We start from the raw sequence: 101,424 nt of genomic DNA on the forward strand, positions 1-101,424 counted from the left end.
GCCCGGCCCCCAGAGCAGGTAGGCGCAGGCCAGGCCGTTGAGCAGCATGAACAGCGTGGGAACCTGGGATCCCTGATAAAGCAGGCGTGTGCGTTCGGCGGCAATGTCGGTCGCGAACTGCTGGCGGATCTCGCGACCGTCGGCCAACGACAGGGCTTGGCCGACGGGCAATGAATTGGCGGTCATAGGCGCTTTTGTTGTAGTGGTCTGCCCAAGCGAGCCCGGAGCTTACCCGAGCGGGGAGTAGCTGCAATAGCTTTATGTGCGAGCTTCCGGAGCAGCGTCCCCCAACTTTAGGAGGGTCTCTGGCACGGGGATCGGCGACCGTCCGGCCGACCATCCGGTCATCGGTTTGCCCTGCCCCGGCCACACCCATAGAATGCCGCGATGCGCGACGATCTCTCCCTCCTCCTGAACTCCCTCAACGACGCCCAACGCCAGGCCGTAGCGGCCCCGCTGGGGCGTCAACTGGTGCTTGCCGGCGCCGGTTCCGGCAAGACCCGCGTGCTGGTGCACCGCATCGCCTGGCTGATCCAGGTGGAGCAGGCCTCGCCCCACTCGATCCTGTCGGTGACCTTCACCAACAAGGCCGCCGCCGAGATGCGCCAGCGTATCGAGCAGCTGCTGGGGATCAACCCGGCGGGCATGTGGGTCGGCACCTTCCACGGCCTGGCGCACCGCCTGTTGCGGGCCCACTGGCAGGAAGCGGGGCTGGCCGAGAACTTCCAGATCCTCGACAGCGACGACCAGCAGCGCCTGGTCAAGCGGGTGATCCGCGACCTCGGCCTCGACGAGCAGCGTTGGCCGGCGCGCCAGGCCCAGTGGTTCATCAACGGACAGAAGGACGAAGGCATCCGTCCGCAGCACATCCAGGCCGGCGGCGACCTGTTCCTCGGCACCATGCTGAAGATCTACGAAGCCTACGAGGCCGCCTGTGCGCGCACCGGAGTCATCGACTTCTCCGAACTGCTGCTGCGCGCCCTCGATCTCTGGCGCGACCGCCCGAGCCTGCTGGAGCACTACCAGCGGCGCTTCCGCCATGTGCTGGTGGACGAATTCCAGGACACCAACGCCGTGCAATACGCCTGGCTGCGCCTGCTCGCCAAGGGTGGCGAAAGCCTGATGGTGGTGGGCGACGACGACCAGTCCATCTACGGCTGGCGCGGCGCGCGGATAGAGAATATCCAGCAGTTCTCCGGCGACTTCCCCGATACCGAGGTGATCCGCCTGGAGCAGAACTACCGCTCCACCGCGAGTATCCTCAAGGCCGCCAACGCCCTGATCGCCAACAACCAGGGGCGCCTGGGCAAGGAGCTCTGGACCGAAGGCGAAGACGGCGAGCCCATCGGCCTCTACGCCGCCTTCAACGAGCATGATGAAGCCCGCTACGTGGTGGAGAGCATCGAGAGCGCCCTGCGCGACGGCCTGGCGCGCAGCGAGATCGCCATCCTCTACCGCTCCAACGCCCAGTCGCGGGTGCTGGAAGAGGCGCTGCTGCGGGAGAAGATCCCCTACCGCATCTATGGCGGCCAGCGCTTCTTCGAGCGCGCCGAGATCAAGAACGCCATGGCTTACATGCGCCTGCTCGACGGCCGCGGCAACGACGCCGCGCTGGAGCGGGTGATCAACGTGCCGCCGCGCGGCATCGGCGAGAAGACGGTGGAGAGCATCCGCGAGTTTTCCCGCGTCAACCAAGTCTCCATGTGGGAGGCGATGCGCCTGATGATCGCCAACAAGGCCCTCGCCGGCCGCGCCTCCAGCGCCCTGGCGGCCTTCATGGAGCTGATCGAGAACCTCGCCGCCAAGGTCCTGGACATGCCCCTGCACCTGATGACCCAGACCGTCATCGAGCAGAGCGGCCTGGTGGCCTATCACAAGGACGAGAAGGGCGAGAAAGGCCAGGCCCGGGTGGAAAACCTGGAAGAACTGGTCAGCGCCGCCCGCGCCTTCGAGAACGAAGAAAGCGAGGAAGACCTCACCCCGCTGCAGGCTTTCCTCAGCCACGCCTCGCTGGAGGCCGGCGAAACCCAGGCCGACGCCTTCGAGGACAGCGTGCAGCTGATGACCCTGCACAGCGCCAAGGGCCTGGAGTTCCCCCTGGTGTTCCTGGTGGGCATGGAAGAAGGGCTGTTCCCCCACAAGATGAGCATGGAAGACCCGACGCGCCTGGAAGAGGAACGCCGCCTGGCCTATGTCGGCGTCACCCGCGCCATGCAGCGCCTGGTGCTGACCTACGCCGAAACCCGCCGGCTCTATGGCAGCGAGACCTACAACAAGGTCTCGCGCTTCGTTCGCGAGGTGCCGCCGCAGTTCATCCGCGAAGTGCGCCTGAACAACAGCCTCAGCCGCCCCATGGGCGCCGCCAGCCGCCACGGCTCGATCTTCGACGGTGCTGCCGTGCCGGAAACCCCCTTCTCCCTGGGCCAGCGGGTGCAGCACTCGCTGTTCGGCGAGGGCACCATCCTCAACTTCGAGGGCGCCGGCGCCCAGGCGCGGGTGCAGGTGAAGTTCGAAAGCGAAGGCAGCAAGTGGCTGATGCTGGCCTACGCCAAGCTGCAGCCGCTCTGAACAGACGCCCCTCTGCATTCTTCTGTAGGGGCGAATTCATTCGCCAAGGGCAGCGCAGCTGCCCCATGCAATTTCAAGGGCGAACCTGCGGTCCGCTTGGCGATTGAAATCGCCCCTACAATCTGGGGCCCCCAAAAAAATTCCGGCACGTCCCTCCGCCCGTCCGATCCGCCTGTCACTGGCACAAGCTTGGCCATACTGAGGAGCGGAGGTAATTCCATGCCCCGCTCCCCCAGCGCCCAGCAGATACTCGATTGCGCCCTGAACCTGGCCGACACCTGCGGCTGGGAGCGCCTGCACCTGTTCGAGGTGGCCAATGAACTCGGCGTCGGGCTCGACGCCATCGCCAGGCACTACCGGCAGAAGGACGATCTGGTGGAAGCCTGGTTCGATCGCGCCGACCAGGCCATGCTGGTGCGCGGCAAGGGCGGCGACCTGACGGCGCTGAGTGCGGAAAAACGCCTGGAAGAACTGCTGATGAGCTGGCTCGGCGCCCTGGCACCGCACCGCTCGGTGACCGGGCAGATGCTGCTCTACAAACTGGAACCCGGGCACGTCCACCTGCAGGTGCTGGGCCTGTTGCGGGTGAGCCGCACGGTGCAGTGGTGGCGCGAGGCGGCGCAGCGGGAAACCCTGCACCTGTGCCGTATCGCCGAAGAAAGCCTGCTCACCGCCACCTACCTGCGCACCTTCCTGCACTGGCTGCGCCACCCCATGGAGGATGAGGCCGACCTGCGCGCCCTGCTGCGTCGCCAGCTGCGCTGCGGTCCCCTGGTGTTCCTGTTGCGCAGATGAACGGCCTGCCCGAAAAAGGCCGACGCGCCTGTACGACAAAATCCCGAAACACTCTCCCCCTAGCCATAGCGCGACCGACTGTGCAGCATGGCGCGCGTAGATTCATAACCAAGAGAAGCCCCTGATGCGCCGATTCCTCAGTATTGCCCTGGCCCTCTGCGTCGGCCTGACGCTGAGCCTGGATGTCAACGCCGCCAAGCGTATGGGCGGCGGCAAGTCCTTTGGCTCCGCGCCGACCCACCAGACCCGCCAGGCCGCGCCTGCCCAGCAAACCCCGAACGCCGCGGCCCCCGCTGCTGCCGGCAAACCGGCCGCCGCCAGCGGCGCCTCCCGCTGGCTCGGCCCGCTGGCCGGCATCGCCGCCGGTGGCCTGCTCGCCTCCATGTTCATGGGCGACGGCTTCGATGGCATGCAGATCTTCGACTTCCTGATCATCGGCCTGATCGCCTTCCTGATCTTCCGCTTCCTCGCCGCCCGCAAACGCGCCCAGCAACAGGGCCACCCTGCCATGGCCGGCCACGGCTCGGCGCCCTTCCAGCGTGAAATGCCGCAGCAGCAGGCGCCGATCTTCGGCAGCGCCGCGCCGGCCGTAGCCCAGCCGGCCTTCAACGCCCCCAGCTGGTTCAACGAGCAGCGCTTCATCGAAGCCGGCCGCGAGCACTTCATGGCCCTGCAACAGCACTGGGATGCGGCCGAGATGGACAAGATCGCCGAGTTCGTCACCCCGCAGATGCTCAGCTTCCTGAAGGAAGAGCGCGCCAGCCTGGGCGACGCCTACCAGTCCACCTACATCGACAACCTGCAGGTGCAGCTGGACGGCATCGACGAGCTGGCCGACAAGACCGTCGCCACCCTGACCTTCGCCGGCGTGTCCAAGTCCTCGCGCTTCGACCAGGGCGAGGCCTTCAGCGAAAGCTGGCGCATGGAGCGTGTGAACGGCGACAACCAGCCCTGGCTGGTGGCGGGCATCCGCCAGAACTGATCGACCTTGCACTGCAGAACCCCGGGCTTGTCCCGGGGTTTTTCATTGGCGCCGGCCACCACCCCGCCGCCAGCGGCGACGGGCGATGGAACGGCGGAACCAGAAGGGCGGCGGTACCGGGGGACGATTAGTGCCCTTAGTGGCAGAGCTCGCAGACTTCGGCATCGGGCACCAGCTTCAGGTAGTCGTCCATGCGCATGTGCACCAGGTTCTCGTGATCGCCGGCTTCCAGGTAGATATCCCGCTGCCGCGTGAGTTGCGGGTCCACCAGCATGTTCATGCCGTAGGGCTCGCCCAGGGCCGGCAGGGCGCCGAGTTCGCAGTCCTTGAACAGGCCGGCCAGGGTGGACTCGTTGGTCAGTTGCCAGGTCTTGGCGTCCTTGCGCACCTTGCCCACGTCCAGATGCCGGCTGGCGGGTACCACCGCCATGAGGAAATGGCCTTGGCGGTCATCGAGTATCACCGGCTTGGCCAGGCGCTCCGCGGGCACGTTGGCCACCCGCGCCGCCTCCAGGCTGGTGGCCGAGTGCGGGTGCGGTACCAGGTCGAACTGGGCATGGGCACGCTCCAGGCTGCGCTGCAGGGTTGCGGCCATTCGCATGATGCACCTCCTGTGGATGTGCAGGGTTGTAGGCTGCATCGCGCAGCCGGATCGGTGCTCAAAGTTTAGCCAGCCCATCCCGGCCCGGCTGAAGCAGTTGGTGCTGAGCAGCGCACCCTAAAGCAGTCCGGGGTCTATGGGCGCACAGTTTTCGCCCTGCGGGATTCGCCAATCAATTCGCCCCAGCCGGGCATGGGGCCGCAGGCTTTTCATCGACAACGCTTTTTTCTTCCCGGCCCCGGCTACTGTATAAAGCGCATCCCAATGCATGAGGGCCTGTAGCCATGGAAGAAGTCATCGAACAGCTGCGTGAACTCAATGAGCCGGTGCCGGTTACCCTGGAGCTTCCGGACGAGGAGCTGCTGGTGGAAATCGAGGAGCAGCTCCTGATCAACCTGCCCTTCGAACTCCGCGAGTTCCTGCTCAAGGTCAGTGACGTCGTCTATGGCCGCCTGGAGCCGGTGACGGTCACCGATCCGCAGTCCCATACCTTCCTGCCGGAAGTCGCCGCCGTCGCCTGGGACCTGGGCGTGCCCCGCGACCTGGTGCCACTCTGCCAGGACGGCCGTGACTACTACGTGGTCGACGGCGAAGGCGAAGTGCTGCTGTGGGACGGCGACGAGGAAGAACTCACCGACGAGAGCTGGGACTCGGTGTGGCATTGGGCACGGGACGTCTGGCTCACCAGTTGAAGCCCTCAGCGGTGGTTGTCCTGGCTCTGCTCCAGGGTCTCCATCAGCGCGATCTGCATCCGTGAATGCACGCGGATCAGCCAGCGCCATAGCAAGGCGCTGACGCCCGCCGCCAGCAGGGCGATCAGCACCAGCAGTTCCAGGGTGGGCAGGATGCTCGCCGACAGCGCCATCAGCAGCAGCATGATGCCCAGCAGCGAGAGCAGCGGGATGACTTCGGCGATCACCTTGCGCACCCGCTCGGTGTGGCGCCCGGCCTTGTCCGGAGTCACGCCCATCTCCGCCAGCAGCATGGAAAGCGCCTTGAGCTTGCGGTAGGCGGCGATCAGGAAGGGCAGCGAGAGCAGTAGCGCGCCCCCCCAGATCAGCGCCTTCTGCAGGTTGGGCGAGCTCACCCAGTCGCTCAGGTAGCCTGCCAGGGTGCCGGCGAAATAGGCGCTGCCGAGGAAGATCGCCACCACCAGCGCCAGGTTCACCAGCACCTGCAGCAGGATCTTGCGGATCATCTTCGCCAGCACCGCGCCCTGGCCCTGGGGCTGGATGCTGCGCAGCCAGTCGCCGTAGTAACCGAACACCCGCGCCAGCGGGCGCGGCATCACCCTGGCCAGCTTGATCGAGAGCGGGTCGGCGGCGCGGATCAGGTAGGGCGTCAGCAGGGTGGTGATGGCCGACACCCCCACCACCACCGGGTAGAGGAAGTCGCTGGTGACCTGCAGGGTTATCCCCAGGGCGGCGATGATGAAAGAGAACTCGCCGATCTGCGACAGCCCCATGCCGACCCGCAACGAAGTGCGTCCGTCATTGCCGGCGATGAAGGCGCCGAGGCCGCAGGAAAGCATCTTGCCCAGCACCACCGCCAGCGTGATGACGACGATGGGCCAGGCATATTCCAGCAGCACCCTGGGATCGATCAGCAAGCCAATGGCGACGAAGAAGATGGCACTGAACATGTCGCGCACCGGCTCCACCAGGCGCTCGATCTGCACCAGCTGGCGCGATTCGGCCATGATCGCGCCGATCAGGAAGGCGCCGAGCACCATGCTGTATTCCAGCTTCACCACCAGCAGGCAGAAGCCGAAGCACAGGCCGAGCACCGTCACCAGCAGCATCTCGTTGCTCTCGAACTTCGCCACGTAGGCCAGCAGGCGCGGCACCAGCAGGATGCCGATGACCAGCGCGACGATCATGAACAGGCTCAGCTTGCCCACGGTGGCGAAGACCTCGCCGGTTTCCACCGAACCGCTCACGGCGATGCCCGAGAGCAGCGCGATGATGCCGATGCCGAGGATGTCCTCGACTATCAGCACGCCGAAGATCAGCTGGGCGAAACGCTCGTTCTTCATCTTCAGGTCGCTGAGGGCCTTGACGATGATGGTGGTGGAGGAAATGGCCAGGATGGCGCCGAGGAACAGCGAATCCATGGTGCTCCAGCCGAAGTAGCTGCCGATCTCGTAGCCGATCCAGATCATCAGCACGATTTCCAGGAAGGCGGCGATAAAGGCGGTGGCCCCCACCCGGAACAGCTTGGCCAGGCTGAACTCCAGCCCCAGGCAGAACATCAGGAAGATCACCCCCAGCTCGGCGAGGGTCTTGATGGTTTCTTCGTCGTGGATCAGTTCGAAGGGCGGCGTATGCGGGCCGATGATGAAGCCGGCGACTATGTAGCCCAGCACCACCGGTTGTTTGAAGCGATGGAAAAGGATGGTCACCATGCCCGCGACCAGCATGATCACGGCAAGATCCTGGATGAAAGCGATGGCATGCATGGTGTTTCACTCCTTTTCTGCGATGCGCGGCACAGTGGGCCCGCGCGCGGGCTACTCGCTCGGCTCCTGCGGAACCATGTAGGAAATAGGGAAGTTGGGGCTAGGAACGTTCGCAGGTTATCACCGCGGCCGGCCATGCCAGACCTGCGCAATACTCGGTAACACTTGCTCCGGAACCCGCCGGGAGCGAAGCCGGATCGCTCCCGCGGGACAGGGTGATCAGCCGCTGCGGGCCTGGGCGAAATCCAGATCCAGGAGGTTCAGCAGCACCTGTCCGAAATAAGACAGGTCCTGTTCGATGGCGACGCGCGCGGCCTTGCCATCGCCGGCCTGCAGCGCCTTGAAGGCATCCTCGTGGAAATCGTTGAGACGCAACGAGAGGTCCGCCTCGGTGAACAGGCGATTGAAGAAGGGGCCGACCTGCAGCCAGAGGGATTCGATGGTGCGCAGCAGCACCGGGTTGCCGCAGGCGCCGTAGAGCACCCGGTGGAACTGGCTGTTGGCGGTCAGGTAACCCTGCACGTCGCGCCGCTCGATGGCGTTGTCCATGCGCGCCATGCAGCCTTGGAGAATCTCCAGCTCCTCGCCGGACAACCTGTCCACCGCCGCTTCCACGGCCATGCCTTCCAGGGCCATGCGCACCTGGTAGATCTGCATGAAGCGTTCGCGGGTCATGGGCGGCACGCGCACCGAGCGCTGTGGTTCGCCCTCCAGCGCGCCTTCGGCCACCAGGCGCTGCAAGGCGGCGCGCACCGGCATCGGGCTGGTGCCCCAGGCAGCGGCGAGATCGCGGATCTTCAAGCGCTCGCCGGGTTTGAACTGGCCTGCCAGGAGGCCTTCGCGTAGTCGTTGGTAAAGCTGTTCCTGCAGGTTCTCGGCCATGGGCATATCACCGTGCGAGGGCCGGCGGCGCCGGCAGTTGGTTCAGGGTCAGGCTGCAGTTACGCATGGTCTTGGTCGCCTTTCTGTCTTGGGGTTGTTGTCGAGGCTTACGCCGGGATGAGGGCTGCGGAGTGTATCGCGGCCGCTATCCCACCATCCGCTGTGCTTTTCAACGAAAGCGGGTGAGCCGATGGCTCGGGAATCACAGCTGCCGAGCGCATCGATCGATGCCTTAGGCCCATGACTGTGATCACAAAATCAGTTTCAAGTTAAATTTCAGGCCCTGTTTTCGCAAGTCTTGACAGAATTGTGATCACAAAACAGGATGTGCAGAAATTCGAACGAGGTGTTCAACATGACTGCCAGTGGAATCAGCCAAGCCGCCGTGGAAATCTTCGCCGCCCGCGAGCGCGCCCGTTTCCTCGAGCGCAATCCGAAATCCGTCGCCCTCGCCGAACGCGCGCACAAGTCCCTCTACGCGGGCGTACCGATGCACTGGATGGCCGACTGGTCCACGCCCTGCCCGCTGTTCGTCGAGCGCGCCAAGGGCGCCCGCTTCTATGACGTCGACGGCCACGAATACATCGACTTCTGCCTGGGCGACACCGGCACCATGTTCGGCCACTCCCCGGCTCCCGTGGCCCGCGCCATCGCCGAGCAGGCGGGCAACGGCCTGACCACCATGCTCCCGGGCGAAGACGCGGTGGTCTGCGGCGAGCTGCTGGCCGAGCGCTTCGGCCTTCCCTTCTGGCAGGTGACGGCCACCGCCACCGACTCCAACCGCTATGTGCTGCGCTGGGCCCGCGCCATCACCGGGCGCAAGACCCTGCTGGTGTTCGACGGCTGCTACCACGGCACCGTGGACGATGTGATGGTGCGCTACCGCGACGGTCAGACCGTGCACCGCTCCGGCCTGGTGGGCCAGGCCTACGACCTGACCCAGTACAGCCGCTCCATTCCCTTCAACGATGTCCAGGCGCTGGAAGCCGCGCTGGCTGAAGGAGACGTCTGCGCCCTGCTCTGCGAACCGGCGATGACCAATATCGGCATGGTCCTGCCCGACCCGGGCTTCATGCAGAAATGCCGCGAGCTGACCCGCAAGTACGGCAGCCTGCTGATCATCGACGAGACCCACACCATCTCCACCGACATCGGCGGCTGCACCCGGCTGTGGAACCTCGACCCGGACTTCTTCGTGGTCGGCAAGCCGATCGCCGGCGGCGTGCCCTGCGGCATCTTCGGCTGTAGCGCGGAAATGGCGGAGAAGATGCTCGCCTCGCGCAAACAGGCCCAGCAGGACAGCCATGGCCACGGCCACAGTGGCATGGGCACCACCCTCTCGGCCAACGCCCTGGCCATGCACTGCATGCGCGCCAACCTCGAACAGGTCATGACCCAGGCCGCCTACGACCACATGCTGCCGCTGGCCAGGCGCCTGGCCGACGGCTTCCGCGGCCTGATCGCCAGGCATGGCCTGAAGTGGTCGGTGACCGAACTGGGCGCCCGCAGCGAATTCCAGTTCTGCCCGGTGTCGCCACGCACCGGCGCCGAGGCCGAGGCGGCCTTCCACGACGACCTGCAGATGGCCCTGCACCTGTACCTGATCAACCGCGGCATCCTGATCACGCCGTTCCACAACATGACCCTGTGCTGCCCGGACACTTCCGCGGCCGACGTGGACAAGCTGATCGCCACCCTGGACCAGGCCATCTGCGAGCTGCTGGCCATCCCCGGTGCCCGCGAGTGAGCCACATGAACGAACGTAGGATGGGTTGAGCGAAGCGATACCCATCAATGCCCGACGATGGGGTGTTGCCCCATCAAAGACAGGCCCACCAGCGAGCCCCGACCATGCAATTCGCAGATCCCAAGGAAGCCCATGACTTCCTGCAACAACACCCCGAAGTGCGCGGCATCGAGCTGATGCTGATCGACGCCAATGGCATCCCCCGTGGCAAGCTGCTGCACCGTGACGAGCTGCTGGCGATCTTCGAGCACGGCCGCCCGCTGCCCAGCTCCATCCTTTCCCTGACCATCCAGGGCGAAGACGTCGAGGCCAGCGGCCTGGTCTGGGAAGTGGCCGACGCCGACTGCTGGACCTACCCGGTGCCCGGCTCGCTGTCGCTGCAGCCCTGGCGCGCCACGCCCACCGGCCAGGTGCAGGTGGGCATGCACCCGACCCAGGGCCTGCCGGCCACCCCCGGTGACCCCCGTCATGTGCTGGCCCGCGCCATCGACCGGCTCAAGGCCGACGGCTACCACCCGGTGATGGCGGTTGAGCTGGAGTTCTACCTGCTGGACAAGAACCGCGACGCCAGCGGCCGTCCGCAACCGGCGCTGCAAATGAATGGCGTGCGGCCCCAGGCACCGCAGGTTTATGGCGTCTACGAGCTGGAACAGCTGCAGCCCTTCCTCGACGACCTCTATGCCGCCTGCGAGGTGCAGGGCCTGCCCGTGCGCACCGCCATTTCCGAGTACGCCCCCGGCCAGCTGGAGCTGACCCTGGAACATCGCTTCGACGCGCTGCGGGCGGTGGACGAAGGCATCCGCTACAAGCGCCTGGTCAAGGGCGTGGCCAACAAGCACGGCCTGATCGCCTGCTTCATGGCCAAGCCGTTCGGCGACCTCGCCGGCAGCGGCCTGCACATGCACGTGAGCCTGGCCGACGAACAGGGCAACAACCTGATGGCCAGCGAAGATCCCCACGGCACCCCACTGCTGCGTCACGCCATCGGCGGCATGATGGCCACACTCAACGACGCGCTGGCGATCTTCTGCCCCAACGCCAACTCCTACCGCCGCTTCCAGGCCAACAGCTATGCGCCGCTGGCCAGGAGCTGGGGGGTGAACAACCGCACCGTGTCGTTCCGCGTGCCCGGCGGGCCGGCCAGCAGCCGCCACGTCGAGCACCGCATCTGCGGCGCCGATGCCAACCCCTACCTGGCGGCGGCGGCGATCCTCGCCGGCATCCACAAGGGCATCCGCGAGCAGATCGACCCGGGCGAGCCCATAGTCGGCAATGGCTACGAGCAGGCGCGCGAAACCCTGCCCACCGACTGGCTGACCGCGCTGCGCAACCTGGAACAGTCGGCCTGGGCCAGGGAGGCCCTTGGCGAGGACTTCCTGAAGATCTTCCTCGCCATCAAATGGGAGGAATTCCGCCAGTTCGTCAGCGAAGTCGGCGAGCAGGACTGGCGCTGGTACCTGACCCACGCCTGACCGCGGGCCCGAGGTCCGGAGCGACGCCCGGCCGGTCCTGCCGGGCGCTGAAGTTTTTCCGGCTGCCTGCTAGGCTCACTGGCATCTCCCCCTTCCAGGCCCGCCCGATGAAGGCTGCCATCCTCGCGCTGCTGCTCCTGACCCTTGGCGTCTGCCAGGCGGAGCCATTGCGCGTCGGCCTGGAGAGCCAGGACTACCTGCCCTATTACCGCGCCCTCCCCGGAAAGCCCGCCGAAGGTTACGCCATCGCGCTCCTGCAGCGCTTCGCCATCAGCCAGGGCCTGGTCCTGGAGCTGGAAGCGCTGCCGATCAACCGCCTGCACCGCCAGTTGCAAACCACCGACCGGCTGATGCTGGTGTTCCCCGACAACCCGGCCTGGTCGCGCCAGCTCAAGACCGACGCGCAGCTGTACTACAGCCGTCCGGTGATCCGCATCGTCGACGGCAGCCTGGTCCTGCGCGAGCATCTGGGACGGGGCATCGGGGCGGTACGCCGCCTCGGTACGGTACGCGGCTTCACCCCTGAAGCCTGGCAGGAGCGGCTGCAGGGCGGCCAGGTCCAGCTGGTGGAAGCCGGCGATATCGGCAGCCTGGTGCGCATGCTGCTACGGCTGCGCATCGATGCCATCTACGCCAATCCGGAAGTGCTGCACCACTACCTGGAAACGAACACCAACCTGGGCGGCGACCGTCTGCTGCTGGACCCTGAACTGCCCCTGGCACGGACCGCCTTCCATGCCAGCAGCCTGAAGCACCCGGACATCCTCGAAGCCTTCGACCGCTTCCTCGTCGAGCAGAGCGAGGAACTGGCGCAGCTGCGCCGCCAACACGGTCTGGCCTGTGGGCCCAGTGACCTGGTGGAAGAGCGCCCGGCGTGCGAGCAGCCCGGCGAATCGCCTTGAGTCCGTGGTTATCCACAGGCGCTCACGAACTCGCGTGATATGTTCGCTGTGGCGCCCGGCCACCCGCCCGCGTCTATCCCTGACAGACCCCACAGCGACGAGGCCAGCATGGAACCCGGAACCGCACAACTGTCGATGACCGTCCTCATGACCCCGGACATGGCCAACTTCTCCGGCAACGTCCACGGCGGCACCCTGCTCAAGTACCTCGATGAAGTGGCCTACGCCTGCGCCAGCCGCTATGCAGGTCGCTACGTGGTCACCCTCTCGGTGGACCAGGTGATCTTCCGCGAGCCCATCCATGTAGGCGAACTGGTCACCTTCCTCGCCTCGGTGAATTACACCGGCAACACCTCCATGGAAGTGGGCATCAAGGTGGTCACCGAGAACATCCGCGAGCGCTCGGTGCGCCACACCAACAGCTGCTTCTTCACCATGGTCGCCCTGGATGACGAGCGTCGTCCTGCACCGGTACCACCACTGGATCCGCAAACTGCCGACGAGAAACGTCGTTTCGCCCAGGCCCAGCAGCGGCGGCAGATCCGCCAGGAGCTGGAAAAACGCTACCAGGAGATGCGCGAGGGCAGCTGAGCCCTCGCTTTTCCACTTGTTCCCCAGAATCGGTGGAAGGCGTTGTGGATAAGGTGTAGACCGAGCGCCACACGCCAGCCACTGCGGGGCCTCCCGCCCCTTGATTATTTTCTGAGCGTTTTCAATCACTTGCGCAGTGCATTGCACACAGATGCTGTGCAACAGGCTGTGGATAATCTGTTCAGACAGAGCTGCACGCCGCGCCAGCCGTGGCGTTGGCTCCTGCGATCAGTTTCTGAGCAGCTCCAGCCGGCGGTTGGCGGTCGAGCCCCCTCCATTCTCGGTAACTACCGCGAAAGCCCCATTCCAGAGGCGTTTCCCCCAAATCCCGTGGATGGCCTTGGGGATAACTTGTCTATGGATGCCCAGAGCCCAGCATTGGCGCAGCTTTCCACCGTTTGTACATTTATCAAGCAAAATCATAGGGATAACTCATCCGTTGCACACAGAATCTGTGCAGCCATCTGTGGATAGACTGTGTGACCAACCCGGAAAGCCACGATTGTCGCGGCCTACGCTGACCTGTTCATTTTCTGTTCAGCATGCCCAGGGGATTCCCACACTGTGCATAACCTTCCCTGTAGGGTGCGCCATGCGCACCAACGAGCCTCCTGCGCAGGAATACCGGTGCGCACAGCGCACCCTACTGACGCCGAAATCAGCCTCGCCAGAGGTGTTGGGCTTCGCTGAGCTCAGCACCAACCTACGGCTTGTGCGTCTTTGGCGGATCCTTGTACAGGGCAACCGTTCTTTTACCCAAATCCCGTGGATTCAGTTGTGGATAAGCTGTAGTTCGTCCGCCGAGCGTCAGATATCTCGTAGCCTGCAGGGATTTGTACATTTTTCGTTCTCTTTCAATCACTTGGAGAAGACCTTGCACACATTATCTATGCAGGCAATTGTGGATAACCTGTTTGGTCATGCCTGGAGGGCACGGCCGGCGCGGGCTGTGGACCCATGATCATTTATTGACCGCTTTTTCCCGAACCGTGCAAAACCCGTAACCCCACCTGCGGGCTGGCACTGGCCGCAGAGAGGTCCAATGACTGGTCGCCTGGACCATGGGCTGCTTGTCGACGGGCTGAGGCCAGCTACTCCTGCGTAATCCAGGATTCATGGCGTTCCGCTGCATATATGCACAAGGCGACGGGCATTCGTACCCTGTTTTACCCAGATCCCGTGGATGCAGCTGTGGATAAGCTGTAGTTCGAGCGCCAGGCGCCAGAGCTGCCGCGGCTTTCCGTCAATTGTTCGTTTTTCGTTCTATTTCAATCGCTTAGCACACATTTTCTGTGCAACCGTCTGTGGATAAGCTGTTTGGCCATCGCTACGCCCCTTGAACTGCATGGCCTCCAGAGGATTGATCACGCCTTGACCAGCGCGCCGAACTGACCGGGGACAGTGAAGCCGGACTCCCGGATTCCCAGGTTCCGAGAAAACAACCCACAGTTCCCCTGTAGGGTTTTCCACTCTTGTTCCCAGATTGCGTGGATGGACCTGTGCATAAGATGTCCATGGATGCCTGGACGCCAGGTCCCGTACGGCTTCCCGGACATTGGACATTTTTCGAGCGATTTCAATGAGTTATCCAGCCGGCTGCACACAGAATCTGTGCAACCGGCTGTGGATAAGCTGTGCGGTCCACGCCATGGCCCAGGAATCACGCGGGCTGCGTGGAGCTGATCAATAAACGAACAGTCCACGCAAAACCGAGTTATCCCCCGCAACAACCGCACACGGACATGGCGCCGGGCTCAGTGGTCTTCCAGTTACCGTTCCAGCCACCCTGGTTGTTGCACACCTGTGGGCAGGTCTGAGCAGCCTGGCTGTTGTTCCAGATGGGGCCGGCCTGCACGTCCTGCGGTGTGGCGCACTGCCCCTGCATCACGTCGTCGAAGATATGGCTCAGCTTGGCCCAGGGAATGGTGTTGCTGCTGCCGCTGCCATTGAAGTTGTGGCAGCCGAAGCAGTTGGAAATGAAGCCCTGGGTCGGGTCGACGTTCTGGTAGGTGGTCTCCATGACCGAGTTGGCCAGACGCATGGAGCCGCGCTGGTTGGAGAAGGTGGAGGACGGCTGGGTGACATCGTTCTCCCAGAGGGCCCCGACATTCATGTAGTTCTGCCAGACGGCCATGGGGTCGTCGCTGGACAGTGCGGCAAGAAAGCCCTGGATCTGTGTATTCAGGCTGTCGATGTCGGCAATGTTGTCGGACGCCTCATGGTCGGAGGGATCGGTGCCGTCGGGGTAGACCCGGCAGATTTCCGAAGGCGTGCCGGTCAGGTTGGTGCTGGGCGCGGCCTGGTTGATGTTGCAGGTGGAGGGCGGGTTATCCACAGCACAGGTTGCACTGGTGAACGACCAGCCGCCTGCCGGCGCGGTACCCGGATTGCCGCAGTCCGGCACATTGCTGCGGTGCTCGAAGGTGGCCCAGATGAATTCAGGGTGCAGGGCCGTGGCGATGGCCACGTGGAAGCCGACCAGGCCCAGCAGTTCGGTGCCCGGTACGCCGTCCACGTCCGCCTCTATCCAGAAATAGTTCGGCTGTTCCGCCTGGGTGATGATGCGCCAGGCGGTCTTCAGCTCGGTGGTACCGGACGGGTAGTTCAGCGCGTTCTGGATCTGCGGCACGTTGCACAGGTTCTGACTGAAGCGGATCTCGTAGAACACCACGTTGCCGGCCTGATCGTAGATGGTGTCGCCGCCACCAGCCTGGCCGGTGCGATCGGGCAGTTGGAAGGGGGTGTCGGCCGCAACCGGTTTCTCCCGGCGCACGAACATCACTTCGGCCTGCTTGGCCGGGTCGCAGGAGTTGGTACCGGTGGCCTGGAGGACGGGGTAGTTCGCGTTAACCTGGAAGTTGCGCAGACTCGGGTCGCTCTTCGAAGGGCTGACGAGCTGGAAGAACCATTGCCAGGCGAACTGGTAGAAGTCGCAGAAGTCGGCGTTGCTGCCGTCGGGTATCTCGCCGGGCGGATTGGGGCTGCTGATCCAGTTCTGACTGGCGGCACAGACGGGGCTGGCAGCCTGCGCCTGCCCGGAAGGCAGCAGCGGGCCGGCGAGGAGCAGCGACAACAGCAACAGCCAGGCAACGCGGAATGTCCTTGTAGCGTCCATCTTCCCTCTCCTTTTCTCTCATCAGGGCACGGGCCGGCCGGGACGCCGCGACATGCGGCGTGCCCTTGGCCCGATGCGGCGCATCGCCAAGAAACAGTGAGGGCAGATGAAACATGCGAGGCCGCGCTGCGCGCGGGGCTGGCGTCCTGCCGGCGGGTGCTCCTTGCGATGGATTCAGGCTAGAAGAGGCGCCGGAAACCGGCAAACCAGGCTGCCGAGCGGCAGATGTGGATAACTCGATGAGGGGTTCGCGGGGCCGGGCGGCCCCGCGCATTGCCTCAGTGCTGGTGCTGGGCCGCCTCCGACGGCGCTTCCTTCTGCACATGGATTTCCACCTCCAGATCGCCGGCCTTCTGGAAATGCAGGGTCATGGGGAACCTGTCGCCGTCGTTCAGCGGCTGCTTCAGGCCGAACATCATCAGGTGGTAGCCGCCCTGCTCCAGGCGCGCCTCGCCGCCGGCGGGGATATCCAGGCCGCCCTGCACCTGCTGCATCTTCATCATGCCGTCCTTGTGCAGGTGTTCATGGATCTCGGTCTTGCCGGCGCGGGCGGTATCGGCGCCGAGCAGCTTGTCGGCCTCCGCGCCCTTGTTGTGGATAACCAGGAAGGCGGCGCCATTGGGCGATACCGCCGGCACGGCCATGGCCCAGGGGTGCTCGATATGCAGCGACCCCAGGTTGTAATCATGGGCGGCCAGGGTGCCGGAACAGCTCAGCAGGGCCCCCAGGGCCAGCAATGTCTTGCGCATGTTGGAACTCCATTCGTTCGATTGACTGGCGCCCGCCCCCAGCGGGCGCCGATTGCTCTCCATTGCGGACGCGGCAACGGCGCCGCGCCTGCAGCGCCGGCCTAGCCGGCTACCACCTTGCTGCCGCCGATGCGCGACAGCACCAGCCAGTCCAGCGCCCAGACCGCCGCCAGCGACAGGCCCACCAGCGGGAAGGCGATGCCGAGGCCGATCATGATCACCACCGCGGTTTTCCACAACGGCAGGTCGTGACGCAGCGGCGGCACGCCGAGGCTGCCCTGCGGGCGGCGCTTGCACCACATCACCAGGCCGCTCACCGCGCTGAGCAGGATCAGCAGGCAGACGACGAACATCATCAGCTGGTTGGCCAGGCCGAAGAACTTGCCTTCGTGCAGCACCACACCCATTTCCACGCTTCTGGCCACCAGGCCGTAGTCCTGCCAGCGAATATCGGCGAGCACCTTGCCGCTGTACTGGTCCAGGTGCAGGGTGGCGTCGTTGCGTGGGTCGTCGGCGAACACCGCGATGCTGTAAACCCCGGTGACGTCGGTCGGCAGGGTGATGCTGTAGCCCGGTACCACGCCGCGTTGGCGGGCGGTGTCCACCACCTGCTGCAGGCCCACCTGCCTCGCGTTGGATGCCGTGCCCGCCGCGGCGTGCCCCCTGTGCGCGGCATGGGGATCGGAGAGGGGCAACGGCGTGTTCTCCACCGCCCAGGCCACCGTCTGGTCTTCGGCCGTGTTCAGGCTGCGGGCCTGCTGGGTGGACTTGGGCACCTCGTTCCACATGGCGGCAGGGAAACGGTTCCAGACATCGGCGAATTTCTCGCCCCAGAAGCCGGTCCAGGTCATCCCGGTGAGCAGCATGAACAGCAGCAGCAGCGAGCCCCAGAACCCGGTCACCGCATGCAGGTCACGCCAGAACAGGCGCCCGCGGCTGGCCAGGCGCGGCCAGAACACGCCACGCAGGCCCTGACCCCGCGGCCACCAGAGGTAGAACCCTGATACCACCAGCACTATGGCCCAACCGGCGGCCAGTTCGATCAGCCGATCGCCGATGGTGCCGATCAGCAGCGTGCCGTGCAGCGAGCGGGCGATCGCCTGCAGATTGTTCTGCGCGTCCTGGGTGCCCAGCACCTGCCCGCTGTAGGGGTCGAGGAAGAGATTGGTCTTGCGTCCTTCGAGGCTGACCACGAACTGCGCGCTATGCTCGGCATCCACCGGCGGCAAGTACTGGCTGACGGTGGCCTGCGGATAGGCCTGGCGCAGCTTCTCCAGTTGCTGGTCGGCACTGAGGGCCTGGCCGGCGGGGCGGACCTGCATCAGGTCGGCGTAGAGCAGGTTGTCCAGCTGCGGTTTGAACAGATAGATGCTGCCGGTGACCGCCAGCATGATCATGAAGGGGATGACGAAGAGCCCGGCATAGAAATGCCAGCGCCACGCCAGGTTGTAGAACGAGACAGTGTTCTTCGACATTGTCGTGCTCCCTGGTGAACCGGTGGTCCGCGCGCACGCGCGCCGGATCTGCCGGGGCGCGTGCGGAATACGGAAATAGGGGGTGAGTGGCTCAGGAGAGCGCGATGGGGGGAGCGCGGGTCAGGGCACCGGGGAAGACCGCCTGCGAGCGGTGGCCGGCCTGGGTCTCGGGCGTCGGTGGCGTACTGGCGGGATCGGCCAGGGCCAGCCCATGAAGGGCGGTCGAGCCGAGGGCCGGGGAATTGAACAGCAGGGTGCAGTAACCGCACTTGGCCCAGGACAGCTCGTGTTCGGGCATCGCCGGCTGGTGGCTCGGCCCACTGTGTTCGGCGGCGCAGGCCAGCTCGCCCATCCACGCTGGCACCTCGCCCTGGCCCGTATCCCGGGCCTGGGACAGCAGCGGACCGACGTACACCAGCAGCATGGCCAGTAGGCCAAGCCAGGCGCCACGCTGTCGTGCCGTGCCGTGGGTCACAGGAAGGTTCCGTTCCAGTCGGTTGGGGGCGCCTATGCTAGCCAAGCGCCTGCTCGGGTTGAAGCCTAGTCGCTGGGACAGAAGGACGCAGGCCGGACATGCAGGTTTTCCCGCCGCCGGGCGGCGACGCAGCACCGGCTACAGGGCGTTTCCGGCACGGTACTCGACCGACCAGGCGGACGGGAAGAAACCGCAGCGAACTGGCCCTCTGAAACCACTGCGGATGGTTTAAGCTTGCTCCTATGTTTCCGGAGTCATCATGCTGAGCCTGGCTGACGTTTTCCTACTGATGTTGTTCGCCGCCGGCGCAGCCTGGCTGTGGCGCGGCCATGGCGTGCGCGAGCGCGTCCTGGTCCTGGCCAAGCAGCACTGCGCACGGCTCGATGTGGAACTGCTGGACGGCAACGTCGCCTTTCGTCGCCTGGCCCTGGTGCGGGACGGCAAGGGCAATCGTCGCCTGGCGCGCATCTATGACTTCGAATTCACCGTCACCGGTGAGCAGCGCCTGACCGGCAGCCTGCAGATGTTCGGCAACCACCTCGGCCGCATCGACCTCGAGGCGCACCCCTTCAAAGCCGAGGCGCAGCACGAAGGCAAGGTTATCCACATGAACGAATGGCGGCGTAACCATCCCAAACCGGATGAACAGCGCCGGGTGGATTGAGCGACCCTGACCGGCGTTCCCGCGCGTCTCGAGGCATTTTTGCTCCCATCGAGGTCCGCAGCCTGTGGACAAGTTCCAGCCACGGCGCCTACCCGTGCGTAACGCTCATGCCTTGCACAGGAGAAAACCAGCCGTACGCTCGGCGCTGGCCTGGGGAAATTCCTGCATGAAGCAATGGCCGCCTTCCACCACCTGGGTACTGACGTGGCCGTTGAGGGCGGCAAGGCGTGCCACCGACTTGGCTACGAAGGGATAGCTGTGCTGGCCGTGGAGGATCAGGGTCGGGGTGGCGATTCGGCTCAATGACGGCCACAGGCGTTTCGGAAAGGAACTGAAGATCTCCGCCTCGCGGCTCGGCCGGCACTTCAGCTCGACGCCGTTATCCACAGCCTTGATCGCGTGCTCCACATAGCCCTGCAGAGCCTCCTCGGTCCAGCCCTTGAAGATGCCGCGGCCATGCAGGCCATTCCAGGCCGCCTGGCGATCGGCCCAATGGTTGCGCCGTGCCCGTGCACGGCTGGCCATGGTGGTGCGGCGGTGCAGGCCAAGGACCTCGGAGAAGGCCATCACACCGATCATGGCCGGCGTGAAGATCACCGGGTCGAGCAGCACGGCACGGCTGAACAGCTGGGGATGGCGGGCCAGGATCAGGCTGCTCAGCACGCCGCCGAAGCTGTGCCCGACCGCCAGGCGCGGCACCTCGCCGAACCGTCCGCGCCCAGCCTCGAAGGCCTCCACCGCCAGTTCCGCATTGCGGTTCCAGCCAAGGAAGCGGCCACCGTGGTCGCTGTCACCGTGGCCCTGGATATCGCACAGCCAGAGGTCGAAATCCTCCGCCAGCGCCTGCAGCAGCGGCGTGTAGGTGCGACCGCAGAAACCGTTGCCGTGGAGGAAATGCAGCAGCGGCCTGCCGGAGGCCGGACTGTGCCAGCCACGCAAGGTGAAACCTGCGGAAGTCGAATGGGACCAGGGGATCAATTGCATCGAACGTGCCTCGAAATGACTGCGCGCAGTGTATCCGCAGCCATACCCTATGAGCAGTGGGCGGAACCGACCGTGCTATCGTCAGCGCCTCGCCTCCACGGACTGTCGACCTTGATCCCCCGCTCCCTGCGCATCACCTTGCTGATCCTGCTGCTGCTCGCCGGCCTGTTCCTGGCGATGCACCTGGCCGGGCGCCAGGCCGAGCGCGAGGCCCTGCGCGATGAGGGTGCACAGGCGCGCGAGCAGCTGGCGCTCTATGGCGGCAGCCTGCGTACCCTGATCGATCGCTTTCGCGCCTTGCCCGCCGTGCTGGCGCTGGACCCGGAAGTCCGGGCGATTCTCCAGGGACCTGTGGATAACGCCGAACAGATGCAGCTCAACCTCAAGCTGGAGCGAATGAATCGTGCGGCCGGCTCCACCACCCTGGAGTTGCTGGACCGTGACGGCCTGGCCGTGGCCGCCAGCAACTGGCGCTCACCCACCAGCTATGTCGGTCACAACTACGGATTCCGCCCCTACTTCAACGAAACCCGCCGCCACGGCAGCGGCCGCTTCTACGCGGTGGGCGTGATCAGCGGGATTCCCGGCTACTTCCTGGCCAGCGCGGTGCGTGGCGAGCACGACGAGTTCATCGGCGCCATGGTGGTGAAACTGGAGTTCCCCGAACTGGAGCAGGAATGGAGCCAGCGACCGGACATCATCCTGGTCAGCGATGCCCGTGGCGTGGTGTTCATCGCCAACCATCCGGGCTGGCGCTATCGCGAACTGCAAGCCATTCCCGCCGAAGGCCGTGCCGAGATGGCCGCCACCCGCCAGTACGACAAGCAACCCCTGGCGCCACTTATCCACAACACCCTGCTCGACTTCGGCGAAGGCAGCCGGCTGGCCCGGGTCGAGGGACCCGCCGGCCGCGGCGACTATCTCTGGGAGAGCCTGCCTCTACCCAGCGAAGGCTGGACCCTGCACCTGCTGCGCACCCCGCAGGATGCCGCGAGCAGCGCCCGCGCCGCCAGCCTCGCCGCCGGTGGTGCCTGGCTGGCGCTGTTCTTCCTCGCCCTGTTCCTGCACCAGCGCTGGCGCCTCGCGCGCATCCGCCAGCGCAGCCGGGAAGAACTCGAGCGCCTGGTTGAACAGCGCACCGCCGCCCTGCGCACCGCCCAGGACGGACTGATCCAGGCGGCCAAGCTGGCAGCCCTGGGGCAGATGTCCGCGGCCCTCGCCCACGAGATCAACCAGCCCCTGACCGCCCTGCAGATGCACTTGGCGAGCCTGCGCCTGATGCTCGACAACGGCCAGCTGGAACAGGCGCGCAAGGCCCTGGCGCGACATGACGAACTGCTGCAGCGCATGGCCGCCCTCACCGGACACCTCAAGACCTACGCACGCAAGACGCCCGGCGGCCTGCGCGAATGCCTGGAACTGGGCAGCGTTGTGGATAAGTCCCTGCAGCTGCTGGCGCCCAACCTGCGCGACGCGAAGGTGGAAATCCGCCAGGAACTCAGCGTACCGGCCTGGGTATCGGGGGACGCCATTCGCCTGGAACAGGTGCTGGTCAACCTGCTGCGCAATGCCCTGGACGCGGTCGCCGGCAAGCCGCGGCCGCGACTGTGGATAACCCTGCGACGGGAAGACGGCGACTGGCTGCTCCAGGTGGCCGACAACGGCGGCGGCATAGCCGAAGAGGACTTGCCGCGGGTCTTCGATCCCTTCTTCACCACCAAGCCGGCAGGTGCCGGCCTGGGTATCGGACTGGCGGTGTCCTACGCCATCGTCCATGAACTGGGCGGCACCCTGAGCGCCGCCAACCAGGGCGAGGGCGCGCTGTTCAGCCTGCGCCTACCTGTGGATAAAGCCAGAGAGGAATAGCCATGACGGCCCAGGTGATCTTCGTCGACGACGAGGCGGCGATCCGCGAAGCGGTACGCGAGTGGCTGGAGCTATCCGGCTTCGAGGTCAGGGTGGAGGGCAGTGCCGAAGATTGCCTGAAGCGCCTCGATGCCGATTTCCCGGGGGTGGTCATCAGTGACCTGCGCATGCCCGGCATGGACGGCATGGCCTTGCTCCAGGCGGTGCAGGCGCTGGACCGCGAGTTGCCTTTCCTGATGGTCACCGGCCACGGCGACGTGCCCCAGGCGGTGGAGGCCATGCGCCTGGGCGCCTACGACTTCATCGAAAAGCCCTTCACCGCCGAGCGCCTGCTGGAGAGCCTGCGCCGGGCCCTGGAAAAACGCCGCCTGGTACAGGAAAACCGCCGCCTGCGGGTCCAGGCGGACCTCAAGGACCAGTTGGACGGCCGCCTGCTAGGCGTGTCCCGGCCCCTGGCGCAGCTGCGCCGCCAGGTCCTGGAACTGGCCGGCACACCGGTGAATGTCCTGCTGCGCGGCGAGACCGGCGCCGGCAAGGAGATGGTCGCCCGCTGCCTGCACGACTTCGGCCCCCGCGCCGGCAAGCCCTTCGTGGCGCTGAACTGCGCGGCCATTCCGGAAAACCTCTTCGAGAGCGAACTGTTCGGCCACGAAAGCGGCGCCTTCACCGGCGCCCAGGGCAAGCGCATCGGCAAGATCGAGCACGCCCACGGCGGCACCCTGTTCCTCGACGAAATCGAGAGCATGCCCCTGGCGCAACAGGTGAAGCTGCTGCGGGTGCTGCAGGAGCAGCGCCTGGAACGCCTGGGCTCGAACCAGAGCATTGCCGTGGATATCCGCGTGGTGGCCGCCACCAAGCCGGACCTGCGTGAGGAAGTGCGCGCCGGGCGCTTCCGCGAGGACCTGCTCTACCGCCTCAACGTGGCCGAGCTGCAACTGCCGCCCCTGCGTGAACGGCGCGAGGATATTCCCCTGCTCTTCGAGCATTTCGCCCGCCAATCCAGCGAGCGCCTGGGCCGGCCGCAACCCACCCTGACCCCGGCGGAACTGGCGCAGCTCCTGGCCCATGGCTGGCCGGGCAATGTCCGCGAGCTGGCCAATGCCGCCGAACGCCACGTACTGGGGTTATCCACAGGCGCGGCAGAACGCGTCGAGGGCGAACCGTCGCTGGCCGACCTCATGGAAGCCTACGAGGCGCAATGCCTGCGCCAGGCCCTGGCGCGCTGCCAGGGGGATATCAAGGCGGTGATGGACCTGCTGCGCCTGCCACGCCGCACCCTCAACGAGAAGATGGTCCGCCACGGCCTGGCCCGCAGCGAGTTCCTGCCGGGCGAGGACGACTGACCCCGATCGCATTTCCTGTAGGGGCGAATTCATTGGCAATGTCTGCGTTAGCTGTTGCAGGACTTAACAGAAGCCTCTAGTACAGGGCTTTCAGGTCTCCGTACCCGCCTGACGCCTCCCTCTCCCCCGGCCCCTCTCCCGGAGGGAGAGGGGTGACTCGTGCCTGACAAGGCGCAGCAATCCTCATGCCCGGTCAGTGCCTGAACCTGCGCAGAAGCGGTGGGGCCACGACTGCGCCCCGTCAGGAGGCCGAGCGGAATCGTTGCAGAGGGGGACGAGCGGCATGGATGCCGCGAGAGGCGTGCGGGGCCATGGATGGCCCCTCACGCCGGGCCCCCGGCGCAACGATGGAGCGAGGGAAACGCAGTAACAGCCGAAGGCTGGTCACCCGGCGAAGCCGGGCCGGATGCAGGGGCAAGCGTTTTTGGTTTCTTTTTTGGCGACTGAAAAAAGAGACTCGCCGGGGGGCGAAACAGGGACTCGCCGTCCGCTCGATAATCAGCTTGGCTCAGGAGCTTCTAGCAACATTTAACGCAGACATAGCCAATTCATTCGCCAAGGGCAGCGCAGCTGCCCCCTGATAGTCCCAAGGGCGAACCTGCGGTCCGCTTGGCGATTGAAATCGCCCCCACGACATCGGCGGAATCTTGCTCATCGCCATTCCGGCATCGGCAGGATTCCGCGCATGCCCCTCGCCGGATAACACCGCAACCCCTCTATTCCGGGCCTTTCCTCCCCTGGCACAGCTCCTGCTATGTGCTCGCTGCACTTGCGCGGCTTCGACCGCGCCACAACAACAACTAAGCGTCGAGGAAAGATGATGGATAGCTCCAGCACCCTGACTGCCTCTGCAGCACCCCGCACGACATCGCAGCGCATCAAGTCGATCTTCAGTGGTTCAGTCGGCAACCTGGTCGAATGGTATGACTGGTACGTCTACGCCGCCTTCTCGCTGTACTTCGCCAAGGCCTTCTTCCCCCAAGGCGACATGACCGCCCAACTGCTCAATACCGCCGCGATCTTCGCCGTGGGCTTCCTCATGCGCCCCATCGGCGGCTGGTTGATGGGCATCTATGCCGACCGCAAGGGCCGCAAGGCGGCACTGCTGGCCTCGGTCCTGCTGATGTGCTTCGGCTCGCTGATCATCGCCCTGACCCCCAGCTACGAGACCATTGGCGTCGCCGCGCCGGTGCTGCTGGTGGTAGCGCGTCTGCTCCAGGGCCTTTCGGTGGGCGGTGAATACGGCACCTCCGCCACTTACCTGTCGGAGATGGCGACCAAGGAACAGCGCGGTTTCTTCTCCAGCTTCCAGTACGTGACCCTGATCTCCGGACAGCTCATCGCCCTGGCGGTACTGATCGTCCTGCAGCAGACCCTGACCACCGAGCAACTGGAAAGCTGGGGCTGGCGCGTACCCTTCGTGATCGGCGCGCTGTGCGCGGTGGTCGCCATGTTCCTGCGTCGCGGCATGGAAGAAACCGATTCCTTCACCAGGAAGAAGGACAAGCCCAAGGAAAGCCTGCTGCGCACCCTGATGCGCCATCCCAAGGAAGTGTTCACCGTGGTCGGCCTGACCATGGGCGGCACCCTGGCCTTCTACACCTACACCACCTACATGCAGAAGTACCTGGTGAACACCGTGGGTATGAGCAAGGGCGACTCGACCATGATCTCGGCCGCCACGCTGTTCCTCTTCATGCTGCTGCAGCCCATTGTCGGCACGCTTTCCGACAAGATCGGCCGGCGCCCGATCCTGATCGCCTTCGGCGTGATGGGCACCCTCTTCACCTACCCGATCCTCAGCACCCTGCACAGCATCCAGACCTGGTGGGGCGCGTTCTTCCTGATCATGGCGGCGCTGATCATCGTCAGCGGCTACACCTCGATCAACGCGGTGGTGAAGGCCGAGCTCTTCCCCACCGAGATCCGCGCCCTGGGCGTGGGCCTGCCCTACGCGCTGACCGTGTCCATCTTCGGCGGCACCGCCGAGTACGTGGCCCTGTGGTTCAAGAGCATCGGCATGGAAAGCGGCTTCTACTGGTACGTCACCGCCTGCATCGCCTGCTCGCTGCTGGTGTACGTGTTCATGAAGGACACCCGCACCCATTCGCGGATGAACCAGGACTGACCGGGCGCTGAGCCCTGGATCGATACCAGACGGGCCCTTCGGGGCCCGTTTTCGTTGCTGGGTCAGGACGAACCCCGAAAGGTGGACCGGTGGAGCGTGGCCCACCCTTGGGGCTGAAGGCTGAACGAACTGTCCCCGTGCGTAGGGTGGATGTCGCTTTTCACATCCACCAGCGGAGCCTGGGCGAGCCTCCAATGGTGGACCGGTGAAGCGTGGTCCACCCTACGGGGCCGCTGCGCGGCCCTCCGCGAATGAATTCGCCCCCACATCCCGTTTTTCGTCCAGCCTCCAGCCTTCAACGCTCTTGTCGGCTTTTCCTACAGTGCGTGGATAGCGCTTTTCTATCCAGCAGCGGGGCCGTGCAAGACACCGATGGTGGAAACTCCGAAACGAATCTCCCACAAGAAAAAGCGACATCCCCGCCCCTAACCCAGCCTGCACGCCGCCATCCCCACCTTCAGCGCCGCCTCGTCCTGAGGCCCGGCGAAGATCAGTTCCAGGCGCGAGTCCTTGCGCCATTCGCTGACCTGCCAATGAATCGGCGCGCCGTCCAGGGCATTGCCCGAGAGCCAGCCGGCGTTGCTGTGCAGCACCAGCTTGGCGCGGCGCCAGGGCAGGCCGGCGAGCCACGACTGCACGCGTATCAGCTCGAATTGCTGACTCGGATGCCAGCGCCAGCCGATGCTCCAACCATCGTTACCGGCCTGGATCTGGCAGATCGGTTCGGCCGGATTCCTCCACAGAGCAGGAGGCTTATCCACACCTGTTGGTAACTGCTCTATACCAACAGCTTTTCCAGAATGTGAATGAATCCCTGGAAGCTTCTCGATATCGAGCCTGCCTTGTGTCGTCCACAGCAGTTTTGAAGTAGGCAATTGCGCGGAAAGTTGTTCACATGTGGACAAATCGAGGTTTTCCGACTTGTTTAGTAGCACAAGGCCAGCACTAGAAAGTGCCTCCCGCTGGCTGTCTGGCAGTAGCTGGCCCGTAGCCAGGGCCGCCGCATCCAGCACCACGACGCTCGGCTGTAGCGCCAGTACGCCGTCCCAGGGGGGGTCGCGTAGCTGTCGCAGTAGCTCGACCGGGTGTCCGAGTCCGGAGGGTTCGATCAGTAGCCGGTCCGGCCTCGCCTTGCGCAGTAATCGCGCCAGGCCCACCTGGAAAGGCGCGCCGTTGACGCAACAGACGCAGCCGCCCGCCACCTCGGCGAGGGCGATGCCGTCGTCGCTGCTGGTCAGCAGTGCGGCGTCCAGGCCGATCTGGCCGAATTCGTTGATCAGTACCGCCCAGCGCTCGTGGGCAGGGCGTTGCGCCAGCAGCTGGCGGATCAGGCTGGTCTTGCCGGCGCCCAGGGGCCCGGCAATGAGATGGGTCGGGATATGAGTAAGCATCTGGCTATGGTGCTGCTTCACACACACCTTAGAAAGCGCCGTGCTAGAGTCGCTGCCTTCATTGCCTGGAAGACCTCCCATGCGTGCCTGGCTGCTGCCCCTGCTGCTGTCGCTGTCCGTCGAAGCCCATGCCCAAGCCTGTGTCGTGCACAGCCGGGGCGAGGGGCTGGACGTGAAGCTCTGCCAGGAAAACCGTAGCATCCCGCCGCAACTGTTCCGTGACGGTTTCTGCAAGCCGGAGATGAAGGGTCAGGAAGTGGAAGTGACCTATGTGGATAACTGCCCCTCTGGCGCCTTCGGCGTATGCCGCAACGCCAGGGCCAGCAACCAGCCCTATCGCCAGGATATCCACTATTACGGCGTGGCCAGCGATGCCCGCTACCTGAAACCCTTCTGCGAAGGACAAAGCCAGGGCACGTGGGAGTAGCTCTCCGCAAGCCAACCGGGCCTGCCGCGCCACGCTTCACTCGGCACCCACCTGCAATAAATCCTGCGACTCACCCCAGCCAATCCAGTGTAAGCAGCAGCCTGCTCTCGCCCGGTGCTGGTTGCGGCGACCTGTGGATAATTCCACGGCCTTCATTACCCAACCACTTCTCGCCCTTGAACAGCGCCACATGGCCGGCACCCAGCCGTTGGTTATCCACAACCTCGGCCGGTTCGGCGGTGGGATCGCCGAGGCGCGAGCGCGGCATTTCACCCTCCCGCAGCCACTGACTGCCGGCACCTGCGTAGGTAGTGATCAGCCGCAGCGGCACATGATCCACATGGAAGCGGGGGCACATGGCCTTGTCCAGGCGACGCAGGCGCAGGCCTATGCGCCGGGCATCCAGCAGGCAGGCGAAGGCCCGTACCAGCCAGGCGACGTCGGTGATGAACCCCTGATAGCCCGCCAGATCGGCGAATCCGGCCGCCAGCGCGGAGAGGTTCGGTTCGGCTTCGACATCGGCCAGATCCAGGGTCAGGGATTCGGCGAGCGGATCGCCCAGCGCCAGCAGGCTGCCGGCGAAGTCCTCGATATGCAGGGGCAGACGGCGCTCCCAGATGGAGAGATTGACCCCATCGTGCAACGCCTCGCCCAACACCTCGAGGCTCTCGGCCCTGACCTGGCGCGGCGCCGGTTTCACCCGAAATGCCGGCATCAGGCGCCCTCCCCGTCATCCCAGGGGCCGAAGGGATCCGCCAGCCGTGTCCAGGCCTCAGGTCCGAGCGCCATCTCCGCGTCGTCGAGCAGGCAGGCATCCAGCTCGGCGCGCAGCCGGGCGAAATCGATGTCCTGACCGATGAACACCAGCTCCTGGCGGCAATCACCGACCTCCGGGCTCCAGTGCCGCAGGATCGCCTGCAGGCCATCCTGGTCCTGTGGCCAGTGCTCGCGGGGAACGAAGCGCCACCAATGTCCCGCATTACCATGGCGCATCAGGCCGCCGGCCTGGGACCAGTTGCCCGCGACCTGCGGCTTGCTGGCCAACCAGAAGAAGCCCTTGGAGCGCAGCAGGCGGCCGTTGGACCACTCGCGGTTGAGGAAGCTGAAGAAGCGCTGCGGGTGGAAGGGCCGCCGCGCGTGGTAGGTGGTGGAAGCGATGCCGTACTCCTCGGTCTCCGGCACCTGCTCGCCGCGCAGTTCCTTCAGCCAACCCGGCGCCCGGGCGGCACGCTCGAAATCGAAGCGGCCGGTATCGAGGAGCCGTGTCAGGTCCACCTTTCCCATGACCATGGGCAGAATCTCGGCCTCGGGGTTGAGGCGGCGCAGGATGGCGCCGAGCTCGTCGCGCTCGGCACGGGAGATCAGGTCGACCTTGCTGATCAGCAGCAGGTCGGCGAACTCCACCTGCTCGATGAGCAACTCGCTGATGGCGCGCTCGTCTTCCTCGCCAAGGGTCTGGCCCCGGCTGGCAAGGCTTTCCGCGGCCCGGTAGTCGCGCAGGAAGTTGACCCCGTCCACCACAGTCACCAGGGTGTCCAGGCGAGCCAGGTCGGACAGGCTCTGGCCCTGCTCGTCGCGGAAGGTGAAAGTCTCGGCCACCGGCAGGGGTTCGGAGATGCCGGTGGATTCGATCAGCAGGTAGTCGAAGCGCCCCTCGCGGGCCAGGCGGCTGACCTCTTCCAGCAGATCCTCGCGCAGGGTGCAGCAGATGCAGCCGTTGCTCATCTCCACCAGGCGCTCCTCGGCACGATTCAGGCTGACGTCGCGCTGCAGCGCGACGGCGTCGATGTTGATCTCGCTCATGTCGTTGACGATCACGGCGACGCGCAACTGGTCGCGGTTCTTCAGCACGTGGTTGAGCAGCGTACTCTTGCCGGCGCCGAGGAAGCCGGAGAGCAGGGTGACGGGTAGGCGTTGGTCCAAGGTAGGTGTCCTCTCAGGTACGGCGCTGATGGTGCTCTCGTTGTTCCTGGCGTTGCTTGGCTTCCAGGCAGAGTGTCGCGGTTGGGCGCAGCAGCAGGCGGCGCAGGCCGATCGGCTCACCGCTTTCCTCGCACCAGCCGTATTCGCCACGGGCGAGCCGCGCCAGGGCTTCGTCGACCTTGTCCAGCAGGCGCTTCTCCCGCTCCAGCAGGCGCAACTGCCAGAGTCGCTGTTCCTCGCGACTGGCGAGATCGATTTCGTCGCTGACCGGCTCGACATCGCGCAGGGCACCGAACTCAACCTCGATGTGTTGGCGCAGTTCTTCCCGTTGGCGTTCCAGCAGGGCGCGGAAAAACGCCCGCTGGCCCGGGTTCATGTAGGCCTCGGCGGGCTGGGCGAGGAGTTCTTCGCGACTGAGCGGAATGTCTGGCATGGTGGCGATCGTCTGATGCTTAATTTGTTATAACATAACAATACCCATCATTTTCAAGAGCACCCACTGATGAACGTCTTTGCCCTTCCGGATATCGCTGCACAGTCAGCCCCCCAGGCCATGCCCCTGGATTGGGTCGGCATGTGCGGCATCGCCCTGCCCTTGCGGCTGGACGGCCAGACCGTCGCGGCCCGTGCCGATGCCGGCGTGAGCCTGGATGAAGCCAGTGCCCGGGGCATCCACATGTCGCGCCTCTACCTGGCACTGGAGGAACTGGAGCACGAGGAGCTATCCGCCGGCCTGCTACGCCGGGTGCTGGCGCGTTTCCTCGATAGCCACCAGGGCCTCTCCAGCAGCGCCAGCCTCAGGCTGTGCGGTGAGGCGGTGCTGAAGCGCCCGGCGCTGGTCAGCTCGCTGGCCGGTTGGAAGGCCTACCCGTTCGAGGTCCACGCACGTCAGGATGCATGGGGGTTCCACGTGGAACTTCGACTGGAACTGGCCTACTCCTCCACCTGCCCCTGCTCCGCCGCCCTGGCCCGGCAACTGGTCCAGCAACGCTTCGCCAAGGAATTCACCGACCGCCCCCTGGAGCTTTCGCAAGCGCTGGAATGGCTCGGCAACCAGGGGAGCGCAGCCACGCCCCATAGCCAGCGCAGCGTGGCGCGACTATGGGTACGCCTGGGCCAGGCCGGGGCGGTTGGGGTAATGCCACTGCGTCGCTTGGCTGACCTGGCGGAACAGGCGCTGGGTACCGCTGTGCAGACCGCCGTGAAGCGCGCAGACGAGCAGGCCTTCGCCCTGGCCAATGGCCAGAACCTGATGTTCTGCGAGGATGCGGCAAGGCGCCTCGGCAGCGCTCTGCGCGAGCAGGATTGGCTGGAGGGGTTCAGGCTGAGGGTCGTGCACGCGGAAAGCCTCCACGCGCACGACGCCGTTGCCGAGCACCGCTGGAACTACCCGGCCGGGTAGATATCCGCCCGACTCCACGGCAACTCATGGGAGCCGTCCGCGTGGGGCTTGGTGGCGAGGATCTGGTGCAGGTTGATCCAGCCTTTCTGGAACGCATGGGCACAACCGGCCAGATAGAGCCGCCAGATACGCAGGGCCTGTTCCGGAACCAGCTTGGAGGCCTTGGCCAGGTTGGCTTCAAGGTTGGTGCTCCAGAACTCCAGGGTTCGCGCGTAATGCAGCCGCAGGCTTTCCACGTCCACGACTTCCATGCCGGCCAGGCTGAGCTCGGTGACCATGGTGGACAGATGCGGCAGCTCGCCATGGGGGAAGACATAGCGGTCGATGAAGTCACCAGCGCCGCGGCCCACCGGACGACCGTCCGGGTGTCGGGAGGTTATGCCGTGATTCATCACCAGCCCGCCATCACGTACGGCGCCGAACAGGCGCTGGCAATAGACCGGCAGGTTGGCATGGCCGACGTGCTCGAACATGCCGACACTGACCACCTTGTCGAAGCGGCCATCCTGGGGCAGGTCGCGATAATCCAGCAGCTCCAGCTCCACCTGGCGCTTCAGGCCCTCGGCCTTGACCCGCTCACGCCCCAGCTCCAGCTGTTCGCGGCTCAGGGTGATACCGAACACCCTGGCGCCGTATTCGCGCGCGGCAAAGCGCGCCAGGCCGCCCCAACCGCACCCCACGTCCAGCAGGTATTCGCCGGCCTTCAACCGCAGCTTGCGGCAGAGGTGATGCAGCTTGGCCTGCTGTGCACTGTCCAGATCCTCGGTGCCGGTTGGGTAGTAGGCACAGGAATAGACCATGTCGCGGTCGAGCCAGAGGGCGTAGAAGTCGTTGGAAAGGTCGTAGTGATAGGAAATGGCGGCGGCGTCGGTAGCCTTGTCATGGGCCCGCCGCTCGGGAGGTAGCTCGTCCTCCTTGCCCGCCAGCGCCTCGCTCAGGGCATCGCCGACCCTGATCACCTCCAGGATCGGCCCGGCCAGTTCCAGGCGCCCTTCCACATAGGCCGTTCCCAGCGTATCCAGGTTGGGCCGGCTCAGCAGTGAAACCAGGCCGGGGTCCTTCACCGTCATGGTCACGGTCGGATTGGGTCCGAGGTCGATCTCCTTGCCGTCCCACAGCTGCAGGCGTAACGGCAGTTTCAGATCGCGCAGGACGGGCGGAAGTTGCGCAAGCATGGGAACTCCTCCTTCACCAAGGACACTGCAAAGGTAGACCACCTTGGACAGTTGTCAGGCTATCGAATGGATAGTCTCCCTCTATGTGAATAAAAAAAGCCCGGCGCTGCCGGGCTGATCTTAGAGAATAAAGTCCGTCGCACCTTTGCCGTCGCCAGCCTTAGTGCCCCGTGAGCCCGCCTATACGATAGTGTGCATCTAAAGTCTGTCGCGCCCCCTCGAAATCGTAGAAACCAGGGAACAGCTAAAGAATAAAGTCTGTCGCGCATTCAGACGCTCGCCTATCTGGATCGCCATGGGTCTGCGAATTGGAGAGGCACCTACAACTGTGACCAACATCGAGATCAGGAGTTGCCGCCGTCTTTGAACAGATCATCGCGAGCAACGCGCCCAAAGTCGCTGAGGTCTTGGTCCTCATCACTGAACATGAAGTTCACCATGCGCTCACGTCTGAGGCCTGAAAGCGTCCCGAAAAAACAGGGCTCGCACAGATGGACTTCATAGCGCTCGCCGTCATGGGCCGAGCCATACCCCCAACTGGCGCGAAGAGTGCCAAATTGCAATCCATACCCTTCAACACGCGTGCTAGCACCACAAACGTCGCACAGGACATCAATGACCGATTCGGCCTGTTCCATAGCTGTGATCTTCATCGAGAACCTCCCACCAGGGTACATGTAGGCCTTCGCTTGTCTGGCACACGATACTCCTTCAGGAACTTTGCTCGGCTCGGTCCCCTACTGTGGCGGCATGACCAATAGCAACAACGTCTACCTGGACGTCAGCACCGGCCAGACATCCCGCTAGACTGCTCAGTGAAACGGACACAGGGCTGTGCTTTTGTGTCCGCTTTACTCGCCGATCCCGCACCACGATCCAGAATCTCGCCAACCTATCCCTCGCGTTGGCCTCCAATTTCGCCGGCTCAACGAATGCAGATTTCAGGGGCGAACCGGCTTGTTGACCCAGCTGAACCGGGCTGGGTCTTCAGCCAGTAGGTAGGCCTTGAGACTTTCGCGCTTGGCCTTATCCGCCTGGGCGAAGATCCGCTTCAATTCACTGTCGATGCTCTCTTCCGTTGCACCGCGCTCGATCGCCATGTCGTACCAGTCATGGGCCAGGTTGAAGTTGCCTAACTCCATGTGCACGGCCCCTAGCAGGGTGCAGGGCCGGAAGTCACGGGGGGTGAGTTTGTGAGCCTGGTCGCCCAGCTTGACCGCTTCCTTATGGCGCCCCAGGTCCCGCATGACTCCACCGCGCGTCGTGTGCAGGGCTGATTTCGTCTTCGGGTTGGAAATCTTGTCAGCGTCGAGCAGATCAAGCAGCTCCAACGCCTTGTCGGCCTGGCCGCACTTCCGGAAGTGGCCGCTGCCATTGACCACACTCCATGGATCACCCTTCGAGTGAAACTCAGCCACGCAGCTGATCGCCTGGCCCCGGTGGTAGGCACTCCGAACCTGGGGAGTGAAGTTTCGTTTCCCAGTGGTGGTCAGCCAGAGGTATTGGTCCGAGTCCAGTGCCACGTAGGCATCGAGCTTCTCCAGGATCGCCACCAGATGGTCTGATGGGGCCGAAGGGCTGGAAATGCCGTACTTCTGGAAAAGGGCCTCACGCCGCTTCATTTCGATGTAGGCGGGATCACTTTCCCGGGCAATACGTTCGGCTTCGGCCGCTTCCTCACGCCGGCGTCGAGCTTCTGCGAGTTGGGCCAGGCGTGCGTCCTCAGCCTCCTGGGCTGCCTTGATGCGAGCCAGACGCTCAGCCTCTTCAGCGTCCAGCGCGGCAATATACCCCTCGAAGGTCGTCTCCCCCGTGGCGTGCTGGTGCAGGTGATACAGGCCCTTGGATTGCAGAACCTTAAGGAAGGCAGGGGACAGGGGCTGGCCCTGGTAAATCTGATTGAGGATGTTCCCCAGCACCAGGCTTGAGGCCTCAACTCGGTAACGAAGCCCGAGTTCGTTGATCGTCATCTTTTCCATGAAATCTCGCAGGCCGGGCCAGCGTACGGGCGCATCCGTGGTTCGCCGGATCGATTGATTGTTGCCTCACCTGGTGGCAGGACGGGGTGATTATGCGGCGACACTGGGGGCTTGTCGAAATGACGCATTTTTGCAAAGCATCCGGTCTAGGAAATGGACTCGAACGGACACGGAACTGAGCTTCAAAGTCTGCTTTACTCGCTAATACTTAGGCCTGCATCCCGAAGCGCACCAACCCCTAGCACCACAAACGTCGCACAGGACATCACTGACCGATTCGGCCTGTTCCATAGCTGTGATCTTCATCGAGAACCTCCCACCAGGGTACATGTAGGCCTTCGCTTGTCTGGCACACGATACGCCTTGAAGAGCTTTGCTCGGCTCGATTAACCGCCACGCCGAAACGCAAGGACAACGCCGATGCCCATACCTACTTCGGCGAACCGGTCTTCATCCACTCCTTGAAGGACGGTATCAGCACAACCGTGGGCCGGGGCACTAACCAAGTGCTGCCAGCCGACTTCACTTCCATTTTCGATGACCCGCGAGACAACGGTAATGCCGCTCGCTATCTTCGATGCAATGAACCACGTGCTCGATGGATTCACATCGACGGTGGCAGGTTCACAGCCTTCAATAGTGGAGAGAACCAGACGTGATACAAGGCGCTCGTGAATTGCCCGTTCAACACCTGACTATTCGGGTTCCTTGGCACGACTCAGGCTGGATTGGCAGCATTTGCAAGGACTGCCGAGGCAATACGAGTTGCACAGTGCTGCCTCGAATCGGTACCGGTCGAGATGACGAGTTCGAGAGTCAGAACCCCGGGTTAAGCCTGGAGAATCTCCTGGCGTCGGAGCTCCCACCCTGCGTTAACGAGCACGGGACCATCATGGCTCCGTTCGCCCTCTCGCTGCAGAAGAAGCACCCGTACACCGAGTCGGCGACCACTACCCATGGCCATTTTACCGACACGCCCTACACGATTATGCCTTTCTCCGCAGCTGCGATCCCATTCCGCTGGATGCTGTGCGAAAAAATTGAGGGCAATCCACGATTAAAGATCAAGGGCATTCAACAGAGTTTGGAGATTGACTACCGGATCGATCGGGAACCAGATCTCAGGGATAACCCAAACTGGAACAGCGACAAAAGGACTTGGGTGCAGGAGGGCACCAACCAGCGTGTCATCCTCGATACCTTCTTCAGTGCGGCCAAGCCTGATGAGTCGCTCGTATTCTTCTACGCTAAGCGCACGCCGCTGGCCGACGACACTCGGCGCGTGATCATCGGTGTTGGTCGCGTCAAGTCGGTAGGTAAGCCAGTCGAATACCAATACAGCGCTGGCCAACGCCCAAAGGGTAAAATCCCCGGCTACTTGTGGGAAAGGAATATCGAACACTCGATTCGACCGAAGAACTCCGACGGTTTCTTGCTTCCCTACCACCGACTCCTGCAGGCCGCCGAATCGGACGATTCCCTTGATCTCACGGCCTGCACAGCTTTCGCACCGGACGAATATTTCGGCAGTTACTCCTACGGTACTGAGCATCTTGCGCACGACGGCGCTATCGCTTCACTGCTGGCTATTGAGAAGGCCATCAAGGAGATGAAGCAGCATTTGCCGGATGAACCCTGGGACGATCATCTCAGGTGGATTGACGGCGAGCTGAACGACCTCTGGCAGGCGCGTGGTGCATTTCCGGGACTGGGTGCCGCCTTCAACGCATTCGGACTGCCTCATGGCAATCTATTGGCTTGGTATCTGTGCGGACACGAAGACCATCAGTTCGACCCCTGGCGCGCTTTGAAGGAGGTCCTGACTGACCCCACAATTCTGCCGAAATACCTCCGAGACGGACTGGGGGATGCTTACCTAAAGAAGTGGGTCGGTCTACCGTCCCAAAGACGTGCCCTGCTAATGCTCTTGGCACGCTTAAATCTCACCGATGACCAAGCTATGCGCTGGTATCAGCCTACGGAGCGCCGCGCGGCTGGCATCAATCTTTCCGATGCCGAAATTCTTGAAAATCCCTACCTGATTTTCGAGGACGATCGGCAGCAACAGGATCCGATAGCCTTCGAGATCGTGGATCGGGGTGTCTTCCCGCCAGAGTCGGTACTTAGGGACTTCCCTGTACCAGCGCCAAGCCAAGTCAGCGCGGCCATTGATGAGCGACGCGTGCGTGCGGCCATGCTGCAGACGTTGGAAGAGGCCGCGCGCGAGGAAGGGCACACCTATCTTCTGGCTGACTGGCTTATTCAGCGCATTCGGCACCGGCCCTTGCAGCCCGAATGTCCGTTAGATGCTGATACGCTTTTGAGCATGGAGAGTTATCTTCGGCCGAAGATATCGCAAATTCTCGTCAAGGACGGGCTGGATGCGTTCCAGCTGGATCTCTATGTTCAGACCTCTAAGCTGGTTCGGGACAAGATCCGCAGTCGCAAGAGGCGCAAGGAGAATACTGGCGACCATAACTGGGCCGCTTTGGTCGACGAAGCGATTGATGGACAGGCGAGTGGTAACGCTTCGCAAGCCACACGATCGAGGCGCGATCAGGAGGCGCGCATCGAGAAGGCAGCCGCTCTCCGAGTTATCTACAAGTCAGGAGTGACTGTGCTCATGGGCGGCGCAGGAACCGGCAAGAGCACACTGCTGAAAGCGCTGTGCAGCATCCCGGACGTCAGGGATGGCGGCATCCTCCTGCTGGCCCCAACCGGCAAGGCGAGGGTCAGGCTGGAACAGGCAACCGACATGCCGGGCAAAGGAAAGACTGTGGCCCAGTTCCTGAATGGTCTCCAACGGTATGATGGCCGCACGGGAAGATATCTCCTCAGTGACGAGGCTCCGCGCTCTGCCGGCAATAAGACGGTCATTATTGACGAAGCCTCCATGAAGACCGAAGAGCAGCTGGCAGCGCTGCTGGATGCGATAGAGGGAGTCGATCGGCTCATTCTGGTTGGTGACCCCAAACAGTTGCCTCCGATCGGCGCCGGACGGCCGTTTGTGGACATCGTTAACTTCCTCAAGCCTACAAATCTTGAACAGCCCGGTATCCGTGTCGGGCCTTGCTTTGCCGAACTTACCGTCACGATGCGACAGGAGGCCGAGGATGATGAGGTGCGGGATGACGTCTTGTTGGCCCAAGCGTTCAGTGGTCGCCCTCAGGATCCAGGGCTGGACGAAATCTGGCACATCGTGGCGTCGGGACACTCCAAGCGAGTGAAGCTCGTTAGATGGGACAACCCCGATCAACTGGAGCGGCTACTGCTCCAACAGTTGGTGGCAGAGTTGGAACTCGACTCAATTCACGATGAAAGGACTTTTGAGGTCTCACTGGGCGGAACAGTTTCAGAAGGCGAACGCGGCACGTCGGTGTACTTCAATAGGGAGAGCCACGGTCGACCCGGTGCCTCACGTCGGGCTGAGGACTGGCAGATCCTCTCGCCGATTAAGCCGCATCAGTTTGGTGTCACGGCGATTAATCGCACAATTCAGCAGCATTTCAGGAAGTCCTTCCGCCAACTGGCTACGAGTGACAACCGCTACAAGGTGATCCCTCGCCCGGCAGGATCGGAAGGAATCATCTACGGGGATAAGGTGATTAACCTCATCAATAAGTCAGGCCGCAGAACCTACCCCGAGAAGTCTGACAGCTACGTCGCGAATGGCGACATCGGTATCGTTACGGGACAATGGCGAACAGGAAACATGAACTGGGCGCCGAAGGATCTTGAAGTCGAGTTCGCTTCTCAACCGGGCTTTGCCTACACGTATAGGCCGGGAGAGTTCGATGCCCAGGAGGGATCACCACCGCTGGAGCTCGCTTACGCGCTGACGGTCCACAAAACCCAGGGTAGTGAGTTCGGGATGACCTTTGTTGTGATCCCGAACCCCTGTCGAATCCTTACGCGCGAAATGCTGTACACCGCGCTGACCCGGCACAAGGACAGGATCGTGATCCTTCACCAGGGGGACTTCCGCAACCTCATCCAATACAGTCATGAGTCCGCCTCTGAGATTAGTCGGCGGATGACCAATCTGTTCGAGCCTTCCTCGCCGGTGGCAATCAAGGTCCGCAACCAATCCGTGTTCCTAGACGAAAATCTGATTTACCGTACAGAAAACGGCGAGCTTGTTCGCTCGAAGTCAGAGTGGATCATTGCAGCCAAACTGAAGTCGGCGGGAATCAGGTACCAATATGAGCAGCCATTAATGCTCGATGGCATCGAGCGTTATCCCGACTTCACCATCCGTGACGAGGATTCGGGCACCGTCTGGTACTGGGAACACAATGGCATGCTCTCCAGAGAGGAATACAGGCTGCGGTGGGAGAGGAAGCTGGCCGCATATCGCAAGGCCGGCATCCTGCCGGCACCGGTACCGGAAACCGACGATGGCAGGGTGGGTACGCTATTGATCACTGAAGAGAGTGAAGGTGTAGGGCTGGACATGAATGCAATCGACGCCAATATAAACGTGATTCTTGGCAACTAAGGGGTAGCTCCGGTTCTGGTCAGCTGGCTGCTACCGTACCCGGAGCCTAGCCGTTAAGTTCGAGCGGGCAGGTCGGTGCTTGCCGACCTTGGTCGCAGGTCATCTATACAGCGGTCTATCCACGCTTATCCTGTTGCCCAAGGCGCCTCGAGAGCAGACCGAGAATAGCTGGCTCGGCGTGGCCATTCACCAAATCAAAGGGCAAAATCCGACTATTCGATCATGAAGATGCGGAGTGTTTTCGTCGCATTCGGGACGCTCCTACAGATCGGCTGCCGCACAAACCCGTACCGCCAGTTGCTGCGCGAAGGTGCGATGCAAGGTCGACGGCTACACCCGGGCGATGTACCCCATCTGATGACGCTCGACGTTAGACTTCGTGAGGCCACTGAGCGCCTGGGCATACTGATCAATGTTTGCTTTCACAGGATAAGACGACAGCATGAAACATACAGGACGGACTTCACTTGAGCTAAAAATTGCGCTTGCAATTTTAAACATGAACACGTCTGTCAGGGATCCTCATAAGCGACTCATCAGCTCGTCACAACTTATATTGTGCTGGAGGAATGCCCCACACGGCACGTTCATTGAAACAGTTGAAAGCAGGATCGTCGGTAAAGCCAAGCACGAACGATTCAAAGTGCTCATCAAAAGATCTCAAGAAATCAAAATTACGCGCCATTCAAAAGAAGTAGCGCTAATTCTCAGCGGCAAACAGAATCGTGAGCAGAGCATATCGTCAGTTGTAAGAGAGCCACGATTCCAAAGGCTCGTTAAAAATTCATTTTCTGCCCCAAGCGACTTAATCAGCGAGGGTAGAATCCGAATTACATCCGCCCCCAAAGACACCGATAGCCATGCAAGACTTGGCGACACTCCAAGGGAAGTTGTTCACTATAGTGGTGTCCCTGCCCAAAATAACTACACTACGTATACTATTTTCTTTGGGACGGATCGGCTATTAGAATCCCAACGTAGCGTAAAGTTTGGGGGATTTCGCAGCGACGACAAGGTCTCTTACGGCGTTGCAAAGGTTTCCATCCCCCACATCCATAAAGAAGGCAAGCTAGAGCGCCCAACATTCCTTTTCCGCATTCTGAAAGACAACCCCAACAAGCACATTGTGGTTCATACAAAAGCGCTTCTTGATTTAGAAGCCTGGTTTGAAAGCGCAAAAAAACAATTGGCCACCGTACTGGATCAGCAATCCAATCACAAGGAAGGTCTACTCTTCATCCACGGCTACAACGTGGGTTTTGAAGAGGCACTCTGGCGTTCAGCTCAACTTCGCCACGATCTCAAATTTCCTGGGCTGATGCTGTGCTTCTCCTGGGCTTCCCTCGGAAGCACAAAAGGGTATCCCGCTGATGAGGCCACCGTGGATTGGTCAGCTTCTAACCTGAAAGAATATCTGACCAATGTGACCCAAAATCTTGGCTTGTCAGCACTACACATTGTCGCTCATAGCATGGGCAATCGGGCGCTGTTAGCAGTGCTCGAAAACTGGGAGAACAAGCCTGGTGCGACACCAATCAGCCAGATTATCCTCGCAGCTCCGGATGTCGATGCCAAACGATTCAAGCAATTTGGACGCGTGTTCAATTTGTATGAACAAGTGACTCTATACGCCTCCCGCCATGATCGAGCGATTGCGGCCTCGCAGCTTGTTCACAGCTATCCCAGAGCAGGCGGCGCCAATCCTCCATTAGTCATGGATCACCTATCGACTATCGATGTATCGAGCGCGGGCAAAGACATGTTTGGATTAGGTCATAGCTACGTCGCCGAGGTATCGAAAATTTTTCGGGATCTCTTTTACATTGTGAGGCATCGCCACAAGCCAGACCAACGTGCGGGGATCACGAAAAAAGAAGAAGGATACTGGGAGCTGACCTGACGATGCTTCAGAGCGAAGCCCCGACAAGATGAGTCGGTGAGTGCGGACATGAACGGCCGGCAGCATGCGACCCGAGGCAGACGTTTCAGTGTCCATCCCGATTTCAGCATGCATCTATGGGACGTGAAGTCTTACGATGTCACGATGCCAAACGGCTTAGCTGCTCCCAGTCTTGGTGTAGAAATCGGTACATCCCGTTCTGGCATTAACATGGGCTGGCGGCCTAAATAGTATCGAGATCAAGGAATGCTTCCGGACTGTCCGGAGCACCTAGATCGAGAAGCCAACATCATGAATCCAGCTCAAATACATAAACCTCTCCTAGCGATCGCCGTCTTCTTAGTCGGCCACTATCTGGCGGGTGTCGCAGGGGCTGCAGGTCACGACTCCTACTGTGCATTCCGGCGCAATCGTCAGTCTCGGAAGGAAGCTGTATGAGCATTCTCAAAAGTATTCTCATGGCGGCATCCTCTGCGGCGGATAACGGCCCTTTCAGCACCTGTGGCTTCGTCCCATATGGCAAAAACAGGCGCGACGGTGGCCATGACCATCGATACAACCGCGGCGCAGACCGAACCCCGGCGCAGCGCAAAGCTGACGCCAACAGGACCAAATAATCTCAATGCCTAGAGTGAGTGCATGCGAGCGAGGAGGGCTGGACCTCCTCGAGCTTCTGTACCGGAACAACCTTCTGGTTCACATCTGGTTCGCTGAAGACGAGCGCCAGGTACTTAACGTGATAGTCAAAAGGTTCCGCCAGGAGGTCGAGGAGGCAGGATTATCAGGTCTAGAAGCCGAGAGCCTCGTTCACTGGGCACTCTGTCTTACTGAAATTCATGCTGCGGATGATCCCGATACTTTTCTTCACCGCGAGGAGCTGAGCACCTTGTGGGCAGACGTGACCCAAGAGCAGTACATCAAGGTTAATTACGCCAAGCGAAATTTTATGGCCGAGCTAAACCTTGTCATTTCGGGACACGGCCTTGCCACGACAGATGCTCTGATTGACTCCTTAAGCAGGTTGGCTTTGCATGCTGCCGGCAAGCTTAAGCAGCTGTCATCGATCTGCCGTGTACGATTCGCAGAGCGGGCATTCGCAGCTGAGTATCCAGATGCCCCTATAAATGTACTCTCATGGCTTGCCGCTATGGGAGTAATCGAGCCCGGCGAGAAGAAGTACTCCAAGCCAGTTGATATCCACACTTTTGCCTTCCAAGACCAAGCATATCGAGCCGCACTACTGGTTCAGTTTGACTCTCTCCGCAAATATGTTCACGGGGCTTGTGGATCTAAGGAGTTGGTGAGGGGCGTGTATTCACGTCTCACCAGTACCAAGGATGCATCCATCATCGAGGCCATGAGTAGGTGGGAAGATGCCGCTGGAAATAGGGTGCACCTCCCTAAGCTCAAAAACAGCATACTAGCGATTGATTGTTCCGCATGGAGCTCTGGCGACGTTCGTAAAATCAAATCAACCATCGCCCAATTTCCTAGCCTTGCGCCTAGCTACCAAGCGTTTCTCACAAAGAAATCAACAGCGCTAACCGACATAGCTGGGGCCATGATTCGCACTCATCCATGGAACGAAAACCAAGTGGGGCTGGGCAGATTCTCACACACCAGTGAGAGCAAGGCTGAGTATGTGCAGAAGGAGCTCGAAGGTCGCGGTTTCACAGTCGGAGCCAGAACGATCCATATCCACAATCGGGACTCTGTACAGAAGCATGTCGACCTAATGGAGTACTACTTAGAGATGCTCAAAGTCGCTCCGTTCGTGTTCCCTTGTGACGTTGAGGACGGGTGCTTGATCTATCTCAATGGGTGCGACAAAGCGCCCTTGGAACAGATTTTTGAACAGAGGAGAAGCCGGCGCTTTCTTGCATCCAATGTCGCTGCGTCAGCGCTGAAGCCGACATAAGCGGCATCAAACAATATTGCGCGGACCGGTCCGAACACGCTGCTCAACCTGCTGATAGATCTGCACCCCCGCTTGGTGCGGCAATTTCAACAACGCTGCTCAGTGAGGAAATCGCCCAGCCTGACTCACAGCGAACGACCAAGTAGTAGGTGACCCCATACTGAGTTAGGTCACCGCGCTCAGAGGTCACGCAGCTTGTTTGTACCGACCCTCTCCTATTTTGGTCGTCGGGGACCAGACGGCTTGGGCTTAAGCAGTTGGTTGAAGGCATCGATCAAGTCAGCCTTTGTTGCCTTAGGCACAGGTTTTCGCTTCGAGGGAGCAAGCGAGCCCTCGTTCGACGCAGGCGGATCAGAACTCATCTGCGCCAGGGTAGATCGCTCCATCTCGTTCAGTGATGAGAGAAACGCCTTATTCGCGACACGTTGGTCCCGATCAGCCTTGGCAAAGGCGATGACATTGGATTTCAGGTGTACTGGTAATTCGAAGGGGCATCTCAGATCCAACCGACCACCACTGGTTCGACTTTCGATTGCTTGCCGCTGCAATTCCTCGACATCCGCCCGGTTCACTGAGTACTCAGCTGAGCGATAGGCACGATGAACGTCGGATATATCGATGCTTTGACGTCCGGCCACACGAGACTCAACAAAGGCGATTTTGATGAGTTGGACCGCTAGTCGCTTGATGCCGAAGGTCGATCGGTACACCTCCTCTATCAATTCATCCTCATGAGAAGACAAATAGCCGTTGCTGACTCGGATGCATTCACCAATGTAGTCCCTCCAGGCTTCGCTCTCGGGGGAGTCAGGTACCATGATCCTAGGCTCAACCAAGAGACGCTGCTTGTCCTCGCTGTTCCGGCGCAACAATCTATGCACAAGGCTGTAGTTGGAGACATACACCATGGGGGGGCCGATCGCAGCCATGGTCAGGAGAATGTCAGTCACTCTAGACACGCCATCACCGGTGTTGATGTGTTGCGTTTCATCCAGCATTAGAAGTGACACGCCATCCCTATTGGCGCGCCTTCGGCACTCGACCAGAAGCTTCGCAACCGTGGGCCTGCCTTTGGAGGATTCTTCACCGATGAAGTCAGCCAAAATCTGCTTTCCACCTGCTTTTCCTCGCGCGCTGACGTACCAATGCGAGGTCAACTTATGCACACCCTCGAAATGGTTCAGCGAAAGCCCCACCGGACTGGGCAGAACCTTCTTCAGAGCTTTGATGGTTTGGCTCTTACCAACCCCTGCCAATCCGGTTAGGCAGATTGGAGCAACCTCGCTGTCTGGCGGGCTGTAAACACGAGATAGGTAGCTTTTCTCGGAGTCGAATACCTCTCGGCAATACAAGACAGCGCGGCCAACCATTTCCTTGATGAGGTCGATGGAGAACTGGTTGGGCAGGTAGATTTCCTTTAGGGCATTGCTAAGTTTTTCAGCACCCACAGGGGTTTCCAAAGCGCCCAGGTCTGCCACTGGGTTTGGCCTGACGGTAACGATCTCACGAATTCTATTAGTGTCAGTTAGCCCGTCAAATCGAGTAGTCATCACATCTATCATGATTTCTTACCCACAAATCGGCGGTAATCAGCCTCATCTCGTTTTGCAGCAGCGTCCTTAACCGCGCGTCCCAATTTTTCCCGGCCGCTGTTCCAGTCCTTACCAGTGTTCTCACGAAATCGATCATTATAATGTTGATCGATTGCTCGTCTTTCCTCTCTAGCCGAGGCAAGAGCTTCCAACCTTGCTTCCTTGATCTGCATCAAGTCTTTGAGGCAAATGTCTGAACTGCCAGGCCGAGAGCTTGATTTACCGACTACGTCCAGCTCAAACAACACACCTTCATGCTCAATCCAAATATGTCGAACGCACATGGTTATTGCGTAGGCAGTAACCGGAATATGGGCATCTCGTGCGACCCGGTCGAATACTCCAGTATCCATAAGCTCAACAGAGCGATACTTTCTTCCATAAAAATAAACGGCATCTTTTTTGATTGATGCGGGATGCGGAGTGAGAAACCGCCTCACCGCTTCATCGAAGGGCATGCTGATCGCGCTACTTCTTGCTCTGCCATCATAATATTTCCATATATTGAGCGGCGTCGGAGTGAACCCCGCGAGAAACAGCTCTTCGTCCATGCGATCGCTAGCATCTGATTTCTTATTATCTTTTATTACTTGAAAAATTTCGCGCTTGGCCATTTCCACAAAATTGAGCGAGCTAACGAAATGCTTTGGCTGGTCGAGATTTCTTTTCTTTTTCGGGTGTGAAGACTCTACCGTCGCCTTGGATTGACCAGAATATGTCGGAGGCAACTCAAAAGTACCGAGCCAAGTAATCTCGGGCTCACATGGAAGCCCTGACCCAGGGCCCCTGTCAAAAACAATATTGTCTGATAGACCCACGCAGGGCCATTCGCTTGGACGAATGGGTATGCCAAACAACTCACAAAACTTGACTTTATTAATGGCCATTGAAAAAAGGCACATCCGATATGCTTCCATGTTTTCTTTACCATGGGAAAAACCTATTCCAACCACAGCCCCCGATAAGCCGCATACAGCGCGCACCACACAAAAAGCATCAACAGCGCTTCCCTCTGTGATACCCGACAACTTTTCATCTATGTGGTAGCCGTCAAATTCAACTCGCTGGAGAAGATTGCATAACTGCTCAGCAAAACTGCCCGCTGACCCAGATTCAGCCCTAGCTTTGCTTTTACCTTTACGCTCACGTTCTCGCTCACGTCGCTTATCGGCGGTAAGCTTTTCTATCCAATAGCAATATTGAGCGAACGTTGGAAAAGGCCTACCATCAGGGTGAATGAAATAGGTTTTATCAGCGCTATCTACAAGGGAAATGCAGCCAAACTTTTTCGTTACAACTTCGTTGTAGATTTCATCTTCTGTACTATCTACAGATCGATATTTTATATATCCATCAAGAATTTCTTCCTTCATCGCAGCAGTCACAGAGAACCCATGATTCTTGCCCCGTTTAGAAGGCCTACCAAGTTTCGTGTTTTCGGCTTTCTCTTCTCTGTCCCACCGACCAATGTTGTGGAATGTCGGGAGCAGAACCCATTTATTTCCACCAAAGATGATATACGCGTAGAACCATAATCTGACCCGTTGCGCGTTTTGTTTTGGGCTCTGCCTTTTAGCATGTGCATTGATGATGGCGTCGGGATTATCTGCGGCCAAGATTTCCTTACGATTAACAACAAGCTCAGCAATTGCCAGATACCTGCTGTCAACCATCTCAAGATAGGACTTTTTCTTACTAACTCTTCGGCGCTCCAACTCGGATATCGATTTTCCCTGCAATGGTTCAAGCCATGGCGGGTAGATTTCCCCTTCCTTATGTTCGATCAATTTTCCGGTTTCAAGAGCTTCCTCGAACTCAATTCTTGAGACAGTTAATAAAATCGCCTGAACACCAGATTTGCTGTCAATGAATTGGACAAACCTGACTCTATTCTTTATCGAGTCGCTCAAGAGAAAATGATAAATAACGCCCTTTTCCAGTCCTCGAAAGCCTTCGGGGGCCTTGATGCGAGAACCGACCATCATGTTGGATTCTCATTAAAAAGATGGCCATAAACGTCCAGAACGTCGCGACTCTGCATCTCCAGGGGATGATCGATGAGTATTGGCCTGAACAAATCGATGAGAAGCTTTCTTTCCCATATATCCTTATAAATTTTCGAAAGAAACTTGTCCCTAGCCCCCCAACGCGCACCATATCTTATCGCCACTAGAGCTACTGGATCTCCGATCCGCACCGCCTCCTCGACTTCACAGCTGAAGTCATTCAAAACTGCTGGATCTATGTCCAATTTCAAATTGTGCCTGCCATAGAGAAAATCAAGATTCGCCCGGACATTGGAGTCAATTTTGTCTTCAGAGACCCTGACTGTTCTTATGCCTGCATCTTGATAATAGACTTCCTCTAAAAGATGCCGTAGGCGTTCATGCTCTTGATCTACTCTTTGCTGGGCTGGCGTTTTTACTTTTGTTCTACGTCGCTCGGAAAAGTCCTCCGCGCATTTTTTTACAGTCCAATTAACCGCGTATGGCTTCCCAGCGGTATCAATCAGGTAAAGGAGCAGATCACCGACATAAATATACGGAACCCTGGAACGCTCTCCGTCATCATTCTCGGCAATGATTTCATGATGCTTGAATCCAATTCGCTCAGCAACATCCAACGTTCCCTCAAGAGGCGGAAGATCCATTCCAATAGCCAACGGATGTCCATGCAAAGGATGCACTTTAGGGGCGGGAAAAAGCATTTTTTGTTCGTGAAGATCGAACAAATTTGGATGATATAAGGCTAGCTCTGCATATACTCTTTCTGGAGTAGATAGAAGATGCAACGTGCGTTGCAGCTTTCGGCTATTTAATCGAGTAGCTCTCGAAATCTTCGGAGCTTCGCGGGTCGTTGCTAAAATGCATGGGATGTACTCATCACCCCACTCAAAACTGCCTTGGCGGCTCATCATTTTTTCTAACATCTCTTGAGATGTCATTTTTACTTTCCATTCTCAACAGGCCTTAGCTCTCACCCCGCTCATCGCTTTGACGACCTAAATTAGTACGTCAAGCAGTGAGAACTCGCGGGCGAAAGGAGGCCTCGCTGTTCGCGATAACTAGTTTCTTCGGGATGAACGGAGCCTGTGCAGGGCTTGACGCCCCGCACGATGGAATAGAGAATGGAATTGTCAGGAGTCCAAAAATCTGACAATTCCTCAAAGGCCCAAGGTAGCACTTGGGCCTTTGTCTATCCGGCTCCTAGCATTTAGCTAGTCGTCATATCGTCTCCTCGGTTCTCGACACGAAGCTACCCGCAAGGGACCGTACTCTTTCGCGGCCATCCCGCGTGTCATTCGCACCTCACATCTTGAGCTCGTCATGAGGCAGCTCCACTACGAGCCCTGCACGGCCTTCTCGCCGCTTATGGGCCAGCACGCCTTTGTGGCCATCGTCCCTCGCTGAGTCATTCAGGTCATAGACGTAGCCAGTACGCCCAGCGCGGCCTAGACCACCCAAAACTGAATAATCGTACAGTCAAAAATTGCTCTTTGACAACAAAAAGAAGTTCGAAAAAAGCGCCTTCGGAGGCGCGGAAACCCTCTTTTCCTGTGGATTACCGATCATTTCCCCTGTGGATATACTTCAGCCAGGAATAGGAAGTAATTAATCTAAGAGCCAAACATATTTCGGTACCTATTCAATTACATCACCCACTGGCATTAGCCGCACAGGCAATATAACCAAGCGGCCATTTCAATTTATTAAGCAAGTAATAGAATCCTTCTGCTCAATACGCTTCAGCGTTCGTCATGAACACATCTTGCGTTTCCGATGACTCTTTCTTTCTGCACTGGCTGTGCGATGAAACATTTTTTAGCCTTTGCAGTCGCTACCATTCCTTCGTCGGGAACCTTCTCGCTTCCACGACGTGCGAAACCTTGTTCAATACCACTGAATACGGGACGAAGCACGACTTCCCATGCAACCTAATGGCTTTTGAGAAGAACACCGCTACTCGTTATGGTAGTGCTGACTCCATTATCCAAAATCACACTATTCTCCCTTTCTTTGCTCCCTTCCAGTCGCGCGAGACTATGAAGAAAGCTGTTTCTGCCATGAAAGGCTCTGAACTGGGATCAACGAAGTACCAGTTGGGATTGATTGCGGGGAGGTTTGGTGCCGAGCATCCCTTGAAAGCTTGTTCGGAGTGCATGGCAAATGATATTGCAACTCAAGGCGTTGCCTATTGGCACCTTAAGCACCAATACCCAGGCGTAGTTCTCTGCCCGATACATCGTAGGCTTCTTCAGGAGTGCCATCAGAAACGTCGCTGGGCTGGTCGCTTCTCTTGGACTTTACCCTGTGAAGAGGTCCTCGATCGGCCATGTCCAATCGAAATTGATTCACCGCAAAGAGACGCTCTTTTGCAACTAGCGGATGGAGTTATCCGCCTTGCCTCTGTCGGCTTCAGCAGGACATTTCAGCGCCGCCTTGTGCGTCAGGTGTACAAGCATGAATTGCGTAAGCCTGCTCCTCTCAGGCAGGCCCGCTGGGACCCTGCGAATCCCGCCGCCTCCTTCCTGGAGTATTCAGCTCTTCTGCGCCCTTTCCGGCCGTTGAACAGCCTGCCGGCAAGCCAAGGAGCCTCAAGGTCGTTTATCCACAGCTTACTCCGCAGCCCTCGCGGCTACTGCCATCCCTTGCGGCACGTGGTAATGATCACTTGGCTTTTTGGAGACTTCAGCAATTTCCTCAAGGCGTACAACGACGCGGAAAGCCAAGAGCAGGCTGGGGAACGCCAAGGAAACCCTCATGGCCACCTCCATATCCCTCTCGTTTCAACTCAAATGGCAGCGTGCGCGGAACCACCAACGCCAGGCCGACGGCGTCCAAAGGTCCTGAAAGCCAATGTTCGGTCCATGATTCTGCAACGCCTGGCCGCTGGAGCCACCAAGTCGGAGATTTGTGCCGGCTTCGACATCACCGTATCAACGATCAATAAGCTGCTGCGCGCCGAGCCGGACATAAAGGCTGCATGGACTGAGTCACGTGACAGGCAAGTCCTGCTTCAACATCGCACCGCTTGGGCCGCATTAATTGACCAATCACCCCACGACTGTGCGAAGGCCCTCCGAGCACGTGCCCCGGACATCTATGCATGGTTGTACCGGCACGACAGGGCCTGGCTTTTCGCTCAAACCGCCTCTCTGCCAACGGGGCGGCGTGGCAATCACTCCAGCGTCGACTGGTCCGCCCGAGATCGCGACTTGGAGAACCTGGTGCGCGCATCGCTGATCGCTACGTACGGAACAGACCAAGGGATCAGCCTTACTCGTCCACAACTCTACTCGCTGATACCGTGCCTTCCTACCTGCTTGGAAAAGCGAAGCCGCTATCCCCAAACCCGCTCCTTCCTCCATGAGATAGAAGCGAAGGCATCGAGCAGCAAATAAGTCACGCAATACATTGCCGAAGCGTCCACCTAAGTAGCGCGTACCCTTTGCTATAGTCGCCTCGTCCATTCAATTACGAGTTTCACGATCCATGACCAAACTTGCCGAATACCGACGCCTTGAAGCGGAACTTGCCGCGCAGCTGCAACAGCTCGACGCGTTGAAAAACGATAACCACCTGAAGCGAGAAATGCAGTTCGAAGAGAAGCTGCGGGCTCTGATGGCCGAGTACGGCGTGAGCTTGCGCCAGATCATCCAGATTCTCGACCCTGCACCGGCGACCATCGTCCAGGAGCCTGGCCGCAAGCACCGTCCACGCAAAGTCAAAATCTACAAGAACCCGCACACTGGCGAAGTGGTTGAGACCAAGGGTGGTAATCACCGCGTACTGGGAGCTTGGAAAGAGCAATACGGCGCCAAGGAAGTAGAATCCTGGCTTCCGTAATTTCCACCAACCAGCAGCACGTGAACCCGCTATGGGTTCACTGTTGAAAGGAGGACGCTATGTCGAAGGTGATCCGCTACACCTTGAAAGGACAAGAACAAGTTTCGGTCATGAACGGGAGCGTCCCCAGTGATCCTGTTGCTCTGAAGGTTCTGGTTGCGAACTACCTCGCTGCTCCACACGCTGATAGGGAGAAATTCGGTCCAGACGCGACTGTGGAAGAGTTGGTTGACTCCCGGCTTAAGGCAGCCGGGGTTACTGCCTTCGAGATACTCGATCGCTAACGATTGAGGTTGGCTGACTTCTGGGAAGCCCGTCCCCGAAGCGGAGGACCAGCTAGCGGAAAACCTGGTCCCAGTCTCGCGTTGCGAGTTCGTGGCAGGCCGCAGACGCACCACCGAAGCAGCGCTGCGATACCAGGGCGAGACTCGCCTCGCTGCTGTAGATGACCGGCTCACCGTCCTGGTTAATCAAGACTCCCCCCGCGCCTCTCAGAAGCGCATGGCCTGCTGCTACATCGTGAGCGGAGACGGGGACAATGGACACCGCAGCAACACCATCCCCTGCCGCCACCCGGGCCAGGCGATAGGCAATACTCGGCATAGGCAGAAAGTCACCCGGCGAACACAACTGGGCATTCAATTCCGCCTGCCTCGTGGCGGCCGTACTCACCATCACCTTGCTTCCGGCGTCTAGAGCACGTTGATCAAGCCTGCTTGAAACAGGCTGCCCATTGCGAACGATGGCGCTCATTCCTTCGGCCCAGGCAATGCAGTCAGCCCCCCGATCCACAGGAAGGGGGGCATAGACAACGCCCAGCACAGGAACGGAATTTCGCAGCAGCCCCACGGAGACGGCTGAGCCTACACGCCCTGCCAGAAAGTCCCCTGTGCCGTCGTTGGGATCAACGACCCAACAGAATTCCTGACCGCTCAACCGGTGGCCCGTTTCCTCGCCCCAGAAGTCACAGTCCAGAAGCGCGAGGAGTTCCAAGCGCAGCTGAGTTTCAATCTCAACGTCTACCTCGGCCTTGTCCCCATGCCCTCGTGGTCCACCAGGACGGCGGGACTCAGCGACGAGCAGTTCTCCGGCCTCAAGCACTATTCCGGTTAGGTGATGGAGTAAGCCGTCGTAACCCATCGCATTCGCTCTCCGTATCAGGCTGCCAGCGACGCTGAATAGCGTACCCCTTCAACGAAAGGAGGCAAATTGCCATGTGGACATGACAAACGAGTCCGATAAGCTCCGTTGTTGTAGCTTTCACGGGCCTCGACCGGTTGAAGACCCGCGAGGAAACAGCTGGTTAATGCATCTCAGCGTAGTCGTCGTGAGGAGTCCTTAAACGTGAAGAACCAGGACATCGGGGAGGCCCTCGTCTCGACCGGTTGGGCAGTACTCACATCACATGACGTGACACTGGACGAGTTGCAGGACAGGGTTTACAGCATCGCGCTGGAGCTAGGACCGATTCGAGCTAGCCGCAAGAGACGTGGCCTCGTTGACCATCTTCGACCCACGAATACTTGGGCGGCGAATCCACGGTCATTAAGCGCGGTCTACGGGACAGGGGAGTTTCCTTGGCATACCGACGGCGCCCATTGGCCTGTACCTCCACGATATCTAGTCATCGCTTGTGCTCAGGCGTCACCAGCAGCAGCCACAACATTCGTTTGGGATGCTCGTCAGTGCGAGAGTATTAACAGCGCAATTGCAAGCAGAGCAGTATTTCGGATAAGCAATGGAGCCCGTAGCTTTTACAGCACGGCAACAAGTTCGCTGCGCCCTTACTATCGCTATGATCCCGGCTGCATGTCCCCAATGGACTCAGCTGCAAAGGTCTTGCAGGAGGCTATTGAGCAGGAGGGAGCCTCAGTTACGAGCCAAATAACTTGGAAGCCTGGCCTGATCGCAATTATCGACAATTGGCGGTGCCTACACCGGCGCGCGAATGCAGGGCAGGACAGTACCCGATATCTATTGCGTTCAACAGTGATGGGGTAAAAATGGACAACCTAAAAAATAAGGGTATTGCCTCGCATTCGTCGCCGTCTAAGCATGAGCAAATAGCAGTATCTGCGGATGCACTATTCGCGAAATCACGGCTGTACGCACATCGTGCATTGAGTGCCAAAGACATCGGGGATAATGAGCTCTACCAGATGTGGTCGGCATTGGCTTTAGAGCTCTTGGCCAAGGCCTCTCTGGCAAAAATTCATCCCTGTCTTGTCGTCGATGCAGTGAACCCGAACAGCTTACTGGAAGCCTGTGGGTTCAATACGAACACCGCAGTCAGGACTGTTGATGCAAACGTGGTTTTCGCCCGGATCAAACACACAGTCCCAAATTTTGGAACGCCCAATGCCGAAGCTTGCAAGAGAATATCGGCTCGGCGAAATGCAGAGCTTCACTCAGGTCAGGCTGCATTTTCTGGAATGCAATTGGATGTGTGGGAAGGTGAGTTTTGGAGCGCCTCCCAGCTTATCCTGAGATCCATGGGGTTGGAGTTAGAAGCCTGGGTTGGCATCGAATCCAAGATTCCAATTGCGCTACTGAAGCACCTGCGTGAGATTAGAGTTCAGGCGACCCGGCAGGCGATCTCGGACATAAAGGAGACTTTCTCCAAAAGCCACAGCAAGAAGGAACAGGAAGCGCTTCAGACTGCGTCAAAAAGCTTCATAAATTATCCACACCTTGAGCACTTCCGCTACGGATTGGCCCACCACTGGCGAGTTGATTGTCCGGCATGCAACTGTCAAGGCTTCCTTGGTGGTGATTTAACGGACGAGGAGGTGATCGACCAGGATCACAGCGAGGGGTATGAGCGAGTCAATCAGTACTTCTCACCAATGGAATTCTACTGCCCGACCTGTCAACTGCACCTAGAAGGTGAAGATGCTCTGAATGAAGCCGAACTCTTAGATGAATACGAGTTGGAGGTTGAGCGGGAGATAGAGTACGAACCAGACTACGGAAATGACTGACTGCTGCATGGTGGAGCGGATCAGGTGGCGACGGTGGAGCACCAGGCGGCCATGGCGGCTACGGAATTTGGTATGGCGAGGGACGGCCGCTAATTGGCCTGCGGTACATAACTCCGGGGGAAAGGCGGTCTGCCCAGACTGCAGGGCAGATGTGTTCCTCACTGACGCTCTTCGGCTGCACGAGCAGATCTCGGATCACGGTGATAACGCCGGCGCGATCACACGCTTCATGAACGCGGCTGAACACCTGCTAGTCGCCGTGTTGGTTAAGTTTCTGGCAGACAGCAATCTCAAGATGCTCTCGGACAGCGCCATCATGCTCGACGGTCCACTGGCACTCTTTGGCCAGCCGGCGAAGTGGCGACCATCGTTTCAGATCGTTGCACGACTTGAAGCGCCGCGGGATCACCGACACCAGGGCGGAAAATAGGAAGCCAGTCGCCACAGTGGCGAGTAGATATTGGACGTCTATGACCTGAGCGTGCCGGTTGTTGGCCAGCAGGAGAAGGCTAAGGCCGAATAAACTGAATTACTGGCTGAAGGTAATTGCTCAAACAATCTGATGCATGTTGATGGTCGCGCCCATTTCCAAATGACATTCGCAGGACCGGATCGAAACGCTCGGTGACTGGCATGGCGCTTGAGACCTTTTGACTAATCAGTTCAAACCCATAAATTTGCATCGCCTTCAAAATGATTGACTCAGTACAGTCTACTCTTTGATGGAGAATTTGCTTTGCAACAGCAGACTCGGAATTCAATACGCCCTCAAGTGCCTTTCGATCTCCCGTCGTAAGCCAAAATGACTCGCCTTTATGATGAAGATCATACGCATGCATCAGCAGTTGCTGCTCCCCGGGGTCGACATTCTCCATCTGGGAGATTTCTTCCAGGAAATCAATGTTTTCTTCAGCAGCATCAAGCTCACAGCAGCTGCCGACAAAATCGCAAAGCCTTTCATATGCCCGTGCGTTGCCGACACGCTTAGCAATGCACTTATCCGCATCCCTTAAAAACAGTGAATGTTTGGCGGTATCAAGAATATACAGATCGGACAGGGAACACTGAAATACTGATAATGCCTCCTCAACTAGGTCACACTGAGAAAGCTTAATCAGTATATCGTTGTCGGTCAGCAGAATCATTTATGCAATAAGATTCCGCAACAGATGCTCGCTATCTGGGTTCAGGCCATCAATCAGATTATCGTACGCTGCCTGCGTCACCGCTGCCTGATCAGTCCGTTCACCAGCAATAAGATTTGCAGCCGCGACACAAAGCGGGAAAATATTGTTGTCATTAAAGGCGCAATTCAGAACAACATGCGTTGGATCTATGTGGTTTTCTCGGCCGTATCTTACAGCCATTTCAGCCAATTGAGGTGCGAATACTCTCCTCTGGAGAGTCAAGCGGCCATCAGCGTTTCCGGTCAGTAACTCTATTGCGAACCGGTCGGCGGCCACTTCTTGAGGATCACGCTCTGCCCCTGCGTCGCCTTTCGTTATCTCGTCATCTACGATCGCGCCATTCTCTGCAACGTGACCAAGCGCAATATGGCCTAGTTCGTGGGCAAGATGGAAAAGCAAGAAACCACTTACACGCCTATTAGACAGAACAACTGAAGGCCGGCCTTTGATGGACATGGCAATACCATCCATCTTCTTACCAAGAAGCGGCGTGGCGAGGTGCAAAACGGGAATTCCGCAGCCCCAGCAGTACTCCAACAGCTGGGAAAGTCCCACCCAGTTGTCGCCCCGACCCAGTATATGAGTGCGGATGGCTGCGGCAGAAGGGAGAGGAGGAATGAACTCCCGATCAAGTGCTGAAAGGGCAATACGAGAGGCGCTCTGAGCGAGCGCAACTGCCACCTCAATGTCAGCGTCAGTCGTCTTGGCTGATCTCTTGAAACGCCTCTCTACCGGTAGGTCGAATTCGACACGAGGTGGTGTTTCACTGAATGGCCGAATGCGTAAACTGAGCGCTTTGGCCAGGTACAGTTTGGCCTGCTGAGCTCCTGACGGAGTTGCTTCAATTTCATCCGACCACCACTCAGGGAGGATGTGGGCAAGCTTTTGGCGCGTGAGCCCTTGCTTCCTAAGAGCGGAGTAAAGGTGCTGAATGTTAGTCATAACCCCTCCTCCTTGGTCCGGTTTGACCGATTTGCCACCCTTTAGACGCCAGGGCCGCAAAAATGTCACGGCACATTATAGATGTAGCGCCCAAAACTCAAGTTATCCACAGGCTTAGCGGACCACCTGAAGGATGTCCGGCAAGGTAAGGAACCAGCCGGCGAATAATCAGGCAGATCCCGCTTGTGCCGCGGCGCCTCTAGGCGCAGGTTTTGGGCAGGTTGAGCGTAGGCCATCAATGTGTTCCATCAGGCCTTCAGGGATGCTCTGCCACATGGGGTCGAGTATGAAGTCAATTCCTTCGCGGCGCGCCATCTTGGCGGCTGGCACGAAGTCCGCGTCTCCTGCGATCAGTACGATTTGATCGACTTGCTTCTTGAATGAAAGCGACGCCACATCCACACCGATGCGCATGTCGACACCCTTTTGCTTGGTGTCGATACGAACATCTTCACCAGTCAGGTCAGCGACTTGAATTTGGCCTTTGAGAAGCTGGGCGATCTTGTCCGGCTTGATCGTCCACTTGATGTCCTTGGATAGGTGGCCCATTCGTAAGGCCAGCTTTCGCTTCGTACGCAATCGATTGTGCAACTCAGTCCTGAAAATCGCCTCCTTGGACTGAGAGAAGTCGACGGCCTGCCGCGTTATCGGGTTGTGATGCTTGATCATCAGCGGTGGGCAATCGTAGAAGAAGATGCGATAGAGGTCCCGTCGATGGGCCTTACTGCGTCCTTCCGCACGCTGCTGGCCGTTCTGCCTAATCGCACTAGTCAGGTGGGCAGTCGCCCATCGATGAACCAGGTCGGCAGCACGCTCCGCGTTATATGCATTGTCTGGCTCGATCTGACGGAAGCGTTTGATGAAGTACGCACCATCGACAAGGATCGCTGTTGGCATTCCCTACCTCCAGATAGCAAAACGCCCAAGGGTTCGGCACGTCCTGGATGGGATGGACGGCTTACAGCCATGGGCGAGATGCCGCGGAGACTAGTCAGGTGGGCTGACCTAGTCAAGTACCGCGTCCATTAAATGGGGCGAGCCGCAAGGAATACGGTGTTAACGGTATAACAATACTCACCGTTTTAGGCCACAAGGTTTTGATATTCCGATTTAACCTAACTGACTTGTAATCAGTAGGTCCCGGGGTCGATTCCTGGTGCCGGAACGATCTAAATCAAGGCCCGCAGCGATGTGGGCCTTTTTTGTTTCTGCTTCCGGCTAGCGCCAGGCTAGCACCAGCTCCGAATCTAATGCTCGCGGAGCTGCCTTCACGCCTCCAGAGCTGTCCGCCCAATCAGCGCAATCAACTCCAGATCGATGAGCACCACGACGAGGCCAACGTCATCCTGCGAAATTTGCACTCCACTTGACCACCTGATTGCATCGGTACTGACCTTTCGTTTGCATTGGGTCTGACCACTGAGGGCATCGGATTTGACCAGCACGCTTAGCAACCATGATCGGCAGAGCGCTGCGCATTGCTGTAGTGGCGCCAGGCAAAAATCGGCCACAAGCGGCAGTTAGCCAGTGCCGAACTGGTAGCGCCCAGAGGACCTCTTTACTCCGAAACCTGCCTGGTGAATCGCAGTGTTCCGGGGCGATTGAGACGCCCCCATTGTCGCTCTGGTCGATCAGCAACCTACGCCAAGGATCATGCCTCAGGCTTTGGGCGCTCGTCTGCCTACTGCCAAGCTGCTAAATTACACCCTTTGCGACTCAAACCGACTTTATGCCACCTCAAACCACCTGGAATGTCACGGGCAAGCGCGCCCCCTCCGCGAAGAGCAGCGTTATGTTCACCCGTTCGCCGATGGCGAGCGGCACGAGGCGCTTCATGAGCATGAGGTGATAGCCGCCCGGCGCAAAGTCGACCGTTTCGCCTGGCCCCACTTCAAGCTGCAACACGGGCTCCATGCCGGCCATGCCATCCTTCTCAGTGCTCTGATGCATCATCGCGCGCTCGAAAGCAGCGCTCTGAGCCCCCACCAAGATGACGGACTGCTTGCTGACATTACTCAGGCTGAAATATCCCCCCGCCGGCAGATCGCCAGGCAGAAGCCGCAGTCGGGCGTCCGTCACTTCAAGGTCGGCGGCCCCAACCACCGCAGAAAAGATAAGTAGGAAGAGCCCGCCTAGCTGGCATGGACCTACTTGCCAGAATTTCTTCTCCACGCGCTCCATAAACGCCCCTCTTAGCATTGGAACAGGCAGCGAGATCGTCTTGAACTCCATGCATTCAGTATCGCACCGTTCCAATTGGCCTCTTACGTTGCCGTACGTGCGCCCCCTCAGCTTTTGAGGGCTTGGTTGGGTAGCTAGCTGGCAGCATCCTGACAACACCCGGAGCTCACTGGTGCCGGCCGATACGGCGGTGTCCCTTGGAGGCCGTGAACTACGATTACTACAAGGCCCCGAGAGGCTCCACTTGGCTTGGAGGCTGGGATTGACGGAGGTGCCTTCCATGGAACCACATGGCGTCAGCCCATCCCGGCAGACAATGCCCATTGGTGGGGCGAAGGGCACTATTTGGGTCTGGACCTGGGGATTGGCGCTCGCGGGGCTCCTCGCCCTTGCGCTACCGGCCATCAGCCACGCCGCTGAGACTGATACCCGCGCCGGCTTGACGATCTGGCCCGAGCCAAGGCCAGTGGCGGAGGTCCAGTTCGTCGATGGCGCGGGCAAACCGCATACCTTGGCCGACTTCAAGGGCAAGGTCGTGCTACTCAACCTCTGGGCGACCTGGTGCGCCCCCTGCCGCCAGGAAATGCCGACCCTGGATCGCTTGCAGGCGCAGCTCGGCGGTCCCGATTTTCAGGTCCTGGCGCTGTCCATCGACCTGGACGGGGTGCGAGTCGTACGCGACTTCTATCGCGAGGTCGGCATCCGGCACCTGGGCATCTATATCGATGAGAATGCGTCGGCGATTTCACAACTCGGGGCGTTTGGCCTACCGGCCACCCTGCTGCTGGATCGTGAGGGCCGGGAACTGGGGCGCAAGCTCGGCGAAGCCACCTGGGATAGTCCGGAGGTCGTCGCGTACCTTCGGGAAGTGATTGCGTCGAGCAGGAGGCAATAGGCGGTCATGAGCCTGGGTGGCATTGGTATCCTCAGCGCCTTCGCGGCGGGCATGATCTCTTTCCTATCCCCCTGTGTGCTGCCGCTGGTACCCGGTTACCTGTCCTATGTCGCTGGTCGCTCAGTCGACGAGTTGCAGGAGCTGGAGGGCCGGCGCGAGCGGCTGGCGGTGCTGGGCATGAGCCTAAGTTTCGTGCTCGGCTTCGCCACGGTCTTCATCGCTCTGGGAGCCAGCGCCACGGCCATCAGCCGGTTGTTGCTGGCATACCGGCAGGAAGCCAACCTGGTCGGCGGCCTGATCGTGATTGCGTTCGGACTGTTTATCACCGGCCTGATTCACCCGCGCTGGCTACAGATGGATGTGCGCTTCGTCCATCAGCTGAAGTCCACGGGCGGGCCACTGGCGGCCTATGTGCTCGGCCTCGCCTTTGCCTTCGGCTGGACCCCCTGCATCGGCCCGATCCTGGGCAGCATTCTGACCCTGAGCGCCTCCCGGGGCTCCGCCGGTGCCAACGGCATCACCCTGCTGTCCATCTACTCGCTGGGCCTGGGCCTGCCGTTCCTGCTGACCGCACTGTTCACCAACCATTTCCTGGCCCACCTGAAACGACTTCGGCAGTGGAGCCGGACCATTCACCTGACAGCCGGGGTAATTCTGATCCTCATGGGCCTGGCGATGGTCACCGGTCAGCTCACAGCCCTTGCCTACTGGCTGCTGGAGCTGTTCCCGGCGCTGGGGGGAATTGGCTGATCCTGGGGCGACGGTCAGCGTCCGCCCCACGCTTATGGCTGAAATCCGGGGTCGCCATCACTCCCCAGCACCGCACCCTCTAGATCGTCTGCGTAACCTCACCGCTGATTTCAGCAAGCACTTGACCTTGCCCCGACGGCAAGGTCCACCTTGATAGCTGAGTCTAAGGAAGTTGGCACCGATCCTGCCGCTGCAGAGTCTTACCGTGGCGGGGGCCGTTCGGCCGAAGTTTTTTGATTTGGGCGGCATGATCGGCCCGGTAAGGAAAAAGGCGGGGTCCGTAGTGAGCTGTTTTTTGCGGTTCTGATGAACTGCCAATTCACCACGAAGAGATTTCACCCGGAGCCTCTGAGCGGGAGGACATCATGCAAATTGGCGATGCAGCAAAAGCAAGCGGCCTGTCCACGCGGATGATCCGCTACTACGAACGCATTGACCTGATCCCATTCTCAGAGCGCTCGCCGACTGGCTATCGTGTTTACCAGGAGAGCGACGTACAGCTCATGCGCGTTATTCACCATGCCCGGGACTTGGGGTTCTCCTTGGAGCAGGTCCGCACCCTGCTGGCCTTGTGGCGGAATCGGACGCAACCCGACCATCAGGTGCGGGCAATCGCACAAGACTACCTCGAAGCACTGCAGACACGCATTGCGGCGCTACAGGCTACTCGGGATGCCTTGATATACCTGGCCGAGCATTGCGACGACCCGGGGTGTCCCCAATCACCAGCGATGACTGACCCAGCTGCCTCTGCGCTCGTGCATAGTTGATCGTTTATAAAGACGTGCTCAGCTATGGCAAATATGTACAAACAGTACGTCTCCTTACAGAGCCGTAATTGTGCGGCCACTTGTCAGCGACTAGACTGCCCCGCATGAAACGCTACCTGCGGCTGTGTCTTCTCCTCCTGATCAGCTTCACGCTTCCGCTTAGCGGGATGGCGGGCGTACAGTCGCCCTCGGAGCCTTGCCCGATGAAGACAGCAGGCATGGCGAAGATGGTCGACATGGACCAGGACTGCTGTGACGACATGGGCGGACCGTCCGACCATGGCAAACCGTGCAAACCTGGCCTGGAATGCAAGACCGCCAGTGTCCTGCAGGTGACGTACGTGAAGCCTGCAAGCAATCTTTCTTCCCCCATCGCGGCAACCGACGTCAGCGACTTCCTGCCTGAAGAAGCCCCTTCCGGGGTTTGGCGACCACCCCGCGCTTGATTCCTGTTCCCCGTTGACTGCCGTTCCGCTTATGCGGCGCGGTTGGCCTGCGTGCGCGCTTGGGCGTGGCGCAGCGGAAAACTACAGGAATCGTGACGATGAACCCCACACGCTATTGCACCGGTGGGCCCGTTGTGGCCGCCCTGGTGGCGTCGGTGCTGGCTTTGCCGAGCCTGGCCGCCGACCTGACCCTCGATGAAGCCTTGCGCCTGGCCGAGGACAATGCCCCGTCGCTGACGGCGCAGACGGCCAAGTTGCAGGCCGCCAGCAGTGACGCCATTCCCGCTGGCGAGTTGCCCGACCCGAAGCTATTGCTCGGGGTGCAAAACTACCCCGTCGGCGGCCCGGATCGCTGGAGCATCGACCAGGACTTCATGACCATGCAGATGGTCGGGGTCATGCAGGAAATGCCCAACCGCGACAAGCGCCGGGCCCGCACGGAGGTGGCCGAGGCCGCCGTCGAGCGCGCCGAGGCGGAACGCCGCGTCGTACGTCTGAAGGTGCGCCAGGCCGCTGCGCTGGCCTGGATCGGCCGCCATACCGTGGAGCGCAAGCAAGCGCTGTTCGAGGCGTTTTTCCGGGAGAACCGCCTGCTGGCCGCGACCGTGCGGGCGCAGATAGCCGGGGGACGGGCACCGGCTGCGGATGCCGTCACCGCCAAGCAGGAGGCGGCCGACCTGACTGAACGTCAAGATGAATTGGCCAGCCAGCAAACCCAAGCCCGCGCCGCCCTGCGCCGCTGGATCGGCCCGGCCGCCGATGAGCCGCTGGCCGGCGACCTGCCAACCTGGCCGATCGCTGCCTCGGGTTACGCCCACAAGCTGCAAGTACATCCCGAATTGACGGCCTTCGCGCCCATCACCCGCGAGGCGGAGGCCAAGGTGCGTGAGGCCGAGGCGGAGAAGCAATCCGATTGGAGTTGGGAAGTCGACTACCAGCGCCGTGGTCGCGAGTTCGGCGACATGGTGAGCGTGCAGTTCACCTTCGACTTGCCGCTGTTTCCCGGCTCCCGGCAGAACCCCAAGATCGCTGCCCGCCACGCCGAGCTGAACCAGGTGGAAGCTGAGCGTGAAGCGCTCACCCGTGAGCATGCCGAGCAATTGGAAGCGGACCTGGCCGAATACCAGCGCCTGGACCGGGCCGTCCGCCGCAGCCAAGACAGTTTGCTGCCCTTGGCCCAGGAAAAGGTCGACCTGACCACAGCCAGTTACCGCGCCGGTACCGGCGAGCTGGCGCCCGTCATCGCCGCCCGCCGCGAACAGATCGAAGCGCGCCTCAAGCAGGTTGACCTCGAAGGCCAGCGGGCCCTGACCAGCGCCAAGCTCTACTTCACATACGGGGAGACTCACCCATGACCACGCGTATCTGGACCGGACTGGTCCTGACAGGCCTGTCCGTGGCGCTCGGGGCCGCCGGTGGCTACTGGTTCGCTCAACGCCCCACGACCGCGATGCCGGCCGCCAGCGCCGAAGCCCAATCCGCACCGCAGGACGAGCGCAAGGTGTTGTACTGGTACGACCCGATGTACCCGCAGCAGAAGTTCGACAAACCGGGCAAGTCGCCCTTCATGGACATGGAGTTGGTGCCGCAGTATGCCGGCGCCGCCGCGGACAGCGCGACCATCAGCATTGACCCCAGCCTGACCCAGAACATCGGCCTGCGGCTGGCCGCCGTCAGCCGCGGTCCGCTGGCCAACAGCCTGGAAGTGGTCGGCGTACTGGCCTTCAACGAACGCGAGGTCGCCGTGGTGCAAGCGCGCGCCGCCGGCTTCGTCGAACGGGTCTATGCCCGCGCGCCGGGCGACGTACTCCAGGCCGGGGCGCCCCTGGTGGACCTGCTGATCCCGGATTGGGCCGCCGCCCAGGAAGAGTTCCTTGCCCTGAAGCACAGCGGTGATGCCGGCCTGCTGGCCGCCGCCCGCCAGCGTCTGCGCCTGCTCGGCATGCCATCGGCGCTGATCCGCCAGGTGGAACGCAGCGGTAAGCCGCAAGCGGTCCTGACCCTGGGCAGCCCCATCGGCGGTGTGGTGCAGGAATTGGATGTGCGCACCGGCATGACGGTCGCAGAAGGCGCCACCCTGGCCCGGGTCAACGGCCTGAGCAGCGTCTGGCTTAGCCTGGCGGTTCCGGAAGCCGAGGCCGGAGCCATTGCCCAGGGCCAGGCAGTCGAGGCGCAACTGCCCGCCTTCCCAGGGGAAGTGCTAGCGGGGACGGTCGACGCCATCCTGCCGGAAACCAATCCGGACAGCCGCACGCTGCGGGTGCGAGTGGAATTGCCCAATGCGGATGGCCGTTTGCGGCCCGGCATGACGGCGCAGGTCCGCCTGAACCGGTCCACGTCGCAGAACGTGCTGTGGCTGCCCAGCGAAGCCGTCATTCGCACCGGCCGGCGAGCCTTGGTGATGGTCGCCGAAGACGGTGGGCGCTACCGGCCGGTAGAAGTCCGCCTCGGGCCGGAGAGCGGCGGCAAGACGGTGGTGACCCAAGGGCTCACCGAAGGCCAGCAGGTGGTCGCCTCGGGGCAGTTCCTGCTCGATTCCGAAGCCAGCCTCAAAGGCCTGACCGCTGCCGCCGTGGAGGCCCCGATGGCCGAAGCGCCAGTGCCACTGCATGAAGCCGAAGGCAAGGTCATGGCCATCGACAACGCCGGGGTGACCCTGGCCCACGGGCGCTTCAAGACCTTGGGCATGCCCGGCATGACCATGACCTTCCCGCTCGCCGATCCGGCCCTGATGGTCGGTATCAAGGCCGGCGACAAGGTCCGCGTGGCGGTGCGCCAGACCGACGCGGGCCTGCTGGTCGAGCGCCTGGAAAAACTCGGAGGCCAGCCATGATCGCCGCACTGATTCGCTGGTCGGTGGCCAACCGTTTTCTGGTCATACTGGCCACACTGTTCGCCACTGCCTGGGGCATCTGGTCGGTGCAGAGCACGCCGATCGACGCGCTGCCGGACCTCTCCGACGTCCAGGTGATCATCCGCACGCCTTACCCGGGCCAGGCCCCGCAGATTGTCGAGAACCAGGTCACCTATCCGCTGGCCACCACCATGCTCTCGGTCCCGGGGGCAAAGACAGTGCGGGGGTATTCGTTCTTCGGCGACAGCTTCGTCTACGTGATCTTCGAGAACGGCACCGATCTGTATTGGGCCCGCTCGCGGGTGCTGGAGTACCTCAGCCAGGTCCAGGGGCGCCTGCCGGCCACCGCGAAACCCTCTCTGGGGCCGGACGCCACCGGGGTCGGCTGGATCTTCCAGTACGCCCTGGTGGACCGCAGTGGCGGGCACGACCTGGCGCAGCTGCGCGCGCTGCAGGACTGGTTCCTCAAGTTCGAGCTGAAGACCCTGCCCAATGTCGCCGAAGTGGCCACCGTAGGCGGCATGGTCAAGCAGTACCAGGTGCAACTCGATCCGGTCCGCCTGGCCAGCCTGGGTATCACCCAGGACGCGGTGATCGAGGCCATCGGCAAGGCTAACCAGGAAACCGGCGGCGCCGTGATCACTCTGGCCGAAGCCGAGTTCATGGTGCGCGCCTCGGGTTACCTGAAGACCCTTGACGACTTCCGCGCCGTACCGCTCAGGCTCAGCACCGGCGGCGTGCCGATCACCCTCGGTGATGTGGCGACCATCCAGCAGGGGCCGGAAATGCGCCGTGGTATCAGCGAGCTCGACGGCGAGGGTGAGACGGTCGGTGGCGTGGTGATCCTGCGCAGCGGCAAGAACGCCCGCGAGACCATCGCCGCCGTCAAGGCCAAGCTGGGCGAACTGCAGAAGAGCCTGCCGGCCGGGGTGGAACTGGTCACCACCTACGACCGCAGCGGGTTGATCGATCGCGCGGTAGAAAACCTCAGTCACAAGCTGCTGGAAGAGTTCCTCGTGGTCGCCCTGGTCTGCGCGGTGTTCCTCTGGCATCTGCGTTCCTCGCTGGTGGCGATCATCTCCTTGCCGATCGGGGTGCTGATCGCCTTCATCGTCATGCGGCAGCAGGGGATCAACGCCAACATCATGTCCTTGGGCGGGATCGCCATCGCCATCGGCGCCATGGTGGACGCCGCCGTGGTGATGATCGAGAACGCCCACAAGAAGATCGAGGCGTGGCATCGGGCCCACCCTGGCGAGACACTGAAGGGCGAGCACCACTGGCACGTGATGACCGACGCCGCCGCCGAGGTCGGGCCGGCGTTGTTCTTCTGCCTGCTGATCATCACCCTATCGTTCATCCCGGTGTTCACCCTGGAGGCCCAAGAGGGTCGGCTGTTTGGCCCGCTGGCCTTTACCAAGACCTATGCCATGGCCGCCGCCGCCGGGCTGTCGGTGACCCTGGTGCCAGTGCTGATGGGCTACTGGATTCGTGGGCATATCCCCAAGGAGGAACAGAACCCGCTGAGCCGCTGGCTGATCCGACTCTACCAACCCGCGCTGGACCAGGTGCTGCGCCATCCCAAGATCACCATGACGGCCGCCGTCCTGATCTTCCTGAGCGCCCTGTGGCCGATCTCGCGACTGGGTGGCGAGTTCCTCCCGCCGCTGGACGAGGGCGATCTGCTCTACATGCCCTCGGCGCTGCCGGGCTTGTCGGCACAAAAGGCCAGCCAGTTGCTGCAAATCACCGATCGGCTGATCAAGACGGTACCGGAAGTCGAACACGTCTTCGGCAAAGCCGGCCGCGCCGAAACCGCGACCGACCCGGCGCCCCTGGAGATGTTCGAAACCACCATCCAGTTCAAGCCGCGCGAGCTATGGCGGCCTGGCATGACCCCGGAAAAGCTGGTGGAGGAACTGGACCGGGTGGTGAAGGTGCCGGGGCTGACCAATATCTGGATTCCGCCGATCCGCAACCGCATCGACATGCTCGCCACCGGCATCAAGAGCCCGATCGGGGTCAAGGTCGCCGGCCCCAATCTGGCGGATATCGATGCCGCCACCCAGGCGGTCGAGCGTGCCGCCAAGACCGTGCCCGGCGTCAGCTCGGCGCTGGCCGAACGCCTCACCGGCGGGCGCTACATCGATGTCGACATCGACCGTCAGGATGCCGCGCGCTATGGGTTGAACATCGCCGACGTGCAGTCGATCGTGGCCAGCGCCATCGGCGGCGAGACCATTGGTGAAACCGTCGAGGGCCTGGCGCGCTTCCCGATCAGCGTGCGCTACCCCCGGGAGTGGCGTGATTCGGTCGAGGCCCTGGAGCAACTGCCGATCTACACACCCCAGGGCAGCCAGATCACCCTGGGCACCGTGGCGCGCATCCGGGTCAATGAAGGCCCGCCCATGCTGAAAAGCGAGAATGCGCGGCCGTCCGGCTGGGTCTACATCGACGTGCGTGGTCGCGATATTGCCTCGGTGGTGGCCGACCTGCGCCAGGTGGTCAGTGAGCAGGTCAAGCTGCAACCGGGCATGAGCCTTGCCTACTCGGGGCAGTTCGAATTTCTCGAACGCGCCAACGCACGGCTCAAGCTGGTGGTACCCGCGACGCTGCTGATCATCTTCGTCCTGCTCTACCTGACCTTCGCGCGCTTCGACGAGGCCTTCCTGATCATGGCCACGCTGCCCTTCGCCCTCACCGGCGGGGTGTGGTTCCTCTACCTGCTCGGCTACAACCTGTCGGTGGCCACCGGCGTCGGCTTCATCGCCCTGGCCGGGGTCGCCGCCGAGTTCGGCGTGATCATGCTGCTCTACCTGAAGAACGCTTGGGCCGAGCGCGAGGACAACGGCGACGCCACCGAGCGCGGCCTGGTCGCGGCGATCCGCGAAGGCGCCGTGCTGCGCGTGCGGCCCAAGGCGATGACGGTGGCGGTGATCATCGCCGGCCTGCTGCCGATCCTCTGGGGCAGCGGCACCGGCAGCGAGATCATGAGCCGCATCGCCGCGCCGATGGTCGGTGGCATGGTCACCGCGCCCCTGCTGTCCCTGTTCGTCCTGCCGGCGGCCTACCGCCTGATGCGCCGCCGGCACCTCCGTTCCGTAACCCCCCTCCAGCAAGGAAAAACTGTATGAAGAACACCCTGATGGCTGTCTGCAGTGTTGTGGCTGTGATGTCCGTTACGGCGTTCGCCGAAGACATGCCGGGCATGAAGATGGAGGCCAAGACCATGGCGGGCATGCCAATGAAACAGGCGGCGAAACAGGCGCCCACCGCCCAGGCCACTGGCACGGTCAAGGCCATCGACATCCAGAAGCACGTGGTGACCCTCGCACACAGTGCCGTACCAGCACTGCACTGGCCGGCGATGACCATGGGCTTCAATGCCACAGCTGAGCAACTCGATGGGTTGAAGGTGGGCGACCGCGTGGCGTTCGAGTTCCGCGCCGACGGCATGGACGCGACCATCGTGTCGATCGCGCCGATGCAGCAATAGCGGCGGGAATGGCGGGTGCGACGTGCCGCAGGGGATGTCGCGCCGGCCCTTCAAGTGACGGGCGCACCTTGCAGATGTGCATCCGTCCGGTCTTGGAGCAGGTGATCTGCATGCCAGTCTCTTGCGCGTCGCCTTTGGTCAGGAGGTTGGCCCTCGGCGCCTGAAACAGGCGCCTCTTTTGACATGGATTGCTAATTAAGGAGGACTGACGATGTCACTGAAGCAGATGCTCCGCCGAGCGCTTCCGCTCGGCTTACTGGCCGCCGTCACCCTGCTCAGCGCCTGCGGTGACGCGGCGATCACCCTGATGCATGTGCACGGCTTGGCTTTCAGCCCGGACGGTCAGCAGCTGTCCATTCCCAGCCACCATGGGCTGGCGATCTACAGCGCCGGACACTGGAGCAAGGCTGCCGGACCGGAACACGACTACATGGGCTATGCCGTGACCCGCCGGGCAATCTACAGCAGTGGCCACCCGGCCGAGGGCAGCGGGTTGACCAACCCCTTCGGCGTGATCAAGAGCAGCGATGACGGCCGTACCTGGCAGCAATTGGGTCTGCAGGGCGAGTCGGACTTTCACCTGCTGGCCAGTGGATTCGAGAACGGCGCCATCTATGTCTTCAATGGCCATCCGAACTCGCGCATGAGCGCCCCCGGGTTGTACTTCAGCCTGAACGAGGGCGTCGATTGGCAACGCGCAGGCGCGCAAGGGATCACCGAGGCGCCCGTCGCGCTGGCCGTGCATCCGACCGACAGCAAGACGGTCGCAATGACGACCAACGCCGGCTTGTACCTGTCGCGGGATGCCGGCGAGCACTTCCAGGCCCTCGCCCAAGGCGAACAGGCTTTGGGGCTCGCCTTCAGCCTGGACGGCAACAGCCTGTGGTTCGGCAGTTATGGCAAGGTGGCGAAGTTGTCGAAAGTGGAGATCGCGACTGGCAAGGTCACCTCACTCGGCATGCCCGAGCTGCAAGAGGATGGCGTCGCCTACCTGGCGCAGAACCCGACTCAGCCGCAGGAGTGGGCGATGGCTACCTTCAAGCGCGACGTCTACCTGTCACAAGATGGCGGCAAGTCCTGGCGTGCGATTGCCAAGGCCGGCCAGACGCTGGAATGACCCCGCAATTGGCCGCACCCGCTGACAGGTAGCGACTCGGTAGCTGGAGGGGGACTCGCAATGACCCCGCGCTACCCGAGCGGGCCAGCGAGACGACAGGCTCAGGGCGCTACTGCGCCTTGCTGCCGTCCTTCGGAGCCTCCTGGCCCGCGTGTTTGTCCATGTGTTCCATCATGGCGTTGCAGTTTTTCATCATGGTGGACATCTCCTGCATCATGTCCATCATCGGCATCTGCTTGCCGTCCATCATGTGCATGTCCTCACCCGTCGTTGTGGAGGAACTGCTTTGAGCGGGAGCTTTGGCCTCTTCGGTAAAGCCCGCGGACGCAACTCCCAGGGCGAGGAAGGCAGCAAGGGTGGTGTAGGTGATGGCGTTACGCATGTCGGCACTCCTGTTCCTAGACCTTGCTTTCTGGTGGGCTCCGGGCAAACGACAGTTGGTTGGTAATTGGGAGGGTCGACAAGTTTTGTGGCCCGCTCGTACAGTCACCTGCTCCTTTGCCACGCCCAGCTCTGAGGGAGAGACAGCATCTTGGTTACGACTCACTGCTGGTCCTATCTCTCGTCTGCCAAGATGGACCTTGCCATTGGGGCAAGGTCAAGCATCAGTTCTTCCCCGATCCAGCCACTTGGCGGAAATGAGGCCTGATTGAACCCTGTGGTTCTTGAGTCGGGGCTGACTTGCCCGCACTGCGACTACGCGAAGCAGGAATCCATGCCAACGGAAACCTGCCAGTACTACTATGACTGCACCACCTGCAAGGCGTTGTTGCGTCCAAGGACAGGTGACTGCTGCGTGTTCTGGTCGTTCGGGTCGGTGAAATGCCCGACTGTTCAACAGCAGCGTGGGCGCTGCAGTTAGTCTTGTGACAGCAAAAGTTTGCGAGCAGCCCACAGGGCGATGAGGGGCAAAACCAGCAGCACCGAAGCCTCGCCGCGAAACCTAGTCTACTGATCTCTGGCACCTCATCACTGATCTGACCAGCCAAGGGCGTGCTACGACCAGAAGCACGCATCCCAGAGATAGATCGCTCCGAACCTACTCCCTGCCTAATCACTCCTTGGTGAGATCGGCTTCCTGCTGAATCGCCATCAGCACTCTGGCATCGATGTTATGCTCAACCAACTGCCCATGAGCTTCCTCTCCCGGCGAATTCACCGGTGATGAAATCTGGTACACGCGGCCCCGATGGGGCCGTTAGAGCCTAGCTGTATGGCAGCTTAGGGCACAGGCACTGAAGATATCCACAGCCTCAGCGACGCTTCGAATCGGTCGAGTGGGTGATCTGAAATAGCTGGGGATCTTCCAGGCTGATTAGCGTTATCCACAACTGAGAACGTGATGCCTACCGCCGCCCAATCAGACCAACGCCTCCCGACCGCTGATCCTCTTGAGCTCCTGATCGGCCGAGAGCGCATTGGTAATCCACTCGAAATCTTTCAGCTGATCGAGACCGGCATTCCGATTACAAATGCCGTGCGGGCTCTATCTGAGCTCGATTTGATGGGAAATCAGCAGGTTCTGTCCAAGATCATTGGTATGTCACAAAGAGCGCTTTTGAGAAGAGCTCAGTTTGCCGACAAAGCACTGAATCCCACGCTGAGCAGCCGCCTACTCACCTTCGTTAAAATTCTGAGACAGGCAGAATTGGTGTTTGGCACAAGGCAACGGGCGACAAAGTGGATAACTGAACCAGCACTTGGACTGGAAAAATATCCACCGATTGACCTGCTCACCAATCCACAAGGGGCCGAGATTGTTTGGGATTTTCTGGCTCGGATTGAGTACGGCGTTTATCAATAGCGCCGGTTTGAGCTTCCCTTTCCATCGTGAAATCAATATTAACTTAGCGCCGCAGGTACCCATCCACACCAACAGAATTATTCTGGCTTCCACCCAGTAACGACATATATTGGGTTTTCAACATGAGGGCTGCCTGATATGTACGTACCCCACGTACTCTCAACAGATCGCGTTCCAGCAGATACGTCTCCTAGACAGCCGACAAACTCAGAAAAATCTGAAAAAAGAGCTAAGATCGTATCGGTCATATAAGAGCCCATCACAGCCATGTAGGCGGGACCTTGTCGTACAAACCAGTCAAAATCAAAATCCACATCAGATCTGATTTGAGGAGGTAGACGACTTTCATATAGAGCACCAATCCTTCTTGGCACAGGCAACGCCTCAGCCCCATCCCGCTTTAGGCGGAGCAGAATAGCTTCATACGCCGCAGAGCTATTAATATGGAGTCCGTAGCTAAAAATATCCGACAGTAGTCTAGATACATTTAACTCAAATTCATCTTCATTATGAATCACGTCACCTTCAAGAAGTGATTTGCCGCAGTCACATCGATTCCATAATAGGCCAAAGTTACGACCTTTCAAATTGAAAGGCTTTCCACAAAATTGGCACTGCCTAGATAAAACTACGTTGTGAACCGCACAAACATTTGAGTCGGACTGATGGCTACGTCGCCAATAACAAAAACCAAGTTTATCGATATCGCTTTTAACGCACTCAAGGCACAAACCGATATCTTCGCGCCTTATAAAACAATCCAACTCGAAATTATTGTCACACCCGTAGTATTTTCCTGAATACGCCTGATCTGTATCCCCCTTTATGAAAGTTGTTTCAAAGTAGCACGTATGCAAATGAAGCAACTTATTGAAACCGTAGCAACCCTCCCAACCAATAGCTGAAGCGACTGCCTTGATATCTGACGTGCCCCAGCGATTCGAACTACTTTCAAGTTTGAGCTTAAAGGGATTGTTGATCAGAAACTCTTTCTGAAAGACGTGCCGATTTCTGGATAGAAATGAATCCAGTGCTTCATCGTGTTGAATTTTGAGCAGCATTTTTTTAAGCGAGAGAGAGCTCAATGCCGGGAGCCGCGCTAAGAGCTCGGTATGTGGGATGTGGATAAATACAGCGAGGACGCGTGAGAGGCTGTCGCGCGCCCAGGGGGGCAGCGCGACAGACTTTATTCTTTAGCGACAGACTTTATTCTCTAAGATTAGGGCTTTTTCATACGGCACCTGATTATTCGACCGTTACAGACTTCGCCAGGTTGCGTGGCTGGTCGACGTCAGTGCCCTTGAGCACGGCGACGTAGTAGGACAGCAGTTGCAGCGGGATGGTGTAGAGGATGGGCGCCAGGGCATCGTTGATGTGCGGCATGGCCACCATGTGGGTGCCCTCGCCATTCTCGATGCCGGCCTCGCGGTCAGCGAAGACGATCAGCTCGCCGCCACGGGCGCGGACTTCCTGCAGGTTGGACTTGAGCTTCTCCACCAGCTCGTTGTTCGGCGCCACGGTGACCACCGGCATGTCGCTGTCCACCAGCGCCAGCGGGCCATGCTTGAGCTCGCCGGCCGGGTAGGCTTCGGCGTGGATATAGGAAATTTCCTTGAGCTTCAGCGAACCTTCCATTGCCACCGGGTACTGAGCCCCACGGCCGAGGAACAGGGTGTGGTGCTTCTCGGCGAACAGCTCGGCGACCTTCTCCACGGTCTTGTCCATGGCCAGGGCTTCGCCCAGGCGGGTCGGCAGGCGGCGCAGTTCGTCCACCAGACCGGCCTCGACGCCGGCCTCCAGAGTGCCGCGTACCTGGCCCAGGGACAGGGTCAGCAGCATCAGGGCGACCAGTTGGGTGGTGAAGGCCTTGGTGGAGGCGACGCCGATTTCCGGGCCGGCCTGGGTCAACAGGGTGAGGTCGGACTCGCGCACCAGGGAGCTGGTGCCGACGTTGCAGATGGCCAGGCTGGTCAGGTAACCCAGTTCCTTGGCGTTGCGCAGGGCAGCCAGGGTGTCGGCGGTTTCGCCGGACTGGGAGATGGTGACGAACAGGGTGTCCGGCTGCACCACCACCTTGCGGTAACGGAATTCGCTGGCCACTTCGATCTGGCAGGGAATGCCGGCCAGGCCTTCGAGCCAGTAGCGAGCGACCATGCCAGCGTGATAGCTGGTGCCGCAGGCGACGATCTGCACATTGCGCACCCTGGCGAAGAGTTCGGCGGCACGCGGGCCGAAGGCGTTGACCAGTACGTGGTCGTTGCCCAGGCGGCCTTCCAGGGTGCGTTGCACCACCTTGGGCTGTTCGTGGATCTCCTTGAGCATGAAGTGGCGGTACTCGCCCTTGTCGGCGGCCTCGGCGCCTTCGTGGTACTGCACCTGCTCGCGCTGCACGGAACGGCCCTGCTCGTCCCAGATCTGCACGTTGTCGCGGCGGATCTCGGCGATGTCACCCTCTTCCAGGTAGATGAAGCGGTCGGTGACCTGGCGCAGGGCCAGTTGGTCGGAGGCGAGGAAGTTCTCGCCCAGGCCGAGACCGATCACCAGGGGACTGCCGCTACGGGCGGCAAGCAGCCGGTCCGGCTGGCTGGCGCTGATCACGGCCAGGCCGTAGGCACCGTGCAATTCGGCGACGGCAGCCTTGAGCGCCGCGCCCAGGTCGCCGACGGACTCCAGCTTGTGATGCAGCAGGTGGACGATGACTTCGGTGTCGGTGTCCGAGGTGAAGACGTAGCCAAGACCCTTGAGCTGCTCGCGCAGGGCTTCGTGGTTCTCGATGATGCCGTTGTGCACCACCGCCAGCTGGTCGCTGGAGAAGTGCGGGTGGGCGTTGCGCTCGCAGGGGGCACCATGGGTGGCCCAGCGGGTATGGGCGATGCCCAGGCGGCCGGCCAGGGGCTCTCCGGCGAGGGCCTGTTCCAGTTCGCTGACCTTGCCGGCGCGGCGACGGCGTTCCAGCTTGCCTTCGCTGCTGAAGAGCGCTACGCCGGCGCTGTCATAGCCACGGTATTCGAGGCGCTTGAGGCCCTCGACCAGGATCGCGGTGATATTACGCTCGGCGATGGCGCCAACGATTCCACACATGGGGTGTTCTCCTATCTCAATCGATGCTCGCGCAGATCAGCTTGATCCCGCGCGCAACCAGCTGTTCGCGCGCTTCCGGGGCAAGGCGCTCATCGGTAATCAGGGTATGGATGCTGCTCCAGGGCAGCTCCAGGTTAGGAATGCGCCGGCCGACCTTGTCGGACTCGGCCAGGACTATCACTTCGCGGGCGACTTCGGCCATGACCCGCGAGAGGCCCAGCAGTTCGTTGAAGGTGGTGGTGCCACGCTGCAGGTCGATGCCGTCGGCACCGATGAACAACTGGTCGAAGTCGTAGGAACGCAGGACCTGTTCGGCCACCTGGCCCTGGAAGGATTCCGAATGCGGGTCCCAGGTGCCTCCGGTCATCAACAGCACGGGCTCGTGCTCCAGTTCGCGCAGGGCATTGGCGACACTGAGGGAATTGGTCATCACCACCAGGCCGGGCTTGTGGCCGAGTTCCGGGATCATGGCGGCCGTGGTGCTGCCGCTGTCGATGATGATGCGCGCGTGTTCACGGATGCAGCCGACGGCCGCACGGGCGATGGCCAGCTTGTAGGAAGACACCGGCTGGGCGCCTTCGCCGATCAGCTCCTGGGGCATGGGCACGGCACCGCCGTAACGGCGCAGCAGCAGGCCGTTCTTCTCGAGGGCGGTGAGGTCCTTGCGGATGGTCACTTCGGAGGTGGCGAAGGCCTTGGCCAGCTCGTCGACGCTCACCTCGCCCTGCGTGTCGAGCAGGGCGAGGATGGCATGGCGGCGCTGGGGCGTGTTGCGTTTCGTCATCAACGAAAGTTTCGGTTCGAAAGATAATGGCGCGAATCAAAACCTAACGAAGCCTTTGCGTCAACCCCGAAAACGACAAAAGGCGGCCTGGGCCGCCTTTTGGTCTGGGCCATGGGTTATCCACAGCCCGGGTTATGCACAACCTTACTTCTTGATCTTCACCGGCCGTTTCCAGCCTTCGATGTTGCGCTGTTTACCCCGGCCAACGGCCAGCGTATGGGCCGGCACGTCCTGGGTGATGGTGGAGCCGGCACCGGTGGTGGCGCCGTCGCCCAGGGTCACCGGCGCGACCAGGGCACTGTTGGAGCCAATGAAGACGTCCTCGCCCATGACGGTGCGGAACTTGTTGGCACCATCGTAGTTGCAGGTGATGGTGCCGGCACCGACGTTGGTGCGTGCACCTACCTCGGCATCGCCCAGGTAGGTCAGGTGACCGGCCTTGGCGCCCTCGCCCAGCACGGCGTTCTTCAGTTCGACGAAGTTCCCCACATGGGCCTTGGCGCCCAGCACGGCACCGGGGCGCAGGCGCGCGAACGGACCGCAATCGGCGCCCTCGCCCAGTTCGGCACCTTCCAGGTGGCTGCTGGCCTTGACGATTGCGCCACGGCGCAGGGTGCTGTCCTTGATCACGCAGTTCGGGCCGATCTGCACACCGTCCTCGATCACCACACGGCCTTCGAGGATCACGTTCACGTCGATCAGCACGTCGCGGCCGACGATCACTTCGCCGCGCAGGTCGAAGCGGGCCGGGTCCAGCAGGGTGACGCCCTGGGCCATCAGGCGGCGTGACGCGCGCTTCTGGTAGTGGCGCTCCAGTTCCGCGAGCTGGATGCGGTCGTTGGCACCCTGCACTTCCATGGCGTCATGGGGCTGCTCGGTGGCCACCACCAGGCCATCGGCCACGGCCATGGCGATGACATCGGTGAGGTAGTACTCGCCCTGGGCGTTGTCGTTGGACAGGCGCCCCAGCCAGTCGGCCAGGCGCTTGCCGGGCACGGCGAGGATGCCGGTATTGCCTTCGCAGATGGCGCGCTGCTCGGGGGTCGCGTCCTTGTGCTCGACGATGGCCTTCACCACGCCGGCGGTGTCACGAACGATCCGGCCGTAGCCGGTGGGATCGATCAGGTCCACGGTGAGCAGGGCGAGCTGGTCGTCCTGCACCTTTTCCAGCAGGCGTTGCAGGGTTTCCACCTCGATCAGCGGCACGTCGCCGTAGAGGATCAGCACGCGCTCGGCGGACAACTGCGGCAGGGCCTGTGCGACGGCGTGGCCGGTGCCCAATTGCTCCGCCTGGAGGACGAAGTTCAGGTCATCCGCAGCCAGCCGCTCGCGCACGGCTTCGGCGCCATGGCCGATGACCACGTGGATGCCCTGGGGCTGGAGCTTGCGGGCGGTGTCGATGACATGGCCGAGCATGGCCTTGCCGGCCACCGGATGCAGGACCTTGGGCAGGGCCGAACGCATGCGCGTGCCCTGGCCGGCGGCGAGGATGACGATATCGAGAGACATGGGAGGGATCACCGAATCGGACTGGTAAGCGAAAACCGGAATTCCGGAAAAGAAAAAGGGTAGCCAAGGCTACCCTTTAACTCGATCGCATTGAAGTGCGCCGGCTTAGCCGCCGAACTTCTTGCGGATCTGCTGAACGGTGCGCAGCTGGGCTGCGGCCTCGGCCAGACGAGCGGAGGCGGTGGAGTAATCGAACTCCGCGCCCTTCTCGTGCAGGGCCTTCTCAGCAGCCTTGAGGGACTCCTGAGCAGCAGCTTCGTCCAGGTCGCTGGCGCGCAGAACGGTGTCGGCCAGGACCTTCACCATGTTCGGCTGGACCTCGAGGAAACCGCCGGAGATGTAGTACACCTCTTCCTCACCACCCTGCTTGACCAGGCGGATCGGACCCGGCTTGAGGTCGGTGATCAGCGGGGCGTGGCCCGGCGCGATACCCAGATCGCCCAGGTGGCCGTGCGCAATCACCATCTCCACCAGACCGGAGAAGATCTCCGCTTCGGCGCTGACGATATCGCAATGGACAGTAATAGCCATACGCTTGCCTCACGTAAGCGCCCGTTGCCGGGCGCCCAGGGGGTTACAGTTTCTTCGCTTTCTCGATGGCTTCTTCGATGCCGCCGACCATGTAGAACGCCTGCTCGGGCAGGTGGTCGTAGTCACCGTTGAGGATGCCTTTGAAGCCAGCGATGGTGTCCTTCAGCGATACGTACTTGCCCGGGGAACCGGTGAAGACTTCGGCCACGAAGAACGGCTGGGACAGGAAGCGCTGGATCTTACGAGCACGGTTAACGAGCTGCTTGTCCGCTTCGGACAGTTCGTCCATACCCAGGATCGCAATGATGTCCTTCAGCTCCTTGTAGCGCTGCAGAACGTACTGCACGCCACGAGCGGTCTCGTAGTGGTCCTGGCCGATCACCAGCGGATCCAGCTGGCGGGAGGTCGAGTCCAGCGGGTCCACGGCCGGGTAGATACCCAGCGAGGCGATGTCACGGGACAGTACGACGGTGGCGTCCAGGTGGGCGAAGGTGGTCGCCGGGGACGGGTCGGTCAGGTCGTCCGCGGGAACGTATACGGCCTGGATGGAGGTGATCGAACCGGTCTTGGTGGAGGTGATGCGCTCTTGCAGAACGCCCATTTCCTCGGCCAGGGTCGGCTGGTAACCCACAGCGGACGGCATACGACCCAGCAGCGCGGACACTTCGGTACCGGCCAGGGTGTAACGGTAGATGTTGTCGACGAACAGCAGAACGTCGCGGCCTTCGTCACGGAACTTCTCGGCCATGGTCAGGCCGGTCAGTGCAACGCGCAGACGGTTGCCCGGCGGCTCGTTCATCTGGCCGTATACCAGGGCCACTTTGTCCAGAACGTTGGAGTCCTTCATCTCGTGGTAGAAGTCGTTACCCTCACGAGTACGCTCACCCACGCCGGCGAACACGGAGTAACCGCTGTGCTCGATGGCGATGTTACGGATCAGTTCCATCATGTTCACGGTCTTGCCCACGCCGGCACCACCGAACAGGCCTACCTTGCCGCCTTTGGCGAAGGGGCAGACCAGGTCGATTACCTTGATGCCGGTTTCCAGCAGCTCGTTGCCACCCGCCTGTTCGGCGTAGGACGGAGCGTCGCGGTGGATCACCCAGCGCTCTTCTTCGCCGATGGGGCCGGCCTCGTCGATGGGGTTGCCGAGCACGTCCATGATGCGGCCCAGGGTCGCTTTACCGACCGGGACGGCGATGGCTGCGCCAGTGTTGGATACGCCCAGGCCACGCTTGAGGCCTTCGGTCGAACCCATTGCGATGGAACGAACCACGCCGTCGCCCAGCTGCTGCTGGACTTCCAGGGTGGTTTCGACGCCGCTGACTTTCAGCGCGTCGTAAACGTTCGGCACCTGATCACGCGGGAATTCCACGTCGATAACGGCGCCGATGATTTGAACGATACGTCCGCTACTCATATCTGGTTCCTCTAAATATATGAACCGGTCTTAAACCGCGGCAGCGCCGCCGACGATTTCCGAAATCTCTTGAGTGATCGCTGCCTGACGCGCCTTGTTGTAGATCAGCTGGAGGTTGCTGATCAGGTCACCGGCGTTGTCGGTGGCGTTCTTCATCGCGATCATCCGTGCCGCCTGCTCGCAGGCGTTGTTCTCAACCACGGCCTGATACACCTGGGATTCCACGTAACGCACCAGCAGACCCTCGAGGATCTCCTTGGCGTCGGGTTCGTAGAGGTAGTCCCAGTGATGCTTCAACTCTTGATCCGGGTCGGCCACCAGCGGAACCAGTTGGTCCACGGTCGGCTTCTGCGTCATGGTGTTGACGAACTTGTTGGAGACCACGAACAGACGATCGATACGGCCTTCCAGGTATGCATCGAGCATGACCTTGACACTGCCGATCAGATCGTTGATCGAGGGTTCCTCGCCGAGGTGGCTGATGGCTGCAACGACGTTACCGCCGTAGTTGCGGAAGAAGGCCGCACCCTTGCCACCAATCACGCAGAGGTCGATCTCCACGCCTTCCTGGCGGTAACCCGCCATGTCCTTGACCAGGGTCTTGAACAGGTTGATGTTCAAGCCGCCGCACAGACCACGGTCGCTGCTCACCACCACATAACCGACGCGCTTGACTTCGCGCTCGATCATGAACGGGTGACGGTATTCCGGGTTCGCGTTGGCCAAATGACCGATCACCTGGCGGATGCGCTCCGCGTAGGGGCGGCTGGCAGCCATGCGCAGTTGGGCCCTGCGCATCTTGCTGACGGCCACCTTTTCCATGGCGCTGGTGATCTTTTGCGTGCTTTTGATGCTCGCAATCTTGCTGCGAATCTCTTTTGCGCCTGCCATGTAACACCTATCGGGTTAGCAGGCGGGGGGTCTTGCGACCCCCCGCTGCGGCTTACCAGGTTTGGGTGGCCTTGAACTTCTCGATACCAGCCTTGATGCCGGCGTCGATTTCGTCGTTGAAGTCACCCTTCTCGTTGATCTTCGCCATCAGGGCGGCGTGATCACGATTGAAGTAAGCAATCAGGGCCTGCTCGAAGGCGCCGATCTTGGTCAGCTCGATGTCCTGCAGGAAGCCACGCTCGGCGGCATACAGGCTCAGCGACATGTCGGCGATGGACATGGGCGCGTACTGCTTCTGCTTCATCAGCTCGGTAACGCGTTGACCGTGTTCCAGCTGCTTGCGGGTAGCCTCGTCCAGGTCGGAAGCGAACTGCGCGAACGCAGCCAGTTCACGGTACTGGGCCAGGGCGGTACGGATACCACCGGACAGCTTCTTGATGATCTTGGTCTGGGCCGCGCCACCAACACGGGATACCGAGATACCAGCGTTGACCGCCGGACGGATACCGGAGTTGAACAGGGCCGATTCCAGGAAGATCTGACCGTCGGTGATGGAGATCACGTTGGTCGGAACGAACGCGGAAACGTCACCGGCCTGGGTTTCGATGATCGGCAGGGCGGTCAGGGAACCGGTCTTGCCTTTCACGGCGCCGTTGGTGAACTTCTCGACGTACTCTTCGGAAACGCGGGAAGCGCGCTCCAGCAGACGGCTGTGGAGATAGAACACGTCGCCCGGGTAGGCTTCGCGGCCCGGCGGGCGGCGCAGCAGCAGGGAGATCTGGCGGTAGGCTACGGCTTGCTTGGACAGGTCATCGTAGATGATCAGGGCGTCTTCGCCGCGGTCGCGGAAGTATTCGCCCATGGTGCAGCCAGCGTACGGAGCGATGTACTGCAGCGCAGGGGATTCGGAAGCACTGGCGGCCACGATGATGGTGTTGGCCAGGGCGCCGTTCTCTTCCAGCTTGCGAACCACGTTGGCGATGGTCGATTGCTTCTGACCGATGGCTACGTAGACGCAGCGGATGCCGCTGTCTTTCTGGTTGATGATGGCGTCGACGGCCAGGGCGGTCTTGCCGATCTGACGGTCGCCGATGATCAGCTCGCGCTGGCCACGGCCGATCGGGATCATGGCGTCGACGGCCTTGTAGCCGGTCTGCACGGGCTGGTCTACCGACTTACGCCAGATCACGCCCGGCGCTACCTTTTCCACCGCGTCGGTGGCTTGAGCGTTGATCGGGCCTTTGCCGTCGATCGGGTTGCCGAGGGCGTCAACGACGCGGCCCAGCAGTTCCGGACCAACCGGGACTTCCAGGATGCGGCCGGTGCACTTGGCGCTCATGCCTTCGGCGAGGCCGAGGTATTTGCCCAGGATCACGGCACCAACGGAGTCTTGCTCCAGGTTCAGCGCCATACCGTAGATGCCGCCCGGGAACTCGATCATTTCACCGTACATCACGTCGGCCAGGCCGTAGATGCGCACGATGCCGTCGGAAACGGAGACGATGGTGCCTTCGTTGCGGGCTTGGGAAGAGACGTCGAGTTTCTCGATACGTCCCTTGATGATTTCACTAATTTCGGAAGGATTGAGTTGCTGCATTGCTCTGCTGCCCCTTCAAACTCAAGATTTCAACGCTTCGGCCAGTTTCGCGAGCTTGCCGCGAACCGAGCCATCGATAACCAGGTCGCCGGCGCGGATGACGACACCGCCAATGAGGCTGGAGTCTTCCACGGCGTGCAGACGCACTTCCCGGCTGAGCCGTGCGCTGAGAACCTTGGCGAGTTTGTCTTGCTGTTCATCGCTCAATGCGAAGGCACTGGTGACTTCCACATCCACCGATTTTTCCTGCTCGGCCTTGTACAGCTCGAACTGTTCGGCAATTTCCGGCAGCAGCACGAGGCGGCCGTTCTCGGAAAGGACGTGGACGAAATTCTGTGCCTGGACCTCGAGCTTGTCGCCAACCGCCTCGATGAAGGCCTTGGCTTTTTCTGCGCTCGTCAGACGCGGGGCTTTGAGCACGCGCTGCATGGTGTCGTCCTGCGACACCGCAGCGGCCAGGCCTAGCATGGCCGACCAGGCGGCCAGCTGCTGATGGGCCTGGGCGTACTCGAAAGCAGCCTTGGCGTAAGGTCGGGCCAGCGTGGTCAGTTCTGCCATGATCGCCCTCGCTTAAATTTCGGCTGCCAGTTTGTTAACCAGCTCCGCGTGCGCGTTTTGATCGATAGTGGCACCCAGGATCTTCTCGGCACCATTGACGGCCAGGCTGCCCAGTTGGGCGCGCAGCGCGTCTTTGACGCTGTTCAGTTCCTGCTCGATCTCGGCTTGAGCCTGCGCCTTCAGGCGCTCGCCTTCAGCACGTGCCTGATCGCGAGATTCGTCGACGATCTGGGAAGCGCGCTTCTTGGCTTGCTCGATGATTTCTGCTGCCTGAGCCTTGGCGTCGCGCAGTTGCTGGCCCACTTTCTCATGGGCCAGCTCCAGGTCACGAGCCGCACGGTTGGCAGCGTCCAGACCATCAGCAATCTTCTTCTGACGTTCACGCAGAGCAGTGATGACCGGAGGCCACACGAACTTCATGCAGAACAGTACGAAGATGAAGAAAGCAACGGACTGGCCGATCAGGGTTGCATTAATGTTCACGCCAACACCTCGCTCGTTCGTTGTCAGTCCAATCCTCGGGAATCGAGGATTACTGGGCTACCTGAGCAATGAACGGGTTAGCGAAGGTGAAGAACAGGGCGATACCAACGCCGATCATGGTTACGGCGTCGAGCAGACCGGCCACGATGAACATCTTGACCTGCAGCATCGGAACCATTTCAGGCTGACGAGCAGCGCCTTCCAGGAACTTGCCACCCAGCAGACCGAAGCCAATGGCGGTACCCAGGGCACCCAGACCAATCAGCAGAGCTACGGCGATCGCGGTCAGACCTACTACAGTTTCCATTTTTCCTCCCGACTTTATGTCGTGTTGGTTAAGGTTTAAGTGAAGCGGTAAAGCGAAATCGTTTTGTTCCCACTGCCCTTGCGGGCTTTCCCGTGCCGTGGCGCGGGACCATCTCGAACGAACCACACACCCTCTTCCGCCCTTCGGGCACCTTCTCCCTGAAGGGAGAAGGTCAGCGGATGCGCTGCGCGTTCTTAATGGTTGTCCTCATGCGCCATCGACAGGTAGACGATGGTCAGCATCATGAAGATGAAGGCCTGCAGGGTGATGATCAGGATGTGGAACACGGCCCACGCCCACTGCAGTGCGATACCCAGGCCGCTCAGCAGCAGGATGCCGGCGCCGAACATCACGGCGATCAGGATGAACACCAGCTCGCCGGCGTACATGTTGCCGAACAGACGCAGGGCCAGGGAGATCGGCTTGGCGATCAGGGTGACGAACTCGAGCAGGAAGTTGACCGGGATCAGGAGGATCTGAACCAGCATGTTCTTGCTGCTGAAGGGATGCAGGGTCAGCTCGCCGAGGAAGCCACCGATGCCCTTGACCTTGATGCTGTAGAAGATGATCAGGCCGAACACCGAGAAGGCCATGCCGAGGGTCGCATTCGGGTCGGTGGTCGGAACGGCGCGGAAGGCCAGGTGCTCGTTACCAGCGACCGTGGCGGCCAGCAGCGGGATCCAGTCCACCGGGATCAGGTCGATGGCGTTCATCAGGAAGATCCAGACGAAGATGGTCAGCGCCAGGGGGGCGATCAGCGGATTGCGGCCGTGGAAGGTGTCTTTGACGTTGCTGTCGACGAAGTCGACCATGACTTCGACCAGGTTCTGCAGGCCGCCGGGAACGCCGGAGGTGGCCTTCTTGGCCGCCGTGCGGAACAGCAGGACGAACAGCAGGCCGAGGCCGATGGACCAGCCCAGGGTGTCCAGGTGGAAGGCCCAGAAGCCCATTTCCTTGGCTTGCTCGGCGCTGTGGGCGAAACCCCACTCGCCGGTGGGCAGACGACCGAAGGTCAGGTTCTGCAGGTGGTGCTGGATATAGCCCGAAGCGGTTTGCTCTGCCATGTTTGCCTCAAACGCCCTAAGGTTTCGAAATTCTTTTTCTCATCAGCAGGGGCGCGAACCAGCTGACCGACTGGGTCAGCAGGAAGACGCCGAATACCGCCGGCGCATCCAGGGGTTTCACACCTGCGAACGTCAGTGCGAACAGCACCGCCGTCAAAATCAGCTTGCCCATCTCGCCCGCATAGAAAGAACGGACTATCGCCTGGGCTGCACGGGCTCCGCTGTAACGGAACGCCTTGCGGGCGAAATACAGGTTCGGCAACCAGGCGATCAGGCCGCCGCACAAGCCGGAGTATCCAGCCACCGCGCCACGCCACTGCCACAGAACGACCGCGGCGAGCAGCAGGACGACCAGTTGGGCCAGCAGCACCGGGAAAACCGGCATTCGATGGAAGGGCAGGCGGTTTGGCGTGCGGATATCCATCGCAGCTGTTCCTCTGGGGTCGGCCGCTGGAATCAACGACTTGGCATAGTTTGTGCCGACAAAATTGCGCGCAGAGTATAGGGTGGCAACCCACCCCGTTCAACTGCCGGGTAGTGAATTCCGACCGTCGCTACAGCACCGGATGTGTCAGCGAATGTGAGCCAGAACGCCCTGTAATTCGTCGAGGGAGTTATAGCGGATGACCAGTTGGCCTTTGCCTTTCTGACCATGCTTGATCTGCACCGGAGCGCCCAGGCGCTCAGCCAGACGCTGTTCGAGGCGGCTGATATCCGGGTCGGATTTGGCTGACTGGACAGGTTTCTCCTTGGCATTCAGCCAGTGCCGAACCAGTGCCTCGGTTTGGCGCACGGTAAGCCCGCGTGCGACAACATGTCGCGCCCCATCCACCTGCCGCTCCAGGGGCAGGCCGAGCAGGGCACGGGCGTGGCCCATCTCCAGATCGCCGTGGGACAGCAGGGTCTTGATCTCCTCCGGCAGGCCGATCAGGCGCAGCAGGTTGGTGATGGTGACCCGCGACTTGCCGACGGCTTCGGCCACCTGCTGCTGGGTGAGCTGGAACTCCTGCTGCAGGCGCTGCAGGGCGATGGCTTCCTCGATGGGGTTGAGGTCCTCGCGCTGGATGTTCTCGATCAACGCCATGGCGATGGCGGCTTCGTCGGGAACCTCGCGAACCATGGCCGGAATCTTGTCCAGCCCGGCCTGCTGGCTGGCACGCCAGCGCCGCTCGCCCGCAATGATCTCGTAGCGGCCGGCGCCGATCGGGCGCACCACGATGGGCTGCATCACGCCCTGGGCCCTGATCGACTGGGCCAGTTCCTCGAGGGCGGTGGGGTCCATGTCTCGGCGGGGCTGGTACTTGCCGCGCTGGATCAGGTCCAGGGGGAGGTGTTGAAGCTCGCGGGTGTCGACCTTCACGGCTTCTTCTTCAAGGGTGGCTACGGTACTGCCGCCCAGCAGGGCGTCCAAGCCACGGCCCAGACCTCGTTTTTTCGCGGCCATGAGGATTCCTTATGCGGTAGCGGTTTTGGCTTTGGCGCGCTGGCGGCGGACCAGTTCGCCAGCCAGTGCCAGGTAGGCGACGGCGCCACGGGATTGCTTGTCGTAGACCAGGGCGGGCATGCCGTAGCTGGGGGCTTCGGCCAGGCGCACGTTACGCGGGATCACCGCGTCGTAGAGCTTGTCGCCGAAGTGCTCCTTGAGTTGCGCCGACACCTCGTTGGTCAGGCTGATGCGCGGGTCGTACATGGTGCGCAGCAGGCCTTCGATCTTCAGGTTGGGGTTCAGCAGCTGGCCGATGCGCTGGATGCTGTTGACCAGGTCCGACAGACCTTCGAGCGCGTAGTACTCGCACTGCATGGGGATGATCACGCCATCGGACGCCGCCAGGGCGTTGATGGTCAGCATCGACAGCGAGGGCGGACAGTCGATCAGGATGTAGTCGTAGTTCTCGCGAACCGGCGCCAGGGCCTCGCGCAGGCGATGCTCCTTGTTCGGCACATTGAGCAGGGCCACTTCCGCCGCGGTGAGGTCGCGGTTGGCCGGCAGCAGCTGGTAGCCGCCGTGCTCGGAGAACTGCATGGCCGTCGCCAGGTCGCATTCGCCGGTCAGGACGTCATAGATGGAATGTTCCAGGGCGAGCTTGTCGACACCGCTGCCCATGGTGGCGTTGCCTTGTGGATCGAGATCGATCAGCAGCACGCGCCGCTTGGTGGCGACCAGAGAGGCCGCCAGGTTGACACAGGTGGTGGTCTTGCCGACCCCGCCTTTCTGATTGGCGATTGCGAATACCTTGGCCATGGCTGCCTTCCCCCTCATAGCGTGCGGCGCAGTATCAGCAGATGGCGCTGACCTTGGCAACCGGGAACCTCCAGCTGATGCGCGGACTCGACGCGGAAGTCGTCCGGCAGTGCCTGCAACTCGTCATCCGGGTGCAGGCCCTTCATCGCCAACCAGCGGGTCTCGCCATCGCCGAGGTGGCGGGTCCAGTTGCTGAAATCCTCCAGCGAGCTGAAGGCGCGGGAGACGATACCGTTGAACGGACGCTCCGGTGCGAAGGCTTCGACCCGGCTGTGGACAACTTCGAGATTGGCGAGTTTCAGCTCCAGCTTCACCTGGGTGAGGAAGCGGGTCTTCTTGCCGTTGGAATCGAGCAGGGTGAAGTGCCGCTCGGGGAACAGGATGGCCAGCGGGATGCCGGGCATGCCGCCGCCGCTGCCGACGTCCAGCCAGTTATCCCCAAGCGCCGCCACGTGGGCTACGACGCTGAGGCTGTCGAGCAGATGGCGCGAGACCATTTCGTCCGGATCGCGCACCGCGGTCAGGTTGTAGGCCTTGTTCCACTTGATCAGCAGGGCCAGGTAGGCGAGCAGTCGCTCCTGTTTTTCGGGGGTCAGTTCGACAGCGAGTTGTTGCGCGCCACGGGACAGTTCGTCGGCGTGGCGTTGGGTAACCAGGGACATCAGGCGCGTTTCTCCAGCGATTGGCTAGCGCTGCGTTTCTTCAGGTGGATCAGCAACAGGGAAATCGCCGCCGGCGTCACGCCAGGAATGCGCGAGGCCTGCCCGAGGGTTTCCGGACGGGAATTGCCCAGCTTGTGCTGGATTTCCTTGGACAGGCCGGAAATGCCGGCGTAGTCCAGGTCTTCGGGCAAGCGGATGTCCTCGCTGGCGCGCAGGCGGGCGATCTCGTCCTGCTGGCGGTCGATGTAGCCGGCGTATTTGGTCTTGATCTCCACCTGCTCGGCCACCTGCGGGTCTTCGGCGCCGCCACCGGTCACTTCCACCAGGCCGGCGTAGTCGATTTCCGGGCGGCTCAAGAGGTTGAGCAGGTTGTATTCATGGGCCAGCGGGGTACCGAAGCGCTGGGCGATGGCGTCCCCTTCCGGCGTTCCCGGGCGAACCCAGGTGCTCTTCAGGCGCTGCTCTTCGCGGGCGATGCCCTCGCGCTTGGCCTCGAAGGCCGCCCAGCGCTCGTCATCCACCAGGCCGAGCTCGCGGCCCTTCTCGGTGAGGCGCAGGTCGGCGTTGTCCTCGCGCAGGATCAGCCGGTACTCGGCGCGCGAGGTGAACATGCGGTAGGGCTCCTGGGTCCCCAGGGTGATCAGGTCGTCCACCAGCACACCGATATAGGCTTCGTCGCGGCGAGGGCACCAGGCTTCCTTGCCCCGGGCGCGCAGCGCGGCGTTGGCGCCGGCCAGCAGGCCCTGGGCCCCGGCTTCTTCGTAACCGGTGGTGCCGTTGATCTGGCCGGCGAAGAACAGGCCGGAGATCACCTTGGTTTCCAGGCTGTACTTGAGGTCGCGCGGATCGAAGTAGTCGTACTCGATGGCGTAGCCGGGACGCACGATGTGCGCGTTTTCCATGCCACGGATGGAGCGGACGATCTCGAGCTGCACATCGAAGGGCAACGAGGTGGAGATGCCGTTGGGGTAGAGCTCATGGGTGGTCAGGCCTTCCGGCTCGAGGAAGACCTGGTGGCTCTCCTTGTCGGCGAAGCGATGGATCTTGTCTTCGATGGACGGGCAGTAGCGCGGACCGATGCCTTCGATCACGCCCGAGTACATGGGCGAGCGATCGAGGTTGCTGGCGATGATCTCGTGGGTGCGCGCGTTGGTATGGGTGATCCAGCAGCTGACCTGGCGCGGGTGCTGTTCCTTGGAACCAAGGAAGGACATCACCGGGATCGGGGTGTCGCCGGGCTGCTCGGTCATCACCGAGAAGTCCACGGAGCGGCCGTCGATGCGCGGCGGGGTACCGGTCTTCAGGCGACCGACACGCAGGGGCAGCTCGCGCAGGCGCTGGGCCAGGGCAATGGACGGCGGGTCGCCGGCGCGGCCGCCGGAGTAGTTCTGCAGGCCGATGTGGATAAGTCCGCCGAGGAAAGTGCCGGTAGTGAGTACCACCGATTCGGCATGGAAGCGCAGACCCATCTGGGTCACCACGCCCTTGACCTGATCGTTTTCCACAATCAGGTCATCGCAGGCCTGCTGGAATATCCACAGGTTCGGCTGGTTCTCGAGGATCTCGCGAATCGCGGCCTTGTAGAGAACGCGATCGGCCTGGGCGCGGGTAGCGCGCACGGCCGGTCCCTTGCGGCTGTTGAGGACACGAAACTGGATGCCGCCGAGGTCGGTAGCGGTGGCCATGGCGCCGCCCAGGGCATCGATTTCCTTGACCAGATGGCTCTTGCCAATACCGCCGATAGCCGGGTTGCAGCTCATCTGGCCAAGGGTTTCCACATTATGGGTCAGCAGCAGGGTCTTCACGCCCATGCGTGCGGCTGCCAGGGCAGCCTCAGTGCCGGCATGGCCGCCGCCGATCACGATCACGTCAAAACGGGAAGGGAAGTCCACCACGCACCTCGTGCCTGTTCAGGTCTGGGAAATAGAGAAAGCCGCACAGTATAGGGGATTTCCCCTCTCTTCATGAAGTCGTCTGGCCAAAAAATAGCCAGATGGCTGATCACGGGTTTTCCCCGGAAGTTATCCAGAAGGGGAAAAGTCCTTGTGGGTAAAAGAAAATAAAAGAGAAGAATTTTTAAAAAAGCCTGTTTTTATGTTTATACCTTGGGGAAGCCTTCTTCTGTGGATAACCACCTGTAAAGCCTCTACCACGCAGCTTTTCGCAAATGATAAGCCTGTGTTGATCCTGCCCGTAGCCGCTGTGTAAGCCGTCAGAAAGCTGTGCACGCCGAGCCAAGTTATGCACAGCGGATTTATCCCAGGGCTTTTCACCAGGCTTATGGACGGAGTTGCGGGCAACTTATCAACAGGGTTCAGGCGGGGCTTTTTCGGGACGCACAGGCAGCAACGGACCGCCCGACAAGCAGGCGGTCGCGTTCGCTGTGGATAAAACGAGGGGCTTACTTGCCGATGCAGAAGCTGGAGAAGATGCGGCCGAGCAGGTCGTCGGAGCTGAAGGCGCCGGTGATTTCACCCAGGGCCTGCTGGGCCTGGCGCAGGTCTTCCGCCAGCAGTTCGCCGGCGCCCGCCAAGGTGAGCTGGGAGCGGCCGTGATCGAGGAAGGTACCGGCCTGGCGCAGGGCTTCCAGGTGCCGCCGGCGGGCGCTGAAGCTGCTTTCGGCGGTCTGTTGATAACCCATGCAGGCCTTCAGGTGCTCGCGCAGCAGTTCCAGGCCATCGCCGGAGCGGGCGGACAGGCTGAGGGTGACGTGGCCGTCATCGCTCACTTCCAGGCCCACGGATTCGCCACTGAGATCGGCCTTGTTACGGATCAGGGTGACCCTGGCCGGGTCGGGCTTCTGGTCGAGGAATTCGGGCCAGAGCGCGAAGGGATCGGCAGCCTCGGGGGCCGTGGCATCCACCACCAGCAAAACCCGGTCGGCTTCGCCTATGGCCTTGAGGGCACGCTCGACGCCGATCTTTTCCACATGGTCTTCGGTATCGCGCAGGCCAGCGGTATCCACAACGTGCAGAGGCATGCCGTCGATGTGGATATGTTCGCGCAATACGTCGCGGGTGGTGCCGGCGATATCGGTGACTATGGCCGCCTCGCGCCCGGCCAGGGCATTCAGCAGGCTGGATTTACCGGCATTGGGGCGGCCGGCGATCACCACCGTCATGCCGTCGCGCAGCAGCGCACCCTGGCCGGCTTCGCGCATCACTGTGGATAAGTTTTCCCGTACGCGATCCAACAGGCCAAGCACGTGGCCATCGGCGAGGAAGTCGATTTCCTCCTCCGGGAAGTCGATGGCGGCTTCGACGTAGATGCGCAGTTCGATCAGTTTCTCGGTCAGGGCATGGACCCGGCGCGAGAATTCGCCCTGCAGCGAGCGCAGGGCGTTGCGCGCCGCCTGTTCCGAGCTGGCTTCGATCAGGTCGGCGATGGCCTCGGCCTGGGCCAGGTCGAGTTTGTCGTTGAGGAAAGCGCGTTCGCTGAATTCGCCGGGACGGGCCTGGCGGGCACCAAGTTCCATGCAGCGGCGCAGCAGCAGGTCCAGTACCACCGGGCCGCCATGGCCCTGAAGCTCGAAGACGTCCTCGCCAGTGAAGGAGTTGGGGCCGGGAAAGTAGAGGGCAATGCCTTCGTCCAGGGTCTGTCCGGAACCGTCCAGGAAGGGGCCGTAATGGGCGAAACGCGGCTTGGGCGCGCGGCCGCCAATGGCTTGGGCTATTCGCGCGGCGAGAGGCCCGGATACGCGGACGATGCCCACTCCGCCACGGCCCTGGGCGGTGGCGACGGCGGCGATGGTGTCACGGACAGGAGTCATCTGTGGATACCTTGGGGTCTGCGGATGGCGGATAGCAAGACGCCCCCAGAGGGGGCGTCTTGTTCAAGCTGTCTGGCGTCGCTGTCAGGCTGCTGCCTTCTTGCTGGCCGCCTCGATCTGCCGGGTAATGTACCACTGCTGGGCGATCGACAGGACGTTGTTGACTACCCAGTACAGCACCAGGCCGGCGGGGAACCACAGGAAGAAGAAGGTGAAGATGATCGGCATCAGCTTCAGCACCTTGGCCTGCATGGGGTCCGGCGGGGTCGGGTTCAGCTGCTGCTGGATGAACATGGTGGCGCCCATGACGATCGGCAGGATGAAGAAAGGATCCTTGATCGACAGGTCGGTGATCCAGAACATCCACGGGGCCTGGCGCATTTCCACGCTTTCCAGCAGTACCCAGTAGAGGGCCAGGAACACCGGCATCTGCACCAGGATCGGCAGGCAGCCGCCCAGCGGGTTGATCTTCTCCTTCTTGTACAGCTCCATCATCGCCTGGGACATCTTCTGGCGATCGTCACCGTACTGTTCCTTCAGCGCCTGCAGCTTCGGCGATACGGCGCGCATGCGGGCCATGGACTTGTAGCTGGCTGCCGACAAGGGGAAGAACGCGCCTTTGATCAGGATGGTCAGGACGATGATCGACCAGCCCCAGTTGCCCAGCAGGCTGTGGATATGTTGCAGCAGCCAGAAGATCGGCTGGGCGATGAACCAGAGGAAACCGTAGTCGACGGTCAGTTCCAGGCCCGGGGAGAGTTCCTTCAGGTGATCCTGGACCTTCGGACCGGCGTAGAGCGTGGCGGAGGTTTCAGCCTGGGCACCGGCCGGAACGTTCAGAGCCGGGCCCACGAAACCGACGATGTAGTTGCCGCGGGAGTCCTTGCGGGACTGGATGGCGTTGTTCTGGTCCTTCGGTGCGACCCAGGCGGTCACGAAGTAGTGTTGCAGCCAGGCCACCCAACCGCCCTGCACGGTCTCCTTGAAGGGCTGCTTGTCCATGTCCTTGATGGAGAGCTTCTTGTACGGCTCGTCCGGAGTCCAGACCGCGGCGCCCAGATAGGTGGACACGCCGGTGGCGGTAGTGGTGGACGGGTCGGCACTGGCGTCACGCTTGAGCTGGGCGTACATGCTGCCGGTCCAGGGCTGTGCACCCTGGTTGTCGATCTTGTACGACACCTGCAGGTCGTATTTGCCGCGGGTCAGGGTGAAGCGCTTGACATAGTTGACGCCGGCCTCGCTGAAGGTCAGGTCGACCACCAGTTGCTCCTGGCCGTCGGCCAGCTTGAAGTTGCGCTGGGCGGCACTGTAGAGCGGGCGGCCATTGGCGCGAGCATCCGGGCCGTTGGCGCCGACCAGGCCGCTCTGGGCCTGGTAGAGACGCTCGCCACCGTTGTCGAACAACTGGAACGGAACGTCCGGGTGGTCCTGGCGGCGGGGGTATTTCGGCAGCGTCAGTTGGACGATGTCGCCGCCGTTCGGGTCGATCGCCAGGTTGAGCACATCGGTTTCAACGCGGATCAGGTCGGCGCTGGGCGCGGCCTGCGCGACTGCCGGCTCGGTGCGTTCTGCACTGGCGGTCGGTACGTCGTCGCTGGACTTGGCGGTTGCGGTGTTGTCCGGCAGGGTCGCTTGCGCGGTGTTCGCGCTGGTGCCCGCGCTCGGCAAGGCGGCTTGACCGTAGTCCTGGTTCCACTGGAGAACCATCAGATAGGACACGATTGCCAGGGCGACGATCAGGATCGAGCGTTGAATATCCATGATTACTCGGCCATCGAAGAGGGTTGGGAAGTGTTGGCGGGTGGCACCGGGTCATAGCCGCCCGGATTCCACGGATGACAGCGGCCGAGCCGACGCAGGGTCAGCCAGCCACCACGCAGGACGCCATGTTGTTCGATGGCTTCCTGCGCGTAGCAGGAACAACTGGGATAGAAACGACAGTGACTGGCCATCAGTGGGCTGATGGCGTAGCGGTAGAACTGGATCGGAGCGAGGGCCAGTTTACGCATGGGGACTGTCGGACACCCCTGATCCGGTCGATGGTTCAGGGCGAGCCCGGCTACGCGCTAGGCGCTTCCAGAGTTTGCCGAACTGATGCCTCAATTCGGGGTTCTCCAGGTCGCCAATGCCTTTGCGTGCCACGATCACGATGTCCCAACCGGCCAGCAACTCGAGGTTATGGCGGAAGGATTCGCGAATCTGGCGTTTGAGGCGGTTGCGCTCCACGGAGAGCTTGACGCTCTTTTTGCCGATCACCAGGCCGAGACGGGGGTGATCGAGACCGTTATCGCGCGCGAGGAGCAGGACGTGCTTGCCGGGAACCTTCCCGGTCGGTGAGTCGAAGACTGCCTTGAATTGTCGGGGAACCAGCAGACGCTTTTCCCGACCGAAGCCCTGACTCACCACCCGTTCCGGATAGATCAGACGGTCAGGCGCTTGCGGCCCTTGGCGCGACGACGCGACAGGACTTGACGGCCGTTCTTGGTGGCCATGCGGGCACGGAAACCGTGGGTGCGAGCGCGCTTGATGGTGCTGGGTTGGAAAGTGCGTTTCATGATGCTTTACCTGGTGGTCACTACGGGCCGGAAGTGGCCCCCGTTTAAAGAGACCGGCAATTCTAGAGAAAGGGCGCGGGCAGGTCAATTTCCAACCAGCGCCGCCGACAAAAGAATATAGAAGGAAAGGAAATTCAAAAAAGCTTGGTTGTGTTTTTTAAAGCAGGGTCGGCCCCTGGCTGTGGAAAACTCGTTCCGAGCGGCATGGGGTCTGGTGTGAGTCGTGCTAACAAGCCTGTCTACAACGAGTGCCCTGGTTGTGGGAGGGCTGGGAAGAAACTGGGGGTGGATCGCCGAGTTACCCACAGGCGGATTATCCAGGCGGTTTTCCCCAAGGCCTGAGGGGGACTTCAGGGCCTGTTATCCACAAGATTCATGCCAAGCACGGAGCTGCCCTGTGCGGTGAATAACATCTTGATTTTATTCAACCATTGGCCCCTTTTCGTGTGGATAACTCGTTCGCCGACCGTTACAATGGCCTCCTGTTTTTTGCGTCCGGCACCTTTCCGACTTGGGGGATATCCGTGTCAGTGGAACTTTGGCAGCAGTGCGTGGAGCTCCTGCGCGATGAGCTGCCTGCCCAGCAATTCAACACCTGGATCCGCCCATTGCAGGTTGAAGCCGATGGAGACGAACTGAGGGTCTATGCGCCCAACCGTTTCGTACTCGATTGGGTCAACGAGAAGTACATGGGGCGGCTCCTCGAGTTGCTCGGCGAACGGGGCAACGGCCTGGCGCCTGCCCTCTCCTTATTAATAGGCAGCAAGCGCAGCCCGGCTCCACGGAAGGCTCCGCCGCCCCCGCCGCCGGTAATGGCGCCGCCGCCCCCTCCGGCACCCGCACCCTCGCAGATGCGCATCGAGACCGTGGAAGAGACCCGCGATAATCTCGACCCGCTGGCGTCCGTGGTGCCAGCGCCGGCCATTCGCACCGAACGTTCCGTGCAGGTGGAAGGGGCACTGAAGCACACCAGCTACCTGAATCGAACCTTCACCTTCGAGAACTTCGTCGAGGGTAAGTCCAACCAGCTGGCCCGCGCGGCGGCCTGGCAGGTAGCGGACAACCCCAAGCACGGTTACAACCCGCTGTTCCTCTATGGTGGCGTCGGCCTCGGCAAGACCCACCTGATGCACGCTGTGGGTAACCATCTGCTGAAGAAGAATCCGAATGCCAAGGTGGTGTACCTGCACTCCGAGCGTTTCGTCGCGGACATGGTCAAGGCCTTGCAGCTGAACGCCATCAACGAGTTCAAGCGCTTCTATCGCTCGGTGGATGCCCTGCTCATCGACGATATCCAGTTCTTCGCCCGCAAGGAGCGTTCGCAGGAAGAGTTTTTCCACACCTTCAACGCCTTGCTGGAAGGTGGTCAGCAGGTGATCCTCACCAGCGACCGCTACCCGAAGGAGATCGAAGGCCTGGAAGAGCGCCTCAAGTCGCGTTTTGGCTGGGGCCTGACGGTCGCCGTCGAGCCGCCGGAGCTGGAAACCCGCGTGGCGATCCTGATGAAGAAGGCCGAGCAGGCCAAGGTCGATCTGCCGCATGATGCCGCGTTCTTCATTGCCCAACGCATCCGTTCCAACGTGCGCGAACTGGAAGGCGCACTGAAGCGTGTGATCGCCCACGCCCACTTCATGGGGCGGGACATCACCATCGAGCTTATCCGTGAGTCGCTGAAGGACCTGCTGGCCCTGCAGGACAAACTGGTCAGCATCGACAATATCCAGCGCACCGTAGTCGAGTACTACAAGATCAAGATGTCCGACATGCTGTCCAAGCGCCGTTCGCGCTCGGTTGCCAGGCCGCGGCAGGTCGCCATGGCGCTGTCCAAGGAGCTGACCAACCACAGCCTGCCGGAAATCGGCGATGCCTTCGGTGGACGAGACCACACCACCGTGCTCCACGCCTGTCGTAAGATTGCGCAATTAAGGGAATCCGACGCGGATATCCGCGAGGATTACAAGAATCTGCTGCGTACACTGACCACCTGATCGCAGCCCAAGAGGCAAGGGACTAGACCATGCATTTAACAATTCAACGCGAAGCCCTGTTGAAACCCCTGCAACTGGTCGCCGGCGTCGTCGAGCGCCGCCAGACATTGCCGGTCCTCTCCAACGTGTTGCTGGTGGTCGAAGGCCAGCAACTGTCGTTGACTGGCACTGACCTCGAGGTCGAGCTGGTCGGGCGCGTCGCACTGGAAGAGCCGGCTGAGCCAGGTGAGATCACGGTACCGGCGCGCAAGCTGATGGATATCTGCAAGAGCCTGCCCAGCGACACACTGATCGATATCCGTGTGGATGAGCAGAAGTTGCTGATCAAGGCCGGCCGCAGCCGTTTCACGCTTTCCACCCTGCCGGCGAACGATTTCCCGACGGTGGAAGAAGGTCCCGGTTCGCTGAATTTCAGCCTGGTGCAGAGCAAGCTGCGTCGCCTGATCGAACGCACCAGCTTCGCCATGGCCCAGCAGGACGTGCGCTACTACCTCAACGGCATGCTGCTGGAAGTGAACGCCGGCACCCTGCGCGCTGTGGCGACTGATGGCCATCGCCTGGCGATGTGCGCCATGGCTTCCGGTATCGAAGGCGTCGAGCGTCACCAGGTTATCGTGCCGCGCAAGGGTATTCTGGAACTGGCCCGCCTGCTCACCGAGCAGGATGGTGAAGTCCGCATCGTCCTCGGCCAGCACCATATCCGTGCCACCACCGGCGAATTCACCTTTACCTCCAAGCTGGTGGACGGCAAGTTCCCCGACTACGAGCGTGTGCTGCCCCGCGGTGGCGACAAGCTGGTGCTCGGTGATCGCCAGGCCCTGCGCGAGGCCTTCAGCCGTACCGCGATTCTCTCCAACGAGAAATACCGTGGCATTCGCCTGACCCTGGCGTCCGGATTGCTGAAGATCCAGGCCAATAACCCTGAGCAGGAAGAGGCCGAGGAAGAAGTCGCCGTGGATTACAACGGTGGCAACCTGGAGATCGGTTTCAACGTCAGCTACCTGCTGGACGTGCTGAGCGTGATGTCCACCGAACAGGTTCGCCTGATCCTGTCGGACGCCAACAGCAGCGCATTGCTGCAGGAAGCCGACAACGACGATTCTTCCTACGTCGTAATGCCGATGCGTCTGTAACGACTCGATGTCCCTCAGCCGTATCTCGGTCACCGGTGTGCGTAACCTGCACCCGGTGACCCTCTCCCCCTCCCCCCGCATCAATATCCTCTACGGCGACAACGGCAGCGGCAAAACCAGTCTGCTGGAAGCCATTTATCTTCTCGGCCTGGCCCGTTCCTTTCGCAGTTCACGCCTGCAGCCGGTAATCCAGTACGAGCAGCCTGCGTGTCTTGTGTTCGGGCAGGTGAGCCTTGGCGAGGGTGGCCAGTGCAACCTGGGAATCTCACGGGATCGCCAGGGGGAGTTCCAGATTCGTATCGATGGGCAGAGCGCCAAGAGCACAGCTCAGTTGGCCGAGGCGCTGCCCTTGCAGTTGATCAATCCGGACAGTTTTCGCTTGCTCGAAGGATCGCCAAAGATTCGTCGGCAGTTTCTCGATTGGGGAGTGTTCCACGTGGAACCTCGTTTCCTTCCAGCCTGGCAACGGCTGCAGAAGGCCCTGCGACAGCGGAACTCATGGCTCCGGCATGGTACACTGGACGCCGCTTCGCAGGCGGCCTGGGACCGGGAACTATGCCTGGCCAGCGGTGAAATCGACCAGTATCGACGGGCCTATATCCAGGCATTGAAACCGGTCTTCGAGCGGACACTTGCCGACTTGGTGGAACTCGACAGTCTCACACTCAGCTACTACCGGGGCTGGGACAAGGATCGGGAGCTATCCGAAGTGGTGGCCACTTCCCTGCTCCGCGATCGACAGATCGGGCATACCCAGGCGGGACCGCAACGCGCTGACCTGCGATTGCGCTCAGGTGCACACAATGCCGCAGACATACTTTCTCGCGGGCAGCAGAAGCTGGTGGTCTGCGCGCTGCGGATCGCCCAGGGCCATCTGGTGAACCAGGCGAAGCGCGGCCAGTGCATCTACCTAGTTGACGACTTACCGTCAGAGTTGGACGAACAGCATCGGCAGGCACTTTGCCGGCTGCTGGAAGATTTGGATTGCCAGGTGTTCATCACCTGCGTTGACCATGAATTTCTGAGGGACTGCTGGCGCAAGGATACGCCGGTCGCCGTGTTCCACGTGGAACATGGTTGTATCAGCCCCACGATCATCGGGAGTGAAGCATGAGCGAGACCAAAACGTACGACTCTTCCAGCATCAAGGTGCTGAAAGGGCTGGATGCCGTACGCAAACGCCCCGGTATGTACATCGGCGACACCGATGATGGGACCGGCCTGCACCACATGGTGTTCGAGGTCGTCGACAACTCGATCGACGAAGCCCTTGCCGGTTTCTGCACTGAGATCAGCATCACTATCCATACCGATGAATCCATCACCGTGCGCGACAACGGCCGTGGCATTCCGGTGGACATCCATAAGGAAGAAGGGGTTTCCGCCGCCGAGGTCATCATGACCGTGCTACACGCAGGCGGTAAGTTCGACGACAACACCTACAAGGTCTCCGGCGGTCTGCACGGAGTGGGTGTGTCGGTGGTGAATGCGCTGTCCGAAGAACTGCGCCTGACCATCCGCCGTGCCGGCCAAGTCTGGGAACAGGTCTACCACCATGGCGTCCCGCAGTTCCCGCTGCGCCCGGTTGGCGAAACCGAGGGCACTGGCACCGAGGTGCACTTCAAGGCATCGGCCCAGACTTTCAACAACATCCACTTCAGCTGGGACATCCTGGCCAAGCGCCTGCGCGAACTGTCCTTCCTGAACTCCGGTGTTGGCATCCTCCTGCGCGACGAACGCAGCGGCAAGGAAGAAATGTTCAAGTACGAGGGGGGGCTCAAGGCCTTCGTCGAGTACCTCAACACCAACAAGACCATCGTCAACGAGGTGTTCCATTTCAATGTCCAGCGCGAAGAGGACGGCGTGGGCGTGGAAGTTGCCCTGCAATGGAACGACAGCTTCAACGAGAACATCCTCTGCTTCACCAACAACATTCCCCAGCGTGACGGCGGTACTCACCTGGCGGGCTTCCGCTCTGCCCTGACTCGCCACCTGAACAACTACATCGAGCAGGAAGGCCTGGCGAAGAAGTACAAGATTGCCACCACCGGCGATGACGCCCGCGAAGGCCTCACGGCGATCATCTCGGTCAAGGTGCCGGATCCCAAGTTCAGCTCCCAGACCAAGGACAAGCTGGTCTCCTCCGAGGTGAAGACTGCGGTGGAACAGGAAATGGGCAAGTACTTCGCCGACTTCCTGCTGGAAAATCCCAACGAAGCCAAGGCCGTCGTCGGCAAGATGATCGACGCCGCCCGCGCTCGCGAAGCCGCGCGCAAGGCCCGTGAGATGACCCGCCGCAAGGGCGCCCTGGACATCGCCGGCCTGCCGGGCAAGTTGGCGGACTGCCAGGAGAAGGACCCTGCCCTTTCCGAACTCTACATAGTGGAGGGTGATTCCGCGGGCGGCTCGGCCAAGCAGGGCCGCAACCGAAAGACCCAGGCGATCCTTCCGCTCAAGGGCAAGATCCTCAACGTGGAGAAAGCCCGTTTCGACAAGATGTTGTCTTCCCAGGAAGTCGGCACCCTGATCACCGCGCTGGGTTGCGGTATCGGCCGCGAGGAATACAACATCGAGAAACTGCGCTACCACAACATCATCATCATGACCGACGCCGACGTCGACGGCTCGCACATCCGTACCCTGCTGCTGACCTTCTTCTTCCGGCAGATGCCGGAGCTGATCGAGCGCGGCTACGTCTATATCGCCCAGCCGCCGCTGTACAAGGTGAAGAAGGGCAAGCAGGAGCAGTACATCAAGGACGACGAGGCCATGGATGAGTACATGACCCAGTCCGCGCTGGAAGAAGCCAGCCTGCACGTCAACGAGAACGCCCCGGGCCTCTCTGGCGAAGCGCTCGAGCGCCTGGTGAATGGCTACCGCAACGTGATGCGCACCCTGAAGCGTCTGTCGCGCCTGTACCCGCAGGATCTGACCGAGCACATGATCTACCTGCCACGTGTCGGCGTCGATCAGCTCTCCGACCAGGCGGCGATGCAGTCCTGGCTGGAAGGCTTCCAGGCACGCCTGAAGGCTGCCGAGAAGTCCGGCCTGACCTACACCGCGAGCCTGCGCGAGGACCGCGAGCGCCACCTGTGGCTGCCGGAAGTGGAACAGACCGCCCACGGCCTGTCCCACTACATCACCTTCAACCGCGACTTCTTCGCCAGCAACGACTACCGCCAGGTGACCGAACTGGGCGACCAGCTCAGCAACCTGCTGGAAGAAGGTGCATTCGTCCAGCGTGGCGAGCGCAAGAAACCGGTGACCAGCTTCAAGGAAGCCCTGGCCTGGCTGATGACCGAAAGCACCAAGCGCCACACCATCCAGCGCTACAAGGGGTTGGGTGAGATGAACCCGGAGCAGCTGTGGGAAACCACCATGGATCCGAACGTTCGTCGCATGCTCAAGGTCACCATCGAAGACGCCATCGCCGCGGACCAGATCTTCAACACCCTCATGGGTGATGCTGTGGAACCGCGTCGTGATTTCATCGAGAGCAACGCCCTGGCGGTGTCCAACCTCGATGTGTAACGACTTGTCGACGGGCAGGTTAATTGTCGCGTTTGAGCGGAATTAATGTCGCGATCCAGCTCCAAGCCCCGGCCTTTGTGCCGGGGTTTTTCTTTTAGGTCAGCAAGCCACCGGCACCGCCCTGCCCGTTCGATCCGGGAACGGCGAATCCACTGTCAGGCGGTGTCTCGCAGGGCCAATAGGGGGAGCGTTTCAACATCGTTGTTCGCGAGAAGCCCCGGATCAAATGCGGCGAGTGTCCGCATCGTCAGCTGATACCCCTGAGCGACCAGGTGCTGTACCGGCATCTGGCCGGTGAGATCGTGATTGGTGTCTATCCACTGATGCCGGATGACACTTGCCATTTCCTGGCCGTGGATTTCGACGAGGCCGACTGGCAGGACGATGTCCGGGCCTTTGCTCAGTCATGCCGAGAGTTGGAGGTGCCGGTTGCGGTGGAAATTTCGCGCTCCGGCCATGGGGCGCATGCTTGGATTTTCTTCGCGAGCTATGTAGCGGCGTCTGAGGCACGCCGCTTGGGTACCGCGATCATCAGCCATACCTGCGAACACACGCGGCAACTGGCGCTGACCTCCTATGATCGGCTTTTGCCAAACCAGGACAGCATGCCAGCAAGGCTGACGTCCGCATCATCGACTTCGTGGATGCCGGACATCCGGCGTTGTTACGGATGTGGAGCAAGCGTCAGGCCGGTTACCGGGCAATGGGCTATCGCCTCGCGGATCCGTCTAGTTCAATGGAGTTGCTTGAGTCGAGCGAGTAGCCAACGATGCACCGCCAGTTCAAGTCGAATTCGACGGAACGCTGGCGGCGCCCCCTGGGGTGACAGTTAATCGTGCCAAGGAAGGGAGGGCAAAATGTCCGAAAGCGTTAGAACAGAGCCGCTTCAGAATCGTGTTGACCCATGGGGAAAGCTCCGATCCGTACGGTCGAAGGGCACGCTAATGGGTAACCGAGGGAAACTTCATAACAGTCAGAAGGCCATCGTCCGGGCATGGCGAGACGAAGCCTGGATCGCCTGCACTCTGGACGTCCAGAAATGGGGTAAACGTCCCCAGATGATGATGCCCAATAGCTACACCGAACTGTTTTTCCTTGATGAAGCAACGGCTTTTGCCGCTGGCCACCGGCCTTGCGCTCAGTGCCGTCGTGGGCGCTACAACGATTTCCAGGCCGCCTGGGCGTCTGCCTATTCCACCTCTGCCAAGCCCAGTGCTGCCGAGATGGACACGCGACTTCAAGCGGCACGCTTGGATGATCAGGGCGAGAAGAAAACGTGGTCGTCGAAGCTACGGGATCTGCCCGACGGCACAATGTTCACCACCGGAAGCGAGGCGTTTTTGGTATGGGCCGCTCGGCAATGGCGCTGGTCTTTCGACGGCTACCAGGCTGCAACGCAGCCTGTATCTGGCGATGAAATGGTCTTAGTACTCACACCTGAGCCAATCGTTCGACTGCTGTCCTTCGGCATGACTGTCCAAGTACATGACAGTGTGAATTGCTAGCCCCTCGATTCATCGGGGACAGCTTGGGCCAGGCGGCAAGTACTGGCTTGGTCAGCTCCAGGTTGCGGGAGTGCTTGCATTGGACCTTGGACGAACCCGCTGCCACCCAAACTCTCGACTTGGTGTTGGGCTGCCCGCTAGTATTGCGGGCAGGCGCCCGCCCAACTTGCACACGAGTTAAAACAGGCATTTTCCCCTTCATTCGCTTGAAACCACCATGCCCACAGCCGTTCTGGGGCTTAAACGTGTGCCGCTTGCTCCTATCGGCTGTGCACCGAGGATGGTTTCATGTCACTCAAAGCACTCGCATTTACCGTAAAACAATACCTGCAAGCTGCCGGCGGGGCGCCAGTCGCGCAAAGCCACGCCTATGAGTTGCTGGCCGCCGCTCTTGGCTTTGGCGCATATGCCTCGCTGACCGCGACCCACGTGCTTGTTGTGTCGGCAGACTGGGCTGATTGCCCTGCTGGGAATCTGGCACTGCTCGAGAGGCGCCTTCGTGAGCTGGGTTACGCTGAGGCCTCCGCAAAAATGGGTGAATCGCTCCTTGCCTATATAAAGGAAAGGAATCTGACCGCACTGACCCCCGAAGAGGTTGTCGAGGCACTTCAAGAGGATCCGTTCGAGCTGCTGGGCGTGCAGGCCGCTGCGGATATCCAGGTGTTGATTGATGGATTGAGCAGGCTAGCGGAAAAGCGAAATCCATCGGCCCACTACGCACTCGCACATCTGTATAGAGGGAACCTCGATGCTGACGATCACCAACCAGGGCTAAGTGGCGAGTATTGGCTCGGCCAGCTCCAAGCGGGTGCAGTCCTTGACGGCATTCGGCTTGAGTGGGCGCTCGCTGCGCAGACTGTGCAGCAGCGGAAGACACAGTGGTCTTCACACCTTGGGCAAGCGACAGCACTTGGCCATGCCGGCGCGATTGTGGAGCTGGCGGAGATGGGCGGTGATCGGCATTGGCTCGATCAGGCACTGGCCATCAATTCAGCCGACGATCCTCGGCGCTTGGCGGAGCTCGTCTATGAACATGATCGCCTGGACGACGCGCGGCGCTGGTACTACGTCGCTGCGGCTCAGGGCGATACCGATGCCATGCGGATGCTCATTGAAGAGCTGGAGCCGCAGAATCTCTTACAAGGTTGGGTATGGATCTATCTCGCAGAAGAACTTGGTGAGGATCTTCGGGAGGATAGAATGCGTGCCTACCATGACGGCGGCGCGCACGACGGCGAAGAGTATGACGATGATATCGGCGGCCCCCTTTACGTGGATGGCGAAGAAGGCTTGAGCCTGCCACCGTTAGATCCCGCTGCCGATGAGCAAGCGAGGCGGCTTGCGAAGGAGCTATTCGCCCAGCTCCAGGGCGGTTTTTGCCAGCAATGAGCGCGACAAAGAACCCGCTTCGGTGGGTTTTTTGTTGTCCGGAGAAAATGCTGACACCTTTCGCCTGCCTCGACGATCTGCGAATCGACCCACTCGTCATGGCACTCGGCAAGCCGCATCGCGTGGGTCGTGGTAGATCCCCGAGGCCTGCTGGCAGAATGCGTTGATCAGCTCGCATGGCGTTGGGAGGACTATCGTCGATGCGCATCATCCTGAGCCGCAAAGGCTTTGATTCGTCCGCCGGAGGCTGCCCCAGCGCAATCCTGCCGGATGGCCGACTCTGCTCGCTGCCCATTCCGGATGATGCCTCGTCCATTTCCTATGGGGATATCGACTACGACGGTATCGACCTTGGGGAACTGGTGGATCAGCTGACCCGCAAGACGGGGTGGCATCGCCGGGGTGCCCACCTGGATCCTGATCTGCGGGTCGATGCCCTGCCCCGCATGCCCGGGTGGCGTCCGTTGCTGGGGCAGAGTGGCAGTGCTCAAGGGCACCTGCGCAATGAGGGCGTTACAGCGGGGGATCTGTTTCTGTTCTTTGGTTCCTTTCGCCCCGTCGAGCTGGCACCAGGTGGTTGGCGCTTTTGCCCGGGCGAGGCACCCATGCATGCGATCTGGGGCTGGCTGCGGGTGGGGGAAATCCTCAAGGTCGATGAGCTTCCTGCGCAAGCGATTCCCTGGGCGCGTTATCACCCGCACTTCGCCTATGGACCGGACGCCACCAATACCCTGTACCTGGCCACGGACAAACTGAGCCTGGACGGGCTACCGCCATCCTTTCCGGGAGCAGGCACTTTCCATTACCTGAATGAACACCGTGTGCTCACCGTACCTGGTTCGGCGCTGCAGACCTGCTGGCAGCTCCCGGCATGCTTTGCACCCGGCGAAGGCCAGGCCGGGTTGAGTTTCCATCGCAACCGGAGTCGCTGGAGCATCGTAGGAGATCGCTGTGTGCTCAACAGCGCATTCAGGGGGCAGGAGTTCGTCTTTGACACGCAGGGCCGCGACCAGGTACTGACCTGGCTCGGAAACCTGCTGATGAGCGCTTGGATCGTGTCCCACCGAGTGGTGTAACTGCCATGGTTCTGGCAGTTGAGTTTGCGGGGACTCAGCTGATCACAGCAGATAGCCGAGCAGTTTGATTGTCACTGA

The 101,424-nt window shown here is 61.0% G+C and carries 89 protein-coding genes and 1 pseudogene (1 of these 90 running past the window's edge); 43 read left to right on the top strand and 47 right to left on the bottom strand.

The annotated features are described in order from the left end of the window. On the bottom strand, positions 1 to 186 hold the 5' end (the start) of the coding sequence (locus ACFPU0_RS02760; RefSeq protein WP_377691245.1) for an EAL domain-containing protein. 2,700 nt of this gene lie to the left of the window's left edge; 186 of the gene's 2,886 nt are visible here — the first part of the coding sequence; the start codon lies at positions 184 to 186; its stop codon lies beyond the left edge, outside the window. Between the two features lie 201 nt (positions 187 to 387). Here ACFPU0_RS02760 and uvrD point away from each other — a divergent pair, with 201 nt between their 5' ends. The 3 genes from uvrD (at position 388) to ACFPU0_RS02775 (ending at position 4,345) form a co-directional block, all read left to right on the top strand. After that, the gene (gene uvrD, locus ACFPU0_RS02765; RefSeq protein ID WP_377691246.1) at positions 388 to 2,568 is read left to right on the top strand and encodes a DNA helicase II; all 2,181 of its coding nucleotides are present in this window, start codon (positions 388 to 390) and stop codon (positions 2,566 to 2,568) included. A gap of 219 nt (positions 2,569 to 2,787) precedes the next feature. After that, positions 2,788 to 3,363 (top strand): TetR/AcrR family transcriptional regulator, encoded by a 576-nt coding sequence (locus tag ACFPU0_RS02770; protein ID WP_377691247.1) that lies wholly within the window; start codon positions 2,788 to 2,790, stop codon positions 3,361 to 3,363. Positions 3,364 to 3,487: 124 nt separating this feature from the next. Next, entirely contained in the window at positions 3,488 to 4,345 is an 858-nt protein-coding gene (locus ACFPU0_RS02775) for a Tim44 domain-containing protein (RefSeq protein ID WP_377691248.1), read from the top strand. Positions 4,346 to 4,481: 136 nt separating this feature from the next. On the opposite strand, the gene ACFPU0_RS02780 is transcribed toward ACFPU0_RS02775, so the two are convergent. Further along, complete coding sequence (locus tag ACFPU0_RS02780; RefSeq protein WP_377691249.1) at positions 4,482 to 4,946, bottom strand: aminoacyl-tRNA deacylase; 465 nt, start codon at positions 4,944 to 4,946, stop codon at positions 4,482 to 4,484. 284 nt (positions 4,947 to 5,230) lie between these two features. On the opposite strand from ACFPU0_RS02780, the gene ACFPU0_RS02785 reads away from it, so the two are divergent. Continuing rightward, a complete protein-coding gene (locus ACFPU0_RS02785; RefSeq protein WP_377691250.1) occupies positions 5,231 to 5,638 on the top strand; it encodes an SMI1/KNR4 family protein in 408 nt (135 codons plus the stop codon). A gap of 5 nt (positions 5,639 to 5,643) precedes the next feature. Here ACFPU0_RS02785 and ACFPU0_RS02790 read toward each other — a convergent pair whose 3' ends face one another. Then, entirely contained in the window at positions 5,644 to 7,404 is a 1,761-nt protein-coding gene (locus tag ACFPU0_RS02790) for a cation:proton antiporter (RefSeq protein WP_377691251.1), read from the bottom strand. Between the two features lie 219 nt (positions 7,405 to 7,623). Continuing rightward, positions 7,624 to 8,286: a GntR family transcriptional regulator gene (locus ACFPU0_RS02795; protein WP_377691252.1), complete on the bottom strand. Its 663-nt coding sequence runs from the start codon at positions 8,284 to 8,286 to the stop codon at positions 7,624 to 7,626. 355 nt (positions 8,287 to 8,641) lie between these two features. On the opposite strand from ACFPU0_RS02795, the gene ACFPU0_RS02800 reads away from it, so the two are divergent. The 4 genes from ACFPU0_RS02800 to ACFPU0_RS02815 all read left to right on the top strand — a co-directional run bounded on the left by ACFPU0_RS02800 (position 8,642) and on the right by ACFPU0_RS02815 (position 12,998). Continuing rightward, a complete protein-coding gene (locus ACFPU0_RS02800; protein WP_377691253.1) occupies positions 8,642 to 10,033 on the top strand; it encodes an aspartate aminotransferase family protein in 1,392 nt (463 codons plus the stop codon). 104 nt (positions 10,034 to 10,137) lie between these two features. Then, the gene (locus ACFPU0_RS02805) at positions 10,138 to 11,505 is read left to right on the top strand and encodes a glutamine synthetase family protein (protein WP_377691254.1); all 1,368 of its coding nucleotides are present in this window, start codon (positions 10,138 to 10,140) and stop codon (positions 11,503 to 11,505) included. A gap of 107 nt (positions 11,506 to 11,612) precedes the next feature. Continuing rightward, the gene (locus ACFPU0_RS02810; protein WP_377691255.1) at positions 11,613 to 12,407 is read left to right on the top strand and encodes a substrate-binding periplasmic protein; all 795 of its coding nucleotides are present in this window, start codon (positions 11,613 to 11,615) and stop codon (positions 12,405 to 12,407) included. 108 nt (positions 12,408 to 12,515) lie between these two features. Then, positions 12,516 to 12,998: an acyl-CoA thioesterase gene (locus ACFPU0_RS02815; RefSeq protein WP_377691256.1), complete on the top strand. Its 483-nt coding sequence runs from the start codon at positions 12,516 to 12,518 to the stop codon at positions 12,996 to 12,998. Between the two features lie 1,714 nt (positions 12,999 to 14,712). Here ACFPU0_RS02815 and ACFPU0_RS02820 read toward each other — a convergent pair. From ACFPU0_RS02820 to ACFPU0_RS02835, 4 genes are all read right to left on the bottom strand, one after another. Beyond that, on the bottom strand, positions 14,713 to 16,113 hold the full coding sequence (locus ACFPU0_RS02820) for a mannan-binding lectin (protein ID WP_377691257.1): 1,401 nt from the start codon (positions 16,111 to 16,113) through the stop codon (positions 14,713 to 14,715). A 278-nt stretch (positions 16,114 to 16,391) separates the two neighbouring features. Next, positions 16,392 to 16,862, bottom strand: coding sequence for a copper chaperone PCu(A)C (locus ACFPU0_RS02825; protein WP_377691258.1), 471 nt, complete (start codon positions 16,860 to 16,862; stop codon positions 16,392 to 16,394). Positions 16,863 to 16,963: 101 nt separating this feature from the next. Further along, positions 16,964 to 18,337: a PepSY-associated TM helix domain-containing protein gene (locus ACFPU0_RS02830; RefSeq protein WP_377691259.1), complete on the bottom strand. Its 1,374-nt coding sequence runs from the start codon at positions 18,335 to 18,337 to the stop codon at positions 16,964 to 16,966. Between the two features lie 91 nt (positions 18,338 to 18,428). Beyond that, the gene (locus ACFPU0_RS02835) at positions 18,429 to 18,812 is read right to left on the bottom strand and encodes a DUF2946 domain-containing protein (RefSeq protein ID WP_377691260.1); all 384 of its coding nucleotides are present in this window, start codon (positions 18,810 to 18,812) and stop codon (positions 18,429 to 18,431) included. Positions 18,813 to 19,071: 259 nt separating this feature from the next. Between ACFPU0_RS02835 and ACFPU0_RS02840 the strand changes: the two genes are divergently transcribed. Continuing rightward, entirely contained in the window at positions 19,072 to 19,476 is a 405-nt protein-coding gene (locus tag ACFPU0_RS02840) for a DUF3301 domain-containing protein (protein WP_377691261.1), read from the top strand. 105 nt (positions 19,477 to 19,581) lie between these two features. Here the strand turns inward: ACFPU0_RS02840 and ACFPU0_RS02845 are convergent, their stop codons facing one another. Then, on the bottom strand, positions 19,582 to 20,460 hold the full coding sequence (locus ACFPU0_RS02845; RefSeq protein WP_377691262.1) for an alpha/beta fold hydrolase: 879 nt from the start codon (positions 20,458 to 20,460) through the stop codon (positions 19,582 to 19,584). Positions 20,461 to 20,571: 111 nt separating this feature from the next. Between ACFPU0_RS02845 and ACFPU0_RS02850 the strand changes: the two genes are divergently transcribed. The 3 genes from ACFPU0_RS02850 to ACFPU0_RS02860 all read left to right on the top strand — a co-directional run bounded on the left by ACFPU0_RS02850 (position 20,572) and on the right by ACFPU0_RS02860 (position 25,797). After that, complete coding sequence (locus tag ACFPU0_RS02850) at positions 20,572 to 22,326, top strand: sensor histidine kinase (protein WP_377691263.1); 1,755 nt, start codon at positions 20,572 to 20,574, stop codon at positions 22,324 to 22,326. Between the two features lie 2 nt (positions 22,327 to 22,328). After that, on the top strand, positions 22,329 to 23,669 hold the full coding sequence (locus ACFPU0_RS02855) for a sigma-54-dependent transcriptional regulator (RefSeq protein ID WP_377691264.1): 1,341 nt from the start codon (positions 22,329 to 22,331) through the stop codon (positions 23,667 to 23,669). Positions 23,670 to 24,489: 820 nt separating this feature from the next. Further along, entirely contained in the window at positions 24,490 to 25,797 is a 1,308-nt protein-coding gene (locus ACFPU0_RS02860; protein ID WP_377691265.1) for an MFS transporter, read from the top strand. Positions 25,798 to 26,222: 425 nt separating this feature from the next. On the opposite strand, the gene ACFPU0_RS02865 is transcribed toward ACFPU0_RS02860, so the two are convergent. Next, complete coding sequence (locus tag ACFPU0_RS02865; protein WP_377691347.1) at positions 26,223 to 27,188, bottom strand: CobW family GTP-binding protein; 966 nt, start codon at positions 27,186 to 27,188, stop codon at positions 26,223 to 26,225. Between the two features lie 79 nt (positions 27,189 to 27,267). On the opposite strand from ACFPU0_RS02865, the gene ACFPU0_RS02870 reads away from it, so the two are divergent. Then, the gene (locus ACFPU0_RS02870) at positions 27,268 to 27,615 is read left to right on the top strand and encodes an NADH:ubiquinone oxidoreductase (protein ID WP_377691266.1); all 348 of its coding nucleotides are present in this window, start codon (positions 27,268 to 27,270) and stop codon (positions 27,613 to 27,615) included. 70 nt (positions 27,616 to 27,685) lie between these two features. Here the strand turns inward: ACFPU0_RS02870 and ACFPU0_RS02875 are convergent, their stop codons facing one another. From ACFPU0_RS02875 to dksA, 3 genes are read right to left on the bottom strand one after another with little or no spacing between them, the layout of a single operon-like run. Continuing rightward, on the bottom strand, positions 27,686 to 28,330 hold the full coding sequence (locus tag ACFPU0_RS02875) for a DUF1826 domain-containing protein (protein ID WP_377691267.1): 645 nt from the start codon (positions 28,328 to 28,330) through the stop codon (positions 27,686 to 27,688). After that, positions 28,330 to 29,538 (bottom strand): zinc metallochaperone GTPase ZigA, encoded by a 1,209-nt coding sequence (gene zigA / locus ACFPU0_RS02880; protein ID WP_377691268.1) that lies wholly within the window; start codon positions 29,536 to 29,538, stop codon positions 28,330 to 28,332. Before zigA ends, ACFPU0_RS02875 begins: the two co-directional genes overlap by 1 nt. A gap of 13 nt (positions 29,539 to 29,551) precedes the next feature. Beyond that, positions 29,552 to 29,971 (bottom strand): RNA polymerase-binding protein DksA, encoded by a 420-nt coding sequence (dksA, locus tag ACFPU0_RS02885; RefSeq protein WP_377691269.1) that lies wholly within the window; start codon positions 29,969 to 29,971, stop codon positions 29,552 to 29,554. 69 nt (positions 29,972 to 30,040) lie between these two features. On the opposite strand from dksA, the gene folE2 reads away from it, so the two are divergent. Further along, entirely contained in the window at positions 30,041 to 30,940 is a 900-nt protein-coding gene (gene folE2, locus ACFPU0_RS02890; RefSeq protein WP_377691270.1) for a GTP cyclohydrolase FolE2, read from the top strand. On the opposite strand, the gene cfaB is transcribed toward folE2, so the two are convergent. From cfaB to ACFPU0_RS02905, 3 genes are all read right to left on the bottom strand, one after another. Beyond that, positions 30,925 to 32,115, bottom strand: a complete 1,191-nt coding sequence (gene cfaB / locus ACFPU0_RS02895; protein WP_377691271.1) for a C17 cyclopropane fatty acid synthase CfaB — start codon at positions 32,113 to 32,115, stop codon at positions 30,925 to 30,927. The two genes, folE2 and cfaB, sit on opposite strands and share 16 nt — an antisense overlap. 344 nt (positions 32,116 to 32,459) lie before the next feature. After that, positions 32,460 to 32,768 carry a hypothetical protein gene (locus ACFPU0_RS02900; protein WP_377691272.1) on the bottom strand — a complete coding sequence of 103 codons (309 nt, stop codon included), beginning with the start codon at positions 32,766 to 32,768 and terminating at the stop codon, positions 32,460 to 32,462. Positions 32,769 to 33,056: 288 nt separating this feature from the next. Continuing rightward, positions 33,057 to 34,094, bottom strand: a complete 1,038-nt coding sequence (locus ACFPU0_RS02905) for a hypothetical protein (RefSeq protein WP_377691273.1) — start codon at positions 34,092 to 34,094, stop codon at positions 33,057 to 33,059. A gap of 892 nt (positions 34,095 to 34,986) precedes the next feature. Between ACFPU0_RS02905 and ACFPU0_RS02910 the strand changes: the two genes are divergently transcribed. From ACFPU0_RS02910 to ACFPU0_RS02925, 4 genes are all read left to right on the top strand, one after another. Further along, a complete protein-coding gene (locus tag ACFPU0_RS02910) occupies positions 34,987 to 38,592 on the top strand; it encodes an AAA family ATPase (RefSeq protein WP_377691274.1) in 3,606 nt (1,201 codons plus the stop codon). Positions 38,593 to 39,034: 442 nt separating this feature from the next. Further along, positions 39,035 to 40,492 (top strand): alpha/beta hydrolase, encoded by a 1,458-nt coding sequence (locus ACFPU0_RS02915; RefSeq protein ID WP_377691275.1) that lies wholly within the window; start codon positions 39,035 to 39,037, stop codon positions 40,490 to 40,492. A 434-nt stretch (positions 40,493 to 40,926) separates the two neighbouring features. Further along, positions 40,927 to 41,109, top strand: coding sequence for a hypothetical protein (locus ACFPU0_RS02920; protein WP_377691276.1), 183 nt, complete (start codon positions 40,927 to 40,929; stop codon positions 41,107 to 41,109). Positions 41,110 to 41,114: 5 nt separating this feature from the next. Beyond that, positions 41,115 to 42,410, top strand: coding sequence for a hypothetical protein (locus ACFPU0_RS02925; RefSeq protein ID WP_377691277.1), 1,296 nt, complete (start codon positions 41,115 to 41,117; stop codon positions 42,408 to 42,410). Positions 42,411 to 42,625: 215 nt separating this feature from the next. Here the strand turns inward: ACFPU0_RS02925 and ACFPU0_RS02930 are convergent, their stop codons facing one another. The 3 genes from ACFPU0_RS02930 to ACFPU0_RS02940 are packed head-to-tail and all read right to left on the bottom strand — an operon-like array spanning position 42,626 to position 46,946. Next, a complete protein-coding gene (locus ACFPU0_RS02930; RefSeq protein ID WP_377691278.1) occupies positions 42,626 to 43,972 on the bottom strand; it encodes an AAA family ATPase in 1,347 nt (448 codons plus the stop codon). Continuing rightward, complete coding sequence (locus tag ACFPU0_RS02935) at positions 43,969 to 45,987, bottom strand: transposase (protein ID WP_377691279.1); 2,019 nt, start codon at positions 45,985 to 45,987, stop codon at positions 43,969 to 43,971. The genes ACFPU0_RS02930 and ACFPU0_RS02935 overlap by 4 nt, the downstream gene beginning before the upstream one ends. Beyond that, entirely contained in the window at positions 45,984 to 46,946 is a 963-nt protein-coding gene (locus tag ACFPU0_RS02940) for a hypothetical protein (protein WP_274802417.1), read from the bottom strand. Before ACFPU0_RS02940 ends, ACFPU0_RS02935 begins: the two co-directional genes overlap by 4 nt. Positions 46,947 to 47,759: 813 nt before the next feature. Between ACFPU0_RS02940 and ACFPU0_RS02945 the strand changes: the two genes are divergently transcribed. The 3 genes from ACFPU0_RS02945 (at position 47,760) to ACFPU0_RS02955 (ending at position 50,132) form a co-directional block, all read left to right on the top strand. Next, entirely contained in the window at positions 47,760 to 49,403 is a 1,644-nt protein-coding gene (locus ACFPU0_RS02945) for a TnsD family Tn7-like transposition protein (protein WP_377691280.1), read from the top strand. Positions 49,404 to 49,494: 91 nt separating this feature from the next. Beyond that, on the top strand, positions 49,495 to 49,848 hold the full coding sequence (locus tag ACFPU0_RS02950; RefSeq protein ID WP_377691281.1) for a histone-like nucleoid-structuring protein, MvaT/MvaU family: 354 nt from the start codon (positions 49,495 to 49,497) through the stop codon (positions 49,846 to 49,848). Positions 49,849 to 49,907: 59 nt separating this feature from the next. After that, positions 49,908 to 50,132: a hypothetical protein gene (locus ACFPU0_RS02955; RefSeq protein ID WP_377691282.1), complete on the top strand. Its 225-nt coding sequence runs from the start codon at positions 49,908 to 49,910 to the stop codon at positions 50,130 to 50,132. Between the two features lie 52 nt (positions 50,133 to 50,184). Here the strand turns inward: ACFPU0_RS02955 and ACFPU0_RS02960 are convergent, their stop codons facing one another. Next, positions 50,185 to 50,988, bottom strand: a complete 804-nt coding sequence (locus ACFPU0_RS02960) for an inositol monophosphatase family protein (protein ID WP_377691283.1) — start codon at positions 50,986 to 50,988, stop codon at positions 50,185 to 50,187. Between the two features lie 204 nt (positions 50,989 to 51,192). On the opposite strand from ACFPU0_RS02960, the gene ACFPU0_RS02965 reads away from it, so the two are divergent. The 3 genes from ACFPU0_RS02965 to ACFPU0_RS02975 all read left to right on the top strand — a co-directional run bounded on the left by ACFPU0_RS02965 (position 51,193) and on the right by ACFPU0_RS02975 (position 53,259). Continuing rightward, positions 51,193 to 51,849: a TauD/TfdA family dioxygenase gene (locus tag ACFPU0_RS02965; RefSeq protein WP_377691284.1), complete on the top strand. Its 657-nt coding sequence runs from the start codon at positions 51,193 to 51,195 to the stop codon at positions 51,847 to 51,849. 2 nt (positions 51,850 to 51,851) lie between these two features. Next, positions 51,852 to 52,829, top strand: a complete 978-nt coding sequence (locus tag ACFPU0_RS02970) for a hypothetical protein (RefSeq protein ID WP_377691285.1) — start codon at positions 51,852 to 51,854, stop codon at positions 52,827 to 52,829. Positions 52,830 to 52,980: 151 nt separating this feature from the next. Beyond that, the gene (locus ACFPU0_RS02975) at positions 52,981 to 53,259 is read left to right on the top strand and encodes a hypothetical protein (protein ID WP_377691286.1); all 279 of its coding nucleotides are present in this window, start codon (positions 52,981 to 52,983) and stop codon (positions 53,257 to 53,259) included. 79 nt (positions 53,260 to 53,338) lie between these two features. Here ACFPU0_RS02975 and ACFPU0_RS02980 read toward each other — a convergent pair whose 3' ends face one another. The 4 genes from ACFPU0_RS02980 to ACFPU0_RS02995 all read right to left on the bottom strand — a co-directional run bounded on the left by ACFPU0_RS02980 (position 53,339) and on the right by ACFPU0_RS02995 (position 57,190). Next, positions 53,339 to 53,974, bottom strand: a complete 636-nt coding sequence (locus tag ACFPU0_RS02980; RefSeq protein WP_377691287.1) for a hypothetical protein — start codon at positions 53,972 to 53,974, stop codon at positions 53,339 to 53,341. Beyond that, entirely contained in the window at positions 53,975 to 54,958 is a 984-nt protein-coding gene (locus ACFPU0_RS02985; protein WP_377691288.1) for an ImmA/IrrE family metallo-endopeptidase, read from the bottom strand. A 168-nt stretch (positions 54,959 to 55,126) separates the two neighbouring features. After that, positions 55,127 to 55,855 carry an NYN domain-containing protein gene (locus ACFPU0_RS02990; RefSeq protein ID WP_377691289.1) on the bottom strand — a complete coding sequence of 243 codons (729 nt, stop codon included), beginning with the start codon at positions 55,853 to 55,855 and terminating at the stop codon, positions 55,127 to 55,129. 840 nt (positions 55,856 to 56,695) lie between these two features. Continuing rightward, positions 56,696 to 57,190 carry a copper chaperone PCu(A)C gene (locus ACFPU0_RS02995; protein WP_377691290.1) on the bottom strand — a complete coding sequence of 165 codons (495 nt, stop codon included), beginning with the start codon at positions 57,188 to 57,190 and terminating at the stop codon, positions 56,696 to 56,698. A gap of 229 nt (positions 57,191 to 57,419) precedes the next feature. Between ACFPU0_RS02995 and ACFPU0_RS03000 the strand changes: the two genes are divergently transcribed. The 9 genes from ACFPU0_RS03000 (at position 57,420) to ACFPU0_RS03040 (ending at position 67,467) form a co-directional block, all read left to right on the top strand. After that, complete coding sequence (locus ACFPU0_RS03000) at positions 57,420 to 58,034, top strand: TlpA family protein disulfide reductase (RefSeq protein WP_377691291.1); 615 nt, start codon at positions 57,420 to 57,422, stop codon at positions 58,032 to 58,034. Positions 58,035 to 58,040: 6 nt separating this feature from the next. Then, positions 58,041 to 58,784: a cytochrome c biogenesis CcdA family protein gene (locus ACFPU0_RS03005; protein WP_377691292.1), complete on the top strand. Its 744-nt coding sequence runs from the start codon at positions 58,041 to 58,043 to the stop codon at positions 58,782 to 58,784. Positions 58,785 to 59,149: 365 nt separating this feature from the next. Further along, complete coding sequence (locus ACFPU0_RS03010; protein WP_377691293.1) at positions 59,150 to 59,554, top strand: MerR family transcriptional regulator; 405 nt, start codon at positions 59,150 to 59,152, stop codon at positions 59,552 to 59,554. A 104-nt stretch (positions 59,555 to 59,658) separates the two neighbouring features. Next, positions 59,659 to 60,000 (top strand): hypothetical protein, encoded by a 342-nt coding sequence (locus tag ACFPU0_RS03015; RefSeq protein ID WP_377691294.1) that lies wholly within the window; start codon positions 59,659 to 59,661, stop codon positions 59,998 to 60,000. 98 nt (positions 60,001 to 60,098) lie between these two features. Continuing rightward, positions 60,099 to 61,355: a TolC family protein gene (locus ACFPU0_RS03020; RefSeq protein WP_377691295.1), complete on the top strand. Its 1,257-nt coding sequence runs from the start codon at positions 60,099 to 60,101 to the stop codon at positions 61,353 to 61,355. Further along, positions 61,352 to 62,833, top strand: coding sequence for an efflux RND transporter periplasmic adaptor subunit (locus ACFPU0_RS03025; RefSeq protein ID WP_377691296.1), 1,482 nt, complete (start codon positions 61,352 to 61,354; stop codon positions 62,831 to 62,833). The genes ACFPU0_RS03020 and ACFPU0_RS03025 overlap by 4 nt, the downstream gene beginning before the upstream one ends. Beyond that, entirely contained in the window at positions 62,830 to 65,988 is a 3,159-nt protein-coding gene (locus ACFPU0_RS03030) for an efflux RND transporter permease subunit (protein ID WP_377691297.1), read from the top strand. Before ACFPU0_RS03025 ends, ACFPU0_RS03030 begins: the two co-directional genes overlap by 4 nt. Then, positions 65,985 to 66,350: a copper-binding protein gene (locus ACFPU0_RS03035; protein WP_377691298.1), complete on the top strand. Its 366-nt coding sequence runs from the start codon at positions 65,985 to 65,987 to the stop codon at positions 66,348 to 66,350. Before ACFPU0_RS03030 ends, ACFPU0_RS03035 begins: the two co-directional genes overlap by 4 nt. 211 nt (positions 66,351 to 66,561) lie before the next feature. Then, complete coding sequence (locus ACFPU0_RS03040) at positions 66,562 to 67,467, top strand: F510_1955 family glycosylhydrolase (protein ID WP_377691299.1); 906 nt, start codon at positions 66,562 to 66,564, stop codon at positions 67,465 to 67,467. A gap of 109 nt (positions 67,468 to 67,576) precedes the next feature. Here the strand turns inward: ACFPU0_RS03040 and ACFPU0_RS03045 are convergent, their stop codons facing one another. Beyond that, a complete protein-coding gene (locus ACFPU0_RS03045) occupies positions 67,577 to 67,849 on the bottom strand; it encodes a hypothetical protein (RefSeq protein WP_377691300.1) in 273 nt (90 codons plus the stop codon). Between the two features lie 267 nt (positions 67,850 to 68,116). On the opposite strand from ACFPU0_RS03045, the gene ACFPU0_RS03050 reads away from it, so the two are divergent. Both ACFPU0_RS03050 and ACFPU0_RS03055 read left to right on the top strand, forming a co-directional pair. Further along, a complete protein-coding gene (locus tag ACFPU0_RS03050) occupies positions 68,117 to 68,329 on the top strand; it encodes a GDCCVxC domain-containing (seleno)protein (protein WP_377691301.1) in 213 nt (70 codons plus the stop codon). A gap of 480 nt (positions 68,330 to 68,809) precedes the next feature. After that, entirely contained in the window at positions 68,810 to 69,271 is a 462-nt protein-coding gene (locus ACFPU0_RS03055; protein ID WP_377691302.1) for an antitoxin Xre/MbcA/ParS toxin-binding domain-containing protein, read from the top strand. A gap of 77 nt (positions 69,272 to 69,348) precedes the next feature. Here the strand turns inward: ACFPU0_RS03055 and ACFPU0_RS03060 are convergent, their stop codons facing one another. The 22 genes from ACFPU0_RS03060 to rpmH all read right to left on the bottom strand — a co-directional run bounded on the left by ACFPU0_RS03060 (position 69,349) and on the right by rpmH (position 90,724). After that, the gene (locus ACFPU0_RS03060; RefSeq protein ID WP_377691303.1) at positions 69,349 to 70,332 is read right to left on the bottom strand and encodes a hypothetical protein; all 984 of its coding nucleotides are present in this window, start codon (positions 70,330 to 70,332) and stop codon (positions 69,349 to 69,351) included. Between the two features lie 184 nt (positions 70,333 to 70,516). Then, positions 70,517 to 72,352 carry a glutamine--fructose-6-phosphate transaminase (isomerizing) gene (gene glmS, locus ACFPU0_RS03065; RefSeq protein WP_377691304.1) on the bottom strand — a complete coding sequence of 612 codons (1,836 nt, stop codon included), beginning with the start codon at positions 72,350 to 72,352 and terminating at the stop codon, positions 70,517 to 70,519. Between the two features lie 16 nt (positions 72,353 to 72,368). After that, positions 72,369 to 73,139: a DeoR/GlpR family DNA-binding transcription regulator gene (locus ACFPU0_RS03070; protein ID WP_377691305.1), complete on the bottom strand. Its 771-nt coding sequence runs from the start codon at positions 73,137 to 73,139 to the stop codon at positions 72,369 to 72,371. A 141-nt stretch (positions 73,140 to 73,280) separates the two neighbouring features. Further along, positions 73,281 to 74,645 (bottom strand): bifunctional UDP-N-acetylglucosamine diphosphorylase/glucosamine-1-phosphate N-acetyltransferase GlmU, encoded by a 1,365-nt coding sequence (gene glmU / locus ACFPU0_RS03075; RefSeq protein ID WP_377691306.1) that lies wholly within the window; start codon positions 74,643 to 74,645, stop codon positions 73,281 to 73,283. A gap of 105 nt (positions 74,646 to 74,750) precedes the next feature. Beyond that, complete coding sequence (locus ACFPU0_RS03080) at positions 74,751 to 75,176, bottom strand: F0F1 ATP synthase subunit epsilon (RefSeq protein WP_377691307.1); 426 nt, start codon at positions 75,174 to 75,176, stop codon at positions 74,751 to 74,753. 43 nt (positions 75,177 to 75,219) lie between these two features. Next, positions 75,220 to 76,596 (bottom strand): F0F1 ATP synthase subunit beta, encoded by a 1,377-nt coding sequence (gene atpD, locus ACFPU0_RS03085; protein ID WP_377691308.1) that lies wholly within the window; start codon positions 76,594 to 76,596, stop codon positions 75,220 to 75,222. Positions 76,597 to 76,626: 30 nt separating this feature from the next. After that, on the bottom strand, positions 76,627 to 77,487 hold the full coding sequence (gene atpG, locus ACFPU0_RS03090) for a F0F1 ATP synthase subunit gamma (RefSeq protein ID WP_377691309.1): 861 nt from the start codon (positions 77,485 to 77,487) through the stop codon (positions 76,627 to 76,629). Between the two features lie 52 nt (positions 77,488 to 77,539). Further along, positions 77,540 to 79,084 (bottom strand): F0F1 ATP synthase subunit alpha, encoded by a 1,545-nt coding sequence (atpA, locus tag ACFPU0_RS03095; RefSeq protein ID WP_377691310.1) that lies wholly within the window; start codon positions 79,082 to 79,084, stop codon positions 77,540 to 77,542. Positions 79,085 to 79,105: 21 nt separating this feature from the next. After that, the gene (locus ACFPU0_RS03100; protein WP_377691311.1) at positions 79,106 to 79,642 is read right to left on the bottom strand and encodes a F0F1 ATP synthase subunit delta; all 537 of its coding nucleotides are present in this window, start codon (positions 79,640 to 79,642) and stop codon (positions 79,106 to 79,108) included. 12 nt (positions 79,643 to 79,654) lie between these two features. Beyond that, entirely contained in the window at positions 79,655 to 80,125 is a 471-nt protein-coding gene (locus ACFPU0_RS03105) for a F0F1 ATP synthase subunit B (RefSeq protein WP_377691312.1), read from the bottom strand. A 49-nt stretch (positions 80,126 to 80,174) separates the two neighbouring features. Then, positions 80,175 to 80,432 (bottom strand): F0F1 ATP synthase subunit C, encoded by a 258-nt coding sequence (gene atpE, locus ACFPU0_RS03110; protein ID WP_003457994.1) that lies wholly within the window; start codon positions 80,430 to 80,432, stop codon positions 80,175 to 80,177. A 194-nt stretch (positions 80,433 to 80,626) separates the two neighbouring features. Next, a complete protein-coding gene (gene atpB, locus ACFPU0_RS03115) occupies positions 80,627 to 81,496 on the bottom strand; it encodes a F0F1 ATP synthase subunit A (RefSeq protein WP_377691313.1) in 870 nt (289 codons plus the stop codon). A 16-nt stretch (positions 81,497 to 81,512) separates the two neighbouring features. Then, positions 81,513 to 81,920, bottom strand: a complete 408-nt coding sequence (locus ACFPU0_RS03120; protein ID WP_377691314.1) for a F0F1 ATP synthase subunit I — start codon at positions 81,918 to 81,920, stop codon at positions 81,513 to 81,515. 147 nt (positions 81,921 to 82,067) lie between these two features. Then, entirely contained in the window at positions 82,068 to 82,940 is an 873-nt protein-coding gene (locus tag ACFPU0_RS03125; RefSeq protein WP_377691315.1) for a ParB/RepB/Spo0J family partition protein, read from the bottom strand. Positions 82,941 to 82,949: 9 nt separating this feature from the next. Beyond that, entirely contained in the window at positions 82,950 to 83,738 is a 789-nt protein-coding gene (locus tag ACFPU0_RS03130; protein WP_377691316.1) for a ParA family protein, read from the bottom strand. Positions 83,739 to 83,752: 14 nt separating this feature from the next. Continuing rightward, positions 83,753 to 84,400, bottom strand: coding sequence for a 16S rRNA (guanine(527)-N(7))-methyltransferase RsmG (gene rsmG, locus ACFPU0_RS03135; protein WP_377691317.1), 648 nt, complete (start codon positions 84,398 to 84,400; stop codon positions 83,753 to 83,755). After that, positions 84,400 to 86,292, bottom strand: coding sequence for a tRNA uridine-5-carboxymethylaminomethyl(34) synthesis enzyme MnmG (gene mnmG, locus ACFPU0_RS03140; protein WP_377691318.1), 1,893 nt, complete (start codon positions 86,290 to 86,292; stop codon positions 84,400 to 84,402). Before mnmG ends, rsmG begins: the two co-directional genes overlap by 1 nt. A gap of 509 nt (positions 86,293 to 86,801) precedes the next feature. Further along, on the bottom strand, positions 86,802 to 88,169 hold the full coding sequence (gene mnmE, locus ACFPU0_RS03145; protein ID WP_377691319.1) for a tRNA uridine-5-carboxymethylaminomethyl(34) synthesis GTPase MnmE: 1,368 nt from the start codon (positions 88,167 to 88,169) through the stop codon (positions 86,802 to 86,804). Between the two features lie 84 nt (positions 88,170 to 88,253). Next, a complete protein-coding gene (gene yidC, locus ACFPU0_RS03150) occupies positions 88,254 to 89,930 on the bottom strand; it encodes a membrane protein insertase YidC (protein WP_377691320.1) in 1,677 nt (558 codons plus the stop codon). Positions 89,931 to 89,932: 2 nt separating this feature from the next. After that, positions 89,933 to 90,178 carry a membrane protein insertion efficiency factor YidD gene (yidD, locus tag ACFPU0_RS03155; RefSeq protein ID WP_377691321.1) on the bottom strand — a complete coding sequence of 82 codons (246 nt, stop codon included), beginning with the start codon at positions 90,176 to 90,178 and terminating at the stop codon, positions 89,933 to 89,935. Beyond that, positions 90,171 to 90,575 carry a ribonuclease P protein component gene (gene rnpA, locus ACFPU0_RS03160; protein WP_151138613.1) on the bottom strand — a complete coding sequence of 135 codons (405 nt, stop codon included), beginning with the start codon at positions 90,573 to 90,575 and terminating at the stop codon, positions 90,171 to 90,173. The genes yidD and rnpA overlap by 8 nt, the downstream gene beginning before the upstream one ends. A gap of 14 nt (positions 90,576 to 90,589) precedes the next feature. Beyond that, positions 90,590 to 90,724: a 50S ribosomal protein L34 gene (gene rpmH, locus ACFPU0_RS03165; protein ID WP_003290924.1), complete on the bottom strand. Its 135-nt coding sequence runs from the start codon at positions 90,722 to 90,724 to the stop codon at positions 90,590 to 90,592. Between the two features lie 524 nt (positions 90,725 to 91,248). Between rpmH and dnaA the strand changes: the two genes are divergently transcribed. The 8 genes and pseudogenes from dnaA (at position 91,249) to ACFPU0_RS03205 (ending at position 101,346) form a co-directional block, all read left to right on the top strand. Further along, a complete protein-coding gene (dnaA, locus tag ACFPU0_RS03170) occupies positions 91,249 to 92,712 on the top strand; it encodes a chromosomal replication initiator protein DnaA (RefSeq protein ID WP_377691322.1) in 1,464 nt (487 codons plus the stop codon). Positions 92,713 to 92,741: 29 nt separating this feature from the next. Continuing rightward, positions 92,742 to 93,845: a DNA polymerase III subunit beta gene (gene dnaN / locus ACFPU0_RS03175; RefSeq protein ID WP_377691323.1), complete on the top strand. Its 1,104-nt coding sequence runs from the start codon at positions 92,742 to 92,744 to the stop codon at positions 93,843 to 93,845. A 7-nt stretch (positions 93,846 to 93,852) separates the two neighbouring features. Next, on the top strand, positions 93,853 to 94,959 hold the full coding sequence (gene recF / locus ACFPU0_RS03180; protein ID WP_377691324.1) for a DNA replication/repair protein RecF: 1,107 nt from the start codon (positions 93,853 to 93,855) through the stop codon (positions 94,957 to 94,959). Next, complete coding sequence (gene gyrB, locus ACFPU0_RS03185; RefSeq protein WP_377691325.1) at positions 94,956 to 97,376, top strand: DNA topoisomerase (ATP-hydrolyzing) subunit B; 2,421 nt, start codon at positions 94,956 to 94,958, stop codon at positions 97,374 to 97,376. The genes recF and gyrB overlap by 4 nt, the downstream gene beginning before the upstream one ends. Before the next feature lie 203 nt (positions 97,377 to 97,579). After that, a pseudogene (locus ACFPU0_RS03190) lies at positions 97,580 to 97,991 on the top strand (TOTE conflict system archaeo-eukaryotic primase domain-containing protein); the annotation flags it as partial. Between the two features lie 242 nt (positions 97,992 to 98,233). Then, positions 98,234 to 98,881 (top strand): hypothetical protein, encoded by a 648-nt coding sequence (locus ACFPU0_RS03195; protein ID WP_377691326.1) that lies wholly within the window; start codon positions 98,234 to 98,236, stop codon positions 98,879 to 98,881. 288 nt (positions 98,882 to 99,169) lie between these two features. After that, the gene (locus ACFPU0_RS03200) at positions 99,170 to 100,270 is read left to right on the top strand and encodes a hypothetical protein (RefSeq protein ID WP_377691327.1); all 1,101 of its coding nucleotides are present in this window, start codon (positions 99,170 to 99,172) and stop codon (positions 100,268 to 100,270) included. 200 nt (positions 100,271 to 100,470) lie between these two features. Next, positions 100,471 to 101,346, top strand: a complete 876-nt coding sequence (locus ACFPU0_RS03205) for a hypothetical protein (RefSeq protein WP_377691328.1) — start codon at positions 100,471 to 100,473, stop codon at positions 101,344 to 101,346. The last annotated feature ends 78 nt before the right edge of the window (positions 101,347 to 101,424 follow it).

Origin of the sequence: Pseudomonas sp. GCM10022186, assembly GCF_042656385.1 — a bacterium.
Classification (GTDB): Bacteria; Pseudomonadota; Gammaproteobacteria; order Pseudomonadales; family Pseudomonadaceae; genus Metapseudomonas.

Excerpts from the sequence above, each read along its gene's own strand:
- uvrD (WP_377691246.1), top strand. The coding sequence starts at position 388 with ATGCGCGACGATCTCTCCCTCCTCCTGAACTCCCTCAACGACGCCCAA.
- ACFPU0_RS02770 (WP_377691247.1), top strand. The coding sequence starts at position 2,788 with ATGCCCCGCTCCCCCAGCGCCCAGCAGATACTCGATTGCGCCCTGAAC.
- ACFPU0_RS02775 (WP_377691248.1), top strand. The coding sequence starts at position 3,488 with ATGCGCCGATTCCTCAGTATTGCCCTGGCCCTCTGCGTCGGCCTGACG.
- ACFPU0_RS02780 (WP_377691249.1), bottom strand. The coding sequence starts at position 4,946 with ATGCGAATGGCCGCAACCCTGCAGCGCAGCCTGGAGCGTGCCCATGCC.
- ACFPU0_RS02785 (WP_377691250.1), top strand. The coding sequence starts at position 5,231 with ATGGAAGAAGTCATCGAACAGCTGCGTGAACTCAATGAGCCGGTGCCG.
- ACFPU0_RS02790 (WP_377691251.1), bottom strand. The coding sequence starts at position 7,404 with ATGCATGCCATCGCTTTCATCCAGGATCTTGCCGTGATCATGCTGGTC.
- ACFPU0_RS02795 (WP_377691252.1), bottom strand. The coding sequence starts at position 8,286 with ATGGCCGAGAACCTGCAGGAACAGCTTTACCAACGACTACGCGAAGGC.
- ACFPU0_RS02800 (WP_377691253.1), top strand. The coding sequence starts at position 8,642 with ATGACTGCCAGTGGAATCAGCCAAGCCGCCGTGGAAATCTTCGCCGCC.
- ACFPU0_RS02805 (WP_377691254.1), top strand. The coding sequence starts at position 10,138 with ATGCAATTCGCAGATCCCAAGGAAGCCCATGACTTCCTGCAACAACAC.
- ACFPU0_RS02810 (WP_377691255.1), top strand. The coding sequence starts at position 11,613 with ATGAAGGCTGCCATCCTCGCGCTGCTGCTCCTGACCCTTGGCGTCTGC.
- ACFPU0_RS02815 (WP_377691256.1), top strand. The coding sequence starts at position 12,516 with ATGGAACCCGGAACCGCACAACTGTCGATGACCGTCCTCATGACCCCG.
- ACFPU0_RS02820 (WP_377691257.1), bottom strand. The coding sequence starts at position 16,113 with ATGGACGCTACAAGGACATTCCGCGTTGCCTGGCTGTTGCTGTTGTCG.
- ACFPU0_RS02825 (WP_377691258.1), bottom strand. The coding sequence starts at position 16,862 with ATGCGCAAGACATTGCTGGCCCTGGGGGCCCTGCTGAGCTGTTCCGGC.
- ACFPU0_RS02830 (WP_377691259.1), bottom strand. The coding sequence starts at position 18,337 with ATGTCGAAGAACACTGTCTCGTTCTACAACCTGGCGTGGCGCTGGCAT.
- ACFPU0_RS02840 (WP_377691261.1), top strand. The coding sequence starts at position 19,072 with ATGCTGAGCCTGGCTGACGTTTTCCTACTGATGTTGTTCGCCGCCGGC.
- ACFPU0_RS02845 (WP_377691262.1), bottom strand. The coding sequence starts at position 20,460 with ATGCAATTGATCCCCTGGTCCCATTCGACTTCCGCAGGTTTCACCTTG.
- ACFPU0_RS02855 (WP_377691264.1), top strand. The coding sequence starts at position 22,329 with ATGACGGCCCAGGTGATCTTCGTCGACGACGAGGCGGCGATCCGCGAA.
- ACFPU0_RS02860 (WP_377691265.1), top strand. The coding sequence starts at position 24,490 with ATGGATAGCTCCAGCACCCTGACTGCCTCTGCAGCACCCCGCACGACA.
- ACFPU0_RS02865 (WP_377691347.1), bottom strand. The coding sequence starts at position 27,188 with ATGCTTACTCATATCCCGACCCATCTCATTGCCGGGCCCCTGGGCGCC.
- ACFPU0_RS02870 (WP_377691266.1), top strand. The coding sequence starts at position 27,268 with ATGCGTGCCTGGCTGCTGCCCCTGCTGCTGTCGCTGTCCGTCGAAGCC.
- ACFPU0_RS02875 (WP_377691267.1), bottom strand. The coding sequence starts at position 28,330 with ATGCCGGCATTTCGGGTGAAACCGGCGCCGCGCCAGGTCAGGGCCGAG.
- dksA (WP_377691269.1), bottom strand. The coding sequence starts at position 29,971 with ATGCCAGACATTCCGCTCAGTCGCGAAGAACTCCTCGCCCAGCCCGCC.
- folE2 (WP_377691270.1), top strand. The coding sequence starts at position 30,041 with ATGAACGTCTTTGCCCTTCCGGATATCGCTGCACAGTCAGCCCCCCAG.
- cfaB (WP_377691271.1), bottom strand. The coding sequence starts at position 32,115 with ATGCTTGCGCAACTTCCGCCCGTCCTGCGCGATCTGAAACTGCCGTTA.
- ACFPU0_RS02900 (WP_377691272.1), bottom strand. The coding sequence starts at position 32,768 with ATGAAGATCACAGCTATGGAACAGGCCGAATCGGTCATTGATGTCCTG.
- ACFPU0_RS02905 (WP_377691273.1), bottom strand. The coding sequence starts at position 34,094 with ATGGAAAAGATGACGATCAACGAACTCGGGCTTCGTTACCGAGTTGAG.
- ACFPU0_RS02910 (WP_377691274.1), top strand. The coding sequence starts at position 34,987 with ATGGCTCCGTTCGCCCTCTCGCTGCAGAAGAAGCACCCGTACACCGAG.
- ACFPU0_RS02915 (WP_377691275.1), top strand. The coding sequence starts at position 39,035 with ATGAAACATACAGGACGGACTTCACTTGAGCTAAAAATTGCGCTTGCA.
- ACFPU0_RS02920 (WP_377691276.1), top strand. The coding sequence starts at position 40,927 with ATGAGCATTCTCAAAAGTATTCTCATGGCGGCATCCTCTGCGGCGGAT.
- ACFPU0_RS02925 (WP_377691277.1), top strand. The coding sequence starts at position 41,115 with ATGCCTAGAGTGAGTGCATGCGAGCGAGGAGGGCTGGACCTCCTCGAG.
- ACFPU0_RS02930 (WP_377691278.1), bottom strand. The coding sequence starts at position 43,972 with ATGATAGATGTGATGACTACTCGATTTGACGGGCTAACTGACACTAAT.
- ACFPU0_RS02935 (WP_377691279.1), bottom strand. The coding sequence starts at position 45,987 with ATGATGGTCGGTTCTCGCATCAAGGCCCCCGAAGGCTTTCGAGGACTG.
- ACFPU0_RS02940 (WP_274802417.1), bottom strand. The coding sequence starts at position 46,946 with ATGACATCTCAAGAGATGTTAGAAAAAATGATGAGCCGCCAAGGCAGT.
- ACFPU0_RS02945 (WP_377691280.1), top strand. The coding sequence starts at position 47,760 with ATGAACACATCTTGCGTTTCCGATGACTCTTTCTTTCTGCACTGGCTG.
- ACFPU0_RS02950 (WP_377691281.1), top strand. The coding sequence starts at position 49,495 with ATGACCAAACTTGCCGAATACCGACGCCTTGAAGCGGAACTTGCCGCG.
- ACFPU0_RS02955 (WP_377691282.1), top strand. The coding sequence starts at position 49,908 with ATGTCGAAGGTGATCCGCTACACCTTGAAAGGACAAGAACAAGTTTCG.
- ACFPU0_RS02960 (WP_377691283.1), bottom strand. The coding sequence starts at position 50,988 with ATGGGTTACGACGGCTTACTCCATCACCTAACCGGAATAGTGCTTGAG.
- ACFPU0_RS02970 (WP_377691285.1), top strand. The coding sequence starts at position 51,852 with ATGGACAACCTAAAAAATAAGGGTATTGCCTCGCATTCGTCGCCGTCT.
- ACFPU0_RS02980 (WP_377691287.1), bottom strand. The coding sequence starts at position 53,974 with ATGATTCTGCTGACCGACAACGATATACTGATTAAGCTTTCTCAGTGT.
- ACFPU0_RS02985 (WP_377691288.1), bottom strand. The coding sequence starts at position 54,958 with ATGACTAACATTCAGCACCTTTACTCCGCTCTTAGGAAGCAAGGGCTC.
- ACFPU0_RS02990 (WP_377691289.1), bottom strand. The coding sequence starts at position 55,855 with ATGCCAACAGCGATCCTTGTCGATGGTGCGTACTTCATCAAACGCTTC.
- ACFPU0_RS02995 (WP_377691290.1), bottom strand. The coding sequence starts at position 57,190 with ATGGAGTTCAAGACGATCTCGCTGCCTGTTCCAATGCTAAGAGGGGCG.
- ACFPU0_RS03000 (WP_377691291.1), top strand. The coding sequence starts at position 57,420 with ATGGAACCACATGGCGTCAGCCCATCCCGGCAGACAATGCCCATTGGT.
- ACFPU0_RS03005 (WP_377691292.1), top strand. The coding sequence starts at position 58,041 with ATGAGCCTGGGTGGCATTGGTATCCTCAGCGCCTTCGCGGCGGGCATG.
- ACFPU0_RS03010 (WP_377691293.1), top strand. The coding sequence starts at position 59,150 with ATGCAAATTGGCGATGCAGCAAAAGCAAGCGGCCTGTCCACGCGGATG.
- ACFPU0_RS03015 (WP_377691294.1), top strand. The coding sequence starts at position 59,659 with ATGAAACGCTACCTGCGGCTGTGTCTTCTCCTCCTGATCAGCTTCACG.
- ACFPU0_RS03020 (WP_377691295.1), top strand. The coding sequence starts at position 60,099 with ATGAACCCCACACGCTATTGCACCGGTGGGCCCGTTGTGGCCGCCCTG.
- ACFPU0_RS03025 (WP_377691296.1), top strand. The coding sequence starts at position 61,352 with ATGACCACGCGTATCTGGACCGGACTGGTCCTGACAGGCCTGTCCGTG.
- ACFPU0_RS03030 (WP_377691297.1), top strand. The coding sequence starts at position 62,830 with ATGATCGCCGCACTGATTCGCTGGTCGGTGGCCAACCGTTTTCTGGTC.
- ACFPU0_RS03035 (WP_377691298.1), top strand. The coding sequence starts at position 65,985 with ATGAAGAACACCCTGATGGCTGTCTGCAGTGTTGTGGCTGTGATGTCC.
- ACFPU0_RS03040 (WP_377691299.1), top strand. The coding sequence starts at position 66,562 with ATGTCACTGAAGCAGATGCTCCGCCGAGCGCTTCCGCTCGGCTTACTG.
- ACFPU0_RS03045 (WP_377691300.1), bottom strand. The coding sequence starts at position 67,849 with ATGCGTAACGCCATCACCTACACCACCCTTGCTGCCTTCCTCGCCCTG.
- ACFPU0_RS03055 (WP_377691302.1), top strand. The coding sequence starts at position 68,810 with ATGCCTACCGCCGCCCAATCAGACCAACGCCTCCCGACCGCTGATCCT.
- ACFPU0_RS03060 (WP_377691303.1), bottom strand. The coding sequence starts at position 70,332 with ATGCTGCTCAAAATTCAACACGATGAAGCACTGGATTCATTTCTATCC.
- glmS (WP_377691304.1), bottom strand. The coding sequence starts at position 72,352 with ATGTGTGGAATCGTTGGCGCCATCGCCGAGCGTAATATCACCGCGATC.
- glmU (WP_377691306.1), bottom strand. The coding sequence starts at position 74,645 with ATGTCTCTCGATATCGTCATCCTCGCCGCCGGCCAGGGCACGCGCATG.
- ACFPU0_RS03080 (WP_377691307.1), bottom strand. The coding sequence starts at position 75,176 with ATGGCTATTACTGTCCATTGCGATATCGTCAGCGCCGAAGCGGAGATC.
- atpD (WP_377691308.1), bottom strand. The coding sequence starts at position 76,596 with ATGAGTAGCGGACGTATCGTTCAAATCATCGGCGCCGTTATCGACGTG.
- atpG (WP_377691309.1), bottom strand. The coding sequence starts at position 77,487 with ATGGCAGGCGCAAAAGAGATTCGCAGCAAGATTGCGAGCATCAAAAGC.
- atpA (WP_377691310.1), bottom strand. The coding sequence starts at position 79,084 with ATGCAGCAACTCAATCCTTCCGAAATTAGTGAAATCATCAAGGGACGT.
- ACFPU0_RS03100 (WP_377691311.1), bottom strand. The coding sequence starts at position 79,642 with ATGGCAGAACTGACCACGCTGGCCCGACCTTACGCCAAGGCTGCTTTC.
- atpE (WP_003457994.1), bottom strand. The coding sequence starts at position 80,432 with ATGGAAACTGTAGTAGGTCTGACCGCGATCGCCGTAGCTCTGCTGATT.
- atpB (WP_377691313.1), bottom strand. The coding sequence starts at position 81,496 with ATGGCAGAGCAAACCGCTTCGGGCTATATCCAGCACCACCTGCAGAAC.
- ACFPU0_RS03120 (WP_377691314.1), bottom strand. The coding sequence starts at position 81,920 with ATGGATATCCGCACGCCAAACCGCCTGCCCTTCCATCGAATGCCGGTT.
- ACFPU0_RS03125 (WP_377691315.1), bottom strand. The coding sequence starts at position 82,940 with ATGGCCGCGAAAAAACGAGGTCTGGGCCGTGGCTTGGACGCCCTGCTG.
- ACFPU0_RS03130 (WP_377691316.1), bottom strand. The coding sequence starts at position 83,738 with ATGGCCAAGGTATTCGCAATCGCCAATCAGAAAGGCGGGGTCGGCAAG.
- rsmG (WP_377691317.1), bottom strand. The coding sequence starts at position 84,400 with ATGTCCCTGGTTACCCAACGCCACGCCGACGAACTGTCCCGTGGCGCG.
- mnmE (WP_377691319.1), bottom strand. The coding sequence starts at position 88,169 with ATGACTCCTGTCCGTGACACCATCGCCGCCGTCGCCACCGCCCAGGGC.
- yidC (WP_377691320.1), bottom strand. The coding sequence starts at position 89,930 with ATGGATATTCAACGCTCGATCCTGATCGTCGCCCTGGCAATCGTGTCC.
- yidD (WP_377691321.1), bottom strand. The coding sequence starts at position 90,178 with ATGCGTAAACTGGCCCTCGCTCCGATCCAGTTCTACCGCTACGCCATC.
- rpmH (WP_003290924.1), bottom strand. The coding sequence starts at position 90,724 with ATGAAACGCACTTTCCAACCCAGCACCATCAAGCGCGCTCGCACCCAC.
- dnaN (WP_377691323.1), top strand. The coding sequence starts at position 92,742 with ATGCATTTAACAATTCAACGCGAAGCCCTGTTGAAACCCCTGCAACTG.
- recF (WP_377691324.1), top strand. The coding sequence starts at position 93,853 with ATGTCCCTCAGCCGTATCTCGGTCACCGGTGTGCGTAACCTGCACCCG.
- gyrB (WP_377691325.1), top strand. The coding sequence starts at position 94,956 with ATGAGCGAGACCAAAACGTACGACTCTTCCAGCATCAAGGTGCTGAAA.
- ACFPU0_RS03195 (WP_377691326.1), top strand. The coding sequence starts at position 98,234 with ATGTCCGAAAGCGTTAGAACAGAGCCGCTTCAGAATCGTGTTGACCCA.
- ACFPU0_RS03200 (WP_377691327.1), top strand. The coding sequence starts at position 99,170 with ATGTCACTCAAAGCACTCGCATTTACCGTAAAACAATACCTGCAAGCT.
- ACFPU0_RS03205 (WP_377691328.1), top strand. The coding sequence starts at position 100,471 with ATGCGCATCATCCTGAGCCGCAAAGGCTTTGATTCGTCCGCCGGAGGC.